This is a genomic window from Ferranicluibacter rubi, assembly GCF_011603255.1.
Lineage (GTDB): Bacteria > Pseudomonadota > Alphaproteobacteria > Rhizobiales > Rhizobiaceae > Ferranicluibacter > Ferranicluibacter rubi.
Genome location: NZ_JAANCM010000010.1, coordinates 1 through 115343, shown reverse-complemented (window position 1 = coordinate 115343; position 115343 = coordinate 1). Strand labels below are relative to the sequence as shown.

General features: G+C 59.9%; 104 protein-coding genes, 8 pseudogenes and 1 other annotated feature (1 of these 113 running past the window's edge). Of the genes and pseudogenes, 48 read left to right on the top strand and 64 right to left on the bottom strand.

Going from position 1 to position 115343, the window contains the following annotated elements; translation table 11 throughout:
* The 5 genes from scpB to G8E10_RS18510 form a co-directional block, all read right to left on the bottom strand.
* Window positions 1-624, bottom strand: partial view of an SMC-Scp complex subunit ScpB gene (scpB, locus tag G8E10_RS18530; RefSeq protein WP_167130235.1) — the 5' portion only. Its footprint begins 66 nt before the window's first position; only the first 624 of its 690 coding nucleotides appear in the window; it begins with the start codon at window positions 622-624; its stop codon lies beyond the left edge, outside the window.
* A gap of 2 nt (window positions 625-626) precedes the next feature.
* Window positions 627-1580 (bottom strand): DUF1403 family protein, encoded by a 954-nt coding sequence (locus tag G8E10_RS18525; protein WP_167130234.1) that lies wholly within the window; start codon window positions 1578-1580, stop codon window positions 627-629.
* Between the two features lie 207 nt (window positions 1581-1787).
* Window positions 1788-2801, bottom strand: coding sequence for a TniQ family protein (locus G8E10_RS18520; protein ID WP_167130233.1), 1014 nt, complete (start codon window positions 2799-2801; stop codon window positions 1788-1790).
* Complete coding sequence (locus tag G8E10_RS18515; protein WP_110731364.1) at window positions 2798-3679, bottom strand: TniB family NTP-binding protein; 882 nt, start codon at window positions 3677-3679, stop codon at window positions 2798-2800. The genes G8E10_RS18520 and G8E10_RS18515 overlap by 4 nt, the downstream gene beginning before the upstream one ends.
* Window positions 3672-5288 carry a Mu transposase C-terminal domain-containing protein gene (locus G8E10_RS18510; protein WP_110803198.1) on the bottom strand — a complete coding sequence of 539 codons (1617 nt, stop codon included), beginning with the start codon at window positions 5286-5288 and terminating at the stop codon, window positions 3672-3674. The genes G8E10_RS18515 and G8E10_RS18510 overlap by 8 nt, the downstream gene beginning before the upstream one ends.
* Before the next feature lie 118 nt (window positions 5289-5406).
* Between G8E10_RS18510 and G8E10_RS18505 the strand changes: the two genes are divergently transcribed.
* Window positions 5407-6543, top strand: a complete 1137-nt coding sequence (locus G8E10_RS18505; protein WP_167130232.1) for a site-specific integrase — start codon at window positions 5407-5409, stop codon at window positions 6541-6543.
* Between the two features lie 221 nt (window positions 6544-6764).
* Here G8E10_RS18505 and G8E10_RS26065 read toward each other — a convergent pair.
* The 3 genes and pseudogenes from G8E10_RS26065 to G8E10_RS18495 form a co-directional block, all read right to left on the bottom strand.
* Window positions 6765-7016: pseudogene (locus G8E10_RS26065) on the bottom strand (IS3 family transposase); the annotation flags it as partial.
* Window positions 6795-6909: a sequence feature (AL1L pseudoknot), on the bottom strand. (Overlaps the previous pseudogene by 115 nt.)
* Before the next feature lie 28 nt (window positions 7017-7044).
* Window positions 7045-7521 carry a chemotaxis protein CheW gene (locus G8E10_RS18500; protein ID WP_132665572.1) on the bottom strand — a complete coding sequence of 159 codons (477 nt, stop codon included), beginning with the start codon at window positions 7519-7521 and terminating at the stop codon, window positions 7045-7047.
* A complete protein-coding gene (locus tag G8E10_RS18495) occupies window positions 7521-9446 on the bottom strand; it encodes a HAMP domain-containing methyl-accepting chemotaxis protein (RefSeq protein WP_167130231.1) in 1926 nt (641 codons plus the stop codon). The genes G8E10_RS18500 and G8E10_RS18495 overlap by 1 nt, the downstream gene beginning before the upstream one ends.
* A gap of 622 nt (window positions 9447-10068) precedes the next feature.
* Here G8E10_RS18495 and G8E10_RS18490 point away from each other — a divergent pair.
* Together G8E10_RS18490 and G8E10_RS18485 are read left to right on the top strand one after the other, a co-directional pair.
* Window positions 10069-10281, top strand: coding sequence for a DUF7673 family protein (locus tag G8E10_RS18490; RefSeq protein WP_343289825.1), 213 nt, complete (start codon window positions 10069-10071; stop codon window positions 10279-10281).
* Entirely contained in the window at window positions 10281-10433 is a 153-nt protein-coding gene (locus tag G8E10_RS18485) for a hypothetical protein (RefSeq protein WP_165910826.1), read from the top strand. Before G8E10_RS18490 ends, G8E10_RS18485 begins: the two co-directional genes overlap by 1 nt.
* A 274-nt stretch (window positions 10434-10707) precedes the next feature.
* On the opposite strand, the gene G8E10_RS18480 is transcribed toward G8E10_RS18485, so the two are convergent.
* From G8E10_RS18480 to repA, 4 genes are all read right to left on the bottom strand, one after another.
* Window positions 10708-11748 (bottom strand): mannuronate-specific alginate lyase, encoded by a 1041-nt coding sequence (locus tag G8E10_RS18480; RefSeq protein ID WP_167130230.1) that lies wholly within the window; start codon window positions 11746-11748, stop codon window positions 10708-10710.
* A gap of 750 nt (window positions 11749-12498) precedes the next feature.
* Window positions 12499-13707, bottom strand: a complete 1209-nt coding sequence (gene repC, locus G8E10_RS18475; protein WP_167130327.1) for a plasmid replication protein RepC — start codon at window positions 13705-13707, stop codon at window positions 12499-12501.
* Window positions 13708-13860: 153 nt separating this feature from the next.
* On the bottom strand, window positions 13861-14832 hold the full coding sequence (gene repB, locus G8E10_RS18470; protein ID WP_167130229.1) for a plasmid partitioning protein RepB: 972 nt from the start codon (window positions 14830-14832) through the stop codon (window positions 13861-13863).
* Window positions 14829-16064 (bottom strand): plasmid partitioning protein RepA, encoded by a 1236-nt coding sequence (gene repA / locus G8E10_RS18465; protein WP_110803001.1) that lies wholly within the window; start codon window positions 16062-16064, stop codon window positions 14829-14831. Before repA ends, repB begins: the two co-directional genes overlap by 4 nt.
* Before the next feature lie 399 nt (window positions 16065-16463).
* Here repA and traI point away from each other — a divergent pair, with 399 nt between their 5' ends.
* The 13 genes from traI to G8E10_RS18400 all read left to right on the top strand — a co-directional run bounded on the left by traI (window position 16464) and on the right by G8E10_RS18400 (window position 27658).
* Window positions 16464-17090, top strand: coding sequence for an acyl-homoserine-lactone synthase (gene traI / locus G8E10_RS18460; RefSeq protein WP_167130228.1), 627 nt, complete (start codon window positions 16464-16466; stop codon window positions 17088-17090).
* A gap of 10 nt (window positions 17091-17100) precedes the next feature.
* Window positions 17101-18078, top strand: a complete 978-nt coding sequence (trbB, locus tag G8E10_RS18455; protein WP_167130227.1) for a P-type conjugative transfer ATPase TrbB — start codon at window positions 17101-17103, stop codon at window positions 18076-18078.
* Complete coding sequence (locus G8E10_RS18450) at window positions 18068-18451, top strand: TrbC/VirB2 family protein (protein WP_110803002.1); 384 nt, start codon at window positions 18068-18070, stop codon at window positions 18449-18451. Before trbB ends, G8E10_RS18450 begins: the two co-directional genes overlap by 11 nt.
* Window positions 18444-18743 (top strand): conjugal transfer protein TrbD, encoded by a 300-nt coding sequence (locus tag G8E10_RS18445; RefSeq protein WP_165910823.1) that lies wholly within the window; start codon window positions 18444-18446, stop codon window positions 18741-18743. The genes G8E10_RS18450 and G8E10_RS18445 overlap by 8 nt, the downstream gene beginning before the upstream one ends.
* Window positions 18744-18753: 10 nt before the next feature.
* Window positions 18754-21210, top strand: a complete 2457-nt coding sequence (locus G8E10_RS18440) for a conjugal transfer protein TrbE (protein ID WP_167130226.1) — start codon at window positions 18754-18756, stop codon at window positions 21208-21210.
* On the top strand, window positions 21182-21985 hold the full coding sequence (trbJ, locus tag G8E10_RS18435) for a P-type conjugative transfer protein TrbJ (protein WP_167130225.1): 804 nt from the start codon (window positions 21182-21184) through the stop codon (window positions 21983-21985). The genes G8E10_RS18440 and trbJ overlap by 29 nt, the downstream gene beginning before the upstream one ends.
* Window positions 21982-22185, top strand: a complete 204-nt coding sequence (gene trbK / locus G8E10_RS18430; RefSeq protein ID WP_167130224.1) for an entry exclusion protein TrbK — start codon at window positions 21982-21984, stop codon at window positions 22183-22185. Before trbJ ends, trbK begins: the two co-directional genes overlap by 4 nt.
* Window positions 22179-23360, top strand: a complete 1182-nt coding sequence (gene trbL, locus G8E10_RS18425; protein WP_167130223.1) for a P-type conjugative transfer protein TrbL — start codon at window positions 22179-22181, stop codon at window positions 23358-23360. The genes trbK and trbL overlap by 7 nt, the downstream gene beginning before the upstream one ends.
* 19 nt (window positions 23361-23379) lie before the next feature.
* Complete coding sequence (locus G8E10_RS18420; RefSeq protein ID WP_167130222.1) at window positions 23380-24042, top strand: conjugal transfer protein TrbF; 663 nt, start codon at window positions 23380-23382, stop codon at window positions 24040-24042.
* Window positions 24043-24057: 15 nt separating this feature from the next.
* Entirely contained in the window at window positions 24058-24870 is an 813-nt protein-coding gene (gene trbG / locus G8E10_RS18415) for a P-type conjugative transfer protein TrbG (protein WP_167130221.1), read from the top strand.
* Window positions 24871-24873: 3 nt separating this feature from the next.
* Window positions 24874-25311, top strand: a complete 438-nt coding sequence (gene trbH, locus G8E10_RS18410) for a conjugal transfer protein TrbH (protein ID WP_167130220.1) — start codon at window positions 24874-24876, stop codon at window positions 25309-25311.
* Between the two features lie 9 nt (window positions 25312-25320).
* Window positions 25321-26619 (top strand): IncP-type conjugal transfer protein TrbI, encoded by a 1299-nt coding sequence (trbI, locus tag G8E10_RS18405; RefSeq protein WP_167130219.1) that lies wholly within the window; start codon window positions 25321-25323, stop codon window positions 26617-26619.
* A 334-nt stretch (window positions 26620-26953) separates the two neighbouring features.
* Window positions 26954-27658, top strand: coding sequence for an autoinducer binding domain-containing protein (locus G8E10_RS18400; RefSeq protein WP_165910822.1), 705 nt, complete (start codon window positions 26954-26956; stop codon window positions 27656-27658).
* On the opposite strand, the gene G8E10_RS18395 is transcribed toward G8E10_RS18400, so the two are convergent.
* Window positions 27650-27979 (bottom strand): transcriptional repressor TraM, encoded by a 330-nt coding sequence (locus G8E10_RS18395; RefSeq protein ID WP_167130218.1) that lies wholly within the window; start codon window positions 27977-27979, stop codon window positions 27650-27652. The genes G8E10_RS18400 and G8E10_RS18395 overlap by 9 nt on opposite strands.
* A gap of 202 nt (window positions 27980-28181) precedes the next feature.
* On the opposite strand from G8E10_RS18395, the gene G8E10_RS18390 reads away from it, so the two are divergent.
* From G8E10_RS18390 to G8E10_RS18380, 3 genes are all read left to right on the top strand, one after another.
* On the top strand, window positions 28182-28394 hold the full coding sequence (locus G8E10_RS18390; RefSeq protein ID WP_110731019.1) for a helix-turn-helix domain-containing protein: 213 nt from the start codon (window positions 28182-28184) through the stop codon (window positions 28392-28394).
* 112 nt (window positions 28395-28506) lie between these two features.
* The gene (locus tag G8E10_RS18385; protein WP_110808296.1) at window positions 28507-29139 is read left to right on the top strand and encodes a DUF433 domain-containing protein; all 633 of its coding nucleotides are present in this window, start codon (window positions 28507-28509) and stop codon (window positions 29137-29139) included.
* Window positions 29136-29513 carry a DUF5615 family PIN-like protein gene (locus G8E10_RS18380; protein WP_167130217.1) on the top strand — a complete coding sequence of 126 codons (378 nt, stop codon included), beginning with the start codon at window positions 29136-29138 and terminating at the stop codon, window positions 29511-29513. The genes G8E10_RS18385 and G8E10_RS18380 overlap by 4 nt, the downstream gene beginning before the upstream one ends.
* Before the next feature lie 12 nt (window positions 29514-29525).
* Here the strand turns inward: G8E10_RS18380 and G8E10_RS18375 are convergent, their stop codons facing one another.
* The 4 genes from G8E10_RS18375 to traA are packed head-to-tail and all read right to left on the bottom strand — an operon-like array spanning window position 29526 to window position 35195.
* Complete coding sequence (locus G8E10_RS18375; RefSeq protein WP_167130216.1) at window positions 29526-30140, bottom strand: TraH family protein; 615 nt, start codon at window positions 30138-30140, stop codon at window positions 29526-29528.
* A gap of 15 nt (window positions 30141-30155) precedes the next feature.
* Window positions 30156-31319: a conjugal transfer protein TraB gene (locus G8E10_RS18370; RefSeq protein ID WP_167130215.1), complete on the bottom strand. Its 1164-nt coding sequence runs from the start codon at window positions 31317-31319 to the stop codon at window positions 30156-30158.
* A complete protein-coding gene (gene traF / locus G8E10_RS18365) occupies window positions 31309-31875 on the bottom strand; it encodes a conjugative transfer signal peptidase TraF (protein ID WP_167130214.1) in 567 nt (188 codons plus the stop codon). The genes G8E10_RS18370 and traF overlap by 11 nt, the downstream gene beginning before the upstream one ends.
* Window positions 31872-35195: a Ti-type conjugative transfer relaxase TraA gene (traA, locus tag G8E10_RS18360; protein WP_167130213.1), complete on the bottom strand. Its 3324-nt coding sequence runs from the start codon at window positions 35193-35195 to the stop codon at window positions 31872-31874. The genes traF and traA overlap by 4 nt, the downstream gene beginning before the upstream one ends.
* 252 nt (window positions 35196-35447) lie before the next feature.
* On the opposite strand from traA, the gene traC reads away from it, so the two are divergent.
* The 5 genes from traC (at window position 35448) to G8E10_RS18335 (ending at window position 39200) form a co-directional block, all read left to right on the top strand.
* The gene (traC, locus tag G8E10_RS18355) at window positions 35448-35756 is read left to right on the top strand and encodes a conjugal transfer protein TraC (protein WP_110803011.1); all 309 of its coding nucleotides are present in this window, start codon (window positions 35448-35450) and stop codon (window positions 35754-35756) included.
* Window positions 35757-35760: 4 nt separating this feature from the next.
* Window positions 35761-35976, top strand: coding sequence for a type IV conjugative transfer system coupling protein TraD (gene traD / locus G8E10_RS18350; RefSeq protein ID WP_167130212.1), 216 nt, complete (start codon window positions 35761-35763; stop codon window positions 35974-35976).
* Window positions 35963-37903, top strand: a complete 1941-nt coding sequence (gene traG / locus G8E10_RS18345; protein WP_167130211.1) for a Ti-type conjugative transfer system protein TraG — start codon at window positions 35963-35965, stop codon at window positions 37901-37903. Before traD ends, traG begins: the two co-directional genes overlap by 14 nt.
* Before the next feature lie 13 nt (window positions 37904-37916).
* Window positions 37917-38420 carry a thermonuclease family protein gene (locus G8E10_RS18340; protein ID WP_343289823.1) on the top strand — a complete coding sequence of 168 codons (504 nt, stop codon included), beginning with the start codon at window positions 37917-37919 and terminating at the stop codon, window positions 38418-38420.
* 474 nt (window positions 38421-38894) lie between these two features.
* Window positions 38895-39200 (top strand): WGR domain-containing protein, encoded by a 306-nt coding sequence (locus tag G8E10_RS18335; protein ID WP_245423331.1) that lies wholly within the window; start codon window positions 38895-38897, stop codon window positions 39198-39200.
* A gap of 66 nt (window positions 39201-39266) precedes the next feature.
* Here G8E10_RS18335 and G8E10_RS18330 read toward each other — a convergent pair whose 3' ends face one another.
* From G8E10_RS18330 to G8E10_RS18310, 5 genes and pseudogenes are all read right to left on the bottom strand, one after another.
* Window positions 39267-39440 carry a hypothetical protein gene (locus tag G8E10_RS18330; RefSeq protein ID WP_165906879.1) on the bottom strand — a complete coding sequence of 58 codons (174 nt, stop codon included), beginning with the start codon at window positions 39438-39440 and terminating at the stop codon, window positions 39267-39269.
* A gap of 290 nt (window positions 39441-39730) precedes the next feature.
* A complete protein-coding gene (locus tag G8E10_RS18325) occupies window positions 39731-39895 on the bottom strand; it encodes a hypothetical protein (protein ID WP_165906880.1) in 165 nt (54 codons plus the stop codon).
* A 304-nt stretch (window positions 39896-40199) separates the two neighbouring features.
* Window positions 40200-40508, bottom strand: coding sequence for a DUF736 domain-containing protein (locus G8E10_RS18320; protein WP_167130210.1), 309 nt, complete (start codon window positions 40506-40508; stop codon window positions 40200-40202).
* A 385-nt stretch (window positions 40509-40893) separates the two neighbouring features.
* Window positions 40894-41949 (bottom strand): Fic family protein, encoded by a 1056-nt coding sequence (locus G8E10_RS18315; protein ID WP_110731022.1) that lies wholly within the window; start codon window positions 41947-41949, stop codon window positions 40894-40896.
* Window positions 41950-42088: 139 nt separating this feature from the next.
* A pseudogene (locus tag G8E10_RS18310) lies at window positions 42089-42397 on the bottom strand (DUF736 domain-containing protein).
* Window positions 42398-42886: 489 nt separating this feature from the next.
* Between G8E10_RS18310 and G8E10_RS18300 the strand changes: the two are divergent.
* Window positions 42887-43063: a hypothetical protein gene (locus G8E10_RS18300; RefSeq protein WP_165906875.1), complete on the top strand. Its 177-nt coding sequence runs from the start codon at window positions 42887-42889 to the stop codon at window positions 43061-43063.
* Between the two features lie 14 nt (window positions 43064-43077).
* On the opposite strand, the gene G8E10_RS18295 is transcribed toward G8E10_RS18300, so the two are convergent.
* From G8E10_RS18295 to G8E10_RS18205, 19 genes and pseudogenes are all read right to left on the bottom strand, one after another.
* Window positions 43078-44004, bottom strand: a complete 927-nt coding sequence (locus G8E10_RS18295; RefSeq protein ID WP_167130325.1) for an ArdC family protein — start codon at window positions 44002-44004, stop codon at window positions 43078-43080.
* Window positions 44005-44286: 282 nt separating this feature from the next.
* Window positions 44287-44874: a hypothetical protein gene (locus G8E10_RS18290; protein WP_110731010.1), complete on the bottom strand. Its 588-nt coding sequence runs from the start codon at window positions 44872-44874 to the stop codon at window positions 44287-44289.
* Window positions 44875-45229: 355 nt separating this feature from the next.
* Window positions 45230-46279, bottom strand: coding sequence for a DUF7007 domain-containing protein (locus G8E10_RS18285; protein ID WP_167130209.1), 1050 nt, complete (start codon window positions 46277-46279; stop codon window positions 45230-45232).
* Between the two features lie 145 nt (window positions 46280-46424).
* Window positions 46425-48146, bottom strand: a complete 1722-nt coding sequence (locus G8E10_RS18280) for a ParB/RepB/Spo0J family partition protein (RefSeq protein ID WP_167130208.1) — start codon at window positions 48144-48146, stop codon at window positions 46425-46427.
* Window positions 48147-48465: 319 nt separating this feature from the next.
* Window positions 48466-53565: an N-6 DNA methylase gene (locus tag G8E10_RS18275; RefSeq protein WP_167130207.1), complete on the bottom strand. Its 5100-nt coding sequence runs from the start codon at window positions 53563-53565 to the stop codon at window positions 48466-48468.
* A 145-nt stretch (window positions 53566-53710) separates the two neighbouring features.
* Window positions 53711-54316, bottom strand: coding sequence for a DUF1419 domain-containing protein (locus tag G8E10_RS18270; RefSeq protein WP_110803127.1), 606 nt, complete (start codon window positions 54314-54316; stop codon window positions 53711-53713).
* A gap of 67 nt (window positions 54317-54383) precedes the next feature.
* Window positions 54384-55418: a DUF3991 and toprim domain-containing protein gene (locus G8E10_RS18265; protein WP_167130324.1), complete on the bottom strand. Its 1035-nt coding sequence runs from the start codon at window positions 55416-55418 to the stop codon at window positions 54384-54386.
* Window positions 55419-55618: 200 nt separating this feature from the next.
* The gene (locus G8E10_RS18260) at window positions 55619-55795 is read right to left on the bottom strand and encodes a hypothetical protein (RefSeq protein WP_167130206.1); all 177 of its coding nucleotides are present in this window, start codon (window positions 55793-55795) and stop codon (window positions 55619-55621) included.
* 1211 nt (window positions 55796-57006) lie between these two features.
* A pseudogene (locus G8E10_RS18255) lies at window positions 57007-57099 on the bottom strand (integrase catalytic region); the annotation flags it as partial.
* A gap of 232 nt (window positions 57100-57331) precedes the next feature.
* Entirely contained in the window at window positions 57332-58219 is an 888-nt protein-coding gene (locus G8E10_RS18250; RefSeq protein ID WP_167130205.1) for a ribokinase, read from the bottom strand.
* On the bottom strand, window positions 58216-59091 hold the full coding sequence (locus tag G8E10_RS18245; protein ID WP_167130204.1) for a MurR/RpiR family transcriptional regulator: 876 nt from the start codon (window positions 59089-59091) through the stop codon (window positions 58216-58218). Before G8E10_RS18245 ends, G8E10_RS18250 begins: the two co-directional genes overlap by 4 nt.
* Window positions 59088-60068, bottom strand: a complete 981-nt coding sequence (locus G8E10_RS18240; RefSeq protein ID WP_167130203.1) for an ABC transporter permease — start codon at window positions 60066-60068, stop codon at window positions 59088-59090. The genes G8E10_RS18245 and G8E10_RS18240 overlap by 4 nt, the downstream gene beginning before the upstream one ends.
* 64 nt (window positions 60069-60132) lie before the next feature.
* On the bottom strand, window positions 60133-61644 hold the full coding sequence (locus G8E10_RS18235) for a sugar ABC transporter ATP-binding protein (protein WP_167130202.1): 1512 nt from the start codon (window positions 61642-61644) through the stop codon (window positions 60133-60135).
* A gap of 63 nt (window positions 61645-61707) precedes the next feature.
* Window positions 61708-62772: a sugar ABC transporter substrate-binding protein gene (locus tag G8E10_RS18230; protein ID WP_167130201.1), complete on the bottom strand. Its 1065-nt coding sequence runs from the start codon at window positions 62770-62772 to the stop codon at window positions 61708-61710.
* Between the two features lie 95 nt (window positions 62773-62867).
* Window positions 62868-63839, bottom strand: coding sequence for a sugar phosphate isomerase/epimerase family protein (locus tag G8E10_RS18225; RefSeq protein ID WP_167130323.1), 972 nt, complete (start codon window positions 63837-63839; stop codon window positions 62868-62870).
* A 374-nt stretch (window positions 63840-64213) separates the two neighbouring features.
* Window positions 64214-65137: a carbohydrate ABC transporter permease gene (locus G8E10_RS18220; RefSeq protein WP_167130200.1), complete on the bottom strand. Its 924-nt coding sequence runs from the start codon at window positions 65135-65137 to the stop codon at window positions 64214-64216.
* A gap of 11 nt (window positions 65138-65148) precedes the next feature.
* Entirely contained in the window at window positions 65149-66273 is a 1125-nt protein-coding gene (locus G8E10_RS18215; RefSeq protein ID WP_167130322.1) for a carbohydrate ABC transporter permease, read from the bottom strand.
* Window positions 66274-66349: 76 nt separating this feature from the next.
* Entirely contained in the window at window positions 66350-68011 is a 1662-nt protein-coding gene (locus G8E10_RS18210; protein WP_167130199.1) for an ABC transporter substrate-binding protein, read from the bottom strand.
* Between the two features lie 75 nt (window positions 68012-68086).
* Window positions 68087-69148 (bottom strand): ABC transporter ATP-binding protein, encoded by a 1062-nt coding sequence (locus tag G8E10_RS18205; RefSeq protein ID WP_167130198.1) that lies wholly within the window; start codon window positions 69146-69148, stop codon window positions 68087-68089.
* Window positions 69149-69511: 363 nt separating this feature from the next.
* Here G8E10_RS18205 and G8E10_RS18200 point away from each other — a divergent pair, with 363 nt between their 5' ends.
* Both G8E10_RS18200 and G8E10_RS18195 read left to right on the top strand, forming a co-directional pair.
* The gene (locus G8E10_RS18200) at window positions 69512-69952 is read left to right on the top strand and encodes an RbsD/FucU family protein (protein WP_167130197.1); all 441 of its coding nucleotides are present in this window, start codon (window positions 69512-69514) and stop codon (window positions 69950-69952) included.
* 133 nt (window positions 69953-70085) lie between these two features.
* A protein-coding gene (locus tag G8E10_RS18195; RefSeq protein ID WP_167130196.1) for an IS3 family transposase occupies window positions 70086-71224 on the top strand; the annotation gives its coding sequence in 2 pieces (ribosomal slippage) (window positions 70086-70344 and window positions 70344-71224; 1140 coding nt in all).
* Between the two features lie 361 nt (window positions 71225-71585).
* On the opposite strand, the gene G8E10_RS26350 is transcribed toward G8E10_RS18195, so the two are convergent.
* From G8E10_RS26350 to G8E10_RS18170, 5 genes are all read right to left on the bottom strand, one after another.
* Window positions 71586-71735 carry a transposase gene (locus G8E10_RS26350; RefSeq protein ID WP_167130195.1) on the bottom strand — a complete coding sequence of 50 codons (150 nt, stop codon included), beginning with the start codon at window positions 71733-71735 and terminating at the stop codon, window positions 71586-71588.
* 137 nt (window positions 71736-71872) lie between these two features.
* On the bottom strand, window positions 71873-75136 hold the full coding sequence (locus G8E10_RS18185; protein WP_167130194.1) for an error-prone DNA polymerase: 3264 nt from the start codon (window positions 75134-75136) through the stop codon (window positions 71873-71875).
* A gap of 10 nt (window positions 75137-75146) precedes the next feature.
* On the bottom strand, window positions 75147-76658 hold the full coding sequence (locus G8E10_RS18180) for a Y-family DNA polymerase (RefSeq protein ID WP_167130193.1): 1512 nt from the start codon (window positions 76656-76658) through the stop codon (window positions 75147-75149).
* Window positions 76579-77331, bottom strand: a complete 753-nt coding sequence (locus G8E10_RS18175; protein WP_132450077.1) for an ImuA family protein — start codon at window positions 77329-77331, stop codon at window positions 76579-76581. The genes G8E10_RS18180 and G8E10_RS18175 overlap by 80 nt, the downstream gene beginning before the upstream one ends.
* A 69-nt stretch (window positions 77332-77400) precedes the next feature.
* Window positions 77401-77565 carry a hypothetical protein gene (locus G8E10_RS18170; RefSeq protein WP_167130192.1) on the bottom strand — a complete coding sequence of 55 codons (165 nt, stop codon included), beginning with the start codon at window positions 77563-77565 and terminating at the stop codon, window positions 77401-77403.
* Window positions 77566-77664: 99 nt separating this feature from the next.
* Here G8E10_RS18170 and G8E10_RS18165 point away from each other — a divergent pair, with 99 nt between their 5' ends.
* On the top strand, window positions 77665-78390 hold the full coding sequence (locus G8E10_RS18165) for an SOS response-associated peptidase (protein WP_167130191.1): 726 nt from the start codon (window positions 77665-77667) through the stop codon (window positions 78388-78390).
* A 587-nt stretch (window positions 78391-78977) separates the two neighbouring features.
* Here the strand turns inward: G8E10_RS18165 and G8E10_RS18160 are convergent.
* Complete coding sequence (locus G8E10_RS18160; RefSeq protein ID WP_167130190.1) at window positions 78978-80162, bottom strand: MFS transporter; 1185 nt, start codon at window positions 80160-80162, stop codon at window positions 78978-78980.
* Between the two features lie 127 nt (window positions 80163-80289).
* On the opposite strand from G8E10_RS18160, the gene G8E10_RS18155 reads away from it, so the two are divergent.
* From G8E10_RS18155 to G8E10_RS18140, 4 genes are all read left to right on the top strand, one after another.
* A complete protein-coding gene (locus G8E10_RS18155; protein ID WP_281517654.1) occupies window positions 80290-81009 on the top strand; it encodes a helix-turn-helix transcriptional regulator in 720 nt (239 codons plus the stop codon).
* 204 nt (window positions 81010-81213) lie between these two features.
* Window positions 81214-82272, top strand: a complete 1059-nt coding sequence (locus G8E10_RS18150; protein WP_167130189.1) for a class I SAM-dependent methyltransferase — start codon at window positions 81214-81216, stop codon at window positions 82270-82272.
* On the top strand, window positions 82273-83682 hold the full coding sequence (locus G8E10_RS18145; protein ID WP_281517653.1) for a hypothetical protein: 1410 nt from the start codon (window positions 82273-82275) through the stop codon (window positions 83680-83682).
* Window positions 83683-84012: 330 nt separating this feature from the next.
* Window positions 84013-84489 carry a hypothetical protein gene (locus G8E10_RS18140; RefSeq protein ID WP_167130188.1) on the top strand — a complete coding sequence of 159 codons (477 nt, stop codon included), beginning with the start codon at window positions 84013-84015 and terminating at the stop codon, window positions 84487-84489.
* 155 nt (window positions 84490-84644) lie between these two features.
* Here G8E10_RS18140 and G8E10_RS18135 read toward each other — a convergent pair whose 3' ends face one another.
* Window positions 84645-84872: a helix-turn-helix domain-containing protein gene (locus tag G8E10_RS18135; protein ID WP_167130187.1), complete on the bottom strand. Its 228-nt coding sequence runs from the start codon at window positions 84870-84872 to the stop codon at window positions 84645-84647.
* 313 nt (window positions 84873-85185) lie between these two features.
* Between G8E10_RS18135 and G8E10_RS18130 the strand changes: the two genes are divergently transcribed.
* The 5 genes from G8E10_RS18130 to G8E10_RS18110 all read left to right on the top strand — a co-directional run bounded on the left by G8E10_RS18130 (window position 85186) and on the right by G8E10_RS18110 (window position 91634).
* Window positions 85186-86778 carry an ABC transporter substrate-binding protein gene (locus tag G8E10_RS18130; RefSeq protein ID WP_167130319.1) on the top strand — a complete coding sequence of 531 codons (1593 nt, stop codon included), beginning with the start codon at window positions 85186-85188 and terminating at the stop codon, window positions 86776-86778.
* 11 nt (window positions 86779-86789) lie between these two features.
* The gene (locus G8E10_RS18125) at window positions 86790-87761 is read left to right on the top strand and encodes an ABC transporter permease (protein ID WP_167130318.1); all 972 of its coding nucleotides are present in this window, start codon (window positions 86790-86792) and stop codon (window positions 87759-87761) included.
* A gap of 9 nt (window positions 87762-87770) precedes the next feature.
* The gene (locus tag G8E10_RS18120; protein WP_167130186.1) at window positions 87771-88646 is read left to right on the top strand and encodes an ABC transporter permease; all 876 of its coding nucleotides are present in this window, start codon (window positions 87771-87773) and stop codon (window positions 88644-88646) included.
* Complete coding sequence (locus G8E10_RS18115) at window positions 88643-90316, top strand: dipeptide ABC transporter ATP-binding protein (RefSeq protein WP_167130185.1); 1674 nt, start codon at window positions 88643-88645, stop codon at window positions 90314-90316. Before G8E10_RS18120 ends, G8E10_RS18115 begins: the two co-directional genes overlap by 4 nt.
* 82 nt (window positions 90317-90398) lie before the next feature.
* Window positions 90399-91634 (top strand): CapA family protein, encoded by a 1236-nt coding sequence (locus G8E10_RS18110; RefSeq protein WP_167130184.1) that lies wholly within the window; start codon window positions 90399-90401, stop codon window positions 91632-91634.
* Between the two features lie 383 nt (window positions 91635-92017).
* Here the strand turns inward: G8E10_RS18110 and G8E10_RS18105 are convergent, their stop codons facing one another.
* Window positions 92018-93010 carry a sensor histidine kinase gene (locus G8E10_RS18105; protein WP_167130317.1) on the bottom strand — a complete coding sequence of 331 codons (993 nt, stop codon included), beginning with the start codon at window positions 93008-93010 and terminating at the stop codon, window positions 92018-92020.
* A 693-nt stretch (window positions 93011-93703) separates the two neighbouring features.
* Between G8E10_RS18105 and G8E10_RS18100 the strand changes: the two genes are divergently transcribed.
* Complete coding sequence (locus G8E10_RS18100; protein WP_281517652.1) at window positions 93704-93958, top strand: hypothetical protein; 255 nt, start codon at window positions 93704-93706, stop codon at window positions 93956-93958.
* A 405-nt stretch (window positions 93959-94363) separates the two neighbouring features.
* Here G8E10_RS18100 and G8E10_RS18095 read toward each other — a convergent pair whose 3' ends face one another.
* The 4 genes from G8E10_RS18095 to G8E10_RS26055 form a co-directional block, all read right to left on the bottom strand.
* Complete coding sequence (locus G8E10_RS18095; RefSeq protein ID WP_167130183.1) at window positions 94364-94801, bottom strand: TadE/TadG family type IV pilus assembly protein; 438 nt, start codon at window positions 94799-94801, stop codon at window positions 94364-94366.
* A gap of 4 nt (window positions 94802-94805) precedes the next feature.
* Window positions 94806-95381, bottom strand: coding sequence for a TadE/TadG family type IV pilus assembly protein (locus tag G8E10_RS18090; RefSeq protein WP_132715239.1), 576 nt, complete (start codon window positions 95379-95381; stop codon window positions 94806-94808).
* Window position 95382: 1 nt separating this feature from the next.
* Window positions 95383-97323, bottom strand: coding sequence for a pilus assembly protein TadG-related protein (locus G8E10_RS18085; RefSeq protein ID WP_167130182.1), 1941 nt, complete (start codon window positions 97321-97323; stop codon window positions 95383-95385).
* 145 nt (window positions 97324-97468) lie between these two features.
* Window positions 97469-97765 (bottom strand): ATP-binding protein, encoded by a 297-nt coding sequence (locus G8E10_RS26055; protein WP_281517671.1) that lies wholly within the window; start codon window positions 97763-97765, stop codon window positions 97469-97471.
* A gap of 547 nt (window positions 97766-98312) precedes the next feature.
* On the opposite strand from G8E10_RS26055, the pseudogene G8E10_RS26345 reads away from it, so the two are divergent.
* A pseudogene (locus tag G8E10_RS26345) lies at window positions 98313-98479 on the top strand (integrase); the annotation flags it as partial.
* 91 nt (window positions 98480-98570) lie between these two features.
* Here the strand turns inward: G8E10_RS26345 and G8E10_RS18075 are convergent.
* Window positions 98571-98714, bottom strand: a complete 144-nt coding sequence (locus G8E10_RS18075) for a hypothetical protein (protein WP_167130181.1) — start codon at window positions 98712-98714, stop codon at window positions 98571-98573.
* A gap of 565 nt (window positions 98715-99279) precedes the next feature.
* Here G8E10_RS18075 and G8E10_RS18070 point away from each other — a divergent pair.
* Entirely contained in the window at window positions 99280-101448 is a 2169-nt protein-coding gene (locus tag G8E10_RS18070) for a bifunctional diguanylate cyclase/phosphodiesterase (RefSeq protein ID WP_167130180.1), read from the top strand.
* 74 nt (window positions 101449-101522) lie between these two features.
* On the opposite strand, the pseudogene tnpC reads toward G8E10_RS18070, so the two are convergent.
* From tnpC to G8E10_RS18045, 4 genes and pseudogenes are all read right to left on the bottom strand, one after another.
* Window positions 101523-103793, bottom strand: a pseudogene (gene tnpC / locus G8E10_RS26340) (IS66 family transposase).
* 73 nt (window positions 103794-103866) lie between these two features.
* Window positions 103867-104217 (bottom strand): IS66 family insertion sequence element accessory protein TnpB, encoded by a 351-nt coding sequence (gene tnpB, locus G8E10_RS18055; RefSeq protein WP_343289829.1) that lies wholly within the window; start codon window positions 104215-104217, stop codon window positions 103867-103869.
* On the bottom strand, window positions 104217-104567 hold the full coding sequence (locus G8E10_RS18050; RefSeq protein ID WP_165906884.1) for a transposase: 351 nt from the start codon (window positions 104565-104567) through the stop codon (window positions 104217-104219). The genes tnpB and G8E10_RS18050 overlap by 1 nt, the downstream gene beginning before the upstream one ends.
* Window positions 104568-104683: 116 nt before the next feature.
* Window positions 104684-105283: a LysR family transcriptional regulator gene (locus G8E10_RS18045; protein ID WP_343289822.1), complete on the bottom strand. Its 600-nt coding sequence runs from the start codon at window positions 105281-105283 to the stop codon at window positions 104684-104686.
* Between the two features lie 103 nt (window positions 105284-105386).
* Here G8E10_RS18045 and G8E10_RS18040 point away from each other — a divergent pair, with 103 nt between their 5' ends.
* The 5 genes and pseudogenes from G8E10_RS18040 to G8E10_RS18020 form a co-directional block, all read left to right on the top strand.
* Complete coding sequence (locus tag G8E10_RS18040) at window positions 105387-106535, top strand: M20 family metallopeptidase (protein WP_167130179.1); 1149 nt, start codon at window positions 105387-105389, stop codon at window positions 106533-106535.
* Window positions 106536-106543: 8 nt separating this feature from the next.
* On the top strand, window positions 106544-107266 hold the full coding sequence (locus G8E10_RS18035) for a gamma-glutamyl-gamma-aminobutyrate hydrolase family protein (protein WP_167130178.1): 723 nt from the start codon (window positions 106544-106546) through the stop codon (window positions 107264-107266).
* Window positions 107267-107271: 5 nt separating this feature from the next.
* Entirely contained in the window at window positions 107272-107748 is a 477-nt protein-coding gene (locus G8E10_RS18030) for a RidA family protein (RefSeq protein ID WP_167130314.1), read from the top strand.
* A gap of 4 nt (window positions 107749-107752) precedes the next feature.
* Window positions 107753-108976: an FAD-dependent oxidoreductase gene (locus G8E10_RS18025; protein ID WP_167130177.1), complete on the top strand. Its 1224-nt coding sequence runs from the start codon at window positions 107753-107755 to the stop codon at window positions 108974-108976.
* Window positions 108977-109273: 297 nt separating this feature from the next.
* A pseudogene (locus tag G8E10_RS18020) lies at window positions 109274-109489 on the top strand (hypothetical protein); the annotation flags it as partial.
* Window positions 109490-109774: 285 nt separating this feature from the next.
* On the opposite strand, the gene G8E10_RS18015 reads toward G8E10_RS18020, so the two are convergent.
* From G8E10_RS18015 to G8E10_RS17995, 5 genes are read right to left on the bottom strand one after another with little or no spacing between them, the layout of a single operon-like run.
* Window positions 109775-110401 carry a VOC family protein gene (locus G8E10_RS18015; protein WP_167130176.1) on the bottom strand — a complete coding sequence of 209 codons (627 nt, stop codon included), beginning with the start codon at window positions 110399-110401 and terminating at the stop codon, window positions 109775-109777.
* Between the two features lie 32 nt (window positions 110402-110433).
* The gene (locus tag G8E10_RS18010) at window positions 110434-110814 is read right to left on the bottom strand and encodes an MAPEG family protein (protein ID WP_167130175.1); all 381 of its coding nucleotides are present in this window, start codon (window positions 110812-110814) and stop codon (window positions 110434-110436) included.
* Between the two features lie 52 nt (window positions 110815-110866).
* Complete coding sequence (locus tag G8E10_RS18005) at window positions 110867-111613, bottom strand: SDR family NAD(P)-dependent oxidoreductase (protein ID WP_167130174.1); 747 nt, start codon at window positions 111611-111613, stop codon at window positions 110867-110869.
* A gap of 41 nt (window positions 111614-111654) precedes the next feature.
* On the bottom strand, window positions 111655-112392 hold the full coding sequence (locus tag G8E10_RS18000; protein ID WP_167130173.1) for an SDR family NAD(P)-dependent oxidoreductase: 738 nt from the start codon (window positions 112390-112392) through the stop codon (window positions 111655-111657).
* Between the two features lie 22 nt (window positions 112393-112414).
* A complete protein-coding gene (locus tag G8E10_RS17995) occupies window positions 112415-112813 on the bottom strand; it encodes a DoxX family protein (RefSeq protein WP_167130172.1) in 399 nt (132 codons plus the stop codon).
* 166 nt (window positions 112814-112979) lie between these two features.
* Between G8E10_RS17995 and G8E10_RS17990 the strand changes: the two genes are divergently transcribed.
* Window positions 112980-113378: a winged helix-turn-helix transcriptional regulator gene (locus G8E10_RS17990; protein ID WP_167130171.1), complete on the top strand. Its 399-nt coding sequence runs from the start codon at window positions 112980-112982 to the stop codon at window positions 113376-113378.
* A gap of 127 nt (window positions 113379-113505) precedes the next feature.
* Window positions 113506-113736 (top strand): annotated as a pseudogene (locus G8E10_RS17985) (helix-turn-helix domain-containing protein); the annotation flags it as partial.
* Between the two features lie 45 nt (window positions 113737-113781).
* On the opposite strand, the gene G8E10_RS17980 reads toward G8E10_RS17985, so the two are convergent.
* Window positions 113782-115002: an IS256 family transposase gene (locus G8E10_RS17980; RefSeq protein ID WP_167130170.1), complete on the bottom strand. Its 1221-nt coding sequence runs from the start codon at window positions 115000-115002 to the stop codon at window positions 113782-113784.
* A 43-nt stretch (window positions 115003-115045) separates the two neighbouring features.
* On the opposite strand from G8E10_RS17980, the pseudogene G8E10_RS26050 reads away from it, so the two are divergent.
* A pseudogene (locus G8E10_RS26050) lies at window positions 115046-115343 on the top strand (IS21 family transposase); the annotation flags it as partial.

Below are 115343 nucleotides of genomic sequence, written 5' to 3'. Positions count from 1 at the left end.
CTGCATCAGCCCCGCGTCCTCCAGCATCTCGACATCGGGCAAGTCCTGCAGCGTCTCCATGCCGAAGGCGCTGAGGAAATGCCGGGTGGTGACATAGGTGTAGGGCGCACCGGGGGTGGGGCTGCGCGGCCCGGAAGCGATCAAACCGGCGCTGCGCAGGCTCGCAATGGTGTCCCGGCCGATCTCCTTGCCGAAGGCTTTTGAAAGTTCGCCGCGGGTGACCGGCTGCAGCGTGGCGATCGCCATCAGGACGGCTGCCTCCTGGCGAGATAGCGTCGCCGCCAGTGACCGCGTCTCAACCGTCGATGCACGAATGGTATCGGCATAGACGCTGCGGGTGCGATGCTGCCAGCCGCCAGCCACGGAGACGAGTTCATAGGGCCGCCCGACCAGATCCTCGCGCAGATCGTCGATCAAGAGATCGATGGCGCAGTCCTTGCCAACGACACGGGCCAGCGTCTCGCGGGTGACGGGCTCTGCGGACGCAAAGATCACCGCCTCGACCCGCATCATCCATTCCCGCCAACGCAGCGCCGCCGGCAGATCCTCGAGCTCCCGGTCGAAAGCGCGATCTTCATCCCGTTTCCCGGTGCGCTGGCGGGTGCCCGTGCTTGCGCCCGCCATGGTCACAGCCCGTAGATCCGAAACGTGCTGCGCCCGGACAGCTCCCGCACAGCACCCGAGCTTTCCAGCCGCTCGAACATCCGCCGGCTGGCCCAGCGCGAAAGGTCCGCACCCGGAGCGGACGCCGATACCGCATCCTCATCCAGCAATCGGTGGATCACACCCTCGCCGCCTTTCGTGCGCAATTTTGGCGCCACCGTCACGAGCTGCCCGGCGCGTCGATCGATCTCGCTTGCGCCTTGCAGTGCGGCCCGTGCACCATCCACCAGCGCCAGACACACCGCACGCGCAAAAGCCGGCTCGCCTGGCCGCACCCGTCCGCGGCCACCCAGCGTGCGGAACGCCGGTCCGTTGCGCTGCGCCATCAGGAGAAACACCGGCTGTGTCCAGCCGAGCCGCTGCGCCATCAACGCGTCGGCCAGTGCCCAGGCCAGGCGTTCGGCATCCGGGCGAACGGCATGGATGACGGAGACGAGATCGGCCGCGGCAAAGGGCGCAGATCGCGGCGACTGCAGCGCGCCAACGGCCAGGTCGACCACGCCGCCCAGGCGATCGTCCCAGCGCAGCGAAAGCAGCACGGCGAGCTCCTGAAGGAACGCGGTGTTCACGGGACCCTTGCGGGCACTCAGCTTCCGGTAGGCGGAATAGACGTTTCCAGCCGGACCAAGACCACCGGCGTCCGACGACAACAGCAGGGCATCCCGCAGCTCGGCCTCCCCCTCGGTGCGCCCCGTCAGGCGCACGGCGGCAGCAGCGGATCGAAGGGCCAGACGCGCGCGCCAGCAGCCCGCCCACACCGGCTCGCTGCGAACGAGATCGTCCAGCGTTTTCAGGGCGATGCCTGCCGAGAAGGCCGCGTCGCTTTCCGTCTCGGCAGGCCGCAGTGATACGGACCATGACGGCAGAATGAAGCCGGGGGCAGCGTCAGAAGCGACCGGGATGTTGCGCAAAGTCATGAGAGGACCGTAGCTGATATGTGCGGATTATGCCATCGAAAACAAATCAATCTGCACACACTGTCGCCAAGTAAAGACGTCCGATAACGTTGACTTATCGGACATATTTGACGTGTGCGAAATAGTACGGTAGAAATACATCAAAAGGTATGTCGGACGGGCGTCGTTTTTGAGACTCAAGGGCTTGGGCGAAGATCTCGCGCATGATTATGAGATTCTCCGAGCGTCAATATGAGACTGGGTGAATCGGAATTTCTGAGACTGCGCCGTCCCGCGGCCTGATTGTGCTCCCATCCCGTTGAGGCGCTGGAAACGTCCATAGATGCGCCGGCGTAATGCGAGCGGCCACCCCTGCAAGGCTTGCCGTAGGCGCTGCTCCCCCTCCCCGTCACTCGCCAACAAGACAGAAGCAGCATAACCGACGGGATCAGCGGAAAGACGTCCGATGCCGACGGCAAGGGCATAATTCTGCAACAACGAGCCCTGCGTCAGCGACAACAGGCCGGCACGCACTGGCTTTGCAAGGACTGGTGCCACGCGATCGTATTCTGGCACGATGATCAGCAACGCTTGCCTGGCGATCGGACGGGTGAGGAAATCGTGATTGGCCCGGCGTGCTGCCAGAGACAGGATTGGCTGTTCGGTGAGCGATGGTGGCGAGGATCTGCGATGGCGTGTGGTCAAGAAATCCAACAGTTGCGGTATGGAGGGCACGCCGTCCTCCCTCCCGTGCGCCCAGTCCGTCAGCCGCGCCGCGCCGTCATGTGCGTTGAAATCGAGCAGCGTCAGAGCCGTTTCCGGCAGCCACTCTCCCAGTTTTCTGCCGCCGCACGCATCGAACCGAAGGTCGTGCTCGCGACACCAGAAGTTCCAAGGAAACGCTGCGCGCTTCCGATGGATGCCGGGCGAGCAACCGCGGCAAACGTATCGATTACCCAGGGCGACCATCCGCCGCGCATGCGGTGCGATTTCCTCGAAGGTCATCGTCCGGAGCGCCTCGATCGTCATGCCGGTGAGGGAAGCCAGGATGGGGCCCTCCCCTCCCCCGAGCCGCCATTCGAGAGCCGTCGCATCCCTGAGGCTCAAGCCACAGTGCTCCAAGAACACGTCGGTCGGCATGGCGTAGAGCTGCGCCAGCCGGTTGAGCCAGGAAGACAGTCGCTCGTCGCGCGCAGGCCTTGGCACAACAGGCAGCTTCGTCGATGACGGCGCGGATATCACACAGGCTCTCCCAAAAGCGCCAGGACGTTGCGCTTGTCAGCCACGGCGCCAAGCGTGATCCGTTCCTCGCCACTTTCGATCGCGGCGATGGCGAGCCCGCCCATCAGCGAGAACACTGCGGCCGTTATGCCGCCGGTCACCTCGACGAGGCGTTTTAGCGTTGCATCCGCGATCTCGCTCGGCCGCCGCAAGGGCAAGGTGCGCTGCAGGCTTCCTATCAGACCGGCGAAATCCTGATCGTTCTGCCAGGGTGGCAGCGCGAAGGCCTCGAAGCGGCGAACCAGTTGATCGTCGGTGCGAAGCGCATTGCGCGCCTGCTGTGTGCCGACGCAGACGAGTGGAACCCTGAGTTCGTTGCCGAGAAAACGCAGCATGTTCAAAAAGCGGGTCTGCTCCCGCACCGTTCCTGCCTGCAGGCTGTGCACCTCATCGATGATCAGCAATCCCGGACGAATCTCCGAAAGCAATCGTAAAGTCAGGCTTTCGAGCACCGACAGTGTTGCCCGAGGCGGCTCCGGCGCTCCGATCGTCGCCAGCAGTCGTTTGTAGAACCGCGCTTCATCAGGGCCTGGCACCATCTGGACGACGATCACCGGCATCTGCATCCGCCCCGTGACCGTGTCAAAATGCGAAGGATGATCGCGCGCAAATTTCTCCACGATCATGGTCTTTCCCATGCCGCTGGCTCCAACGATGAGGAGGTTGGGCATGCGAGCACGTTGCGGGAAGAGGAGCAACTCCTCGAGTTTTGCAAGAGCCTGTTCGGCGCGTGGATAGTTGATCCAGCGGTCGGCGCGGATCCTACGGATGCGCTCTTCAGAGCCAAGCGCGGCAACGAGCCGGCTGGGCGGGAAAAGATGCGAAAACTCATCAGTCATCCCATTCCTCCACCTCGAAATACGGAAGTTGTAATGGCTTGTCGTCGCCGAGTGGCCCCACCTCTGCAGTCACGTCGATCATCTTTGTCGATGCCAGATGCGCGCGTCGGGCCGCATCTCTTCGCATCGCTTTGGTCGTTCGCGTCGCTTCGTCGATCAGCGTCCGCTGGGCAAGAATTGTCGAGAAAATGAGCCCCTCATCCACCGCACAGCGACCTTGTTCGCGCAGCGCACGAACGGCAGCCCGATGCTCCCAAAGTGCGATGGCCGGCCGGGTCCGGTCGGCCGGGCGCGCCTCCAGATACCCCTCCCCTGCTGCGACGAACACGCAGGACAGATCACGCGGATCGTATTTGACCGTCAAACCCGATCGATCCCGTCCCATCAGCCAGCGCAGTTCGTCCGACCAGTAACGGATGTGAAACAGATGCAACCCGTCGCGCTGTAGGGTGCGCTCCTCGGACGGCAGAAAATCGATCAGAAACTGCCGCGGGTCGGACGGTCTGCGCACCGCGATATCCCCCACCCGTGCGTTCCAGGCGGCCACTGGCGGCAAATCGAGGGCCTTATGAAGGCGAGCATGGTAGGAGCCGACAATCTCAAAGGCCAGATAGGTTTCCAGTTCCCGCAACGTCATCACCGCCTCGGCTTCCGGATCGAGGTCGCCGCGCTCGCGAATGTTCGAGAAATGCGAGCCGGGGATGAGATGCACGGCACCCATCATCGTGCCGATCAACCTCTCGATATGGCCGCCGAAGCGCGGTGTTCCTGGCGGACGGTAGGTCAGGTCGATGCGGTGCTCCGCACACGCGCGCTCGAAAGCGCGGGCGTGGAATTCCGCGCCATTGTCGACATGGATCGTTCTGGGTATCCCATGTGCAGGCCAGTCGGCTGCGATACCGCGCGAGGCCAACCAGGGCGTCTTGTCCATCACCGCATGGGTCAGACACAGCGCCACGGCCGTCAGTGACGGCGCTTCCAGTGACAGGTAAAAGCCCATCGCTATCCGCGTGTTGACGTCGATGGCCAAGGTCAGTGTCGGTCGGCCGATCGGCAGCCGCGTCACCGGATCGACCACCGTGACATCCACCTTCGTATGATCGATCTGGACAATCTCCAGCGGCGCGGCCGCCTCCAACCCGCCCGGTGTTGCCAGGAACAGCGCTTCGGATTTGCCGGCGCCCTCACGCCGCCGCATCAGATCGGCCTGATCCTTGGTCTTAAGCCAACGACCGAGGCGGCGGATCGACGGTGGCGGCAGCCCTGCGATCCGGCAGTCCGCGGCCACCTCCCGCTGGAAGCGGGTCAAGGTGGGCTTCCGCCGCGTTGCAAAGAGCTTCTGAAAATGCTGCTCGACGATGGCGAGCACGGCTGGGTCGAATGGCTGCATGCCAGAATTGGGGCCGCGCCGGCCGGGCAACAACGTGCTGGTACGCTCGTCTTGCCGGAAACGCTTCAGCCACCGAAACAAGGTGGCCCTGCTGATCGCGAGCGCGTTCATGGCGGCACGGATCTCAGCGTCGCAGGGTCTATCGGGTAGCTTCGACAGGACATCGGCACGCCGCCGCGCCTCTTGCCAGTCAAACTCACCCACCATAGAATCAGCCATGGCCAACTCGTCGTTTAGCTGCAAACTGGTCTCAGAAATTCTGACTCAATACCGGGTCCAGTCTCATTTACCCTGAATCGGTCTCACTTTTACGACACGGGCAAGTCATTGAAATCGTATGAACAGCAATCTCAACAACCTCGGCTTGCCGACACACGGCGAGAAGACCTCGGCGCCGTCTCTCAGCACGGCGGCTGGGCATGATGTTTCAGCGTCGCAGGTATCGGGCGGAAGCCCCCTCCTCTCTCCCGCCGGCGACGATCAGACGCCAACCCATCTCGCCAACCTTGCCGATCGTGCCCGGGGCTACGTCGCAGCGGCCAGCTCCGCGAATACACGAAAAGCCTACGCAGCCGACTGGAAGCATTTTTCCGCGTGGTGCCGGCGGTCCAATCTGGCTCCCCTCCCCCCGCATCCGCAGACCGTTGGTCTCTACATCACCGCCTGCGCGTCGGGCGCGGCGACGCGCGGCATGAAGGCGAACGCGGTGTCGACGATCGAGCGACGGCTGGCGTCCTTGTCGTGGAACTATGCCCAGCGCGGCCTCCTGCTCGATCGCAAGGATCGTCATATCGCAACGGTCATGTCCGGCATCCGCAAGAGCCATGCCAAACCTCCGGTTCAGAAAGAGGCAGTACTGGCGGAAGACATCATCGCCATGGTCGAGACGCTTGATCGCGGCACGCTGCGCGGCCTACGTGATCGCGCCATGCTGCTGATCGGCTATGCCGGCGGCCTGCGCCGCTCCGAGATCGTCGGTCTCGATCTGAAAGCCGAGCAGACGGAAGACGGGCGCGGGTGGATCGAGATCCTCGATCAGGGTATGCTCGTTACGCTACGGGGCAAGACCGGATGGCGCGAGGTCGAGGTGGGGCGTGGATCATCGGACACCACCTGCCCCGTTGTGGCGGTGGAGACCTGGATCCGATTTGCAAAGCTGATCCACGGGCCCCTGTTCCGCAGGGTAACCGGAGAAGGCAAGGCCGTCGGGCCGGATCGTCTCAACGACCGGGAGGTGGCGCGACTGGTGAAGCGCGCGGCGATGGCCGCCGGTGTCCGTGGAGATCTCAGCGAGATCGAGCGGACGCTGAAATTCTCCGGCCACTCGCTGCGCGCGGGTCTTGCGTCCTCGGCCGAAGTCGATGAGCGCTATGTTCAGAAACAGCTTGGGCATGCCTCCGCTGAGATGACGCGTCGCTATCAGCGCAGGCGGGATCGGTTCCGGGTGAACCTGACGAAGGCTGCAGGTCTATAGCACTCGATTATGGGGTAGTGTGACCGCTACCAGCCCCTAATCGGTCTCTGCGATAGCCAACCTCATGCCGACACGGTGCAAGGAAATCAACACCCGCAGCTTCTTGCCCCGGGCTCCGACCCTCTTGGTAGGATTATCGTGCGCTATCGACGATTGATCCGCCGTCAGTTGCCGCGATTCCTCCGAACGAAGGGGAGCCACTCAACGAGCGCGATCTTAGTCTGTTCGGTGACATTCTCGTAGTAGGTTGACGGGGCAATAGGTGATAGTCTGCAGATCGGCTCGACCCAGAATACGCCACGGTGTTCCTATGAACGAGATAATCGTTTGAAGGGGCGGTCGAGCTCCGCCTGGTCGAAATATGCAGACGCCTTGCGCAATATCCCATTGGCTTGACGAAACTCGCGGTTCTCACGCTCCAGAGCCTTTATCTTCTCGGCAACATCGCACGACAGGCCCGCTCGCTTGCCGCTGTAGACCTAACAACGTCGCATCAGGTGTTTAAGCCGCGGACAATGCTGCCTCATCCTGAACATCGAACATTCGTTCGAGGTTGAGAAAGCAGATCATGCCTTCGGGTTGAGCAATGATCCCGTCCGCATAGTCTGTACCGCTCGTAACGCTGATTTCGGGGACTGGCTGCAACTGGTTCGTGGCGACTGTGAGTATGTCCGAAACGCGATCGACCAGAAGTCCCATCACCATGCCATGGACTTCAGCGACCACGATGGCGCTGCGCTCGTTTGGCACTGTGCTCGGCATGCCCAGCTTGTTAGCAAGATCGATGACCGGGATGACCGTGCCGCGAAGGTTCATCACGCCGAGCACGTCGGACGGCGCATGGGGGATCGGCGTCGCCGGGCCCCATCCGCGAATTTCGCGGATGGAGATAGTGCGCACGCAGAACTCTTGATCGTGCAGGCGGAACGCGATGATCTCGAACGTGTCGCCTAAGATCGCGTGGGCGTTCGGGCTCATCAGAATTCCTCCCAGCTTTCCTTGACGGCAGCGTTGCCGGAGAAAGATCTTGTCACTTTTCCCGCGATCTTCCGCGCAGGCGACGCCACATGCGGATGTGCGGAGCCAGCCGCCATGACGGCCGCTGTCTGTCGCAAGGTATGTCCGACCTGAAACTGCCCGATGAGATCGCGAAGGTGCTCGGCCTCGGAAACCAGTGCGGCACTGGCGGCATTGCTTTCTTCCACCATGGCCGCATTCTGCTGCGTCACCTGGTCCATCTGGTTGACAGCCGTGTTGACCTCGGCGAGACCGACGGACTGCTCGCGTGCCGACGTTGCGATCGCATCCATATGCTGGTTGATCGTTATGACGTAGCCTTCGATCGTGCGAAGGGAGTCACCCGTTTCGCTCACCAGTTGGACGCCGCTCTTCACCTCGACGGAGGAGTTGCGGATCAGCTCCTTGATCTCCTTGGCGGCTTTAGCGGAGCGCTGGGCCAGTTCGCGCACCTCTTGGGCTACGACGGCAAAACCCTTGCCGGCCTCTCCGGCACGAGCGGCTTCCACGCCTGCGTTCAGCGCGAGCAGGTTGGTCTGAAAGGCGATCTCGTCGATGACGCCGATGATGTTGGCAACCTGATCGGAAGACTGTTCGATCTTCTGCATGGCATCGACCGCGTTGGCGACAACCTTGCCGGACTGGACGGCACTGGCATTCGCCTGCACGGCTACCGAACGCGCCTCGTCGGCGCGCTTTGAGGAGTTAGAGACGTTCGCCGTGATCTGGTCGAGAGCGGCTGCGGTCTCCTCCAGTGAGGCGGCCTGCTGCTCCGTCCGTTTGGACAGGTCGTCGCTGCTCTGGCTGATCTCACGGGAGCCGTTGTCGATCTGCACAGTTGCCTGAGCAACCGAACGCAGGGTTTCCGCCAGCTGCGAGACGGCGCCATTCAGATCGTGACGAAGAGCATCAAAATCGGGAGAAAAGGGATCGTTGAGCTGGAAGTTCAGATCGCCGGACGCCAGACGGCGAAGACCTGTGGCAAGACCCGAGGTTGCTTCCTGAAGGCGAGCCTGAGCTGCAGCTTCGGCTTCGGCTGTCAGGCGAACGCGATCTGCCTCCCCCTGAAGACGGGCTTTTTCGGCTTCTTCTTCCAGACGCTTGTTGGCGATCGCCGCCTGACGGAAGACTTCGACAGCACCTGCCATCTCGCCGATTTCATCAGCGCGGCCACCATAGGGGACCAAGGTTGCGGTGTCGCCGCCGGCCAGTTTCGTCATGGCGCTGGTGATGGTGCGGATGGGTTTTGCAATGCCGGTCACGGCAAACACGATGGCGCCAAGGATGAAGGCTGCAAGGAAACTGATGGCCACGATCGTCATGGTCAGCGTGGTGCTGAACACCGCCTGGCTGGCTTCATAGCTTTCTTTGGCGCCTTTTTCATTAATCTGCACGAGCTTGGTGAGGTTTTCGCGGATGCGCGTACCAAACGGGCCCATTGCTTCCTGGAGTACGGCCCGCGCTTCCATATCCTTACCTGCCGTTGACAACACCATAAGCTTGTCGCCTTCGGCCACGTAACCAGCGAAATCTTGCCGAACCACTTTCATGAGCTCGAGCTCAATCGGGAAAGTGTAAATCGCTTCATATTTAGAGGCTATTTCAGGAAATGCAGCTGCCAACGTCTTGACCTTCACTTCCATAGCTCGGGTCGCCGCGTCGTCTGGCGCTAGAATATGGTCACGATAGGCGATGCGAAGCTCAGCCTGCTGCTGGAACATGTCTTTGGCAATGGCCAAACCAGGCATCCAAGTTGTCGAAAGGCTGGTAACGAACTGATTGGTCGTCTGAAGCCTATTGATGGAGTAGGCGGCGAAACCGCCCACGATCATGCCAATGGCAACGAACATGCCGATGAGTGCCATCTTAATACTGGGTCTGGACATTTTGGTCCCTGAAGCCGGTCCATCAGCAGCCTCATATCGCCTTGGGATCATTTAGCATGGACTTCATGTCCCGCAATGATGCAAACATACAACCAAATTATTAAGGCTTTTGGAGAGCGGAAACTTTTTTAGAACGCCCTGGACGCGAATTGAATTCCTTCCCGTTCGCTCTGCGGGCCATGCACTTGGAGCAACGCCAATCGTTCATGTATAAGAACGGGGGGCGATTCCTCGCATTCCGCACATGCCAAGACTGCTGATTCAGGCCCACTGCTTTTGTTGAAAAACTGTCCGGTATCAAATCGGTATGGCGCCCGGTTTTCGGTCCGAACGCCGTGTTTTAAATCACCGGAATTTACAGGTAGATGGCTTCCGTCCATCCAGCGGGATCAATAGAATAGGGCGCACTCCCTCTTGCGAATAAAACCATAAACTCATAATCAGAGCCAACAATTTCCGTTTAGCGCTTCAATTGAAAATGAGATCTGAAAAGCGACACCCACATTGCTGAATCGTTCCGCAAATCATCGCTAGCAAAGGCTCGTCCTGTGGAAGATCGCGTCCGTTTCGCCTTGAAAAGTTGCTGAACATCGCCCATCAGGATACGGGCCAGGGAAAGTGAGTGGCCAACTTCCTGCTGGCCTGGTGGAACGCCGAGGTGCATGGCGGCTTCGATCTCACTGACCTCGCCAATGTCGATCGTGACGTTGCGGACGACATGGCCACGATCTTCACTTGGCTCGCCCGTGGAGACGACCTTGCCTATCCCACCGATTATCGCAGGGAGGTCGAGCAGATCATCGCACATTGGCGCCCGAAAACTGGGACGGCCTGATGCCAAGCACCCGCAAACAACCGACCCTGCATGGTTGTGAACGACGGTCCAGCAAGATCGATACGCTCGCCTCGGTGCTGCCGTTCGGACGCCAGGACGAGCTGGCAAAGCTCTTCACCGACAACGAAGGACCGGCGCGAGTGGGGGACTAGCGGCCATTCGTGACTCGTCTCTTGGCATCCCTGACGTGAATTGAGTGCGGCAGCTTGGCCATTCTCTCAAAAAATTATCTGCATTTGAGAGTGTACACGCATCCTTTCCTGCAGCCTATAAGCACAACTGCGACGGAAACAGCTTCAAAACCTTGATCCATTCGAGCTTGCGGCTCTGGTCGCGCGCTCTCTCTAGCCGTCCTGAAACTGATTAATCTGCGACGATGGAGCGGCGACAGAGCATTTCGGTTGATGATGGTCACCCCTTTCCAGTTCACCGGCCGGCGAACGTGGCCGTCATGTTGCCGCCCAGCCGCGTATCTTGCAACGGGCGCAGTTGCACGCGTTTTGCGGCTGCTATGCCGGTGCACCGCACTGTCCAGCAATATGGCTCGAGCCAGGCAAGTTTGGATTTCTTCTCCTCAGGGTCAACCGGCACTTGCCTGGTGCCAGTCTTCGCCGCGAAAGGGCGAGGGTCGTCGTAGGCGGTAACGGCGCGTTCCACCGCGCGGTGCAGGGCGTCGTGGCCCTCCCCCGCTAGATCCACATTGTTGGCCTTGCCGAACGCGGCCATCATTGCCGCCGGCGTCACGGCATAGACCTGGTAGTCTGCCGCGCGCGTCTGTCGCTTCAGTTCGTTGGGCAAGAAGCCGTCGGCATCCACTTGCTCGGCAAAGATTGCATACATGTCCTTTGCCCAGTCAAATTGATCGCGGCGATTGGTGACGATGCTCGTGGCCATCACGCTCCAGGCTGCCCAGTAATAGTGATTGTTGATCTTCTCGCGCGCGTCATCCTTGTCCCATTCACGGGTGACGTGATCGGCGATCGTCCCGAGCCAGTCATCGATCTCAGCAGCTTTCGAGGCGTAGACGAGAAGCGGCTGCGAGCGCGAAAACTTGAGGCGTAGCCATGCGCCACTCAGGCTGGCGAGGGCCCATTTCCGCTCCGACTTTCCGGTGTGATTGACCGCCGGGCCGAGAAGCGCCTTTGCGTCGGCCCAGGCACCGTACCACGCGACGACACACTGCAGCGTCTGCGTCGGACCGCCGTCTATATATTGATCGACAAGTTTGACGGCCCCCTTCTCCATGTCACGGATGGGTTTGGTAAGCGTCTTGTACCTCTCGCTGGACACTTCATTGAGAATGTTGCGCGATTTGCCCGAACCTTCGTACTTGCTCGGGAAGTCCAGTGCTTCCGTGAACGGCACAGGTGACGGCGTACACGGTCCCACCAAACGGCTGCTGTGACGCACCTCACCGTAATAGCCGGGCGGTGGCACCAAATCATTCGCCAATGCAGGCCTTGCCATGCCGCTCGATGTGAGGACCAAGGCAATCACAGCGGCGACAGGCGTATGTAGATGTCTGCACATCTTGCGATTCTAGCTAAATAGACGAAGGGTGGAAAGCGTCGTCACCCCTCAATGTCGATGACAGATCCACCGAGGCGCGAGAGCACGAAAAGTTTGATCCCGGATATCGAGCGGCTCCAGACGAGGTGCGCCTTGAGAATGAAGAACGCGAACCCTGTTCCCGTCCCAGAAGGATGATAGCGCCGGGGACATACAGATATCTGGGGAGGACATAGACCAAGACAGCTTCGCAGATTTTTGCCGGACCCAGGAATATCACGACCGTCGGGACTCTCAGCTTAATGCGGCAGATCGTTCAACCTAGATCCAAGGTCGGAGGAGGCGGCCATCCCGCATTAGCTGAACGATCGAGAATTTGAGCCTCTGTGCAAGCGAGTGTGGTAGCCGCAGACATTCGCGGATTCTACAGCGAGACCGATCAGGCGGAGTACCTCTCCGTACACTCGCCAACAGGACTTTGCTTTGCCAACGGAACTGGATAGGCGTTCCATGCGGAAGCAGTTTGACAATGCATAGACCGTCGTGCCCGTTCGCTTTGAGCAATGTCGCGGCCCTATTTTTCTTCCTCGGGAGGAGGTTCAAGAAATATAACCTATGGCGAAAACAGCATCAGGAAACTTGGAAAAATCCTGATTGAAAAATATCCTTTCTTTTCATGTAGTTAAACGTGTAGGCAGCTGCCAACTACTAACCTGCCTTCAAACCTTCCTGACCGTTGGCATTCAGCAAAGCCATAATCATGGGCCCGAGTGAAAACTCACCTCGCTCAGTTCGACGCGTCAGATCGCGGAGATAAGCGCCGGGTGAGTTTATGAAATTCGCTCGTTCGAGAATGCAAGCCATGGTCGCCGCGGCATTCTCCGCTCCCATAACGTCGCAGGCGTCCTGATACGCTGACGGGCTAACACCAAGCATTGATCGAACCACGACAGCCGCGGACATCAGATCCCGCCAACTGTCGACGCGACCACCTCGCCCGTAATCCGTGATTGAGGGGCAAGCCTTCAGGACAACGGAAAGCGGAAATGCCTTCACTGGGTGCTTGTCGCGCAGTCGAAGATCGCTCGCTTTCGCCTCTGGCTGTTTTCTTAAGCCAGGTTCAAATTCATTTAGGGAGTTGGTATTTGAATTCTGTATGTGCTGCTCACTATGAGCAGCATTGGCGCTCGTAAAATCACAAAAATGATGCGCTTCCAAGCGATTGACGACTTCTTCCTGCAGCATCTGCATCTCCTCCAGAATGGCTTCGACTTCAGCAAGGCATGGAGCACGAGGGATTCTTCCCACCAACGCGAGATACATGCCCTCCGCATCCGCCCAGTCACTCTCAGCACCTTCTTCAACAGCCGCTGAAATTAACTTGCGAACATCTCGCCGGCAAATCGTCAAACTCTCTTTTGCTCGTCTCAAGTTTGCTCGGTCTGCCATGACCTGTTGTGCTAAGCCTGCCAGTTCCTCACAGCGGGCGAGCAGGGGGGAGAGGTCGAAGCCGAACGCGCTTTGCACAGCTCCGGCACTGTCTTTTCGGGCATAACGTTTGCCGTTGGCACTATCTTTGCGAACGATCAATCCCGCGTCGACCAGCACTCCAAGATGTCTGCGCAGCGTGGCTCCTGCCATGCCATGTGCACGAAGGGCCAGTTGCGCATTGGATGGAAATACGATCATCTGCGCACCTTGGCGCAGCTCGTTTTCCGGATAGAAGCTCAAGAGGGCATCAAGGACGGCAAGGCTGTTCGACTGGATACCTAGCGGCACCATTGCCGCAGATGCATCCCGGAATATCTTCCACTTGTCGGCTGCTTTGCCCGCCGCGATCTCGGTCGTCTGCCGTCGCACAAGTGCGAGCGTCATCGGCCGCCGCCCGAAGGGCGTCGTTACACTTCCCGTTTGCATCATCTTCTACCTTTCAGAAGGCAAAATGAAACGGCTCACCAAAACGGTGCCAAAAGCTCTTGACGAGGATTCGAGGAAATGCGATTCTGTAGCTGCTAGACTTACAGATCGGGTTCCACGACGGCGACGTTGTGGGGCCTTTTCTTTTGCTGCTTAAGCTCCCTGTTTTTGTTTTGCTGCTCTGTGCGCTTCGTAAAGCGCTGGAAGGTGTTCCACGATGAAGGCCGCAAAGTCCGGCGTTGCCTTCTTATCAATCGTGATTTCCATCTTTATCTTGTTCTGTTTCATCTGAGCCAACCGTTCTCCACCGGATGTTACCAGAACGTCCGGTGCGCCGCGCTGCGGGCGCGTTGGCTTGAGGTGAGCAACGACAAGCTTGAACCTTTCATCGGAAGGCGTTGCCTGCACGGCATCCGACTGAGCGTAGGAGGTCGCATCTTTGGATGATGACACCTTCTCCATAAGCTCCGCCAACTGTTGCCAGCTCGGCCGACCGATGCTTGGCGCGGGACCGATCGCCTCGATCAAGTCAAGAGGTAGGGCATCCACGAGCATCAACATTTTCGAGAGTGTGCTTTTGTCGACCGATAGAGACGACATGATCACGTCGCGCGGAAAACGATGTCTCAACGTCGCGGCAAACCTTGCCTTCTCAATGAAGCTCAGGTCCTGCCGCTCATTGTTCTCCTGGCCTTGGGCTATCACGAGCTGCTCATCCGTCAAATCACGGACGATCGCTTTGACCGCTAGACCCAATTCCTTCAACGCGCGGTGTCTGCGGTGTCCGAAGGCAACCTGATAGCGGCCCGGCATCTCGGGATGGGGGCGCACGAGGATAGGTACTTGCTGGCCTTGCTCGATTATCGATGCCTTCAAGCCGTCAATACCGCCCGGCATGCGATCCTGCGCAAACGACGCATCGATTTCCGACGCGTCGAGGTCGACCACCACCTGCCCTTCGGCGAGCCGCTTCTCGATCTCATCGGCCCTGCGCGTTCGATCATTCAAGTTACCGATCGATTCGCTCACGGCTGCCATTGATTTTGGCTTCATGAGCGGCTTTGTCGGCAGAGACAGCCCATCATCCGCATCACTGAGATGGTCAAATATTCCTTTCCGGCTCATGATCTCCCCCAAACCTGCTTGATCAAACCTTCGATTTCGGCGTTGACGTTGTTCATGGACTCCAAAGCTCGGTCATAGGTCGTCCGGGTGAACTGGCCCCGTTCAACCTCGAACAGAGTCTGGTTGGTGAGGCCGGCGTCAGAAATTGCCGTGCTCTTCAACATCGAGTTGACCATCACATCATCGTTGAACATGCTTCGGAGCAACGCTACCATCTGATTTTGCGGACCATCGGTGGGTTCAAAACGTGTGATGAGAAACCTCATCCAGTTGTTTCGATCGTCCGCGCCGACGCTGGCAATTTCGTCGAGCAGATCGCTTGTCATCGCGAGGAACTGGTTCATGGACATCACATCCAACATTTGTGGATGCACGGTGATCAGGACCGAGGTCGCTGCAGTCAGGGCAGACATCGTGAGGAAGCCGAGTTGAGGAGGGCAGTCGATAACGACAACGTCGTAGTCGTCTCCGACCTCTTCGATGACGGTCTGGATCCGCGCGAAGAAAATTGGCTCATTTGGCCGTTTCTGCATCAGCGCCTTGGGCGTGGTATGTTCGAACTCCATCAACTCGATATTTCCTGGAATAAGGTCCAGCCCTGGTATGTACGTCTTCCGAATGACGTCCCGCATCGACCGACGCTCGTCATCGTAGCGAATTGCGCCGTATATTGTTTCGTTCTCACCAACATCGACCTCTGGCTGGGTGCCAAACAGCGCTGATAGACTGGCCTGCGGATCAAGGTCGATTGCCAACACGCGATATCCCCGTAGGCCAAGATATTGCGCGAGATGAGCGGCAGTTGTCGTTTTTCCTGATCCGCCCTTAAAATTCATCACCGCGATGACTTGCAGGTCCTCGCCCTCGGTTCGGTTCTGGACATAGCGTCGGGGGACCCGTGCTCCACGGGTCGTTTCATCAAGCAGCTTTCGCAACTTCGCGACATCATCCACGCTATAGACACGGCGGTTGCCTGGTCCGGTCACCGGCTTAAAGTCGTTGTCATCACGAGCTTCAAGATCAGCAACGACTGTCCGCAGATACCCTTCGGCGAGCCCAAAAAACTTGGCCACTTCTGCAGGCGTGAAGTTTCTGATCGTCTTCCTTGCAAGCGGCGGGAAGATCTTCGTCTGATGGGCCTGTAGCTGTTTCGATAATGTATTCGAATGACGTCGAACGACTTCCCGCAATGGGGAGGCCTTTAGTGCTGGTGCTTGCTTGCTCTTCGCCATTTTCTGCGCCTGTTGAGATGACCTGCGGTATAATGCGGGCTCACCCCAAAAACTCCGCAGGTCCAATAAGACGCGAACAGCTACGAGTCTGCAAGAGCTTTATCGTTAACAAGTCGTTAACGGCGCGTCACTCAACAAAGCTCGGAATGATCGTATCATGGGATTAAGTTCATTAGATTCAATGATATGCACCGATGCCGTCGGTTTGATAGTTCCTAGATTGTTCTAGGGTAAATCCTACAAGCCGAGCTCCTCGAAAATGGGGAGAACCTACTGCAAGCTCTAACGCGGCGTGTTCGCAAGCTGCGACTCACCGCTTTGGTCTATGTAGGATTCTACAACTGCACCTCGATTCCGATCTGTGCTCATTTCCTGTCGAACACAACGATGGAGAAATCGATGCAGGTTCTGGCTTTCTCAACACCACAAGATGTTCACGAGGCACGCGTTCTTCACAGCCATCACGAACTCCGAGCGCGCGTCTTCTCCGACCGCTTGGGCTGGGAGGTCGATGTCATTGACGGGTGCGAATCGGATCATTTCGACAGGCTGAAACCAACCTATCTTTTTGCTCTCTCGAGCGCTGATACGGTCGCGGGCTGCGCTCGTCTTCTTCCCGCGCTCGGCCCGACGATGGTCGTAGACGTCTTCCCATCTCTTCTTCCCTCCGGACAGCTTGATGCGCACGAGGCCATGATCGAGAGCTCGCGTTTCTGCGTGGATACGACGCTCAGCGAGGGCAGGGGAGAGGGCTCGGTACACGAGGCGACACTGACCATGTTCGCCGGGATCACCGAATGGTCGATGGTAAACGGCTTCACGGATATCGTGACCGTCACCGATCTCCGGTTCGAGCGCATCCTGTCTCGCGTTGGCTGGCCGCTGAGGCGCTTGGGCGAACCGAAAAAGATCGGCGTCACGATGGCGGTGGCCGGAACCTTGCCGGCCAATGCAGAGATGTTTCAGAAACTCCGGCCAACGGACTATCGCTCCAAGTTCAGCGTTTCACTCGACCGAGCCGCGTGAGGGAGAACCCGTGACACAGCTCCTTTCCCATCCTCGACTCGTCCGCAAACTCCAGGAGGCACTCGGCGATCAGCTCTGTGCCGCACTGGACGATGTGAGCGTCTTAGAGATCATGTTGAACCCAGATGGAAAGCTTTTCATCGAACGGCTCGGCCACGGTGTTGCCCCCGCCGGTGCCATGTCGTCCGCCGCCGCTGAAATGGTGATCGGTACGGTCGCCCATGCTCTTCAGACTGAGGTCGATGCGGATCAGCCCATCATTTCTGGTGAATTGCCGATCGGTGGGCATCGATTTGAGGGGTTGCTACCTCCGATCGTCGCCAAGCCAGCCTTCACGATCCGGCGCCGAGCATCGCGGCTGATACCGCTCGACGACTACGTCCGCATCGGCGTCATGACGAACTGCCAAGCCACAACGATCCGGAGCGCGATCGCGTCGCGTCTGAACATCATCATTTCCGGCGGTACAGGTTCAGGCAAGACCACACTCGCAAACGCCGTCATCGCCGAAATCGTGACGTCCGCGCCCGCCGACCGGATCGTCATCCTGGAGGATACCGCCGAGATCCAATGCACCGCCGAGAATGCCGTCCTTCTGCACACCAGCGACATGGCGGATATGCCCCGTCTGCTTAAAAGCACCCTGCGCCTGCGGCCTGACCGCATTATTGTCGGCGAGGTCCGTGATGGGGCCGCCCTCACACTTTTGAAGGCCTGGAACACCGGTCATCCCGGCGGCGTGGCGACCATTCATTCCAACACCGCCATGTCGGCGCTTCGCCGATTGGAACAGTTGACTGCCGAAGCCAGCCACCAGCCAATGCATGAGGTCATCGGCGAGGCCGTCGATCTGATCATTTCCATCGAAAGAACGCCTCGGGGACGGCGGGTGCGTGATGTCATCCATGTCGAGCGCTTCGTCGACGGCCAATACGAGATCCAGTCCGACCAGCCTACCGAAGAACAGGAGGCACGCCATGTCGCTTAGAGGCACCGCGATCGCGATTGCACGTTGTGCAGTCCCCATCCTTTTCCTATCGGTGATACCGGCTCTCGCCAGCTCGGGTGGCAGCCTTCCATGGGAGGGTCCGCTCGAACAGATCCAGGAATCGATCACCGGTCCGGTCGCCGGATACATTGCGCTTGCCGCGGTGGCGATCGCCGGCGGCATGCTGATCTTCGGCGGGGAACTCAACGACTTCGCGCGACGCCTGGTCTACGTGATGCTGGTTGCCGGCATCCTTTTGGGCGCCACGACGATCGTCGGCCTGTTCGGTGCGACCGGTGCCTCCATCGGCGTGACCGACACTTCGGCCACGACCTCGGGATCGGTGAGAGAAGGGGAGGGGGCTCATGGCTGAGCCCATGTCTGGCCTCCGTCGTCACCGCGTCCACCGCGCGCTCTCCCGTCCGAACCTGCTGATGGGCGCTGACCGGGAGCTTGTGCTGATCACCGGGCTTGCGTCCGTGATCCTGATCTTCGTTGTGTTGACCGTCTACTCGGCCATTTTTGGGGTTGCGGTCTGGATCGTCATCGTCGGGGCGCTGCGCATGATGGCGAAATCCGACCCGATGATGCGGCAGGTCTACCTCCGCCATATTTCCTACAAGCCCACCTACAGGCCGACGACCTCGCCGTGGCGCAAATTCTGAGGAGGCAAGGATGGCCGCTCTCAAACAGTTCAGGACCACTGGTCCGTCCTTCGCTGATCTCGTCCCTTATGCCGGCTTGGTGGACAATGGCATTCTCCTGCTGAAGGACGGCAGCTTGATGGCCGGCTGGTACTTCGCAGGGCCTGATGCCGAAAGCGCCACTGATCTAGAACGCAACGAGTTGTCGCGACAGATCAACGCCATTCTGTCGCGGCTTGGCAGCGGATGGATGATTCAGGTCGAAGCAATTCGGGTTCCGACGGTCGACTATCCCTCCGAGGACCGCTGCCATTTTCCGGATTCTGTCACGCGCGCGATCGATGCCGAGCGCCGGGCGCAGTTTCGGCGCGAACAGGCGCATTTCGAAAGCCGGCATACCATCATCCTGACGCACCGGCCCCTCGAGCCGAAGAAGAGCCGCCTCAGCAAATACATCTATTCCGACAAGGAGAGCCGCAAGAAGACCTACGCGGACACCGTGCTCGTCATCTTCAAGAATGCCGTCCGCGAGATCGAACAGTATCTGGCCAGCACCCTGTCGATCCGGCGCATGGAAACTCGGGAGACAACCGAGCGGGGAGGGGAACGCGTTGTTCGGTACGACGAGCTTCTCCAGTTCATCCGGTTTTGCATCACGGGCGAAAACCATCCGGTCCGTCTGCCCAATCTGCCGATGTATCTCGACTGGCTGGCGACCGCCGAGCTTCAGCACGGTCTGACGCCGAAAATTGAGAACCGCTTTCTCGGCGTGGTCGCGATCGATGGGCTGCCGGCGGAAAGCTGGCCGGGGATCCTCGGCAGCCTCGATCTTATGCCCCTGGCCTATCGCTGGTCGTCGCGTTTCGTTTTCCTTGACGCGGAAGAGGCGCGGCAAAAGCTCGAGCGCACGCGCAAGAAATGGCAGCAGAAGGTGCGGCCGTTCCTCGATCAGCTTTTCCAAACGCAGAGCCGATCCGTTGACCAGGACGCCATGACCATGGTGGCCGAGACCGAGGATGCGATCGCGCAGGCGTCGTCGCAGCTTGTCGCCTATGGCTATTATACGCCGGTTGTCATTCTCTTCGATGAGGACCGCGAAGTGCTGCAGGAGAAGGCGGAGGCCATCCGCCGTTTGCTCCAAGCCGAAGGTTTTGGCGCGAGAATCGAGACCTTGAATGCGACCGATGCCTATCTCGGAAGCCTACCGGGGAACTGGTACTGCAATATTCGCGAGCCGCTGATCAACACCAGCAATCTCGCCGATCTCGTGCCCCTGAATTCCGTGTGGTCGGGTTCGCCCGTAGCACCTTGCCCATTCTATCCTCGGAACTCGCCGCCATTGATGCAGGTCGCGAGCGGCTCGACGCCCTTCCGGCTCAATCTCCATGTCGATGACGTTGGACACACGCTGATTTTTGGCCCGACCGGCTCGGGCAAGTCCACACTTCTGGCGCTGATTGCCGCTCAGTTTCGCCGATACGAGCATGCGCAGATCTTCGCCTTCGACAAAGGAAATTCCCTGCTGCCGCTGACCCTAGCTGCCGGTGGAAATCACTATGACATCGGCGGCGATCAGGAAACGGGAGAGAGACGATTGTCGTTCTGCCCGCTCTGGGACCTTTCTACGGACGGCGATCGGGCTTGGGCGACCGAATGGATCGAGACGCTGGTCGCGGTGCAGGGCGTCACCATCACGCCCGATCATCGCAACGCCATATCGCGCCAGGTGGCGCTCATGGCCGCTGCGCAAGGGCGATCGCTGTCGGATTTCGTCAGCGGCGTTCAGATGCGCGAGATCAAGGACGCCCTGCATCACTACACCGTCGATGGACCGATGGGACAACTCCTCGATGCGGAGGAGGATGGACTGACGCTGCGCGCCTTTCAGTGCTTCGAGATCGAAGAACTGATGAACCTCGGCGAACGCAGCCTGGTGCCCGTCCTCACCTATCTGTTTCGCCGGATCGAGAAGCGCCTCGACGGATCGCCAAGCCTGATCATACTCGACGAGGCCTGGCTCATGCTCGGCCATTCTGTCTTCCGCGCCAAGATCCGAGAATGGCTGAAGGTGCTGCGCAAGGCAAATTGCGCCGTCGTTCTCGCAACGCAGTCAATTTCCGATGCCGAACGCTCGGGCATCATCGACGTTCTGAAGGAATCCTGCCCGACAAAAATCTGCCTTCCGAATGGTGCCGCCCGCGAGGCGGGAACCCGCGAATTCTACGAGCGGATCGGCTTCAACGAACGCCAAATCGAGATCGTCTCAAACGCCATCCCGAAGCGCGAATATTATGTCGCGACCCCGGAGGGCAGAAGGCTGTTCGACATGTCGATTGGACCTGTCGCGCTCAGTTTCGTCGGCGCCTCCGGAACGGACGATCTCAAACGCATCCGCGCTCTGAAGCAAGAACATGGCCATGACTGGCCGATCCACTGGCTTGAATCGAGAGGAGTCCACGATGCTCGACCGCACCTCAACGACACATAAGTGGTTTGCCGTCCTGACCATCGCAGCCACAATAGTGAGCTCATCCAACCTTGCACGGGCGGGAACTGCGACCGGCGCTGCGACCGAGTGGACGCAGCTCGCCAACAATGCGCAACTGATCGACCTGATGAAGAGTTCAGGCCTGCAGGTGGACAATCAGCTCACGCAGATCGGTCAACTGGCGGAGCAGATCCAGAACCAGCTCAGAATCTACCAGAACATGCTGCAGAACACCGCACAGCTGCCGAACCACATCTGGGGAGAGGTCGAGGCGGATCTCAACCAGCTTCGCAGCATTGTCGATCAGGGTCAGAGCCTTGCGTTCTCCATGGGCAATGCCGACGATGTCCTGAAGCAGCGCTTCAAAAGCTACGCGGACCTGAAGACCAGCCTGCCGAATGCGGAGAGCTTTTCCACCACCTACCAGAGTTGGTCGGACACCAATCGCGACACGATCGGCAGCACGCTGAAAGCGGCAAGCCTGACTGCCGATCAGTTCGACAGCGAAGAGAGCACCATGAGCGCCCTTCGAAGCATGTCGGACTCGGCCAATGGCCAGGTCAAGGCGCTCCAGGTCGGTCACGAGATTGCCGCCCAGCAAGTCACACAGATGCAGAAGTTGCGAGGCCTTGTCTCGCAGCAGATGACGATGATGGGAACCTGGCTTCAGAGCGAACAGACCGACAAGGATCTGGCGCAGACGCGACGGGAGAAGTTCTTCAATGCCGACGTGACGACGATCCCAAGCGGCCAGAAGATGGAACCCCGCTGGTGAGCCGTCCCGCCATCCTGATCATTGCGCTGCTCGTGATGGCTGTGGGTGCGTCTGTTGCGACACTGTTGGTCGTCAGGTCAACACAGCCCGAACACGCTCAACTGAGCGACGAGCAGCAGCTCACGCGCCAAAAAGTCTTTGGCTTCAGCAATGAGCTTCCGCCGATCGAAAAGGGGCAGGAGATGCGACCACGATGGTAAGAAGCGATCTCGATCGGATGCTATTGCTTACGGGACTTTTGTGCCTCCTGATTGCAACCCCGGCCTTCGCCCAGCAGGGACAGGTTCTGACCGAGCTGGAAAACCAGGTTTCCACAGCCGCGAAAGGCTGGGAAGCTACCATCACGGATGCGGCCCGGTCTCTGTTCTGGATCCTCGCCGGGATCGAAATTGGCATTGCCGCCGTATGGCTGGCGCTTCAGGCGGCCTCGCTCGACAGCTGGTTTGCCGAACTCGTTCGCCGCGTCATGTTCATCGGCTTTTTCGCTTTCGTCTTGAATCAGGGGCCGACGTTCGCACGGACGGTCGTCGATAGCTTGTATCAGATTGGCGCCAACGGTGGATCGGCCTCCCCGGCCGAGGTCTTCGACGCCGGCATCCGCGTTGCCTCGCAAATGTCCCAGCAAGCCAAGTTCGGCGTGTTCGAGGACAACGCTCTCGCGATCGCGGCGGTTCTGGCGATGGGCGTGGTGGTGATCTGCTTCTCGCTCGTCGCGGCAATGTTCGTGGCTGTCATGGTCGAGATGTATGTCGGTCTGCTGGCCGGCATGATCATGCTTGGTCTCGGCGGCTCGTCGTCCACCAAGGACTTTGCCATCCGCTACCTGGTCTACGCCTTTGGTGTCGGCATGAAGCTGATGGCGCTGGTGATGATCGCAAAGATCGGGTCGGAAGTCCTGCTCGGGCTCGCACAGGCCCCGACGGCCGAATCCGACCAGTTCATCACGACGCTCGCCATCGCCGGCGTCTCCGTCGTCGTCTTCATCATCGCTATGTACGTGCCGAACATCATACAGGGCGTCGTGCAGGGAGCTTCCGTGTCTGGCGGCATGGAGGCCATCCGCCATGGCGGGCAAGCTGCTTCGTTTGCTGCAGGTGGAGCATTTCTTGCCGCAGGTGCGGCTGGCGCCGGCCTAGCCGCAGCTCAGGCCGCGCGTAACGGTGGCTCATCCGTCGCTGGAGCAGCTTTGCGCGGCATCGGGGCTGGAATTGGCTCAGCCGGCAAAGCTGCCGGGGTCGCCGTTAAGGAAAAGGCGATCGGATCTCCTGGCGCCTATGCCGGCTCCATTCTGGGACTGGCGAACACAAAACTGGACGAGAGCCGTGGCGGTTACATTGGGCCAAAACCGTCTCCCGAACGAACTGACAGATCCTAAGCAGAGAGGGAGCCAAGTGATGACATCACATCACAGCACGGAAAGTCTTTACCTCGCCGCCCGACAGGAATGGACGGAGCGGTACGGCTCCTACATCCAGGCGGCGCGCGTGTGGCGGATCGTCGGGATTCTCGGGCTCTCGATGGCCGTAATCGGCTTCAGCTATGCAATGTATCTCAGCACTCAGGTCAGGCTGGTGCCCTACATCGTCGAAGTTGATAAACTCGGCAATTCCGTCACGGTCGGCTTCCCACAGCAGATCGATTATGCCGATCCCCGCGTCGTGCGCGCGACGCTCGGCAATTTTGTCACGAGTTTCCGCTCGATTACGCCGGATGCCGTGGTGCAAAAACAGTATATAGATCGGACCTACGCGCTGCTGCGAACCTCTGATCCGTCAACCCAGAAGGTCAACGCCTGGTTTCGAGGAAATTCACCGTTCGAAAAGGCGAAGACATCGACGGTTTCTATCGAGGTCAACAACATTGTGGCGCTTTCCAACCAGACCTACCAGATCGACTGGACCGAGTATGAGCGCGACCGGAAGGGGAAGGAGACCGGCACGCGCCGGTTCCGCGGGATCGCGACGGTGACACTGACCGCACCACAGGACGAGGCCATCATCCGGCTCAATCCGATCGGTCTCTACGTCCAGGATTTCGATTGGACCGCACAGCTTTAAGCGCAGGGGAGTTTCATGCAACGAACAGGAATGATCGCGGCCGTCGGCTGCATGGCCGGACTTTTAGCTACGGGCGGCGCCTCTGCGCAATCCTTGACATCGAACGAGGTCAAGGGAACCAAGATCTCCAGCAAGTGGCGGGGAACACCCGGCCTGGTCACAACCGGTCCCGATGGCAAGGTCATCTTCCTGTTCGGAGAAACCCAGCCATCCGTCGTGTGCTCGCCGCTCCAGGTGTGTGACATCGAATTGCAGGGTGGAGAGATCGTCCGCGACGTTCTGGTCGGCGACACCGTGCGTTGGAAGGTGGAGCCTGCGACCTCTGGCGCGACCGGAGGCCAAGCGATCCATCTGATCGTCAAACCATCCGAGGCCGGGCTTGTTACCTCGATGGTCGTAACGACGTCTCGGCGGACCTACCACATCCAGCTCAAGTCCCATCCAAGCCAGTACATGGCCCGTGTCGGCTTCGAATATGTTGAAGATGTCTCCACCAAGCTCGCGGACATCAACGCCCGAATCGAGGCGGTTGGCATCCCTGGTGCTGCTCCTGACAAACTCAACTTTTCCTACTCGGTCACCGGAAGCGCTGCCTGGAAACCGAAGCGCATCTACTCGGACGGAGACAAGACATACATCCAGTTTCCGAAATCGATCTCGGGGCAGGACGCGCCCGTCCTCTTTGTGGTCAGCGGCGGCCAGAACCGAATCGTCAACTATCGCATGAAGAACGACATGATGATCGTCGACTATGCGGTCGATAAGGCGATCGTTGTTTCGGGCGTCGGATGGCGGCAACAGAAAATTACCATTCGGCGGGGAGGGTAAGCCATGCACAGGCTCCTCATTGCCCTTTTCACGGCACTGTCTCTCGCCGGCTGCCAAACTGCCGACGAGACGCTCACCACAAACTCAGATCCTATCACTATCACCGGAGCAACGGCCGGCGCGATCGCTGGTGATATGGCAAGCAGGCTCGCCGAGCAGATTGGTCTAGCCGGCTCAACGGTCATCAAGATGGACAAAGACACCTCAGAATACGCCGCAGCGCTCGAGGGGGCGTTAAAAGGGTGGGGCTACACCGTGATCGTCGACGGAAAGACCGCCGAGAATCAGAAGCCGGTGGAGCTCGCCTGGTCGGTCGACAGCTTCGACGGCCAGGTTCTGGCGCGTCTGACAACGCCATCGATCGCGCTTGCCCGCGCTTATGCGCCGTCCGCCGCTGGTGCCACACCCGCAAGTCCGTTGTCGATCATTCACAGAGACTGAGAGGCGATCGTGGTTCAATCTTTACAGCTGGGTAGCGCCGGCAATTCCGACGATCAGCAGGGTATGCGCCGGCTCAACCGGCTCCCAATCATCGTCACGATCGGCATGACCCTACTTTTCCTGGGCGTCGTGGTCGTCGGTCTCTCGTGGCGCGGCCTATCCTTCCATCGGAGCGGTGCGTTGGAGAGCGCATCGAATTCGCCGGCGACCACATTCGGGGACCAGTTAAAGCGGGGTATTTCGGATGGGATCATTGGGGAACCTGAACACCAAGAGATCTTTCAGCCCACGCCTGTCGTTGTCGAAAAGGAGCGAATTAGCGACCCGGTCGTAGAGCGGCAACCGGAGATCAGAAACGACCGTCGGAAGAGCCTCGAGTCCGAAGAAGACTGGAAGGCACGGCTAAAGCGGGAGCAGGACGAGCAGTCGATCCGGGAAGCGCAGCGCCAGAGGATGGCGCGGCTGCAGGCGCGCGCAACGGCACTGGACTCTCCGCTGAAAGTCGATGTGTCCGATCTCGAGAAAGCAAAAGAAGACACGGACAACGGGCACCAGCCCTCGACCAATTCGGCGAACAGCGCTTCTGACCTGTATGCTGCCGCCCTGAAATCCGGTGTCATGGGTCAGAATGCCGATCAGAACGGGCAGACCACCAAAGAAGAATTCTTTAACCAGGACATCAAGGATCTCGGATACCTGCCCAACAAGGTGGTGCCGCAAATATCACCGTTTGAACTAAAACGCGGCTCCGTCATCCCGGCGACACTGATCACTGGACTGAACTCCGACCTGCCCGGCAGGATCACCGCACAGATCAGTCATAATATCTATGACAGCGCCACGGGGTATCGTCTGCTGATCCCGCAAGGCGCAAAACTGTTCGGCCGCTATGACTCCAAGGTTGCCTTCGGCCAAGAGCGTGTTCTTGTCGTCTGGACCGACCTGATCTTTCCGAACGGTGCGACGCTCCAGATCGGCGGCATGGCCGGCACGGACGCGGAAGGCTATGGCGGCCTCAGGGACAACGTCGATCGGCATTTCTGGCGCACGTTCGGCTCAGCCGCACTCGTTGCGCTCTTTGGCACGGGCATCGACATGTCGATGCCGGAAAGCTCGACGCTCGTAACTCAGGATACGGCATCGGATGCCGCACGCCGGAACTTTGCAGAAAGCTTCGGTCGGGTTGCCGAGCAGACAATATCCAAAAACCTGAATGTCCAGCCGACGATCAATATCCGGCCCGGATACACGTTTAATGTGCTCGTCGATCAGGATATCGTATTTCCATCGGCATATCGCGAAAACTGACTGCCGTGTAGACGGCCTTTGCCGACATTTTCTTGGCGAGACGGCACGGTTTAAGAGCGTCATTGGAAAGCCATTCTCCTGCAATCTGATATTTTAGATTGAGGACACTTGAACCTTCCCTCGACCAGGATATTGCTGACTCTGAGGATTCCGGGCTGGTCTTGCGCAGCGAAGACACCTGCGACAGCCGTTTCTGAACAGACAACCGCAAGAGTCGCGTTGTCATCCGATGTCCAATCGTCTGCTGGCTTCTATGAGGCCATGGCGCAAAGGTATTGCAAGTCGACTTGCCGGCATTCCCGAACAGCCGGGCCAAAAGATAGGAGAACTGTCCTTGGACGGAACCGTTCGCTCACTCATTGACATGCTGGAAGCAGCCCAAGACGAGGACATGATCAAGGCTGCGCTCAAAAGTTTTGCGCAGGCTTACGGTTATGATCGTTTCGCTTACCTTCAAACGGAGGGTCCGGAAATTCGGACATTCAACAGCTACCCTGAGCCTTGGGAGGGCATTTACCTCACGAGCCATTATTCCCGCATCGACCCTGTAGTGACGGAAGCAAAGCGCAGACGGGATATCTTCTCCTGGACCGCAGACAACTGGCCGGCCCGTGGCGCCTCGGATCTTCGTCGCTTCCGCGACGAGGCTGTTGAACACGGCATTTGCTCCGGGGTCACCATTCCCGTCGAAGGCAGTTTCGGCTCCACCATGATGCTGACTTTTGCATCGTCCGAGCGAACGTTGGATGTGCCGCCCGCCCTCGACTCCAAAACTGCTCTTCAGGTCGTCTTGGCTGTCCACTATCGCCTAAAGATGATCGCGGCATCGACGGCAATCTCGCCAAAGCGCATGCTGTCGCCGCGCGAGACGCTCTGCGTATTGTGGGCTACGAAAGGAAAGGGCGCGCATGAGACGGCCGTTCTCACCGGGATAAACGCAAGGACGGTTCAGCATTATCTCGATAGAGCACGCGAAAAGTTTGATGCGAGAACGATCCCCCAGTTGGTGTTCATGGCGAAAGAGCGCGGGCTACTCTGACTCTGCGCCGTCGTCACCGATCGGCACCTCGGGAACGTAGCCGAGAGCGTCAATGATCTCGGAGAGTTCCTGCTGCTGCGCCTCTGACGTCTTCTGCCGTGCGAGGTACTCGTCTTGAAGAGACTGCAGCACGGAGGCGGGCACTGTAGGGTCGTCATTCGCGCGCGTCCACTCGTCGTAGACGACTTCGTCTGCCGCAAGAAGGCGGCGATGCTCTTGAATCGCAGCGATTGCAAGCGGCTCCAGTTCCGACGTCCGCATCGAACGATACTGGGGTGTGATCTTCTGTTTGTCGGTATCGAAGGGGCCACTCAAAGTCATTCCTCCACTTAGCCATCATCCCACAGCCTGTGGGCGCCTTACATGATTTACGCCGTCACTGCACGACCTTCGTTGACGCGCGACCGTTTCCTTGGATCCGCGTCGTCGTAAACGATTTCATGCGTATGCTGATATCATGTGCTGCAACGAATCGGAACGATCGTTCCTAGAGCTATTGTTCCGATTCTGGCTCCGCTACGTCATGGATCTCAAGGAGACCATGGCGATCAATCTGCGCCGGATCCGTCATGAGATGAACCTGACGCAGGAAGAATTGGCAGACCTCGCAGGGCTAAGCGCTCGCCATATCGGGGCGATCGAACGCGCCGATAAATCAGCCACCGTTACCGTGCTCGGGCAAATCTCCAGTGCGCTCGGTGTTGAGCCGGCCGAGCTCCTGACCAAACCGAGCTGACGCCGCAGCATTCGTCTTTGTGTTTCAGAAACGGCTTCTATCACCGACGGACGTCGAGACACTTTACGGCACGGACGATGTGGGTTATATGTTCTCTCCAAGGAGAACAATTATGGTTGGTACCGCGCGCGCGTACACCCCGGCTGAAGCAGCAGCTGTCAGCGAAGTTGCGGTCAAGTCGGTGCACAACGCCATCGACAAACGCATCATTGCCACGCCTCCTGTCGGCCGTGACGGTCGAACGCTTAACGATCAGGATTTGCTACAGTTGAAGCTATGGTATGGCGTCGGATCAATTCTCTCTGCCGAGCGGCGCAAACGTCTGTTCGATACGATCGATCAGAATCCCGAGGCTGATACTGTCAGGGCGGACGATTTTCTGATTATCGACGTTGCGCGGGCAAGAGAGCAACTCGCGGCCCGCGCTGAAGCGCTCAGAGAAGCCGAGCAGATGATACAGAGTGTCAAGGGCGTGATGGGTGGTGAACCTGTCTTCAACAAGACGCGGGTCCCCGTTCGAACGATCGCTGCCATGAAAGCCCAAGGCGCCAGCACGCTGGAAATCGTCGAAGGTTATCCCTCGCTCACGGCCCGTATGATCGATCTTGCGGAAATCTGGGCTGCGGCGCACCCAGCCCGAGGACGGCCGCGCAAGCTTTCCGAGTTGGGTTTGAAGGTTAAATCCACGACGCGTTTGCCTCTTCGTCAGGTAAAAGCCACCGAACCCTCCGGCGCAAATTCGTGAAATTTCTGATCGATGATTGCCTTCATACGTCGCTCGTGGCGGTGGCAGGCGATTACGGCCACGATTGTTTCCATGTCAACTGGCTTGGATTGAGCGGAGAAGCGGACTGGGATCTTATGCCTCGGATCGTTGAGGAGGACTTTACGTTCATCACGAACAATGCCCGTGATTTCCGCAAGCTCTACGCCAAGGAACACCTGCATGTAGGTCTTGTCATCATCGTGCCGCAGGTTGTTCCAGAACTTCAACGGCAGCTATTCGCCCTCACATTGCAGGATCTGGTTGAGCACGGGGAAATCGTCAATGAAGTGATCGAAGTCAGCCTCGATGGAAACGAGGCTGTCCTCACCCGCTATTCTCTCCCCAGCGAATGAGTCTTTGGCGCTTCACTCTCCGCCAATCCTCGAGAGGTCTATGCGCATTCCGGCGGCTTCCAAGCTTATATCCTTTGAGGGTTCTGCATCCGCTTGCAATGGCGCCTCCGCGTCCACCTTCTTAATTGCATCGTGTTCAAACGGCACGACTTGATTTGCGATCGCCCCACCGGGGTCTTCTGCTTGGAACACCGCAACGCCCTCGAACTCCCCGGTTTTCCAGGCATAGACGGCATCCTCGAAGATCTGCGGAAAGACCTCATCACTTTTGGGATTTCCGTACCACTTGGCGACAAGACCGAGGACCTTGGCAAACATGCGGGTCCCGATGCGGAGGTTCTCGCAGGGATCGACAAGATCGACCTTTAGCTCGGAGGCATCATTGACGCCGACACCTGCCGGAAACTGTGTCAGGCCGACCCGGACCACGGCCCGGCCGACATTCTCGCGGATAACAACCAGCGCCTCGTCCGCAGTTTTCGGCACAGGGACCAGAAACGCGCGACTGCCGGATTTGACGGTAACAGTCAGCGGATCAGGTGCGCCGGCCGCGTCGATGAACTGCTCCACGACCGCAGGTTTTAACGAGGGGTCTGCGCATTCTTGGATCAGGGCAGCGTCCAACATAGAGGCTCCGGAAATCTACGTGTTGAAGGAAACGACGAGGGGTTTGGCAAAAAGGCGTGCCCAAGCCGCGAAGCTCGCGCGCTGGATATCGACGATGGATGTACCCGCCGTCCACCAGCCATTGCCCACGGCCAGAATGATGTCGGGGTCGTGCAGCATCGATTGCAGCACCGGCCAGACGATCAGTTGCTCGTAGCAGATCAGTGGGGCAACCCGTCTTTCACCCAGTTCGACGATGGGATTGGCAAAAAAGTCGGCCCGAGCTCCACCGCTCTGGCCGAGCCATGCCCGCCATGGCTGCCACATGGATCCGGGCACCGGCATGCGCTGCCGATAGAGGACCTTGCCGCCCCAATCGGAGATCGCGACCAGGACGTTGTCGTAACCGTCCTCGATGATCACGGTGGCCCCGACGATTGCAGTTGCCGGTGTGCCGTTCAGACCCTGAACCCACTGCCGCTTGACCGTCGGCGTCCAAACGCCCAGCGCACTTTCTGGGAGGGCCACGAAGGTTGCTTCGTCGGAAGCGGCGCCCCGTACGATCTGGATCAGGTCTCGATGACGTTGAAGCCCGGTTTCGCGCCCAAGCGATGAACCCAGATGAAGATCGACACCGCGCCATCGGCCCAGTAGAGTTGGATCGGTCCAGGTCGCGGCGGACCAAAGCCAGACGCTCACAAGCGCCATGGCGACAGCTGGCCATACTCGGGTTACGAGGCCGATCAGGCCGGCTGTCATCACCGCGATCCCCCACCATCCCCATCCAGAGAAGAGAATTCCGGCAGCCGTGACCGGATGCGCCCAGCCGGTAATCCCGAACGGAGGAACCGCCATAAGCACGCAAGCAATGAAATAGCAGAACGGCTGCGCCCGCGCATTGGCAGTCCACAGGACAGTATGCACCACAACGAAGCTCAACGATGCGCAAAGCCAGAGCAATAGACCCGGCCAGAGATCGGACTGATAGAAGGCGGCGACGCCCTGCGGCAAGCCTCTCGATGCCGCAAGGAAGTATCCGGCTGCAATCAGTGCTGCGATCTTTCTGCTTGTGGCCATCGACCACAAAACCGGAAACAGGAGCGAAACCGGAAGAAGCAAAACGACACCGCTCCATGCGATCCATCCGGTTGCGACGGACAGGCCGACAAGCACCGCCGGCCGGGCGCGTTCATGGCGCATAGGTCCATACCTCCTGGGCCTGTCCGAGAATACCGGACGTGGGGATCGGACCGAAGTACCGAGAATCGAACGAACCGATGAACGTCGAATGGACAAAGACATGCCCAGTCTGGATGACGCCGCCGTTGAAGCGCGCCAAGGGACGACCCTTGCCATCGACCATCGAGACGCTGGACCGTGGCACGGCGTGGCGCGCGATCCGGACATCGGCACCAACCTCGACGTCCTGTCCTGCGACGCCGGCGATCGTCTTGATGAGAGGTGCATAGCCAGCCGGGCAACGACCGCGTCGCAGATATCCACGCTCGCGCGCCTCGCGCATTGTCGCAGTCACCGGTGGGCAGATGAAGACGACATCACCGACCACGGCGGGCCGATCCAGCGGAACGATATGCCAGAGACCGAGCGGCTCGCTCGGTGTGAGATTGATGCGAAATCCGCCGATCCATCCCAATGTAAAAGCCGAGAGCGCACAGATGCCGGCAGTCACGACAATGGCCGCCGCCTTTAGCCGGTGGGATCGATTTCCCGTTCGATTCCAACCGAGGGCGCTCATTTCAGAGACAGCCCTTTGACCTGGTTCTGGCGGAGGACCTGCCCCTGGCTGATGTTCTCCGTCGCACGCTCATGCGCCGCCAGTAGCTGGATGGTGCGCATCGCTTTCCACGACGATTGTACCTGCGCTGTCTGGCTTGCCGACATGCCCAGTGTGATCGACGTGAACGCTTCTCCAGTCGGCTCCCTGGCGGCAATACCAAGGAAGGCACGTTCGCCAAAACGGTCGCTCACGGCCTTGGCGAAGCCCTCCAATTCCGCCTTTACCATTTTGTCGGAGAGCGCAAATTCGAGACCTGCGGGAAGGTCGTTGCGGTCGATCGCATCCCGGACCCGCTCGAGGGTGTGTTTGGCGGATGCAGAGAGTGCCGGAATGTTGACCGACACCTTGAGACGGACCGCGCGTTCCTCGGTCTCGTGCTTGCGTTCCGCTTCCGCCCGTGTTTGCAGGTAACGCTCGATGTTTCGGGAAAGGGCTGGCGCGTTGACCAGCGCCGTATCGCGCTCCTGCTTCTCCGCACGCCCGGCGAGGAGACCGGTCTTACCCTTCAGCGCACCAAAGCTCTCCGGTCGACTGGTAATCCTAGCCAGCGTCGATGTCGCAGCGTTTTTGTCTCTCAGCATGGCCTCGACATTGATCGCCTTGACGGCACTCTCCGGATTTGCATAGACGAGATGGAACCGGGTCGTGACGTCCTGCCATTGCTTCTTCAAACCGGGATCAGCGGCAAGCCGGTCATCGACGGTCTGCTCCAGCGATTTCTGGAATGTGGTGATGCCCGATACCATCGGTTTCGTCTCCATCATGGGGTTGGGGGTCGCGGGTTTGGTGGTGTGCTTGAACCCGATCTTCGCGCCGACCGCGGTGAGACGACTTGCAAGATCGACGAGCTTTTGCTTCTGCCGGATGGTCCACTCCAGACGATCTCGAACGATCGTGCGGGCGACATTGACGAGGTGGAGACCCCGCACGTCGGCGAACCGAAGGGCAGCGCGATAGAAGGCGCCCTTCTCGTAGTCGAGCGTCGTTTCCTTCGAATTCTTACGCGACAGAAGCGCGGTCAGCCCACCCGCCTTGGCGAAAGATCTGGCGCCGTAATAGACGGCGAGATCTTCGCGGTGCCGGGTCATCGCCACATAGGTCAGGTGCCGATCGAGCGACAGGGAAGCCAGCACCTTGACCCGGTCGACGGTTGCACCCTGACTCTTGTGGATGGTGGTGGCATAGCCGTGATCGACATTGTTATAGAACCGCTGTTCGACCGTGATCTGACGGCTCTGATCGCCATCGCCGATCTCGGCAACAATGCGACCAGGCACTGCCTCGACGACCTTGGCCAGCATGCCGTTCTTGACCCCGAGCGAACCCTCGTTCTTGAGGAAGACGATCTGGTCACCGGCAGCGAAATGACGATGGCCGTCTTCCGTCCTGAAGGCGTGACCATCCTCGATGATCCCGCGCTCGACAAGTTTCGCACGGGCGAGCGTGTTCAACATCCGGACGTCGCGGCGAAGATGCGCCAGGATCAATGACGTCCTCGCCGGATCGTGATCCCGGTTCCAGTCCGAGATGAGGTGGTCGACGGCTTCGGCCTTCAGGGTCGACCCCATCATCCGGTCATTGGCAGTGTACGAGGCAACCGCTTTGGCAATATTGCCACGAGCGAGATCGAGAGAGGCATCGCGCATCCACTGCGCGTTCTGGCGGTAGATGGTTTCGAGCTCAGCATAGCCGATACGATCGGCGATGGCGCGGAAGGCGGCACCCGCCTCGATCGGCTGCAACTGTTCGGGATCGCCGACCAGGACGAGCTTGGCGCCGCTGACCGTCACCGCCTCCACGAGAAGCGCCATCTGCTTCGACGACACCATGCCGGCCTCGTCCAGCACGAAGATCGTCTTGTCATCAAGCTGATTCCGGCCCTGTTCCCAACGGAGCTCCCACGAGGACAATGTGCGCGAGGCAATGCCCGCCTCTTTCTCCAGACCTTCGGCGGCTTTACCCGCCAAAGCGCCGCCGACGACGCGGTAGCCGGCTGCTTCCCAGGCTTCGCGCGCCGCCTTCATCATCGTCGTCTTGCCAGCACCTGCGCGGCCGATCACGGCAGTGATCCTCGCATCTCCCGCGACATGACGGATCGCGACCTTCTGCTCGTCCGACAGACGGGCGTGGCGTGCGAAGGTCGCCTCGAGCACGGCGCCTCGAACACCGTGCGAGGGCTTGGCGTCGAGCCAGATCGCGCGGTTCGCCATCTCGGCCTCGAGCCGGATCATGTCGCGCGTCGTATACCGCGCCGGCACCCACATGCCGGTTGCGAAATCGAGCCGCTCCCTGTCGAGCCGCAAGACGTCCGGGTCCTGCATGATGCGGGCCATCACGCTTTGGAACAGGCCCGCATCGTCGATATATCGATGCAGAACCTTGGCAACGTCCCTTGTGTCGAAGACGCTCTTCTCCCGCGTGATGAGGTCGAGCACGATCGACGGCTTGCGCTGGATCCGCCGCGCATTTTCCGAGCGCCGCTCTTCCTGCAGTTCGATCCGCTCCAGCGTTGACGACGGCATCGATGACGAATCGGAAGCCTGAGCAGTCTTGCGGTCGATCGCCGTTGCTCCGACACCGACATGGATGGTGGGTGTGAGTTCGATACCCTGCTTTTCAAAGGATCGCCCGTCGATGCGGATGTCGAGCCCGGCAAGAGCAAGATGCTTGTTCTGAACGGCAAACCAGCCGTCGCGGAGCGCGTTGAAATCGTCTGCACTCCCTGCCCAGAGCTCATAGACGATCTTCCCGGTGTCATTGCGCAGAGGCTTCCCGTCGGGGCCGAGGACGGCGACCTTCTTGGCCCCGAAACCGTCCTTGGTCAGCGGCCGCAGCGTCGTCATCAGATGGACATGCGGATTGCCGGGCGCGTCATGATAGACCCAGTCGGCAACCATCCCCCTGGACGTTATGTGCTCGGCGATAAAGTCGCGCATCAGCGCGATGTTCTGGGCGGCCGAGAGTTCGAGCGGCAGGGCGATGGTGACGTCCTTGGCGAGCTGCGCGTCCGAGCGCTTCTCGAAATTCTCGACCCTGTTCCAGAAGGCCTCAGACGCGCCGGCAACGGACCGGTCAGCGATCATCGAGCGCAGCCAGTCCGGCGCATCGTCCGGTATAACGAACTCCTCGTGGAGGAGCCCCTGCTTCCGGCTGTAGTCGATCGAGCGCGCCTCCCGCTCGAACTCCATCCTGGCGCAGTGCCGGTAGGCCGCCGACAGCACCGCGCTTCGGCCGGAGCCGCGGGTGACGATGCTAACTGAGAAATGTGGGACGGCCACGGCGGAATTCTTTCTAGGTGCGAACGAAATCAACAGCTTGTTCGCAAGGTCGGCCCCGCCAGGGCACTGAAAGCAGGGCGTCGCGACAGCGACGTATAATTGCGCCCTTGGAAGCCGTCCTTGCGAACGGCTGGGATCATTCACCAAAGCATCGCCCTTGGCGATTGTAGGATTCACAGTAGTGCTTTCCGCACTCCGCTCTGGGATTGTTGCCTCGAAAGCCACGCTTTCTCGGCAAGGAGACGATCGGAAATGAAGAAACCATCCTCGAAAATCCGCGAAGAAATCGCCAGGCTGCAGGATCAGTTGAAGCATGCGGAAACACGGGAAGCTGAGCGGATCGGACGCATCGCGCTCAAAGCAGGTCTTGGGGATTTTGAAATCGACGAAACGGAACTGCAGGCCGCGTTCGAAGAGTTAGCAAAACGATTTCGGGGAGGTGGAGGACCTGACAAGAGTGGTTCGACCGGGAAGGAGAGGGGAGGCGCAAGCACCACCTCTGCTGCGGAAACGGCACCGGTCTCGGCTGGTGCGGCTCAGGGCAGCGGTAACGAGGCTTGAGCGCATGAGCCGGAACGTCACATCGGAAGCACGCAAGAAGGACACGCGCGACAAGATCGCGCTCGGAGGTCTGATCGTCAAAGCTGGACTTCGCTACGAGAAGCGCGCGCTGTTGCTGGGCGCGCTCATCGACCTTGATCGCCGCCTCAAGTCTAATGACAACGAGCGGGCACGTCTGACGTCGATCGGCGCGGAGGCCTTCGGCAATGACGGGCAATAGGATCATACTGGTCATCATGCCGGTCGTGTTGATGCTCGTCATCACCCTGACCTTTACCGGGATGGAGACCTGGCTTGGTGGCTTCGGCAAGACGGAGGCAGCAAGGCTCACCCTTGGGCGGGCCGGCATCGCAGCGCCGTACGTCGCCGCTGCGGCCATTGGCGCGGTGTTTCTGTTTGCCTCAGCCGGATCGATGAACATCCGTTTCGCCGGATGGGGCGTCGTGGCCGGCTGTGTCGTGGTGATGCTGATAGCCGCGCTGCGTGAGGGAACTCGCCTTGCGGCTTTCGCTGGAAACCTGCCATCGGGCAAATCCGTTATCACCTACCTCGACCCCGCCGCGATGGTCGGCGCGGCCGCCGCGCTGATCGTTGGCTGCTTCGCGTTGCGTGTCGGTGCCATCGGCAACGCCGCCTTTGTACGGTCCGAGCCAAAGCGTATTCGGGGCAAACGCGCCATGCACGGCGAGGCCGACTGGATGAAACTGACCGATGCCGCAAAGCTGTTTTCCAACGCGGGCGGTATCGTCATCGGCGAGCGCTACCGTGTCGATCGGGACAGCACGGCTGCCGTGTCGTTTCGCGCTGATCGGCCCGAGACTTGGGGAACAGGCGGCAAGTCGCCGCTGCTGTGCTTCGATGGTTCATTCGGCTCGTCGCACGGGATCATCTTTGCAGGGTCCGGCGGTTACAAGACGACGTCGGTGACGATCCCGACCGCGCTCAAATGGGGAGGATCGCTCATCGTCCTCGATCCGTCGAACGAGGTCGCACCGATGGTCGCGGATCATCGCGGCAAGGCCGGACGGGATGTCCATATCCTCGATCCCAAAGTTCCTGGAACGGGGCTGAATGTGCTTGACTGGATCGGCCGGCACGGTGGCACCAAGGAGGAAGATATCGCCGCTGTCGCGTCCTGGATCATGAGCGACAGCGGCCGGGCAACCGGCGTGCGCGACGACTTCTTTCGGGCATCAGGCCTGCAGTTGCTCACCGCGATGATCGCCGATGTCTGCCTTTCCGGACATACGGAAGAAGAAGACCAGACGTTGCGTCAGGTCCGCCAAAACCTTGCAGAGCCGGAGCCAAAATTGCGCGAGCGGCTGGAGAAGATCTACGCCAATTCGAAGTCGGACTTCGTGAAGGAAAACGTCGCGGCCTTCGTCAACATGACGCCCGAAACCTTCTCAGGCGTCTATGCCAACGCCGTGAAGGAAACGCACTGGCTGTCTTATCCAAACTACGCAGCACTCGTGTCGGGATCGAGTTTTTCGACCGAAGATATCGCCAGCGGAACGGTCGATGTGTTCATCAACATCGACCTGAAGACGCTGGAGACCCATTCGGGGTTGGCGCGCGTCATCATCGGCTCATTTCTGAACGCGATCTACAACCGGGATGGAGCCATGAACGGGCGAGCGCTGTTCCTGCTCGATGAGGTCGCGCGGCTCGGTTACATGCGAATCCTCGAGACCGCGCGGGACGCCGGTCGCAAATACGGTATCACGCTGACGCTGATCTTCCAGTCGATCGGGCAGATGCGCGAAACCTATGGCGGCCGCGATGCGTCGAGCAAATGGTTCGAAAGCGTCAGTTGGATCAGCTTTTCGGCGATCAATGATCCAGAGACGGCCGATTACATTTCCCGGCGCTGCGGCATGACCACGGTCGAGATCGACCAGGTGAGCCGCAGTTTCCAGTTGAAGGGGTCCTCCCGAACGCGCTCAAAGCTGCTGGCGAGCCGGCCGCTGATCCAGCCGCATGAAGTCCTTCGCATGCGCGCCGACGAACAGATCGTCTTCACCGCAGGTAACGCGCCGCTCAGATGCGGCCGTGCTATCTGGTTTCGCCGTGACGACATGAAAAGCTGCGTCGGTCAGAACCGCTTCCATCGCGGGGCGACCACGCCGCCAACGAAAACAAAATGAAGTGGAGAATGACGTGACACAGAGGATCGGATGGCGGGAAGGCGTGAAAAATATCGGTGTGGCGATGTTGGTCGCAATCGTCGTCGAGGCGGCATCTGCAAGGTCGGGCGTCGATCTAGGCATTCCCGCTTCGACTGCGACGGCTTCTCCGCTTCCGCTCGACAGGTTGTCGGCACAGTTCTCCTTCTGCGGGAAGAGCCGTCGGGTGAACTGCGTTGTCGACGGCGATACGTTCTGGTTCCACGCCAAGAAGATCCGGATTGCCGATATTGACGCGCCCGAGCTCAGCCCGCCTCGATGCGAGATTGAGCGTGCAAAAGGGGAGGCGGCAAAGCGTCGGTTGCTTACGCTTCTCAACGGCGGAAAGTTTTCGATTGTCTCCGATGGTAGAGATGAGGACCGATACGGTCGAAAATTGAGAATTGTCACCAGGAATGGTCGTTCGATCGGTGCCCTTCTTGTGGAGGAGAACCTCGCGCGCAGATGGGATGGGGGACGGCGGCCATGGTGCAACTAGAACGCATTCGTTGACCCAGGCGACATTCCGGAAATTAAACTCCGTCCTGATATTGCTTGAGCCAGACGTCATCGATCCTGGCGACCGCGGTTGTATCTATTCCGCGAAAAAGGCCCGTCCGGCCATCGACCAAGCTTATGACTTTGACGAGGCGCGGCTTGCGTTTGAGCATCTGGCACGTGGTTCGACAAAGTCGTCATCAAGTGGCGGTTAGCAGCTTCAAAATCTGCAAAACGCTTAATGTGCCCACATAAGCGTTCTGCTTGGGGATGACCGGAGGCACGACCTCTCGGAGGAAACGGCGGGGTTCAGCGGATAAGTTGAGCGCCGACTATTTGCGAGAGGATCGTCACCCTACGGGGCGGAGACCGCGTGCGGGCTCCGGTCGCAGCGCGACTAGAGCCGTGCGCCATTGGTGCCTCGCCCAAATCGTTCTTCACGAAAATGAATCGGTCGCGATTGTTTGATTCACATATGTCGTTGGACGCGTCGAACTGGCTTGGCGATGATATCGGCATGATTTCCCAACCGTATCAGCTCTATGTCGAACGATCAGATCCCGCCAGGAACATGGCGCGGTATTATGCCATGGAGATTGAGCAGACGATGTTTGGCGAGGCCTGCCTGACCCGGCGATGGGGACGGATCGGAAAACGTGGCCAGGAGAAGCAGCATGTGTTCGAACGGGAGGAGGAAGCGGTTCGACTGTTTCTGGAACTTTTGAAACAAAAACGCGCTCGCGGCTATCGACCGCAAACCCTCCGATATCTGCGACGCTAACCCCAATCGCTTTCGGTCTCTTAGGTTCAGACAGAAAGGCGCCGACAAGGTTCTCCTGATGGCGCGTCACTCACGCCGGTTCCAGCCGGTCTCGAACGAAGCCTCGATCTCGAAGAAGAACGGGATTTTGACTGCGAGCTTCAGGCCGAATTTGCCCTTCCGGAAGAAGTGACAGATCACCTTGCCGAGCGTGCGAAGCTGGCGTCCGGTGGCTGCAAGAAATTGCGCGAGGCGTTGCATGGTGGTTTCTCCTTGTCGATTGCGGACATCGCGGGGATTGACCGCAGGCCGGGACAAGGAGGGGTGCATCGGTACGGCCGCAGCGAAGCGGAGGACTTATAGACACCTGAGTTTTGGTGCGCGAGGAGACGCGAAGGGGCGGGGAAAATTCTGATGGCGATGAGTTGCTGCCCGACGACCGGACTGCAATATCCCTGATGTCGATGGCCTCGCTCGACAAGGAGACGAGCTAACGCCTTGCATCTTCGTTTCGTTGGCCCCGACGTCCTTTCGGATGAGTGGTACCGCCCTTAGAAGGGCGGCTCGGCATCAACGCTTCCGTCCTGCTCCGCCGTGATGATTGCCAACTCGGCTTGAGCCAGGTCCAACTCGGTCTGGATCTCGCGGCGCTCCGCAGCGTCGCATGCGTTCTTCAACTCGGCCCGCAGTTCTTCGATGTGTTGTTCGATCGTCATCGTCTCATCTCCTTGAGTGTGTGAAAGACGATTTCGCGGGGCGAGACGGGATGGCGGGGTCAGGGATCGCAGATGCGACCGCCAGCGGCGGCGAGTGGGGGAGCCGATTTTGTTGCGTAGCGGCAAAATCGGGGGAACCGCTCGTCCTTGACGCGGTCATTTCGTCTCGGCACCCTCGCCCGATCTGAGCAGCTATCCCCCGTTTCCGTATGCCAAGAAAAAAAGCCGGAGGCGGGCTCGACGCCCGTCTCCGGCTTCACAATCTGGGGAGAAGGCCCCGCCGGCTAAGCGGAGCCTCGATGTCTCAGTCGCGGTTCTGGCGGGACCAGATCAGCTGGTAGCCATCCTCGCCTTCGACTTCGGTGAGGGTTGCGTAGATCGGCGCCGGGAAGCTCGGGTCGTCCAGCTTGACCGAGAGGTAGTCGCGGTCGTTCTCGGAGCGCTTCCGCCAGGCGGCGCCCAGTTCGACGGCGCCTGCGTAGATGCGGAACTGCGGGCCCTTGTCGGAGGGGTTCTCGACGCGGGCGATGCGGGCCTTGACGTTGAGGGCGAGGGTGCGGATCGAGCCTGTGAAGCCGGTCTCGGTGGAGGTGAAGGTGCCGATGGTCGCCATGGTGGTGTTCCTTTGCTTGTTCGGGCCGCGCCATTGCGGCCTCGATGGCAGTCGCAAAGACCGGGGACGATCGGACCGCACCCGCCGGGGTCCCCGTCGCGTATCACGCGATGGGGTGGCACAGGGCCGCAATGCAATGGAGGGCGGCCGGGAGAAACTTTGTTGTCGCGCGAGGAATGCGAACGCAGTTCGCAGGGGAAGAAAGTTGCGGACGGCCGTTGCGGAAAAACGATCGAGGCGCAGCCGCTCTCCGATCAGACATGCCCCATCGAGCCCGCAGATGGAGCGCTGGGAAACAGACGGGAAAGGAAGATGGCACGGCGTTCCTGCACAGTTGACGACTGCTTCGATACCGGTGCGCGGGCCGTCTCCTCTCACACCGGTTTCAAGTCAGGCCGTACCAGGTTCCACGACCGGCTCCGTGCAGGGTCAGGTGTCCCTCATCGGTCAATGCGCGCAGATGATCCTTGACGGTATTGCGGCTTGCGCCCGTTGCCTTGGCCGCGTCCATCACGGTCACACGTCCGCGCTCACGCGCCAGTTCCAGGATCGACACTGACAACTCCGGCAGATCGCCGAGCAGGATGCGCTCACGCTCCATCTTCCGCTCGAGGCGCTGCTTCTGACGCTGCAGGCTGCGCAGGAAGAACTCGACCCAGGGATTCCAGTCCTGCCGATCCGTGCGGATCGTGCCTTGCGTGCGGCGAAGTGCCAGATAATAGGCCTCCTTGTTCTGCTCGACAATGCTTTCGAGCGAGCTGTAGGGCACGTAGGCATAGCCGGCCCGAAGCAGCAGCAGGGTGGTGAGCGCGCGCGACAGGCGACCGTTCCCATCCTGAAACGGATGGATTTCCAGAAAGACTACGACGAAGACGGCGACGATCAGCAGGGGGTGGAAGGTCCCATCCTTCTCCTGGGCCTGCTGCCAGGCCACTAGCTCCGCCATGCGGCCGGGCGTATCGAACGGCGAGGCTGTTGCGAAGACGACGCCAAGGCTCGCACCGTTCTCGTCGAACGCCTCGACATTGTTGGAAAGCGTCTTCCAGTCCCCACGATGTCGCTCATCCTTGGTCGAATGCCCGAGCAGATCCCGATGAAGCTGGCGGATGTGGTTTTCGTTGAGAGGAATGGCGTCGAAGGCCGAGAAGATCGTCTCCATCACCTCGGCATAGCCTGCGACTTCCTGTTCGTCGCGACTGGAGAAAGAGCCGATCCGCAGGTTTACGAGCAGCCGTTCGACCTCGCGGTCACTCAGCTTGGCGCCCTCGATGCGGGTCGACGATCCGATGCTCTCAATCGTGGCAACCCGGCGCAGGCTCGACAGGCGGTCGGGCGCAATGCGGCCAAGGGCACGCCATGCGCCCTTGAACTCGTCAATCTCCGCGATGAGCGACAGGATCTCCGGCGTTATCCGCAAGGTCGAAAGATCGAGAGCCGGCATCCAATGTTCCATCCGTTTCCATCCGAAACGGTATGGCATAGCAGCATCCATTGTTCCATCCATTTTCATCCGATAGTGGGATGGGAATGAGCTGGAGGGATGGAAAGAGGCCCTGCCCGGCGGGCGGAGCCTCGATGTCTCAGTCGCGGTTCTGGCGGGACCAGATCAGCTGGTAGCCATCCTCGCCTTCGACTTCGGTGAGGGTTGCGTAGATCGGCGCCGGGAAGCTCGGGTCGTCCAGCTTGACCGAGAGGTAGTCGCGGTCGTTCTCGGAGCGCTTCTGCCAGGCGGCGCCCAGTTCGACGGCGCCTGCCTAGATGCGGAACTGCGGGCCCTTGTCGGAGGGGTTCTCGACGCGGGCGATGCGGGCCTTGACGTTGAGGGCGAGGGTGCGGATCGAGCCTGTGAAGCCGGTCTCGGTGGAGGTGAAGGTGCCGATGGTCGCCATGGTGGTGTTCCTTTGCTTGTTCGGGCCGCGCCATTGCGGCCTCGATGGCAGTCGCAAAGACCGGGGACGATCGGACCGCACCCGCCGGGGTCCCCGTCGCGTATCACGCGATGGGGTGGCACAGGGCCGCAATGCAATGGAGGGCGGCCGGGAGAAACTTCGTTGTCGCGCGAGGAATGCGAACGCAGTTCGCAGGGGAAGAAAGTTGCGGACGGCCGTTGCGGGAAGACGATCGAGGCGCAGCCGCTCTCCGATCAGACATGCCCCATCGAGCCCGCACATGGAGCGCCGGAAACAGGCGGTAGAGGAATATTGCTATGGCGGTCGCGACACTCAGCCGCTTCGAGAGTGGCAATTTTGGAATAACCGCCTTGGACAATCTGTCGATTGTAGCCCAACCCCAGTGAAAACCCGTCTCACGAAAAGTGCCGGTTGCACGGAAGAAACCGCGCGCTATCGTTCGTCAGCGAATCGTCGCCCGGAGGATCCATGCGTCAGCAGACAAAGCCGTTCATTGTTGAACGAAAGCCATCCCGTAAACTCGCGTCCGATACCAACAAGCCCTCGATCTGGGGAAAGCTGGATCTTACGCTGAACGATGACCACCACGTCGAACGAGGCCCGGTCGAGGCGACGACCGCCGGTGTGGACGACAACCGTCACTGATCGTCCGGTTGGCTTCAAGCCGCCTTGGTCCCAGTCTCTGCTGCCCCTTGCAGATCATGAAGAAAACTCACAGCGCGCTGCGCATGCGCCGCCGCCTGGAAGATCGCGCGCCGGTCGTCTGACAGGACGCGCAGCCAGGACTGAAGATAAGAAGCGTGATCCGGCCGCGGCTCCAGTTCCGGGACGATGCCAAGATCGGCGCAGAGGAAGCAACTGCCAAGTTCGGCAATCAGCTCTTCGCGCGCACGTTCACTCATGTCCTTGGCGTAACGGCTGAGATCGCGGCCGACACGGGCAGGGTGTGCCGTCCAATGCGTGGCTTCATGGCTGAGCGTTGCCACGTAGCCGGCCGCATCGCGAAACGTCTCGAGCGGCGGCATCTGGATGTGGTCCGTAACCGGCGAATAGTAGGCCTGGCTGCCGCCGTGCCTGATCAGGGCACCCGTGTTGCGGAAGAAACGGTCGGCTTGGTCGATGCGCTCCACCGGATCGAGAACGGCCAACGGTTGCTCATAATAGCGATCGGGAAGTCCATCGATTTGTTCGATGTTGAACACCGAGTACGCTTTGAGAAAGGGAATTTCACGATCGACCTCATTGCCTTGGCCATCGCTCTCGGACTTGATGAACCGGCTGGCGAAGACCACCGTCGAGCCGGTCTCCCCCTTGCGCACCGCGGCGCCAAGTTCGAGCGCCTGCTTGAACGTCATCCACATCGGCGAGGAGAATCCTCGCGCTATCCCTTCCGACCACAAGAGCAACACGTTCATGCCCGAATAAGGCAGGCCATTGTGCCGGAGCGGCCGGGAAATGCGCCCCTGCGTATTCGCCACACTCCACGGCTTCATCCACGGGCGAACGCCCTGCTCGAGAGCGGCAACGATCCGGTCGGTAATCCGGGTGTAGATGTCGCTGCGGTCTCCGGTCGATTTCCTGTTCATTTTGATTTCTCCTTTTCTGGACCGCGCCGATCGCGGTCCGTCACGGAGGTCCTGACGCAGGAGGCAACAGGCTTTGCGCGCACCCAGAGGGCCGGAACGAAGAGGAGGACGGCGAAGCCGTTGCGCGGGCAAGCCGGCTCCTGCAGGACCACCGACCGAGACGGGCCGCAGATCCGCGGGTAATTCCCTTGTTCAGCTTCGACATGGAAAAGGCCGGCCCCGACGGGGACCGACCGATGCGGGCGGAAGAAATGAGCGGGACTGATACCCCGCCCTGCGGGCTCAGCCGAGAGCGTCCATCTGAGCTGCCGCTGCCTTGCGGTCGAGACTGGCGCCGGGGTTTTCGACCGGGCGATCGAAGGGCTTCCAGGTCTCGCCGATCACCTGTTCGTAGGCGGCAACCGCACCCTCGGCCGCCATCCTGAGCGCATGGGCCTGGATGCCCATGTCGGCCGCGAATTCCCGCTTGCGCTGGGCGGCACTGTCATAGCCGACCGGGCCGTCAAGATCCTCGTCGCGGGCATCGTTAGAGGCCTTGGCGGTTGCGTCACGCGCCTCGGAGACTGCGCGGGAGTAGAATTGGCCAGCGCCGTGCGCCGATCCGACGAAGGCGCCGACGATGCGCTGCAGATGGATTTGCATGGCTTTTTCGCCGAGGCCCTCGCTGAGGCTTGCGGCACTCTCGGTGAGCAGACGTTCGTGCTCGTCGCGGATGCCATCACTGTCAACGACGGCGTTTCCGAAGCTCTCGGCGATCTTGAGGGCCTGCGCGCTGTCAGGGCAGGTGAGGCGGACCATCTCGACGGTGGCGCCCTTGCGGAGTTGGACAATGCGGGCGGAAGAACGGTTGGATGTCGCTTGCTTGGCCATGTGGGTTTCCTTGGTTTCGGTTCTCCGAAGCGGCTCCGGCCCCATGCCGGTCTGCCCTTCGGTGCGGTCAAAGGGAACCGGCGGAAGGCGGGCGCTTTCACAGGTCCGGAACGGCTGAGAGAGCAAATCTGGTTTGCGGCCAAGCGGGTGGCACACCTGCGAAGGCCGCGGGCCTGGTTTGAGAAACAAGGCTGGTACGGCCGCACCGCGGCGCGCCAGCGGCCTTGAAACGACCGGCCGCCGGTTCAGACCGCAACGAACACGAAGGGCAGGCCGGCACGGGCTCGCGACCTGCACCCGAGCCGACCATGGAACAGATGGCCAACTCCGGACAGGACCGTTCCAGAGCCGCCGCTTACACGGCTGTCTGTGAAAGTGATCCAAGGTCCGCTTCACGCCGCCTGTTGCAAACCGCCGATGTCGAGCTTCGATCGAACGAACGCGATGGCGCGATCCTGTCGTTCGAGCTTGCGGACAAGCACCTCGAGTTCCCTGCGCCGCATGAAGGTGAGGATGCCGACGTGGCTTTGGAAAGCATTTCGTCAGCCCGCGTCCAACGGGCGCCGGATCGCTTGTGGGTGCGATTGCTGGCCTTCGCCTTCTCGGTCACCGTCAGACGCTCGGCACGTCCCTCAATCTGCCGCTGCACCCGATCAGTGCCGGTACTGCTGCACCGCGCCACAACCTCGACCATGCCGGCGTTGTGGCTGGAGCGAATCGCGGAGGTCACTATCCAGTCGTGAATGTGTTCCTGCTCGAAGGTTTTCTTGTCCTTTGTCCAGGACTCGCCCGGCTTCAGCTGGCAACCATGGATCTTCTCCCACTCAATCGGCCATGTATTGCGGATCGTCTCATTCGCGCTACGCCGCTCATAGGTCGTGAACACCTCGGGAAATGTCTGGGCGACGATGGCCCACTCCGCATCCTCCTCGTACCAGCCGGACGCATTTCGCAACGCTTCAAGGACTTTGACGTTGCGTGCTGCTGACAGATGGAAGCCGCCATGGCCTGAGGTCGTGTGGGACACAATGCCGTCGGCATAGATCGTTGCATGCTGCGACGCGCCCCATGGCGTGCTGCAGGACATGCGGACGTGCTCACGGCGGAGGGTCGCGAGTTCGGTCTTGTGCCGGGCTATCTCCAAAACCCGGGGGCGAAACCCCGCCTCGCTGTCGAGATGTGCTTCATGCCCAAGGAAGTCTTGCCGCTTCAGATTCGACAACGGGCGGTTAGAACGCCACACGCTGGCGAGAAAGCCCGCGCTGCCGTCGGCCGTCGGCACCATCGCCAGGGTGGTATCGCCGATGCGGGCTACGGGAAATCCATCGGCGCTGACACCGAAGGTGACGGCGTACTCGCCCACCGCAGCGGGTGTTTGGTTTTCAACTTGAGACGCGGACGTCATCTGTTCGCTCCTTTCTGGAAACGGAAATGAAAACGCCGCCGGGGAATGCCGGCGGCGTGGTTAGATCGGATGCAGGGAGGGCGATTATTCCGCGGCGATGCCATAGGCCGCATCGTCTTCGTCGGAAACCTGCTCATCACCCGGTTCAACAGCGTCGTCTGGGGGAATTTACAGGAACCGCGGGAGCGAGTTCTTCATCGCCATTGCCGAAGTTATCTTCCTCCGCAGCGTCGTCCGGGCCGTTCGTCACCTCGTCCTCGAGCTCGTCGTTATCCGACGCAATTTTGTGCTCACCGGCTTTGATCAGGCTGGTCACCCCTTCAGCGTCAGGTGCAAACAGGGCGCTCGAATGAACGAGATGCGCGTTCTGAAAATGCTCGACGAGGGCTGCCCGCGTTTCGCGCACCCGCGAACGTGGTTGCACATTCGCTTCCTTTGCCGCGGTTTCGAGAGATTGCCGCGACAGGCACAACAGGAAGTCCTCCGTTCCCATATTCGGCAGGAAGGCATCAGCGCCGATCGCCTCACCTGCGATGCGGGAAACGACGCCGCTGTTCGACATGCCGCGCCGGCAAGACAGGACGTCGATCAGGGCAGAGCGGGCCGCAACCCGAACTGTATCGATGTCGAACGACAGTTGTCCGTCTTCCGTAAACAGGCGGGCCGCGTGACGTTCGAACCGGCCCCGGGCAAAGACCTGATCGTTGGCCCCGCTATCAATCCGCACGTTGAGGCCCGCAAGTGAAAGCACCAGCAGCGCCATCAGCATGTCGTCCTCGATCGGTGCTCGGCCAAGCGCCTCATGCAGTGCATCGGTGCGGAAGTCGCCGATCATCTCCAGGCCCTTCTGGGTGACGTCCGGCCGTGGCTTCGAGCCGACCGCCATGTCGTCAGGCTGCGACCCATCGCCGGTTGCACCCGACCGGCCCGTGGCGGTCTTGCCTTCGGGCAACCGATAATGGACGGTCTGGACCTTGCCCTCGCGATCGAGATACATGCCGGTATGGTCGCCGTTGCCCGGTTTGCCATGGACCTGGCTTGCCTTCTTCGGCAGTTCCGGCTGGCCCCAGCTGTTAACCTCGACGATGGCACCCTTCTTCGGCAGGTTGCTCGTCATCCACTCCTGCTGTGCGCCGAGAAAGGCTTCGACATCCGTCGTGTAGCGGTTGTCCTGGTCGGCCGGCCCGAACAGGTCTTCCGCCCATTCGATGCCGTAGGCCGCAGCAAGATCGTCGGCGAAGCTTGCATCCCTGGCATACATCCGCTTTCTGTTCAGCGCGTTGGCGACAGACCACCAATGCGCGGTATCGCCCTTCTTCGGCTTGTGCGCCTTCCAGACCTCCTTCTGCTCGTCGAGCGAGGCCGCAGCGATCGTCCGAAGCTGTTGCTCGTTCGGCATGTCGCCCCTGGCCATCTGGTCGAGCATTGCTGGCAGGACGTTGGCGAGAAGCCTCAGCTTGCGGATCTGGCGGACGGAAAGGGCCAGCGCCACGGCGATGGCTTCCTCGGTCCAGCCGAGTGCGACCAAGCGTTCGATGCCGCGCCACTGGTCGACGGGATTGAGGGGCTCGCGAGCGATGTTCTCGATCATCGAGCGCATCGCGCCGTTGTCGTTGGCGGCCTCAACGACGAGGACGTCGATTTCCTCGAGACCGGCGGCGATAGCCTGGCGGACGCGACGATGGCCCGCCTGAATGACATAACCATTTCCGCCGTCGAGTTCGGGCGAAATAACGGGCGGCTGGATGATGCCGACGGCTTTCACCGTTGCCAGCAGCAACGCATCCGACTGCGGCGATGATGTCGAGCGGCGCGCGTCGTCGAGATTTTCTTTCAGCGAACGCGGATCGACCTTGATGATGTGCATGGGAGAACTCCTTTAGGGGTTTTGGGGACCGGCCAGGCGCCAGCCTTTCCTGTCTTCATTCTTTTCGAAGACATCCCCCGAACCGCAGGGCGGACGGGCCGGCGCAACTGTCACCGAGCGTCCCTGCCGCGAAGAACGAGCGGGGCTCACAGCCCTGCGAGAACGAGTGGTCGGTATGCGCAGGTAACGGTTGAGCGTCAGCGTCGGCGGGCAGGCTGGTCTGCGAGAGGTTTTTTCCGCCTTTCTCTCTCTCACACTTCGATTCCGTTTTGCCCATCCGGCTTCGCAGCCACACAACCATGAGCAAAACAAACACCTTTTATCGCGCAACACCATGCGGCTCGGTGTCGTCGCGAGCGGATTTCGCGAGGGCCTCCTCGACCTCATCCAAGGCCTTGCGCTTCTCCGCAAGCTCGTCGAAAAACGCAAAACGGCCTCCCTCCCGAGAGCGATAGGACGCGAGGCGCCGATGGGCCTCCTCAAGCCGAAGGCGATAGCGATCCCGCTCCTCGTGGAACCCGTCAAGCGCATGTTCAAGCCTTGAAATCGCCCCGAGAGGCGTCACAGTCACTTCGAGATCGATTTCGTAGTCTGCGCCGGTTCGCTGCAGGACCGTGGTATAGTGGTATCCGTCACCTTTGCCAAAACGCTCGCCGTCATGGACGAGATCGAACCCGCCTATCGAGGCAAGGTGGATTTCACCTTCTTGCTGAAGCTGAACGAGGGTCAGGATCTCCTTCATCAGCGCACGTCCCGCGATCTTGCGATCCTGATGGAGGTCGCCCGTCACCGTCATCGTGAACGCATCGCCTTCGGTCCGGACATGGCGTTCGATGTCCTGACCGATCTCGGTGATCCGGCGTTCCGAAACGTCGATGTCGCGCTCGGCATCGCGGATCTGACGGCGAACCGCATGCTGTTCGTCGTCGTGTGCTGCGCGCAGGCGTTCCAGCCGGGCGATATCGGCTTCGAGACCGGCTTTTTGCATCAATCGCTCGTCCCCCGATGCAATGGCCTTCGCCATCGCGAACTGGTTGGCAGCCCCTTCGCTGAGATCGTCCAGTCGGCGGATCGAGGTGTCGCCCGACAAGGCGGCGGCGATGAAGCGCGCCTTGCGCTCGTTGTTCTGCCACATGGACGCGTCGAGCGAGCCTTGCGTCGCATAGGCAAATATGTCCACCATGTCATGCTGGTTGCCTTGGCGAACAATCCGCCCCTCCCGCTGCTCGATCTGCGACGGCAGCCAGGGCACGTCGAGGTGATGCAGCGCTTTCAGCCGCAGTTGGGCATTGACCCCCGTCCCCATGGTCTCCGACGAGCCGATCAGGAAGCGGACCTTGCCGGCACGAACGTCCGCAAACAGGCGCTGCTTTGCCTCGGTCTTCTTATAGTCCTGCATAAAGGCGATCTCGCAAGCCGGCACGCCCCGCCGGATCAACTCGTTGCGGATCCAGCGATAGGCTGAGAAACCCCGTGATTTCTCGACATTGATCGTGCCGAGATCGGAGAAGATCATCTGTGCAGCGCCGTGAAGATCGAACAGCCTGCCGTCCGGGCGGAGATAGGTGTGCGCTGCGGTTTCCTGCCAAATGCGGTGCGCGTTTTCGATCAGGAGGTTGAGCTTGTTGTCCGGCTCGTTGTCATTGTCCGGATCCACCAGCCGCAGATCGATCGCCGCGTGCCGACCATCGGTGATGACGGACAGCAGGATGTCGTCGCCGGGCTTGGCCGGTCCCTCACGGTTTTCGATCGCCTTGATGCGAGCGGCAAGAACTGTTTGGTAATTCTTGAAGGCCTGGGTCGGCTTCGCTGTCAGAATTTGCCGGCGCCCGGTCGAGATATCAGGGACCTTGACGTACTGGCGCAGATCCTCCGGCATGACCACATCCGCGAATGATCTGAACATGGCGATCAGTTCCGGCACATTGACGAAGCTCGCAAACCGGCTGACCGGCTTGTATTTGCCCGACGGCTGGATCTCCAGCTCGGTGGTCGTATCGCCGAAGGTCGATGCCCAGGCGTCGAATTCGTGCAACCCGCGCTCGGCAAGCGCCGCGTAGCCCAGAAGGCGCTGGATCGAGAACATCTCGCCGAGCGTATTGGTGATCGGGGTGCCGGAGGCAAGCACGAGTGCGCGACCCGGGTTATTTATCTCGATAAACCGGGATTTGACGTAAAGGTCCCAAGCGCGCTGCGAACCATTCGGGTCGATGCCCTTCAGAGTCGACATGTTGGTGGCGAAGGAGAGCTTGCGGAATTCCTGCGCCTCATCGACGACGATCTGGTCAACGCCGATCTCCGCGATCGTCAGCAGATCGTCCTTGCGCGTCGACAACGCTTCGAGCCGTTCCTTCAGGCCTTCCTTCAACCGTTCGAGGCGCTTGCGCGACACACGGTCCTCACTGTCCACCTTGATGAGCAGATCCTCGTAGAGCTGCAGCTCATCGTGGATCATCTGTTGCTCGAAGGCTGACGGCACGGCGATGAATTTGAAGGCCGAATGCGTGATGATGATCGCATCCCAGGTCGCAGTCGCCGCACGCGACAGAAAACGGGCACGTTTGTCCTTGGAAAAGCTTGTCTCGTCGGCGACGAGGATGCGAGCGTTGGGATACAGCGCAAGAAATTCGCGCGCGGCCTGCGCCAGGCAATGACCGGGAACGACCAGCATCGCCTTGGCGATCAGACCAAGCCTGCGCTGTTCCATGATGGCGGCGACAAAGGTCATCGTCTTGCCGGCGCCGACGGCATGAGCAAGGTAGGTGGAGCCGGATGAGATGATCCGCCAGATGCCGCGTTTCTGATGTCCGTACAACGTAAAGGCGGCAGACGCGCCCGGAAGCTTCAGGTGGGAGCCGTCGAATTTCCGTGGCGCGATGTTGTTGAAGCGGTCATTGTAGATCCGAGCCAGTCGATCGGTGCGATCTGGATCCGTCCAGACCCAAGTCTGGAAGGCTTGCTTGATCCGCTGCAGCTTATCGCGCGCAGCCTCGGTATCGACGACATTCAGCACCCGGCGCTCGCCATCGGAATCCTTAAAGACATCGAAGATCTGCGGCACGCGGCTGTTGAGCGCATCATCCAGCAGCTCACCGGCGTGCCGGCGGCTTGTGCCCCATTCCGAGGTGCCGACGGCATTATATCCGAGCTGTCGGGCTTCAACTGTCCAGGAGCCGAGTTCCGGCATGTGGTGGATGCGGATATCGACGCCCATCGTCTCGTGCACGAAGGCGACGACATCGGCAGCAGGGATCCACGGCGCGCCAAGCCGGGCCGTGATATCGGATGGCCGCAGGTCCGCCGGTTGTACGTCTTTCAAGGCGCGGACGTTTCGTTCGAACACCGGATCGAGCGCGGCGGCCGCCTGAGCGACGCCAAACTTCGTGCGCACCGTGCCGGAGAGATAGGCATCGGAGGTCTGCCATGCGCCGTCGGCCGGATCCTGGAAGATCGCATCGCCAAGCTCTTCGATCACCTTGGCCGCTTCGACATGCAGAAGTTCGGCGATGTGCTCGACATCGACGCGGCCACGCTCGTTGAGAACGACAGCCAAGGCGTCCGCGGCCGATGTGATAACGGGCGGGGCCGGCGGTGCAATGACACGCTCGGAGAAGATCGCACCGGGCCTCGCCGTGTCGGTTTCGAGGTCGTAGTCCTCGATCGAGGCGACCAGCCAGCAGTCGGGATCGTCGAGAAAGGGCTGCAGGTTCGGCCGGCGATGCGTTTCCCGCACCTCCGCCGTTTCCGTATCCTCCCGGATCGAGACCATCGTATGGTTGATCGGCCCAAAGTCGCGCACGAAGCTCGACCAGGCAATGCGCAACCGGACCTGAGCATCGCGCCAGGGTCGATCGGCCTCCTGGCACTTCAGCACGTCGCGCACCGCGTCGCGGATCGGGATCAGCTTGGTGACGATCCGCACATGCTTTTCCGACAGGCCTTCGCCTGTCCGGCCTTTCCGCGTGGTCACCGCCACCGGCGCCCCTTCGATCATCTGCATGAGGCCGTGCGCCTTGTCGACGAAGAAGCTGCCCTCGCGGATCCTGGTCGTGTCGGGCTTCAGATCAACGATATCGCCAAGTTCTGTCTCAAGTTCGATGTCGATTTGCGTCGGCTCGCCGTCATAGCGGCCTGCGGGCAGACTGGCGATGGCGGCGCCAAGGGCAGCCTCGAAATCCTGAGCGGCGGGCGCGATGCAGGTATAGGTTTCGCCGAAGGGGCCGGACGTCGTGGCATGGCTGCCAAGAACAAACTCGGGATGACGTGCGAGCCAGCGGTTGATGCGGATCGGTTCCGCCTCAATGCTGGCAGGCCGAACCTCTTCCAGATCCAGCCATGAGCGGTCGCCGGCCTCCTCGCCAGGCTTGCGTTTGCGGAAGAAGACGATGTCCACGACGACATCCGTGCCGGCGTCGCGGCGAAAGCTGCCCTCGGGCAAACGAATTGCGGCGATCAGGTCGGCCGACTTGGCGATATGCTCGCGCGGCGCGCCGTCCACCTTGTCGAGCGTTCCGTGCGAGGTGACAAAGGCAGCGAGACCGCCGGGTTTGAGGAGATCGATCGACCGGGCGATGAAATAGTCATGCAGGCGAAACCCGAGTTTCCGATAGGCTCGGTCCGAGCGGACCGTGCGATCGGAAAAGGGCGGATTGCCGATCGCCAGATCGAAGATCGACGAAAGCTCCGCTCGTGCAAAATCGCCATTGACGATCCGGGCCTTCGGCTGCAGCAAGCGAGCGATCCGCGCTGTCACTGGGTCCAGTTCGATCCCGGCAACGAAACTCTCTTCCCGCACTTGCTGCGGCATCAGCGCCGGAAACAGGCCGGTCCCGATACCAGGCTCGAGCACGCGACCGCCGCGCCAGCCGAGACGCAGCAACCCGGCCCAGATTGCCCGGATGATCACTTCCGGCGTGAAATGGGCATACTGGGTGCATCGCGCAAGCGATGCGTAGTCCGAAGGCGAGACGGCGCTTTCCAGCGAACCCGCGACCTCATCCCAGCCCTTGCGGAACTCGATCTCGCCCGGTCGGCGGAACATTCCGTTCGCCAGTTCACTGGCGCCAAAGCCGGTGAAGCGGATCAGTTGCGCTTGCTCCTTTGGCGTGGCCGGCCGTTCCTGTTGTTCGATCGCCTCCGCGATCAGGATGGCCGCGACATTGGCGCGGGCGCGATCCCTCCAGGACGCGGCAAGGCCTCGGTCGCCATCGAGGTAGAAGTTGGAACGCTGACCCTGCGGGCGAGAGCACGAACCAGCTGGTGCCACGAGGGCCGCGGCGGGCGCCGGAGGTGTCGGATCGGGCTCGTCATCGTTTGCCGCTTCAGGTGCGGGGCCGCTGAGACCGGTGATGCCGAGATCGAGCGTGGTCGACAGCGCGGTGTTCCCGAAGATGTCGAGTGAAAAGGGATGGCTACTCATGCGATGAAACTCCTAATGAAGGCGCAATTCGTCGATCTGCCGGCGCGGGCAGTTCGAAAAGCGCGGAGAAGTGGGGATCCGGTCGAGCCGGTGGTGAACGACTTCGGCCGCTATTCGCGACCGGTTACGGCGACTGTCGGTCCGCTCAGGCGGCGATGGAGGAGGGGAGGTGCCGCAGATGCACCGGGAGCTTGGCGGAGATTTCCTCGTCGGTCAGATCGTCGAGCCGTTTCAGGAACGTGCCGTCCTTGCCGCCGTAGAGGACAACGGTGCGGTGCCCACGGTCTCTTTCCGGCCATCTTTCGCCAGCGTAACCCCGATAGTCGTCAGCCGTGCTGCTCCAGACGTGCTCCAGCCGTTCTTGGCGGGACATCGACCCGACCGGGCGACTTTCCCGCTCGACGATAGCCACGCGCATATGCTCGATGGCGGAGCGGTCGGACAGATCGCAATAGCCATGGAAGTGGCGGATGGCCCCATCGATGCGCAAGGTAAAGAACACCGATGTCACCGAGCCCGTCAGATACTCGCGCATGGCGAAGATCGATCCTCGGGTCCAGAGCGGAGGGAGGATCTCGAACATATAGTCGTTCTCGGCATCCGTGATCTCGAACCATTCACCGGCATACAGGGGAGAAGCGTCGTCGGCCCATCGGTCCGGCCGCTGGGCGTGACGGTCGAACATGCGGAACATTTGCTGGCGCGTCGCCACGCCCTGAAAGACCTTGCGGATTTTGGGAGAGGTGTTCATTTTCGGCTCCTTGAGAGACGTCCGGACCGAAGCGAGCACCGTCGTCACGACCATGATGCTTATCTCTTCAATCCTCCATGACCTCTCCCGGGCCGCCGGCATCGTGTCCGCCCGGGTCAAGGGCCGGCAAGGCCGGGCGAAGCCTCCCTTGATGCGGGCGGCGCGAATGCGGCACGTTGTTCTTTTCCGTCTCTCTCTTCCTTCTTCCCTCCTCCCGTTGTTTCAGCACCTCATTCCAGTCGGCCGCCGGCGGTCGCAGACGCGACCAGTTGCAACCAGCTTGTTCGGCCAGCTCCCGAAGCCGGTGCGCATAGGCCTCGCCCTGTTGGTCGGCATCGGTTGCAGCGACCAGTTGCACGTCTTGGTGACGAGCCAGATGTCGCAGCGCTAAATCCGTGTTCGGCGACCACCCGCCGCCGGTGCTGAGATACAGAGTGCTTTCTCGCATGCCTTCGATCGCAGCGAGGCTCATGGCGTCAATGGCGGCTTCCGTTACACAGAGCCGTTGCGCGTCGGATGGGCCTAGCCGGAATAGGACCTTCGCGCCGCCCGTCGCAAAGCCCCGCCAGTCCGGGCCGCGTTCTTCCCAACCACAGATGTCACCGTCCGCGTCGACATGGCCGGCCCACATGCTTCCATAAGGCCCCTTCCGAAGTACACCCTGTCTGATGGCACCCTTCAAAATTCGGGCTGGTATGAAGCGCGTGAACCGCAGGTAACGCCAGGTATCCGATGCTGGCCAAGGATCCCTGCGCGAGATCCATCGATCATGGATCGTCCCAGTCGCCGTTTTTGTTGCTGGTGCTTTCGCCCAGTCGGGCTCGACCGACTGGAAGTCGATGAGACCTGCTACACGGTCAAAAGCCTCGATGAAGCCACCACCATCGAGGTGGGCGACAAGAGAAAACACGTCGCCCTTGCCGTCGCCAAGGGGATCGAACCAGCCCCGATCATCGTGGGTGACGATGACGATCGCACCGCCACGGCGGTATTTCACAGCGCGACGGGTGCTCTCCTTCACATCGATTGCAAAGCCCGATGTTTCCAGAACGGCTCCGCATCCGACCCGCTCGCGGATCTCTTCAATATCTCTTCGCTTCATCTTTTCCCCGATCGCCCGGCGATCGTCCTTCCTGATTTCTTTTCCGCACTCTTCGCGGACACCTTCCCGTCCGGCGCGAAGAGCAAAGGCGGCAAGGGCGCGGCTGGCAATTGATGAATCCTGCAAAGGATTCGACAGCTGCGGCGAAGCTTTCCTTGCCACCGCTCGCTCGCAAGCGGCAGCCGGGACGGCGATGGCGGCTAATGAGCCGCCCAGGGATGAAATTCATGGATGACCTTGAGGTCGTCGTCTGTGTCGATCTCGTCGGAGGGCAGGACCCCGTACTTACCGTCGACTGTAAAGACGGTGACCGGGACCATCAGATCACGGGAAAGTTGGAAGGCGTGGGACTGTGCGAGGGAAAGATCGTGCGACATCGTGATCGGCTCCATTCGGGAGCGGGCCAATTCCCGCTCGATGGCTCCGAAAAGGCCCTGAGACGGGCGCGATCACCGCGCAGGCAACGCCAAGAGGCCGTAGCGTGGCTGCGGACCCTTCACGGGTTGATCGTAGAAGATCCGAATCTGGGTCAAGACGCCATTTAAGAGAAGCGGCGTTGGCCAGGGCTGGAATTTCAGTTCACGTGGCGGAACGGCGTCTCGCTCGGTGCCTTTCCAGACTGCATTCCAAAAGCCTCTTATGAGGCACCGTCTTCGACCGAGACAGACTGTCGATGGCCTCCTTCACGCGAAGACGAAGGATGCGCGACATCCGGCATAACGAAGATGCCTATCGCGCTGAACGGTTACCTCCGGAAACACGATGACAAATGCCTCGACCAAAAAGAGAATTCGCTTGCCGGCCGTTGTGGACCTACCCTTGTTGTCTGCGACATTCGACTCTCTGGTCTTTCGGTGAGGTAAATGTCGTAGCGTCTTGCTCCGTAGACCATTCGGTAGACGGTTCAGTGCCATTTGCTTGACTAATGATCACCACCCGCTTCTGAAATCTTGCCTTCCGACAATGTTGCCTTCCCATCGGCATCGTCCAGCGATGGCACACAAGGCGATGCACCGGCCCCTGTCAGACAAGACTTGATTTCTGCGATGGTTCGTCCGGTGATCCGTGAGATGTCACGGACACTCCGACCCTGCGAAATCCATTGCAGGCATGTGTTTTCGAGAGGTGACAACATAAATCTGTCTCTTTACATCATGGTATAGCGTCCTGCTGTTCCCTTCAATGGAACGTTTGCACGGCCCCTAGCCCGGCGACGACCTAACCGCTCCGTGGCCAGATCCGAAAATAACGAATGAAATGTTTTCATGATAGATATCATGTTAGGAAATACGCACAAAAAATTAGCGCGCCTAATCGTCATGCTTGCACCACGACATTTAGTCATGCTCGGCTTTCAGATATGATACGTGGCGTACAGGAGACTCTCACGTGGACGTGCAGCGTGATGTCGCTGAAAGGGCTCACACGACGAGTAGCGTCATCCGCCCCGCGATGACCTTAGACATAATCTCAATCCGCTGCAGATCGCGTTCGCTCATCGCTATCAATCCCATCTGCAATCTCCCAGACGTCCTTCAGACCCGGAGAGTGTGACAATTCAACTTTGCAGAAACAGGACACTTTAACTTTGCGGGATGACGTCAACGCTCAGTCCAGCTGTACGCCAGCGCACGATCTTGCGGCGTTCATCCAGATTGATCTGGGAGTAGGTGCGTTTCATGGGTCGTTCCTTGCAACTGATAAGCCACTGTTATCTATCGCAAGTCGCACTTCATCCTTGAACCCACCACCCCTTGAAATCATTGGCATGTCGCAGTTGGAAATAGAATGTACCCGGCTACATAGCCAAATCACAGAATATATATTATGGAACTAACTGCATAAGACGTGTTGGTCTGAGCGAATGTCCTTGTCACATCGCCGCCGGAACCACAGGGAAAATAAAGGTGCGATTATCCGCGCTCTTCTTCCTTAGTCCCAACCAATTTTGCAGCTGCATGATTTGCCCGAACCAGCGCATCGCGCATCGTTGATCCGGAGGCGATGTCGGAAGCAAGCACGCCAATGAATTCGTCGCCAGCACCATGCGTGCTTTCGACCTTCACTTTGACGGGGTCAATCATGATCTCCTGTCCTTTGTCATCCACGGCTGCAACCCCCGCCCCGCCGGCCGTCACGACCACCTGGGGGTAGCTGGCCCGGAGGATGCGGGCTGCTGACAGGGCGCCTTCCAGCGTTTCCACCACATCGACGCCCGCAAGCATCTCCGCCTCGATGGCGTTGACGACAAGGATATCGATCAGCGTTTTCAGCGCGTCGGAAAGCGGGCGTGCTGGTGCTGCATTCAGCAGAACCAGACCGCCAGCCGCCTTGACGCGACGGGCAGCGGCGACATTGGCGGCATCCGGGATTTCGTTCTGCAGAACGAGGATCGCGGTCTCCGAGAGAACGTCCGAAGCTGCATCGAGATGGGTGTCTCCAAGCTCCAGATTGCTGCCGGAAACAATGACGGCGCCATAGTCACCTTCGTCATCGAAGATCGCAACGCTCATGCCCGTCGAGCCCTTAGCGTCGCGTGCCACGAAGCGGTGATCGACGCCTTTGCGGGCGAGATTATCGAGAAGGAAGCGGCCGAAATCATCGTTCGCGACGGCGCCGATCATGGATGTCGCGATGCCGGTCTTTGCAGCCGAGACGGCCTGATTGCCTCCCTTGCCACCACTCTTCGGATGCCAGGCAGAGCCGGTCACCGTTTCACCTTTGCGCGGCCGCGCAGGACCGAAAACTGCAATATCGTAGTGCAGGCTGCCGAAGACGGTGACGCGGGGGGAGGATGTCATGGAAGTCGATCTTTTCGCTTGGAGCTGACGGCAGACATGGTCTGCTTGAGGTTGCGTTCGGCTGCGCGGTAATCACGCTGGGCGACGGCGACGAAGATCGCGTCGAGAATATTGAGCTGGGCGATGCGCGCGGCGGCGTTCTCCCCCATTAGCGGCGAACCCTGTGCCGTCGAACAGAGCACGACATCCGCCGCCTGGGCCAGCGCCGACCCACCGTAATTGGTGATCGCAATCGTGCTTGCACCGTTGCGGCGGGCCAGCTGGATGGCCTCGATCACCGCCGTCGTGTTGCCGGAATGAGAGAAGCCGACCGCAAGGTCGCCTTCCTTCAGCAGCGAGGCCGACATCAGCATCATGTGGCTGTCGTCGAAGACATTGGCCCGCACGCCGATGCGCAGGAATTTGTGGGACACGTCGCGGGCGATCTGGGCCGAACCGCCGACGCCGTAGAAATCGCGCTGGCCTCCCGCGTGGATCAGATCGGCCGCGCGGTCGAAGGCGGCCATATCGAGAATCGCAAGCGTTTCCTCAAGTGCGTGAATGGAGGTGCGGAAGACCTTCTGGACGATCTCCTGCGAGGTGTCGTCCTCGGAGAGTTCCTGATGCATCTCCGAGGTCGGCTGGCTGTTGTACTGGCTGACGGCCGCGCGGAAATCGCGGTAGCCGGCAAAGCCGAGCTTCTTGGTGATCTTCACCACCATCGCCTCGGAAACCCCGGCTTCCGCCGCGATTTTCTTCAGCGACGTATCGTCGTTGAAATCCCGCAGACCGAAAACCGTATCCACCACTTTTGCTTCGAGCGGGGTCAGCAGTGGCATCATCATCCGGATGCGCGGGCCAACCGCCTTCATGTCGAAGCTTTCCGTATTCATCCTCGTCCCCTCGTTGCTCGGTCGATCATCATAGCGACAAGGATAATAAGGCCGGTTGCGAGAAGTTGATAGAACGCCTGCACATTCATCAACGTCAGACCATTGCGCATGGTGCCGAGAATGATCGCGCCGAGGATGGTGCCGACGATGCTGCCCTTGCCGCCCATTAGAGAGGCTCCGCCGATGGCCGCTGCGGCGATCGCGTCGAGCTCCCAGAGATTGCCGAGGATGGGCTCGGCGGCGCCCAGGCGGCCGATGAGGATGAGCGAGGCGAGTGCCGCAAGGCCACCGGAAATGACATAGGCCGTGATCTTGGTGCGGGCGATGGGAACGCCGGCGACATAGGCCGCTTCCTCGTTGCCGCCGACAGCCATCAGATATTCGCCGATCGGCGTCTTGGTGAGCAGAACCCAGGCGGCAATGGCGACGACGGTGACGATCAGGATGGGCGTGGGAATGCCAAACAGGGTCCCGTTGAAGAGCGAACGGAAGCCCGGGGGAATGCCGAGAACCGGGTTGCCGCCCGTATAGATCAGCGCCAGCGCCCGGTAGGTGCTGAGTGTGCCGAGCGTGACGATGAACGGCTGCAGGCCGACATAGGCGACGAGGACGCCGTTGATAAAGCCGCAGAGGACGCCGATGCCGAGACCGGCGAGGATGGCGAGCGGAATAGGCGTCCCGGCTAGCAGCAGCGTCGCGGTGATGACCGCGGAGATGGCCGCCGTCGGGCCGACGGAAAGATCGATGCCACCGGAAATAATGACCAGCGTCATGCCGAGTGCGAGGCAGGCATTGATGCTCGACTGCTGGAGGATGTTGATCAGGTTGCGTTCCGACAGGAAGCCGGGAACGAGCGTGGCGAAGACGGCGACGATGACGACGAGGCCGATCAGCGTGCCGGCGTCGCGCAGCGAGAAGGAGAAACGGCCAAAGCCCGATGCGGTCTTTTCGGCCGGAGCGGCAGCAGAGGTTGTCATGGCAGTGTCCTATTCGTCTTCTTCAGCGTTCAAGCAGATCTTGTGAAGGTCGTAGAATGATGTGTCAGGCAGCGGGTGCGGCCCCGGTGACGCCGGGGATGGCATGGGCAACGATCGCGCTCTCGCTCAGCCCCTCGCGCGGCAGCTCCGCCGCGATCTGTCCGTCGCGCATCACGAGCACGCGGTCGGACAGGCGGATCACCTCCGGAAGTTCCGAGGAGACGACGACGATCGAGCGGCCTTCTGCGGCCAGAGCCTCGATCAGGTGATAGATTTCCGACTTCGCTCCGACATCGATGCCGCGCGTTGGTTCGTCGAACAGCAGGATATCCGAACGCGCCGCGAGCCAGCGGGCGATGATCGCCTTCTGCTGGTTGCCGCCGCTGAACAGACGGATCGGCCGGTCGAGCAGGAAGGGGCGCAGATTGACACGCTTCAAGAGGTCGTTCGCCGTCGTCTTGACCCGGCCCTTGGAAATGAAGCCGCCGCGGGAAAAGGCAGGTAGCGAGGCCAGCGCCATGTTGAGCGTGACGGAGCGGCCGGGCACGATGCCGTCGCGCTTGCGCTCTTCCGGCACAAGGCCGATACCCGCCGCAATCGCATCGCGCGGGTTAGCAAGCGTCACCGGCTTTCCGTCGATTTCGACGCTGCCGGTGGAGATGCGATCGACACCGGCAAGAAGGCGCAGGAGTTCCGTACGCCCCGAACCGACGAGACCGGCAATGCCGACGACCTCGCCCTTGCGGACGTTGAAGGAGACATCACGGATCTTTGGCGAAGTTAGGTTCTTCGCCTGCAGCTTGACGGTCGAGGTCGCGTGCGAAATATGTGCGTCCTGCATCAGTTCACGCCCGACCATCATCGTGATCACATCGCTGTGCGAGACCTTGGAGAGATCGACCACGTCGATCAGGCGGCCGTCGCGCATGATGCTGGCGCGCTGGCAGATGCGGAAAACCTCATCCATCTTGTGCGAAACATAGACGATGGAAACACCGCTTGTAGCGAGACGCGCGATCACGTCTGCAAGCCGTTCGAACTCGCTCGGCGTCAGGCTCGAAGTCGGCTCATCCATGGCGATGATGCGCGCCTTGTCGAGCAGCGCACGGCCGATCTCGACGATCTGACGCTGCGCGACCTTCAGCGAGGAAATGGGTGCCCCGGGATCGATACCGGGATCGAGCATGGAGAGGGCTTCCGCCGCGCGACGCTCCTGCTCGCGGCGAGCGACCAGCAGGCCGCCGGCTTTCGTCACGGAATGGCCGAGGAACATGTTCTGCGCGACGGTGAGGTGCGGAACCTGCTGAAGTTCCTGGTGGATCATCGCGATGCCAGCAAGACGGGCATCCATCGGCTTCTTGAACGCGACGGGCTTCTCATCGACCAGAACCGTGCCGGAGGTCGGCTTGAAGACGCCGGAGAGGATGCGCAGGAGGGTCGATTTCCCCGCCCCGTTTTCGCCGAGGAGGCCATGAATTTCGCCCGGCTGGACGTCGAACGAAACATCCGACAGAGCCTTCACGCTCGGGAATGATTTGGTGATCCCCTGGAAACGTAATCTTGCAACGGTGCTCATCGGTATCTCCTGCCCTTCGCGAAAGGGACGCCGGCTCAAGGCCCGCGCCCCAGATCAGCTTGCTTATTTCGCAGCCTTGGCGTCTTCCATCAGGACCTTACGCACATCGACGCCCTCGCCCTGATAGCGGGCGAGGTTGTCGGCCGTGATCAGCGCCTGGGGCGTGGCCACGACACGCGGCAGCTTCTGGCCGGCGACGAGGCGGAGTGCGGTTTCCAGCGCGACTTCGCCGGTTAGAACCGGGAAGCTGTCGACCGTGCCGGTCAGCTCACCGGCCTTGATCGAGGCGTAGGCATCCGAAATGCCGTCCGTGCCGAACACGGCAACCTTGTCCTGGAGGCCGGCGGCCTTCACGGCCTCGACGATGCCCAGCGCCATGCCGTCATTGTTGGCATAGAAGCCGACGAGATCGGGATGCTGGTTGAGGATGTTGGTGGCGGCGTCGTAGGAGGTCTGGCGGTCCCAGTTGCCGGGCACGCTGGCGACGACCTCGAACTTGCCGTTCTCGGTAATGGTCGACTTGAAGCCGTCGGTGCGCTGGACGGCCGCGTAGACGCCGGCTTGGCCTTCCACGATGGCGACCTTGCCGCCCTGCGGACGGTTCTCGATGAACCACTTGGCGACGCGCACGCCGTTGTCACGCTGGACGTTGCCGACATAATGCTCGGCCTGCGGAATGACGGCATCGTTGACGTTGACGACCGGGATGTTGGCGGCCTTGGCCTGTTCCATTACCGGCTGCAGGTTGGCGTCCGTCTGGGGCGAAACGAGCAGGACGTTGTAACCCTGCGTGATCATGCCTTCGGCAATCGTCAGCTGACCGAGCTGGTCGCCTTCGCTCTGCGCGGCCTGATAGGCGACGGGAACGTTGTGCGTCTTGCCGAACGCCTCATAGCCCTGGCCAAGCGAGCGCCAGTATTCGTTGGTGAGCGTCTTGGAAACCGCGCCGGCTTTCGTACCTTCGGGAATTGTAGGGAATGCGCCGAACTTGGCTTCGAGCTGCGACCAGTCCAGGCGATCCTTTTCGGTATCCGAGTTCAGCGGCGCAAGATCCTGCGCGAAGGCAGCACTGAGCAGAAAGCTGGCGGCGATGCCGGCGGCAAAGGTCGTTTTCAAAAAGGTATTCATCGGTTCCTCCCGGATGGTATCGATCAGCACGCCTTCGGCGTGCCTTTGGTTGCAAAGGTTCGTAAAGCGTTTCGGAATTTTAGCGTCCGGACGACTTAACCGAGCATCAGTTCCTGAATAACGGCCTGCGCGGAAACGGCATCCTGTCGGTCAATCGCGCCCGAGAGGCGATTGTCCTGCTCGAGGCGATCCACAACCTTCAGCATGCGCTTGACGGTCTGGATATTGACCTCGCATTCGTGCACCGGGTCGAGACCGGTCATGTCGGGGAACGTGTCGAAATAGATCGCACCCTCATAGCCGTCCTTGCGGATCTGGCGCAAAAGCTCGATCGTCTGCTGGGTATGCACCGCACCGACCATCAGGCCATCGTCACGCTTGGCATAGCCGTCATTGAGATGGACGCCGAGGACGCGGCTGTAGCGGGCGATCAGCGCCGCGGCAAAGGCCGGCTGCTCGTCGGCATAGAGCACATGGGCAAAGTCCAGCGTGACACCGAGATTAGGCATATCGACATCCTTGATCGCCAGCAGCGTCGTTGCTGCATCGGGCATCAGGCTGTAGGAGCGCGGCTCGTTCGGCTTGTATTCAATGCTGATCAGGCAATCCGGATCATGAGCACAAACTTCACGGATACCGTCTATTTCGTGCTGCCACAGCGTCGCATAATCTGCCTGGAAGGCGTAATCGAAACCGTCCTGACCAAGCCAGAGCGTCATCAGGTTGCTGCCAGCGGCGCGTGTCGCGTCAATGCCCTTCTTCGTAAGGTCGATCGCCTCGCGCCGAACTGCCGGATCTGGATTGGTGAAAGCGCCGATCTTGAAAGCCGGATTGGTGTAATACCGCATGGCGAAACCATTGATTGCCAAGCCGAGATCGCCGATCTGACGGGCCAGAAGCGCTGGATTCTCGGCAACATGGTCGGGATAGTTCAGATCAAGATCGGTCAGACCTTCGACCTTGGCAGCGCGCGTCGCCATTTGCAGCATCGTTGGCTTGCCGGAAAGATCCGGCCATTCGGCCTTTGGCTTTGAGGCGAAAGAATTGAGGCGGGTGGCAAATTTCAGTTGGGTCACGGCTCTGGCTCACTTCGTCGTTATGCGCTGTACTTCACAGATTTAGTTCATGCTGTAAAGTTATTAATGTTGTGCGATGCACCAATTCGTCGTGGCGGCCGCGTTGTCCAAAATGGATCTTCTTTCATTTTCCAGCGCCGAACAGCCGCGCCGAGGGGCGCTGCTTGATCTGACAGTTGGCTGCATGGATCATGAAATGGCCGCAGGGCTTGGCGGCGAAAGACTGCGTTAGCCCGCCACCACATCCTCGATCCCCGTGATGTCATGACACGGGCCGTGCCGACAGCCCGCGATGGACTTGCTGGTTTATTCCGCACCGGTCCTGCGCCAGATGAAGATGTTTCCGCATATGGCCTAGCGAACTTCTATTTGACGGCGCCTGCCGTCAGGCCTTTCACGATATAGCGCTCCAGGAAAATGCCGACGAGGATCAGCGGCATGATGGCGGCCGTAGCGATGGCGGCCATCGACCACCAGTTGATCCCTTGCGAACCTGTCTGGCTCGCCACCATCACCGGCAGCGTCTTGGCATTGGAACTGGTGAGCAGCGCGGCAAAGAAATACTCATTCCAGCAGAGAATGACCGAGAGAATGAAGGCCGCCACCATTCCGGGCAGCGCAATCGGCAGCACGATGCGCAGAAACGCACCCCAGATCGAGCAGCCGTCTACCAGGGCTGCCTGTTCCAGCTCGACGGGGATCGTGTCGAACTGGTCGCGCATGATCCAGATCACGATCGGCAGCACCATCAGCGTATAGACCAGCACGAGGCCGATCAGCGTGTCGAGCAGCATCAGGTGCTTGTAGAGAACCAGGAACGGCATGGCGAGCACGACAGGCGGCAGGATCAGTTGCGACAGGAAGAAGAACGAGATGTCCTTGTTCTTCATCCAGAGGAACTTGTAGGAAAAACGGCTGAGGCCATAGGCGGCGAGAGAGCCGATGATGACCGCGAGAAACGATGCGCCAGCGGAGGCTACGATGCTGTTGAAGAAACGTCTGATGAACTCGTCGCGCACGGTCGATTGCGCGAAGATCGTATCCGGCGACAGCCCGAGTGAACGCCATCCTTTCCAGTCCGGCATGAAATCGACAAAGGGAATCAGATGTCCCTGCGTGACATTCACCGCCGTCTTGAAGGAGGTGGTGATCGTCCAGTAAATCGGAAACAGCGAAACGAAGGCCCAGAAAACCAGAGCGGCATAGATCAGCAGACTGGTGGTCAGAAACTGCGGGCGGCGAGACCAGAGGCTTGGCCGTGTCGTAGATGTTTCAACATGTGTTGCCATCGGCTTCAGCCTCAATTGTCGCGTTGCATCCACCGGCTCGCCCCTTTGAGGATGAGCGCGACGAAAATGATGATGATGACGAGATAGAATTCCGCAAGCATGGTGCCGTAGCCGACATTCGAGCGGTCGCGATACTCGCGGAAAATGAAGCTCGATACCGTGTCCGTCGCGCCTCCCGGGCCCCCGGCCGTGACGTTGATAACGATATCGGCGAGTTTCAGCTGGAAAATGATACGCAGAATGATCACCGTCATGCTGACGGGCAGCATCAGCGGAAAGGTGATTTCCTTAAAGCTCTGCCAGCCAGACGCTCCGTCGACCTTCGCCGCTTCCTTGATCTCGGACGGCAACGCCTGAAGGCCGGCAAGTAGGAGGATCATCATGAACGGGATCGACACCCAGGCATCCATCGCCATGATGGAGGTCCGCGCCAGCCAGGGCGTCGAAAAGAAAGCCGGATTGTCCCAGCCGAGATGGCGTGCCAACGTTGCCGCCGGACCGAAACGGTATTCCATCAGCGACTTGCCGATCATCCAGCTGACGGCCACCGGGCTCAGCATCAGCGGCAAGAGAAAGGCAACGCGAAAGAATTTCCGCGCCTTGATCTCGGCATTCAGCAACAAGGCCAGACCGAATGCGATGGCATACTGAACCAGCACCGCCAGCACGTAATAGACCATGTTCAGAAGTGCGTTCCAAAAATACACGTCGGCAAACAGGCTGCGCAGATTGTCCAACCCATTGAACTGCCGGCCGGCCGCGGCGCTCAGGTTCCAGTCGGTAAAGGCGATGTATAGGCCAAAGACGGTGGGAAAGACCACCATGGCGACCGTGAAGAGCACTGCGGGCAACACGAAAGCCGCACGTTGCCCATCCTCCCCACGGATCATGACCTGCGCGGCACAGAGCGCACCAGCCCAGATAAGATAGGCGAAAAGCAGCGGGCGCCAGCTGACAAGCCCCATCGACACCACGCCTGATACCTCAAGGACTTGCAGGAGGAGCGTGGCAAACAGCAGCAGAGTTGCAGCCCACAGAAGCAACCGGCCGTTTCGTGCCCCGCTTAACTGACGCGCCGTTCGCTCTGAACGTCTTGAGGCCGGCGGACCGCCGGCTTGCATAGTGGTGTGGGACATTGGCAAACCCTTGACGCATGCCTCACAGGCATGAATGACAGAACCAGGCGACGCGGACGCCGCCTGGCTTTTCGACTCAGGCCCCCAGGGAGGCCTTGTAGAGCGCGATCTGCTTGTCGCGACCAAGTTGGTCCGTGATCTTCTCCCAGGCAGCGGCAATTGCATCTGCCCCAGCCTGCGCCGTTGCCTGGCCGGCAAAGATCTTTGCCAGCTCGTCTTCAGCGACACTGTAATACTGGAAGATGCCGGGAATGCGGGGCTCGATGGCGGCATTCGGATGATTGTAAGAATTGGACTGCGAGTTGAGATAGCTGGTGATGAAAGCCTCGTCGTATCCGGCAGAGACCCACTCCTTGATATCGAACTGGCTCTTGCGATAGCACTGGAAGCCCGACGGGTAAGCTGCGGTCCAGAGCGCAAGGTCCTTGCCGCCGAGATGCGCGGCCGCGCTCCATGCTGCCTTCTTTTTCTTCTCGTCACTATCGACGCGGGCCATGACGTACACACCCCAGCCGAGATAGGCCATGTTGGGTGCATGGTTCGGGCCGCTCGCGAGCTTGTCCCACTGGCCGGTCTTCGAATTGTAGACGTCATCCGATCCCGGGAGGATATCGAAGCCGATCGTATCACCGACAACCGAACTATCGCTGGTGCGAGCGCCAGCACCGACATCGCCCCACCAGGAGACCATCGAGCCGGTGCCTGCCAGAAACTGCTGGAAGGCCGTCGTGCCCGGATCGGCATTGAGCTGGTCGCCCGATTCCGACGGCAGGGCGTCGATAACGTCCTGGATCGCCCGGACCCAGGCCGGATTGTTGATGCGCGGCTTCATGGTGTCTGTATCGAACAACCATGCCTTGTCGTCGGGGTGCTTTGCATACGCTGTGGCGCGGCTGGCGAGGAAGTAGAATCCGAAACCGCCCCAGGCCTTGGGCGCATCGAGATAGCCGATTGCATCGCTGCCACCGACGGTCTTGCCCTTGAGGAATTTGGTGACTTCCTGAACCTTCTGCCACGTCTTCGGCACGCCCCACTCGCCCTCATGGCCCTCGTCCTTCCAGGCCTTGGCAAGGTCGGTATCGGTGAAGTAGTCGGTGCGGTAATTGAAGTTGTGGCAATCGCCGTCGACGGAAATGCGGTAGGTTTTGCCGTCCCAGGTCCCGACGGGCGCCTTAAGGTAATCGACATAGTCGTCCATGTCGATCTGCGCCTTGACCCAGTCCGGCATTTCCGAAGCCAGCCCCCTGCCACAAACATCACCCTCAAAGGGCGCGCCCATTTCCAACAGGTCGAAATCAACCGTTCCCGTCGCGATCGCCTGCTGAAGGCGCGGATTGTAATCGGCCTGCGCCAGATCGATCCAGGTAATCTTGGCGCCCGTGTAGTCTTCCCAGGGCTTCAGGAAGCCGCGGAACAGGACATTGTGGAGGTTCTGGTTATTCAATCCCATGAATGACAGTTCGACGCCGGCAAATTCGCCCTGGGTCACGCTCTTCTTCGTGGCCTCCAGGCACATCTCGCCGACCTTTTGCCAGTCAGCGTCCGTTGGCGATCCTTTGCCCACGCCGGGAACTTGCAGGATCTGACCCCGCAGCGATACGTCCTGAGCGAAAGCTGCCCCGAACGACCCAAGAACTCCGCTGGCGGCGGCGACGGCGCCAAGGCTTGCGCCGGTTTTCAGGATGGCGCGCCGGCTTAAGCCGATCGCCATCATTCTCTCGAAATCACTGACTTTCATGTTAGTCTCCTCCCGTTGATAAAATGCCACGGTGCGTGGCGGCCAGCGCTTCCTCCTTGAAGGGCCGGCGAGATCTCAGTCGATCCTCAACCCACTGTCACTGTCGAACAAATGGACCAAGCTGGCATTTGGCGTCATCGCGATCGCGTGGCTGGCTTGTTCCTCGACCCGATCACGAAAAACGCCGATGATTTTCTGCTGTCCGAGCTTGGCAAAAACCTGCGTTTCCGACCCTGTCGATTCCACCACCGTCACATCGGCGCTGACGTCGCCGCCGAGCGTGAAATGCTCCGGCCGGATACCGTAATAGGCCGGACGCCCGTCCGATCCGGCAGGCGTACGCTCAAGCGGTAGACGAATGCCGTCATCGGTTTCGAAGTACGGCGCCGGTGATGCGCGAATATGACCCTTGATCAGATTCATCGACGGCGAACCGATGAATCCCGCGACGAAAGTGTTGGCGGGTCGGTCGTACAGCGTCAGCGGCGACCCTATCTGCTCGACGCGCCCGTCGCGAAGGACGACGATCCGGTCGGCCATGGTCATGGCTTCCACCTGATCGTGTGTCACATAGATCATCGTCGTTGCCAGCCTGCGCTGCAGTTCCTTGATCTCGGCGCGCATCTGTACCCGTAGCTTTGCGTCGAGATTGGAAAGAGGTTCGTCGAACAGGAACACTTTGGGATCGCGGACGATTGCCCGACCCATCGCCACGCGCTGCCGCTGCCCGCCGGACAACTGGCGAGGGTAGCGCGCGAGATACGGCACGAGATCCAAAATCTCAGCCGCCCTGCGCACGCGCGCCTCAATGTCCGCTTTCGTTTCGCCGCGCATTTTCAGGGCAAAGCCCATATTCTCCGCCACGGTCTTGTGGGGATAGAGCGCATAGCTCTGGAAGACCATCGCGATATCACGATCTTTCGGCGGCAGATCGTTGACCACTTTTCCATCAATCCGGATGTCGCCGAACGTAATCGGTTCAAGACCGGCGACCATGCGCAGCAGTGTCGATTTTCCGCAGCCGGACGGTCCGACGAGGACGACGAATTCGCCGTCAGGGATTTCCACGGAAACGCCGTGGATGACCGTGAGGCCACCATAGGCTTTTCCGACATTGTCGATGTTCATCGATGCCAAAAGTTATTCTCCTCCAAACGGCGTCGCGCACTCCTCGCGACGGTCGACCACCCCTGAAAGACCGTGGCAGGTGGAGCCATTCAGCGCCACCTGCCTCGGCTAGCTTGCCCTGGGAGGACACCATCCGTTCAGCGAAACTTCACACATCCATATTATTTTGTAAAGTATCACATGGAAATTTCGTTCTGATTCTTACCTGAATGCATCACCTTCCTTGAAGGACTCCTGCTTGCAAAGGGCGGCATGGCGTTCACTCACCCACCACCGGGGATAACCGCCTATGAAAGCGGAACAGAGATTGTTGGCATTACGAAATTAACATAGACCGTAAAGAGCAGCAGCGCGACTAGGGGAGGCAACGGAATGCTAAAGGGGATCGACCCAATCTTGAACGCCGAATTGGTGTATGCGTTGATGTTGATGGGACATGGCGACCAGCTGGTCGTGTGTGACGTGAACCACCCTGCGCAAACGATAGCCGAGCATACCACCTATGGACGCCTCATCGATGTCTCCGGCTGCGGCCTTGAGCGTCTCGTGGAGGCCGTCATGACGCTTTTTCCTCTGGATACCTTCGTCGATGCACCGGTTAAGCGCATGCAGGTGGTCGGTGACGCGGATGCTCAGATGCCGATTTTCTCAGTGATCCAAAACGCCATAGATCGGTCGCAAGACAGACCTGTTGTGATGGAGGCCTTGGAACGCTTTGCCTTCTACGAAGCTGCAAAAAGCTCGTTCGCGATCGTCAGAACCTCTGACCCGGGGCCCTATGGATGCTTCATTTTGAGCAAAGGCGTGATTTGAAGCGGCGCTTCGGAACAACCTTATAACGACTCTTGACGTTCTCGCCCAGAGAGCTGGCTCGGGAAATCTGCACAGGGGGGATAAGTGGAAATTCTGCCTGACTTCGGCTTAGATGCCGGGAACAGGAGATACCATGACGAGACGACCGCGCCGGAACCACAGCCCGGCTTTCAAAGCAAAGGTGGCGCTCGCCGCCATCCGGGGTGAGCAGACACTGGTGGAATTATCCCAACAGTTCGATGTGCACGCCAACCAGATCAAACAGTGGAAAGACCAGCTCCTTGAGGGGGCGACGGGTGTTTTCGGCGATGAAGCCAAGGCGGAACCGGCGGGCCCGACCATCGATGTCAAAACGCTGCACGCCAAAATCGGCGAACTGACACTGGAGAACGATTTTTTGTCCGGTGCGCTCGGCAAGGCGGGATTGCTGGGCGGAAAGAAATGATCGACCGCGAGCACAAACTGTCGGTCGCACGCCAGGCGAGGCTTCTCGGCTTCAGCCGTGGCAGCATCTATTATCTGCCCCGTCCAGTGTCTGAAGGCGATCTCGCCCTGATGCGGCGGATCGACGAACTGCATCTCAACTACCCGTTTGCCGGAAGTCGGATGTTGCAAGGGCTCTTGAGGGGCGACGGGCTGGAAACTGGGCGGCTGCACGTCGCCACGCTGATGAAGAAGATGGGCATCGAGGCGATCTACCGCCGCCCGAACACGTCGAAACCGGCACCTGGGCACAAAATCTATCCTTACCTCTTGCGCAAGCTGTCGGTCACCCGGCCCAACCATGTCTGGGCGATGGACCTGACCTATATCCCAATGGCTCGCGGCTTCGTCTATCTCTGCGCCGTCGTGGACTGGTTCAGCCGAAGGGTTCTGTCGTGGCGGCTGTCGATCACGATGGAAGCGGCCTTCTGCATCGAAGCGGTCGAAGAAGCGCTCGCCCGCTATGGCAAGCCCGACATCTTCAACACGGATCAGGGCTCGCAGTTTACCTCGGTGGACTTCACGGCGGTGCTGAAGAAAGCTGAGATCGCCATCTCGATGGATGGCAAGGGCGCATGGCGCGACAACGTCTTCGTCGAGCGGCTCTGGCGGTCGATCAAATACGAGGAGGTCTACCTCCACGCCTACAAGACCGTGTCTGAGGCCCGCGTCGGCATTGGCCGATATCTGACCTTTTACAATAGCAGACGCCCACATTCATCCCTTGACCGGCAGACGCCGGATCAGGCCTACTTCAACGCGCTGGCACCCATGATGGTGGCGGCATAATCGAGGCGAGAATTCACTTAGCAAAACGCCCAAAACTGTTCAGACAAACCCAGCCACCTCTCAGGACCGTCGTCTATGTCTTGTCCGTTTGGTCCACTCAGACATCGACGAGGATATTCCGTATCCTGCCTTGATCTGGTTCCCGCATCATGTCTGCTCGGGTCACCGCAGCGCGCGTTTTCAGCGCTTTTGACGCTCTAGATGTCAACGATCGTTGCACTCGGGCGAGCCTCGAGCGCCGTCACCTGGCTGCGTTTCTCGGACCTTTCCTAGTGAATAGGACCGAGCGTGCCGTCCCAGTTCCACAGATCGAAAAAGCTGAACAGGTGCTCCTCTGCGGCAACTCTTCCGGAACGGCCCGCTATTGGCAGCCCGTGCTGAGGATGTATTGCAGGACGTTGAGAACTTCGCGTCCGTCGACCTCACGTTTGCGGCCTCCGTGCTTGGCAAGTGGGATTAAATGCTCGACCAGCGCCCATCCCGCGTCCGTCGACCCGCTGGCATAGCGCAAACCATCACGATGGTATCTTTCACGTTGACTTCATCCACAGTGCTTCCGTGCCTCGTCGAATCATAACTGCTTAGAACGAATACCGATTTAGCTCATGCAACGTCTCTTCGGACCGATGCTGAGAAACCAGACATCTGCTACTGGAAGTTCCGCGCCTTCACCTTCAGCGTATCGATATGCAAATCTCGCACGAAGATGTCCCTCGGCTGCGGCACTTTCTTCGGTCGGTCCCGCGCATCGCCTCCGCCCACGGAGCCATGCGCGAACTCGTCGCCCCGCCCTGACGTGACCTTGAACGCCGCATCCATATCCGCCAATGCGGACAGGTCGCCAGAGAGATCGAAGAGCTGCTGCGCCACGAGGTGGACGACCTGCCCTTCCCGTTGGATGCGCCCGTTGATCGCCATCATGGACGACCCTAGTACCACGCGCCGGCGTTTCTCAAACAGGCTCGGCCAGACCACGATGTTGGCCGCCCCCGTCTCGTCCTCGATTGTGATGAACATGACACCCTTGGCCGATCCGGGTTTCTGGCGAACGAGTACGAGACCGGCGGTATAGACCCAGCGGCCGTTGCGGCCCGTCATCGCTTCCTCGCAGGTGACCATGCTGCGCTTTGTGAGTTCTTTCCGCAGAAACGCGACCGGATGCTCCCGCAATGTCAGGCCGACATGACCATAGTCCTGGACCACATTGTGCCCCTCCGTCATTTGGCGCAGCGCCACCTCCGGCTCCTGCTGTTCGGCAATCGCTCGCATCTCGCGCTCCGTCGCGGCGGCAAACAGCGGTAGCGGCTCGTCGCGCAACGCCTTGATTGCCCAGAGCGCGTCCCGGCGCTCGAGCTGCAGGCTCGGCTGGAAGGCATCGGCCTCCGCCAACTCGACGAGAGAGGCCGCCGGCACGCCGGAGCGCCGCCACATGTCGTCGACGCTCTCGAAGGGATCGTCCATCCGGGCGGCGACGATCCGAGCGGCATCGGCTGCGGCCAGCCCCCGCACCATGCGCATGCCGAGACGCACAGCTCGCATCTTGGTGCCGGATATCTTCTCCAGCGTGCAGTCCCAGCGGGAGCGGTTGACGCAGACCGGGCGGATCTCGACCCCATGGGCGCGCGCGTCTCCGACGATCTGGGCCGGCGCATAGAAGCCCATCGGCTGCGAGTTGAGGAGGGCCGCGCAGAAGGCATCGGGATGATGACACTTCACGAAGTTGGAGGCATAGGCAATCAGCGCGAAAGAGGCGGCATGGCTTTCGGGGAAGCCATAGGAGCCGAAGCCTTCGAGCTGGCTAAAGGTCTTTTCGGCGAACTCCGGTGAGTAGCCGTTCTTCACCATGCCCGAGACCAGCTTGTCCTTGAACCGGCTCACACCGCCTGTGAACTTAAAGGTGGCCATGCTCTTGCGCAACTGATCGGCCTCGCCACCGGTAAAGCCCGCGCAGACCATCGCCACCCGCATGGCGCTTTCCTGGAAGAGCGGCACGCCGAGCGTCTTGCCGAGCACGGACTCAAGCTCGGGGGTCGGATATTCCACCTTCTCCTTGCCTTCCCGGCGACGGAGATAGGGATGAACCATGTCGCCCTGGATGGGCCCCGGCCGCACGATCGCCACCTGCACCACGAGATCATAAAAGGTCCGGGGCTTGAGCCGCGGCAGCATGGCCATCTGCGCCCGGCTTTCGATCTGGAAGGTGCCGAGCGTGTCGGCCTTGCGGATCATCGCATAGGTGGCAGCATCTTCCTGAGGGAGGCTGCCGAGGTCGAGATCTTCGTGCTTGTGCGCGCGGATGAGGTCGAAGGCCTTGGACATGCAGGTGAGCATGCCGAGCGCAAGCACGTCGACCTTCATCATCTTCAGCGCCTCGACATCGTCCTTGTCCCACTCGATGATCTGCCGGTCCGCCATGCTCGCTGGCTCGATGGGCACGAGATCGTCCAGGCGATCGTGCGTCAGCACGAAGCCACCCGGATGCTGGCCGAGATGGCGCGGCGCGCCCATGAGCTGTTGGGCAAGCGACAGCGTCAGCACCAGCCGCCGATCGTCCGGGTTGAGGTTCAGCTCCTTGACGTTCCTCTCGCTGACCGCCTCCGACCACGACCACATGCCGGACGAAAGCGCCTTGATCAGATCTTCCGGCAGGCCCAGCGCCTTGCCGACGTCGCGGATCGCGCCCTTGGCCCTATAGCGTGTGACGGTGGAACAGAGCGCTGCCTTCTGATGCGTATAGGTCTTGTAGATCCACTGGATGACCTCTTCGCGCCGCTCATGCTCAAAGTCGACATCGATATCCGGAGGCTCGTCCCGCTCCTGGCTGACGAAGCGCTCGAACAGCAGGTCATTGGTCTCGGGATCGATCGAAGTGATGCCGAGGATGTAGCAGACGGCGGAGTTTGCAGCCGATCCCCGCCCCTGGCAGAGTATGCCTTGCGAGCGGGCAAAGCGCACGATCGAGAAGACGGTGAGGAAGTAGGGTGCGTAGCGCATGGTGCGGATGAGATCGAGCTCATGGCGCACGGTCTTCAGCACGCTCGGGGGCAGACCTTCGGGATAGCGATCGGGGATGCACTCCCAGACATAGTGCTCGAGGGACTCTTGCGGTGTCTTGCCGGGAATGATCGCCTCTTCCGGGTATTGGTATGTCAGTTCCTCAAGCGAAAAAGTGCAGCGGGACACGATCTCCATCGTTCGGGCGAGCGCCTCGCGGTGGCGCGGGAACAGACGCTCCATCTCCTCCGGCGGCTTGAGGTACCGGTCGGCATGGCGCTCGCGCTCGAAGCCGACCGCGTCGATGGTGGTGTTGTTGCGGATACAGGTGACGATGTCCTGGAGCTGCCGACGGCCCGGCTCGTGGAAAAGCACGTTGTTGGTGACGACGGTGCGCACCCGGTAGCGGTGGGCAAGGATCTCGAGCTCATGCAGCCGCATCTGGTCGTTCGGCCGGCGGCGCAGGGACAGAGCGAGATAGGCACGATCACCGAAGGCACCCGACAGCTTGCGGAGCTGCACCGCGCAGGTCTCGTCAGGCAGATCGGGCACGAGCACGGCGATGAGGCCCTCGGCATAGAGTTCGAGATCCTCAAACGACAGGATGCAGTTGCCCTTGCCGCCACGGCCCTTGCCGAGCGTCAGAAGACGGGTAAGGCGGGAATAGGCGGCGCGGTCGGTCGGATAGACCAGCACTGACATGCCGTCGGCAAGATCGAGCCTGCAGCCGACCACCAGACGGATGCCGGTCGTGCGCGACGCCTCGAGCGCCCGCACGATGCCCGCGAGCGAATTGCGATCAACAATACCCAACGCCTGAATGCCGAGCGCATGGGCGGTCGCAAACAGCTCTTCTGCTGAGGACGCGCCGCGCAGGAACGAGAAGTGGGTCGTGACCTGGAGCTCGGCATATCTCATGCGGCGCATCTCATGCGAAGATCCCGTGCAGGAACCAGCGGTGCGAGCCGGTCGCCAAGTTCTCGCCGTCGCCGCTGCGGAACACCCAGAAGCGTTCGCCTGCCTCGTCCTCCAGTGTGAAGTAATCGCGCACGGCTGCAATCTCGCTGTCGCGCTTCCACCACTCGCCAAAGACACGCTCAGGCCCGTCCGCCCGCTTGACGCGTCTCCGCTTGCCGCGCCAGGTAAACGACACGGGCGGCTGGTCGGGCAGGAGCGCGATGACGTCGATCGGGTCGGGGTGGGCCAGAAGACGCGTCGGGCGCGGCCAGTGTAGGGTCCATGTCTCCAGCACATCGGCGGCGGCCGCCGCGATCCGGCGCACGCTACGTTCCGGCACGTCGCTGGCAACCGCCGCATAGCGGTAGACCCTGTGACCGCGATTGCCGAAGATGTCGATCAACGGCGTGATGTCGCGATCGGTGTCATCGACAAGGGTTGATGCGCTCTGCGTCTCCTCCAGCGGCTCCGCCATGACGGCGGCCAGCGACAGCTTCTCGATACCGAAGCCCGGCTCGATCTTTTCGGTGCGGTCGCGGAAGAGTTTTGTGAGCCAGGCGATGTCGCGGGCGGGCTTTGCCGTGCCCGCCCGGATCGCCTGACGCGTGCCGTCCACTTTCTCCACAAGGAGATCGGCGCGCCGGATGCCAAGCCCCCTCTCCTGCAGCTTCTCCACGAGCGCCACCACCAGACGACCGACATACTTGTCGATGGTCTCGGCGGCTCCGATGGGCTCGGCAAAGGAGCGCGAGACGACGATGAGGTCCGGCGTGCGGACAGGATCGATCGGCTCAGACACGCGGCCGAACATCTGATCAAGCCGGCGGCCGATCTCGGGGCCAAAGCGAAGCGCCAGCGGCGCACGCGGCGTGGCGGAAAGTTCGCCGATGGTGCGGAAGCCGAGCGTGCGCAGATCGGACACGGTCTTCTCGGGCAGACGCAGCCGCGCGATCGGCAGACGCTCGACGGCTCTCGCTGTCTGGCCCGTGGGCACGATCACGGTCTCGCGCGCGATGGTGCGGGCGCAGGCGTGCGCGGCACCCCAGGTATCGGCGATGGCGACGCGTGCCGTGAGGCCCTTTGGGCGGAAGCGGTTGGCAATCCCGGAGATCATCATCGCCTCGCCGCCCTGGAGATGATCGGCGCCTTCCGTGTCAAGCACGATGCCGTCGGTGCCATCCACGGCAACGACGGGCGAGTAGATCTTCAGCGCCCAGAGCGACAACCGCTCGAGCGCCCGTGCGTCGGCCACCGGATCGGCATCCACCATCATCAGCCCGGAGAACAAGGCCTGCGCCTTGGCGGCAGCCATGCCGATGCGCACGCCGGCCGTAACGGCTGCCGCATCCGCTGACGATACCCAGCGCTTGGCACCGCTTCGCGCGATCACCACCACCGGCTGCTCAGGCGGAATATCCGGATCGTCGCGACGGATGCGATCGGTCGGTAGCGTCGGCAGATAGATGGATACGACCCTGGGCATCACAGGCTCCGACAGTAAATTCCGCGCATTCTCCCGATTTGACCCGCATCAGCTCCAGGAACCATTGCGGCCGGCCGACACCGGGAACCGGCAGCGCCACCGACGGCAGCACGCTGACCCGCCAGCGCGTGGTGGATGCCGTCGGCTGGCCGAAGTCGTTGGCCTCCGTCTGCCGTCGCCATCGCCGCACCACGAGACCGAGCGTCCCGGACTTCTCGGCGGCAAGCTGGAGCCGACGCGAGGCGGTCATTGGCAGGCGCACGAGTTCGCCGACCACGGCACCGAGACCGCCATGCGATAGGCCCTCTTCCATCGAAGCCAGCACGTCCTCCTCACGATCGACTTCCACGAAGACCACACGATTGGCATCAAGGCCGACCTGGGCAAGCGCGGGGAAGAACAGGTCCGGCCGCGTGAGGCACCAGACGACCTTGCCCTTGGTGCGCGCGGCAATCCCCGCAGCAAACAGGGCTGCTGCCGCACCATCGACCGTGCCGGATCCGCCGCCGGCGATCTCGTGCAGGGCACCACGGGCAAGACCGCCGCCCGGCAGAACGGCATCGATGGCGAGCACGCCGAACGACAGCCAGCCGGCTTGTCGCGGAACGCTGCGCTCCAGCGTCGCGATCCGGTCGCGAAGCTCGGTGAGAACCTGTGCGCGGGCAGCCGTCATCGATCACGCACTCCTCTCAAGGTTTTGCGGGTTACAAGCGCGGCATCATGCCGCTAACGAAGTTGATGTTCATGACTTGTTCTTTTCGCGATAGGAGTCAAGTCCGCCTTCAATAGGAAAATAATCGGGAAAGTGCAGAGGTTGGCGATTCCGCTTTTGATTCAGAATGGTAAGTCGCGGACCACCTTCCGGATCATCAACAGGAAATGTACCGGCCTGTGGAGCATGCGTCATCGCCCACTCCCCGACTGGTCGCTACTCGTAAAATCTTGTCCGCATGCTAGGATCGCCCAACCCTATCTCTCGATCAGCCATCACTGCGGGAAGCGACAGATGTGTAACCTCTACAACATCACGACGAACCAGGAGGCGATCCGCGCCTTTGCCAATGCTGCCCGTGACATCATCGGCAATATGGAGCCGTCGCTCGATGTCTACCCCGACCGGATGGCGCCGATCGTGCGAAACGCACCCGACGGGGTGCGCGAGCTGGCGTCTGTGCGATGGGGCATGCCGAGCTCGAGCCAGGCGCTGTACGAGGCCGCGACCAAGCGAGCCGACAAACTGCGCGCCAAGGGGAAGGACGTGGACTTCGACAGGCTCCTCAAACACGAGCCGGACGGTGGCACGACCAATGTGCGCAATACCGCAAGCCGCCACTGGACGCGCTGGCTGGGGGTCGAGAACCGCTGCGTCGTGCCCCTCACCCGCTTTGCCGAGCCGAACCCGGCCGCCAAGGTCGAAGGCGGGCGCACGCCAAATGCTTGGTTTGCGGGCGACACAAGCGAACCGCTTCTGTTCTTTGCCGGAATCTGGGTCAAGGACTGGACGAGCGTGCGCAAGGTCAAGGAAGGCCTGATCACCGCGGACTACTATGCCTTCCTCACCTGCCCGCCCAACGCGGTCGTCGGACCAGTTCACCCCAAGGCGATGCCGGTGATCCTCACGACACAAGATGAGGTCGAAGCGTGGCTGACGTTACCCTGGCCGGAAGCAAAATCGCTGCAGCGTTCGCTACCGGATGATCGGCTTGTTCTCCTCGATGCCGCCGCCGAATAGACACCAGCGTGAACTGGCACCATCGAAGGTGTAGACTCGTTGCGTTGGCTTGGCCGGATCTGACGCCTATCGCATCGCCATGTCGAGACATGAAAAGGATGAGGTCGAACGTCTGCGGGCCGACGCTGGCGTCAGCGGAGACGCTCGATTGATCGGGGCGCGCGCGAGGCATTCTCCTCAAAATGCGGGCACGACGATGGAGATCGTCGTCGCAACCCCGGCCAGCGCGAAGGCCGAGTCGACACCGCGGTGGCATGGTCTCGGCAACAATCGCAGGTATCGGACTGATCGTTGCGGGAAGCAAGCGCGACCGCCCATGTCGAAGGATCAGCCGAGAAAGGGCATACCAGCTGCAGCGCTTTGCGCGAAAGCCGTTCGCCTCCCGTGAGACCGGATAAAGGGTTGCCGCAGGAGGTTTAGCATAGCGCCGACACCGTCGGAAACCGGGACCGACAGCCCCCGGCGAGCGGGTCCGCTTCCCCGATCCTTCGACGGATTTGACATCGGGACAACAGAGCGAAACATGGTGTCAGATGGCCGGAATGGTTGAGTATCGCTGCGGCCAGAACTTCGACACTTGAGGGTGATTAGCGCTGCTTTCCCGCACCGGCAAAGAAGAAGATTGTGCCCAAAATTATGAAGGCTGCAAAGAGCAGAAACATTGCTGATCCTCCCAGCAGTTCCAACGCCGCGCCACCGAAGGTCGGCCCGATAAAGCCACCGACGGCCGAGAGGGAATGCGCCCCGAAGGAGCGTCCGCGGTTCTTGGCGTATGATATGCTGTCGACGAGCATGTACTCGGCGGGCACCACGAGAATTTCGCCAAGGGTGAAGACCACCATAGAGGCGGCAAAACCCGCCAATCCATCCGATACGGAAAAACAAAGCTGACTGACGACGAGCAAGCCAGATCCCAAGAGCAGTGCCCGTAATGGTCCGACCCGCTCGATCATCGGTCGGGTGAAAGCGCTCGCCGTGAGCACGACGAGACCGTTGATGGACAACAGGTATGCGTAGATGGTCGCACCATCCTTCATGTTTTCAACGAGGTAGGGAGCAAGCGTTGCCGACCACTGGCCATACACGGCAACGAACAACGTGCTGCCCAAGGTAAAATAGACCAAAGCGCTGTTGCCGAACGCCTCCCGGATACTCGCGATGACACCTGGCCTTAATGCTTTCGGCTCGTCCGGATCGACCGCGGCTGGCCGATATGAGCGATACAGAAGGAGCGCCATCGCCCCGTAAACGCATGCCCCGACGAGAAAGAGGGGTGTGGATGCCAAGCCCGCACCGACGCCGATGAGAGGACCGACAACCCACCCGGCATTCGATGCAGTGTACCGCCAGGAGAAGTATTTCAGCCGTGTCCGCTCGGTGCAGAGGTCACTCATCAACGCCCGCGAGATCGGGCCGTAGAGGGACATCGCCGTTGCCGCGACACATTGCGCGACGCTGAACAGGAGGACGCTTTCGGCCAGTCCCAAAACCAGTGTTGAGATGGAAAGTGTGCCCAGCACGAGCGACAACATCACCTTCCGACCGGTTCGATCCGAGAGCGCTCCAGCAAAAGGTCCGGCGATCGCGCCCGTCAGCGAACCAAATCCGAGCAAGAGCCCGATCATCATCGGCGTCAGCCCAAAGGTCTGCTGGAGTTTCACGGCGAGGAAGGAAAGCGTCATGGCGCGCGTTAGGGTGACGAAACCGGCCCCCACCGTCAGGAGAAGCACCCCCGGGGGAATACGGTCCTTGCTGACCTCGGGCTCTGCCATTTCTCTCACCTCGTGTCGGCAAACCACCATTCGGATTGTCGGATATGACAGGTATGCGAAGCTGTCAGTGCACGCCAAATCAGACTATGGTTACGAGACGTAAGACCTCGTCTCGATCGGAGTAAGATTGCGCCTTCACCTAACGCTTGAGGACATCAGAGACACGAAGCATCGTGGTGAAATCGACAGCTTACTGCGCATAACCTGCGCGCGTTACGACCTCTCCCACGCGACGTTTCTCGCGTTGAGATTCAAATCGTCGTCGAAGCACGACCCCTTCTACTTCACAACCTATCCCGAAGCTTGGGTAGACACCTATGTCGCTCGTAATTTCTTCGAACTCGACCCACTGATCGGGGTCAGCCTTGCCGGTCTTCTGCCGGTCGACTGGGAATCCGTGGATCGAACCGACCGCAATGTGTCTCTTTTTTTCGAAGAGGCCCTGTCGCACGGTGTCGGTCCGAATGGCCTCACCTTTCCTATTCGCGGCCCCTACGGGGAACGGGCATTTTTCTCCGTTTCTTCCCATTTCACGCAGCCGGACTGGGCAGACCTCAGGGCCCTGATCATCAACGACCTCCATGTTCTCTCCTACTACCTTCACGAGACGATCCTTGGCGTTACAGGCCTGCGCCCGGTGGTCCGGAGCAAGGCTTTGTCACGGCGAGAAAAGCAGTGTCTAGAACTGCTCGCAGCCGGACAGATCCACAAACAGATCGCGGCCACTTTGGAGATTTCGGAAAGCTCCGTCCGCTTGTATTTGAGGACGGCGCGGCACAAGCTTGGCGCGCTCACCAGCCATCACGCGGTTGCCCGCGCCACGATCCTTGATCTGATCAACATCTAGCGGACCTCCCTCGCCATCACGAACCCGGCTGCCTCGATCAATAGGTCTTTGAGGCAGATGTGCAACCTGGAGGATCCGTCAGATTGCGGCTGTCCAGCTTCAAGGTGAAACTCGTCCATCAGGTTCGAACAGCGGCGGAAACCCATGGCATGACGCCAAATCTGCAGCCGGCCGAGCTTTCCAACCCTTCTGAAGGAGGCGATGATGGCCAACGCAAGCACGATCGATGGTTGGCGACAGGCTCCACGCCTGACGTCCTTTTCGGCGTTTTTCGACCGAACCGCCGGCGGGCTCGATGGCATGCCAGATGTCGCAGTGCCGCGGCCGGATCTGAGCATGCTGGATTTCGATATGGAGTGTGCTGTCTTCTTCGACACCCAGAAAGCCTTATGGGGTGCTTTCGACAGCCACTACTTCGCCAGCATTCCCTTCAGACTGGAGGAGGAATGCAGACTGGGCGCTGCGACGCTCTCTTTCGCGCTGAACCGTTGGATGTCGAAATCGTCCCCCGCAACGCTTTATACGTTGGGGGCGGGAACGGGGTGCCTCGCCCGAACGCTTGGCGTCCTCGGGGGCGGGCGTATCAAGACGCTTTGCTGCAGCCCGACGGCCGCCAATCAGACGGCATTCAACAGGCGGCGTGGCAGCGAGCATGCGCACTTCTTCCTGGGACCGTTTTTCGAACTTGACGACGCGCGCTATGCCAGCGACGATGCCCTCGAGCCCTTTCGCGAAGGCTTCGACATTCTTCTGGAGGACACGACATTCCAGATGTACGGCTCTGACAGGGTACAGCAACTCGACTTCATCATGCCGAAGATCCGCGACGGTGGCCTGCTGATCCAGGTCCAGAAGCTGTCTCACCCGGACCGTGATCTCTATGACGCCCGCGAGCGACAGAAAGACGACGTCTTCAAGCCGCGCTATTTCTCGCGTGCGAATATCTCGGGAAAGAAGAGCGAGATCCTCGACACGATGGTCGATTTCCAGGTGGATCTCGAGGCCACCACGAACGCGCTGAGGTCCTTCTTTCGCTATTCGGTCGCCACCTGGAACAGCGGGAATTTCTATACCATCGTCTCGTCGAATTCCCGCTCATCCATCCTCGCGTTCATCTCTCTCCTGAAAAGACCTGCACTTCCGCCGGCCTATTGCTATGCCGAGCTTCCTCTCGTGCTCGTTGACACGAGCTCCGATCCAATTGGAGCCGTGCTTCACTGGCGTGGAGACGTCGGCCATGCATCTCACAGGACGGCAGCGTAGATGACCTCGACAGCGGCAGAGGACGCCCGCGCCGCCGCCAGTGCAGAGGATGTCCGGCGTTGTCTGACAAACCTCATGCCGTCCACCGCGCGCTTCTGGTCACGCCCGATCAAAGACTATGCCGCCTTTGCCTACAAAACTGCGCCCTTCGCTGCGAACAATCCGATCCGCGCGCATGCGATGACCCTCCTCCAAAGGCGGGTGGAGGCTGCAGCGCTTCGGTCCGGATATGATATCTGTGAGGCCAGGGCCGCCGCAGCGGAGTTAACAGAAAAGCCGGTGTTGCAAACAGGCCCGCACTGTCTGCTGCTGTTCGAGCCGGATGCCTTCTACACCCATTTGTTCAGCCTGATGGGTCTTCAGGCGCACGAGCGAGACTGGCACATCACTTATTGCGTCTCGACGACGAGTTTCAGTGAGAGCGCCAAGAAGGGTGCCGGATGGCTGCGCCTCGACGGCACGCCCCTTAATCTCTTCGGGCTTCCCCGGAGCCGGATCGACAGGTCCAGTATCGGATGCCTCAACGGGCCATACCGCTTCGCTCTTACAGACTCTGCAGGCAACATCGCTCCGAACGCTTCCGCAGCTCGATTGTTGGGTGAACTCCCCTCCGGCTCCTATCCATCGGCGGCCGAAGCCATCAAGGTCGCCAATCAGCACCTCTGGAACGGCCGGTTTTTGGGTCAGGCCAAGCTGCTCCAACTCGATGACTTCGACATTGCCGACCTCCTGGCTGATCATTTCGAAGATGAACAGTCATGGCTGGCGAACGGATTTGCCGGGAACACAAAAGTCGCGGCGGCGATGCTGGGTGAGATCGACCGCTTGAACAGCGGTCCGTGGGCAGGATGGGTCCGCCGGACGACCGATCTGTTCTGGCGATTGGAACGCGACAGGATCATCCCCCTGCGTCTTGAGGCGGGCGTCCTCAGCAGTGGCGGCGACGAGGACTTCCATCTGACGTTCGCGCCGTCTCATCTCGCAAGCGCGCTGCGACGGCGCGATATTCTTCCCAGCCTCCTGACTGCCTTCCTGGTGATGTCGATCCTGCCGGGCGTGCGGGTGCTGGGTGGATGCCGCCAGATCGTTTATCTGCCTCTGATGCGTCACCTCGCCGCCGTCGGCGTCCGGCTGTCAGGTGCGAACGACCTCCTTGAGGACATGAGGGGAGACACCTTACCTGGCATGTGGGGACATCGTGTGATCGCACCCGGAGGGAGCGACCCGTACCGAGAGATCGAGGCGTATGGAAGCGTCTCGGCGCTTTTGGCACGCTATGCCGAAAAAACGCTTGTCGAGACCAGTGGTGAGTTGTCGGCTTTCACCCGGGACCCCATCTGGGCCGAGATGTCGAGGCGCCTTGCCTCCGGCGAACGCATCCGCGATCAGGACGAATGGCGCTGGGCCTAATACCGACAGGCGACGCAGTTCGAGTGCTGTGCATTCGACCACTCTGCCACCTCTCCGCGAGGTCGGAAGGCGCTTTGGAGCGCGAGGCGGCTCCATATCGGCAGTTTTGCGCGAAGAGTTCCCAAGAGCAACGATACTCGTCCGCAGGCACAGCATGCGCGCTTGCTTGGATGCGCCGTGCAAGTGCCCCGGAGCTGCCCTATCCGGAGCGCTCAATGAGCCATTGTTGGTTTCCATGCGGAACTGAGCCGGTGGGGGTGCGGACCAAATCTTAACCTGATTTTCAGTCAGTTCCTCCACTAAAACGCAGCACTTTTTCGGAGCTGTCAGGTGGATTGGTATCTAGTAGGAAAAATTTTGGTCACATTTGCCTTCCTGGCTTTCTCATTCGTGGGGACAGCGCGGGATGCGGTTAGGCTTGCTCCCACCGAAGCTTCCCAGGACAGAGCACGCCTGCGGATTGCTGCTAGATCTTCATTCATGTTTATTATTCTCATCGCGAGCGTCGTCGCTACCATTGCTGTGATAGCGCAGAGCAATAAACTCGACTGGATCCTACTAGCCTGCTTGCTGGTCTTTTATGCTGGTATTCTACTATTCGTCCTTGCTCGCATTTTTACGATTTCAGATAATGGAGACGACTCTGAAGGACTGTTGGATCGTTTTACCTTAACACTAGCCAAAAAATTCGGAATGAACTCTGGGTTATTCTTTGTTGTCGGTCGAATGATTGCTAAATCGGGGGCTGCAGTGTGGGCTTTTTATCTGTTGGCTGACTTTTTGACGCGCATGAATGCTGCAACCTGACCGCCAACGGGTATGGCTGAAGACCGATCGAGCAGGCTGTTAAGCCAAGGCACGGTGAGGACACGACAGAAACGCAAAACGAACCACCTTCACCTCATCTCGCCGTTCTCATCGACGCCGACAACGCCTTTGCCAAGATCGCCGATAGTCTCTTCTTACGTCGGGTCTTTGAAGCGGACACCGACCCCACCGCCATTTTCAGGAATGAACTCTATCCCCGCCTGCTCCAACGCCTCGCGGATGCGCGCAAGTGTTGTTTGTCGAAGGTCATCTCCTCGTTCCAAACGGACAACGGTCTGCGTCGAGACGCTTGCCGCTTTTGCAAGGTCTACGACTCCCCATCCCAACGCTGTCCGAGCCATCTTGCACTGAATTGACTTCATATCACCATACGATGGTGATTTTGGTTGCGCGCCATTTGCATTCCTTGTAAGTTGCCTCTGTAAGCGGCCAAACCGCGTGTTCCAGCACGAAGTTTGGCCTGACCACGCCTAGCTGTTGGGAGCTCGGATCATGGCTGATTCTGAGAATAGCAGAACTTTGTCTGCATTCACCCTAAGAAACCCTCCCTCAGTTTTCCGCGACACGTCCGCCTGACGACCTGTGCGGTCGCCATATCGCCCAGTGCGACGACCTCGTGCGCGAGTTCGTCATAAATCCGCATGGCACAACAAGAAAACGAAGGGAACGAACATCATGTCAGTCCTCGATCGACCTCGCAGACGGCTCATCGCGAGTTGCATCGCAGTCGCACTGTCGGCCGGATTATTTTGCACAGCCGCTGCAGCGGCCGAGCTACGGATCGGCACCCAGCTCAAACTCATGACGCTCGATCCACACTATGCCGACCTGAACGAGAACAACTCGTTGCTTGCTCACATCTATGAGCGTCTCGTCAATCAGGACGCGTCATTGAACCCGCAGCCTGGCCTGGCCGTTTCCTGGACGCGCATCTCCAAGAACAACTGGGCGTTCAAGCTCCGGGAGGGCGTTCGGTTCCATGACGGCGCGGCGTTTACAGCTCAAGACGTCATCTATTCGATCAATCGCATCCAGACGTTTCTGAAGCCGCCAAGCGGCGGCTTTCAGAACTACACCCAGAACATCAAATCGGTCACGGCACCGGATCCCCTCACCGTCGTCATCGAAACGACCGACGACGCCCCAACTCTGCCGCTGTCTCTGACGTCCATTTTCATCATGCACGAAAAGACGGACGGCTTTGCAACGACCGAGGATCTGAACTCTGGATCGCAGCCCGTCGGCACAGGACCCTACAAATTCCAGAGCTGGCAGTCGGGCGAAGGGCTCAAGCTGACCCGAAACGCGCAGTACTGGGGTGGAACACCTGCCTGGTCGGATGTCTCCTTCCGGGTGATCGAGAGCCCTGCCGCGCGCGTGGCCGCATTGAGCACGGGCGACCTCGATATTGCAGACTATATCCCGGCCCGTGATGTCGCCGGTCTCAAAGGCCGTGGCCTGACGATCGACAGCACCAGCGCCGCCAGATCCAACTTCCTGCAATTCGACGTCGGACGCGAGCAGCTGCCGGGGGTCACCGACAACGCCGGGAACCCGATCAAGAATCCATTCAAGGACAAGCGAGTCCGCGAGGCCCTGCGGATGGCCACCGACCGGCCCTTTATCACGGACAAGATCTTGCTCGGATTTGGAACGGCGGCTTCGCAGCTCTTTCCGGCGGGCTTGTCGGGCACATCCAAAAAGCTCGCTGTCGAGCGGCCGAATTACGAAGCCGCGAAAGCACTCCTCTCGGAAGCAGGTTTTCCGGATGGCTTTCACGTCGTGCTCGCCGGCCCGGCCGGGCGGTATCCCGGCGACAGCGAGTCCCTGCAAGCGGTCGCCCAGAATTGGGCCAGGATCGGCGTTGCCACTCAACCCGTCGTCGCGCCCTTCTCGGTTTTCGCCACGCAGCGATCCAACGGCGCCTATCCGGTCTGGTACGGAGGCTGCTCGGGTGAAGCTGTCACGTTCTGCCTGAAGGCTGTGCTCGCGTCTCCGGATCCAGACCTTGGGACGGGCTCGATCAACTACGGACAATATCAAAATCCGGCGTTCGATGAGATGCTTGCGAAAGCCACCGCCCTTGAGGATGGGCCTGCTCGCGAGGGGGCTCTTGCCGAAGCCACCGAGTTCGTCATGGCCGACGATCCCATCATCCCTCTCTACCATTTCCATCTGATCGTCGGGCACGGGCAAAGGGTGTCGTCCTACGCTGTTCATCCGCGCGGATGGACCACTGCCATGCAGGCCCTGCCTTCTGCAGAGTGAGGGATCGGTTGATGTTGAGCATTTTCACCCGAAGGGTTTCCCAAGCCCTTCTGCTTCTCCTCGTCATGTCGTTGATCGGGTTTGTCGGAATCCACAGCGTCGGCAACCCCGTCTTCAATGTCGTCAACATCGAAACAGCGACCGTCGAAGACATCCGAAACGCGACGATCGCCCTTGGGCTGGATCAGCCCCTGTGGCGACAGTACTTCCTTTTCATGGGAAACGTCGTCACCGGCGATTTCGGTACCTCCTACGTCTACCACCTGCCGGCCTTCAAACTGCTGTTAAGCAAGCTGCCGGCAACGCTGGAACTTGCCGTCATCGCTATGGCGCTGGCGGCTCCCGGGGGCGTCCTGCTCGGCTTGTGGGCTGGACGACATCAGGGCGGGGCAGCCGATCGCGCCATCCTGCGCGGCAGTGTTCTGGCCTTGAGCATTCCGTCTTTCTGGTTGAGCATGATGCTCATCCTGGGCGGTGCGCTGCTGACGGGATGGTTTCCATCGGGCGGTCGCGGAGCCACGCTCTCTTTCGCCGGTCAGGACTGGAGTGTCCTGACCCTCGACGGTCTACGGCACGTGTTCCTACCGGCGCTCGCCCTTGCTCTTCCCAACGTCGCGCTCATCGCAAGACTTGCGCGCGCTGGAACCATCGAGGTCGAACGGCAGGACTTCATCAGGTTCTGTCGAGCCAAGGGCCTTTCGAGCAAACGAATTCTGTTCCGCCACACCTTGCCGAACATCAGCATTCCCCTGGTGACGATTATCGGGATGCAGTTTGGTGGCATGCTGGCCTTTGCGGTCGTGGTGGAAACGATCTTCGCATGGCCGGGCATCGGAAAGCTGCTCATAGACTCCATCCAGTTTCTTGATCGCCCGGTCGTGATGGCCACGCTGACCTTCATCTCCGTCGCCTTCATCGCGTTAAACGCTGTTGTGGATCTTCTCTATGCCGTGCTCGACCCGCGCGTGCGCCTCTCCACGTAAGGATCTTTCATGTCGACAGATTTCATCGAGACGCTTCGGAGGCGCATGCCAACGGGCAGCATCCCTTTTTCCAAGGCGTTGCTCGGCACCTACATCCTCGTCGCCTTGGCGGCACCGATCATCGCGCCGCAAAATCCCTATGATCTCCTCCAGATCCGCGGGTGGGAGGCATCAGCGGCTCCAGGGACGATGGGGGGCGATGGCTATATCTATTGGCTGGGGACCGACGGACTTGGGCGAGACATCGTCAGCACGATCCTCTACGGCCTGCGCATCAGCTTGCTGGTGTCCATCGTCAGTACAGCCATTGCAGCCGTGGTCGGCGTCACGGCGGGCGTCGTTGCAGCCTATTTCGGCGGCTGGGTCGATGCCCTCGTCATGCGCATCGTGGACCTCCAGCTCAGCCTTCCGACGATCCTTGTCGCGCTGATCGCCATCGTCACCCTCGGGCCGGGGATCGATCGCATCATACTGGCGATCATCATCGTTCAATGGGCGACATATGGCAGGGTGACCCGAGCCGTCGCGTTGAGCGAGATCGGAAAGTCCTATCTCGACGCGGTCCGGCTTCTTCGTCTGCCAAAGAAGCGCATTCTCCTTCGGCACGTCATGCCCAACAGCATCGCTCCGGCACTAACTCTCATTCCCATCGAGCTCGGGCACGCGATCGCGCTCGAGGCAACTTTGTCTTTTCTCGGGCTGGGCGTTCCCATCGACAAGCCGTCCCTCGGCTCCACAGTGGCTGCTGGATTCCAATATCTCATGACCGGCCAATACTGGATCAGCCTGTTCCCGGGTCTCGCTCTGCTGGGCCTGATCGCCGCCATCAATTTCGTCGGAGAAGACACGCGTTCCAAACTGGATCCAAGGAGCAGATCCCTATGATCAAGGATATCACGCAGAAGCCGCTACTGGAGCTTAAGAAGCTGACGATCAGCTACCGGTCAAGATCTCAGACGAGGCCTGTCCTGCGCAACGTCGATCTGAGCCTTCACCGGGGTGAGATACTCGGGCTTATCGGCGAGTCCGGTGCGGGTAAATCGACAGTCGGAAACGCGATCATAGGGCTGCTCGCGCCAGAGTTCGTCCAAACGTCCGGATCCATCCTGTTTGAGGGTCGTGCTCTGGAGGGGATGGACGAGCAGGAGCGAGACGCGCTTCGAAGCCGCAGGATCGCTGCCATCTTTCAGGACCACACGATGTCGCTCGATCCCCTGATGAGCATCGGTGCTCAGCTGACGGAAGCGATCCGGGCCGCCTGCCCCGATCTTTCGGGCAAACAGACGCGCGGTCGAGCGATCGAACTGTTGACCCGGGTCGGGATCGAAAGCCCGAGCGAACGGTATCACAGTTATCCCCACCAGTTATCCGGCGGCCAGCGGCAGCGTGTCGTCATCGCGATCGCCCTTTCAGGAACACCCGACATTATCGTCGCGGATGAGCCGACTTCCGCGCTGGACGCGACAATCCAAAAGCAGATCCTGCAGCTTTTGCGTGAACTCGTCGCGGAAACCGGCGTGTCGATCATTCTTGTGACCCACGACATGGGTGTGATCTCGGAGATTGCCGACACGGTGGTCGTCATGCGGGACGGAAACGTCGTGGAGCACGGCTCGACAGCGACGCTCCTCGATCATCCGGTGGAACCCTATACGCGTGACCTTCTCGCCGCCGTTCCAAGACTTCGCATATCGAGCGGGAAGCGCACTGATCCGACGTTCGCGGTTGTGAACAATGCTTCAGCGGATGATGAGGAACCGGCGAAACGCGCGGCGATCCTTGTTGTGTCCGGCGTAACCAAAGCCTTCGGCAGGACGAGCTTCGGCTGGAGCCGCAAACCGCGCAAGCCTGCTTTGCAAGATATCTCGCTTGAACTCAAGCCCGGCGCCATCACCGGCATCGTTGGCGAAAGCGGGAGTGGCAAGAGCACGATCGGGCGGATCATTGCGGGTCTTGAGACAGCATGCGAGGGCGAGATTGTTATCGACGGAACACGCGTTGACGTCGCAAGCAGGAGACAGCCTGGCGGCATGCTGGGGCGAGTTCAGATGATCTTTCAGGACCCTGCAATGTCCCTCAATCCCCGCCTGCCGATCGGTGACACCTTGGCGGAGAGCGTCAGGTTTGGCAGCGCGCCGTCGACGGACGCAAGATTGGCCATCAGCGTCATCATGGATCGCCTGGGATTGCCGATGACGTTTTTGACCCGATACCCGCACCAACTGTCGGGAGGACAGAAACAGCGTGTCTGCATCGCACGCGCTCTTCTCGCCAAACCGCGGATTATCGTTGCTGACGAACCGACATCAGCCCTTGATGTCTCCGTGCAGGCCGAGATCGTGGAACTCCTCGGGCAAGCCGTCTCGCAGGAGGGCATCTCCATGTTGTTCATATCGCACGATCTTGCGCTCGTGCAGGCCCTCTGCAGTTCGATCTACATCTTCCAGAACGGCAGCGTCGTCGATGGCGGTTCACCGGAGTTCATATTCGGCCGTTCGACGAATGCCTACACGCGCTGCCTGATCGACGCTCGCCCGGAGCGTTTCACCATCTGACGGCGGTGTATCTCAACAGAGCCTTCTATCCCCTCGTTTTCCTCCGTCAGCTGAGCACCTTTCGGAGCGCAGGAGCATTCCCATGACAAAGACATTCACGATCGCCGTGACCGGCCAGTCCTTGATCAAGCACGACATTCGCAACACCGACGACCTGGCTTTCCAGAGTGTACGGGATTTGCTTGAAAAGGCCGATTTCGCCTTCACGAACTTCGAAAGCACAATCGATGGGCAGCATGGGGGATGGCCGCTGAAGGGGTCCTTCTTCGGCTGCAGTCTGCCCGTCGTCCTCGACAGTTTGAAGGACCTCGGTTTCCACGGTCTCTCGCTATCGAACAATCACGCTTTCGACCTTGGACCCTCGGGGATCCTGTCAACGCTGGAGGAGGTAGAAAGGCGCGGGTTCCTGCATGCCGGCATCGGGCGCAACCAGACCATGGCGGCTCGGGCAGGCAAGGGGTCATTCAACGGCCGGAAAATTGCACTTGTGGCGATGGATGCGGGGCCTGGACCAGATTTCATGTACGCCGGGGACGCAGCGAAGGATCGGCCGGAGCGTCCAGGCGTGAACCGGCTACACCTGACGAAGGTCGTTGACGTCGATGCAGAGGCATTCGACTACCTTCGCCTGATCCGCGACCGCATCGGCTACACCGACATGGACCTCGGCAATGACAGCCAGCCGGACGACCGACCGCCTGTCGATCCTGAGAACGAAATTTGCATCGCCCGTGCAATCTTCAGACGCGCCGAGCATTTCGGGAGACGTGTCAAAATCGATCAGACCAGTCTAACCAGACATTTGTCGGAGATCCGCAGCGCAACCGAGGACGGTGGCCTCGTCATTGCCTACCTTCATCATCACCATTGGGCCTCTGACTGGTATCAGGTGTCGAGCTGGGTCGGGGATATTGCGAAAGCCTGCATCGATGCCGGCGCAGCGATGTTCGTCAGCCACGGCGCCCCGGTTCTCCAGCCGGTGGAGATCTATCGAAACCGACCAATCTTCTATAGTCTTGGCAACTTCATTTTTCATGTGAAATCTGAGACGTCGCAGTGGACGGCGCCGGAGATCTGGGAGAGCGTGGTCGGGCTATGCGCCTTCGATGAAGCTGGAGAGCTTACCGCTATAGATTTCCATCCTGTCGTCATCGTCGCAAGTTCCAGCGGGCAGCACACCATGTTGGAAGAACGTCTCATGCCGCATCTCGCCCACGGCTCTGACGCCGAGAGGATCTTGATGCGGTTTCAAGCCCAATCTCTGTCGTTTGGTTCTCAACTCACGATAATTGATGGTACCGCTCGGATCATCTTGTGAAGTCGACCGCCCTAGGTTGCAGTGCTTGTCGCACCACACCAATGGTGCAATGATCGGCGACAGAAAGGTGCGGGATGGCTCCGCCTTGTCGGATATGCCCGCGTCAGCACCGTATGTCAGACCCTGTAGACTAAGCTCGACCAATTGGAGAACGCGGGTGCTAGGCCATCTTTCAGGAGACGGCCAGCGGCGCCATGGGCGCGGCTACGCTTTACCAACTTGCCAAGCGAGGCGCCAAGGTCGTCGGTATCGATCGCCAGGAAATGATGAAGGCCTGACGGATCGGCCGGAGGGGAGAACTTCTCCGGCGCTTCTGTGCCGCCGCGTTTGTTGTGATGGCCGCGTCGGCTAATGGTTTTGGAATCCGGGCACGGTTGCATACCTCACAAGGCCAAACGATCTTCTCTTATCCTTACGGTCACCTGCACGCCACTCCGCGGCCACTCGAAGGATATCGATCCACCAAGCGTACCCTGCATCGTTCGTCGGACGAGCTGGCTGCCGTAGCCGACAACTTCCGCCGGCGGGACGACATCAGGCCCGCCCTGCTCGCTCCAGAGTATTTCAACGTCCTGGCCAACGACCGTGCCGAACACGTCCAACGTTCCCTCCGGGCTAGAAAGCGCTCCATACTTAAGCGAGTTCGTTGCCAGCTCGTGAATGACCAACGCGAGGCCGTTGGCCGCATTCTCCCCCACACCCATTCGCGGGACCGCGACCCTTATTAGACCTGAGAACGCTGCGGTGCTGTCATAGGGTGCGAGGAGAACTGTGAACAGATCCCCAAGCAAAGCGGCGTTGCCCTGCCCGTCGGCAAGCGGCCGCACCAGATCGTGGGCCCGTCCGAGCGCGATCAGTCGCCGGGTAAGCTGGTCGGTCATGTCGTCGACAGATGTAGATGACCTGGACGTTATCTTGGTCAGTCCGGCTGCCACAGCCAGCAGGTTCTTGACCCTGTGGCTCATTTCGCCCGCCAGTAGTTCGTGACCCTCTTCAGCCTGCTTGCGCCCGGCCACGTCGAGGAAGACCCCTGTCATGGTCCGACCGACGATCCCTTCGTCGTGGCCTTGGCCACGCGCGGATATCCAGCGGATGTTCGATCCTACGATGATGCGGAAGTCGGTTTCGTACGGCCCTTTCACAGCGCGGGTGGCACGGAAGGCGGCCCGGACCCGGTCGCGGTCAGCCGGATGAATTTTCTCGGAGAGGTGTTCGAAGGTCAGCGTGCCCTCCCGCCCCACATCCCAGAGGCGGTATCCGTGTCCGTCCATGACGAAGACATCGGTATCGACCTCCCAGGACCATAATGCTACGCCTGCAGCCTCGATCGCACCGCGCAGATGTTCCGGTCCCCAGTCAGGTTCGTCTCTGGTCATACTGTCTGTCATCGTGTGCTCGCAGGCGGTTGTCCCACAGATATTGCCGGGAATGATCATGCCTGTTCTGCTTCAGAGCAGGGTCACCTTTCAACAGGGAACACAAGCCCTTGCCTGCATGGGGCAAGCCGTCGTTCAACGCGTGGTGAGACGTGCCTGTGCGGCGGTGGCGATGATCGTCGCTTCCTTGGCGAGACGCGCCTCACGCAGGCCAAGCGTCTCGGCCTCGCGTGTCCGCACGATCGAGTCGCGTTCTTCGACCTTGGTTTCGTTCAGGCCTGCCGCTTCTGAACAAATCCGCGGAACTTACAGAGCAATTCTATCCAGCCTAAGACGTATCGATACAAGCGCGCCGCTGGCTGGCCATGCATAGGTTATCGAGCCCCCGAGCGTCCCAGACATCGTCCGCTCCATCAGCTTGCTTCCGTAGCCCGCCGCACCCTGAGGTGGCGCGACCTCGGGCCCACCCTGCTCGCTCCAGGTGATCTCTACATTGTCTCCGACGATGGTGCCGGCCACGTTCAGGGTTCCGTTAGCGCTTGATAGAGATCCATACTTCAGCGAGTTCGTTGCGAGCTCATGAACGATATCGTCACGCCGACACCCAATCCGATCGTGCAAGGCTCGACGGGCATCCAGTAGCGGAACAATCACCTACGACTAATGTTCTTGTGCACCAACTGGGAGAACATCATGACGAACGGACCAAGCAGCGACATCATCGGACCAGACCGTGCACTCGAATGCCAGGAGAAATTCAACGTTCCGGTCACGCGCCTCATCGACGACGCAGTCCTCGCCGGCTGGCGAATACCCGAGGTGTTTGACGCTATGGAGGAAGTCATCCGGAATCGTCGGCGGTCCTACGCGGAAGCCCCTGATCCGGCAGACTCCCTGTTAGAAATTGCAATGCCCCCCGACCTCGACGGCGCCACCGCGAACCTCTGAACCCACACCAGTATCTTTCGCAGCAAAAGCAGACTCGCCCTGCAAGGCGCATCGCGTAGGATTGGCCACCCCGACCAAAGACAAGGTCTCGCTGTCGAACTGGAGGTGAAGCAATGTGGTTCATACCCATTAGCATCACTCTTACGATACGGAAAACCCGCAAGAGCTGACAGGCGAGCGTGCGGGTCAATTTCCTAACGTAAATGGCGGGGGCGGACAAAAGCTCACCCCCTACTCCAGACCACGACATAATGTCTCATCTCAGACCTAGCAATCACCCCGGACGTCGCGTTGGCTAAAATGACATAGGGTAGGTGCAAAAATTGCGACAGGTCCGTCCGTCTCGCTCTGCGACGATAGCTCAGAATGTTTTGGTACGTGAGGCTAACAGCCTTGTTCAGGCTCTTACGCTGGATCAGCTTGCCGTGGAAAGCAGGCCTCTGCGCTCATCTGCTCGGAGCCGAGGAGAGTGGAGATGAACGGCAGCGGAGACACGATCTGGGTTTGCAAGGTGACGCGAGAGAACCCCGGCAGTTCGTCGCAGGCGACGTCGTCTGAAAGCGAAATCATCTGATTGGTGAGCGAGATCCCCCAACCTCCAGCCTCGCTCTTGGCAAAGGCCACGGTGAGGTCTGGCTTATAAATGCCAGCCGTTGCGCAACCGTCGGCGCGGATACCCATGCAACGAGCAACGGTCATTGCTGTCTTATCAAGCGCGGTCTGGGTCCAAAGGACACGGCCGATCTCAACCGTCCCCAACAACAGCAGCATCAGCGGCCAGAAGACAATAGCGAATTCCACGGCTGTTGCGCCGCTGCGGTCCTTGATGAAGCGGTAGGTCACGGGACTACTGCAGCACGGCAAGTGTTTGGATACGGATACCTTCGGTGCCGATGAGACCAGCGGCGGGAAGGAGTGGCTTGTAGGGCTGCGTCAGTTCGAACGAAACATAGCGTGCCGACAGGCTCTTGTCGGGGCACGCCGTGGCGCAGGGCACCTTGCTCCCCCACTGGATAGTGCCGCCGCTCTGTGTCGGGCACCGGCATTCGTCAACGGCGGACGCAGAGCCTTTCGGCGTCATTCGGCCCTCGACGGATGTGTAGGTGCGGCCGCCATTGAAGCTGATGGCCAACTGGGAATGTTCGGACTGACCTCCGCGCGCGACCCGCAGCATGGTCGCAAACGTAGAGACGGTCGTGTCGGCGGTCGCCGCCGTTACCGCTGCGCCCGAAATCAGCGCGCGGTTGACAGCCGCAGAAACCGCTTCGTTGACCTGCATTCGCGTCATCGTCGCCAGGCCGATTTCCGCCGTGCCTGCAAAGATCAGCAGGAAGACAGGCGCGATCAAAGCGAACTCAACGGCAGAAGCGCCGCTACGGCTTTTGCGAAATTTGCTTAGATAGGTTTCAAGATTTCGGATCATGTTAGCGAACCAGTTTGACGGAGTTCTTCGAGCCCGTGGCCCCGAGGAGTTTCTTGCATTTCGTGGCTGCGGACGTGCCGCCGGCAACGGTGATGGCACTGCCGATCATCGTCAGGCAATCGCTGGCGGTACCGGATGCCGACGCCCCGCCGTCCATGCGGATGGGACCATTCGGGAAATAGAAGGCGCCGGCGATGATGCCGCCGCCAGCACCCCCGGTAAGGGTCGCCCCAGCCTTGACCTTGGCAGGACCCAGTACGGCAAGCTGGGCGTAAGTACCCGTTGTCGGTGAGACCAGCACCATGTCGTTATATCCGGCAGAAGCACAGAAAGCCGTCCCGTCGCAGGCGCCGCCCGACATGCGTTCCTTGCCGGAAAGCACGAGTGTGACATTATTGGCCAGAAGGCTCGTCGTGCGGCCGTTGCAGGTGGAAGCCCCCCCGCTGCTCTGGCCAAGCCCGAGATAGCCGTCGATCAGGTAGGCACCGGCGCCGAGTTCCAGCGCACCTTGTACGTTTACAGAGCCGTTGATCTCGTGGCTGTCAACGGCAGGCAGAGCCAGGCAGGTGCCGCCTCCGGTTTCGATACGACCTGCAATCTCGAAGGTCGTGGCCGAACCCTTTGCGCCGGCAAGGATCAGCGACCCGCTCTGCACGTCGATCGCTCGGCCTGTCTGTGACATGCCGAAACGGTAGCTGTTCCGGTCGCCGCCTCCGAGCCGCGCGTCGAGCCCACCGCTGACCAGAATGCCCGCAGGAAGCTCGAAGACGGAAGGGCCGGCAAAGCTCATGATGCCGTTATTGCCGCCGCATATGCTGAAGCCGCAGGGGCCTTTGCCCACTTGGAAACGGCCAGCACCGAAGCGCGCTTCGCTGCCGCCCATGGTGATGCCAGCGGAAACGACGTAGGTGCCAGCGGGGAAGCGGTAGTTGCCGCCACTCTGGCTCTTGATGCTCGTGAAATTATAGTTCGCGGCACCCTTTCGCGCGATGTCGCGGTTGAGGTCGAATTCGAGCAGCAGGCTGCTTTCAATTAAAAGGTTGCCGAAGGTGAACGTATCGCGTGATGCGTCGCAGGTGACCGTCCACGTGTTGTTGTCGAAAGCGGCTGTGCATCCCTGTCCCGCAAGAGCGGTGGCCAGCGCCTCGCGCTTTGTACGGTCCCAAGGGTTAAAGTCGAGGTCGCTGCCGCGGACGGCGCCCGGCGGTGCTGGCCCTTTAAGGTTGGCGGTATCCTTTACGCTGGCATAGGCTGCGAGCACGCCCTTGTGGCTTTCCAGCGGGTCCGCCGTCGCCGCCTTTACGATCGGCGCAGGGCTCTTGTCAGCTTTCTGAATGCTTCGGCACCATTCCGGCTGCTCAGGGGCGGAAGCCGAATTGTATAGCGCCTGCTTCGTAATGATCGAGGTACCGCAAGGCGAAGTTATGGTCGCGTTCGAGGCGATGGTGCATTCCGGCGCACTCAGCGTCGTGCCACCGGACATGGTTATGCCGGTGCTGGCGGAGTCGAGTGCGATGATGCAGGCAGCCTCCTCGGTTCCGCTGCCGATTTCGGCGAGAGAGGTCGTCTGGATGGTTACGTCGAGAGCGCCGACGACCTTTGCGAGATAGATGGGCTGTGGCGACGATACGACGACGGACACGGCTTTCGCCGCAGCGTTGCGCGGCGAGGTGACGAGGCTGACAGTAACGTTTCCCGCAGGCATGCCTTGGAGTTCCGCAATGCTCCTGGCGCTCGCCTGCATCGCCGCTTCACTCGTTGCCTTACCATAAGCGAGCGCGCCGGCATAAGAGGCAACATCCGTAACCCGCTGCTGCTCGATCTGCTTCGTCAGGGAATAACTGTATTCCGTTGCAAGCGCCGCAAAGCCGATCATAATCGGCAATATGATGGCCGCGATAATCGCGACTCCGCCGTTTTCGTCGTTCAATATACTGGACACGGACGTCCTACTGTCAGTTTGAAAATTGATAATAACAAGGCGATGCTGCTCACACTTCGCGAGTCCATCACTAGCAATGAAGATGATGCGGATATTCTAACATTCCCCTAAAATTAGGGGCTCACAGAAAAAAATTCGTCCGTTCTTACGATGCCCTATGCAGAAAGATCGGTCTACGCAACGTGCCGCTTATATAAGTCAATCCCCTTAGAGGCCTGTACCCTACCCGATCTCTCCGACGATGCAGGCTCGGCCTGCAAAAGAAGCGTATGCACTCATGGAGACGACCTTTCCGTTCGGACCGGGCAAGCGAGCCGGTTAAGTCAGCGCGCGTCGTAAAGTAAACGCTCTTTCCGGCTTTCGAGGCCTCGACGCCCAGCGCTGTGTCAAGATGAATCTTGCCTATTCCTGGTGGGCCGAGAACGTGAACCGCTCGTGACAATCGAAGCCGGGGAGTTGTGCCAGGAGGAAGATGCAATCACGGTCCCGCAAGGGTCGGAAGGTAAAGTCGAAACCGGCAAGTGTCTTGATCGTTGTCATCCTCCCCATCCGCAAGGCGGTCTTAATTCGGCTGATCTCGCGGAGGGTCAGTTTCTCGGACACGAGGATATCGATGGCCCAAGTGCGGATAGCACACCGTGCTCGAGCAGCGCACGACAAGGTCCAGCGCTTCCAGTGCGCGCGGCATCTCCAGACCGACGAGATCATCACGGATACAATCGAACATGGACAGAACGGCATCGAGGGTCGCGCTCATGGCCGGTTCTCCAGTGCCAAAACCATGCCGGCGGCATCATGAAGGCGAGCGATCGCTGCAGCACGGTGTCTCCGGCGGGTTTGAGTATATGGAATTGATCCCGCGTCCCCGGCCGGTGTTGCGGCATGTTCGATTAAGCGTCGTTTCGCGTCCTTTTCCTGAAACAGTACCAAACGCGGCCTCATCATTAATCGCGAGGTTCATCATATCGCCACGGTCATGTCTCGGCTAGGTCGACATCCTCGATCAAGGCATGCTCGTCACATTGCGCGGCAAGACGGGACGGCGAAAGGTCCCGGTGGGTCGTGGATCATCGGGCGCCACCTGCCCCATCGTGGCGGTCGAAACCTGAACACGTTTGCCGTGCTTGTCCGCGGACCGCTGTTCCACGGTGTCACCTGACACGACTGGGCCCCGTCGAACGGGATCGTCTCAACGACAGGGAGGCGCGCGGCTGCACCGACCTCCGCCTGGAGAATGTCTCTGTCGCCTACACGTCGAGAATGATGCCGTGATCTTTGTTGGTAAGATAGTCGATCGCAAATACAATATGCGCCATGCCGGCACTCGAGTTTGCCGCAAGCGTCACAACAATATCGTCGTAGGATATAAAAACGCGATTGTCGGATGTCATTTACACGCTGACGCATCCCATTGCGCGCTGAGACTGAGCTGCGAGAGGGGCCTGCTGGACAGATGAAGGCCGCCGTAACGTCTACGTCGGCCTTCTGAGACTGGCAGTGCCGAGATTCGACAGAGCTTATCCGGCGGTGACGTCGAGCGTGTCGAAGCGAACGGAATCTTCGAGCTGCTGGCGGATATCACTCTGGAACATTGCGATGCCGTCGGGAGGGGCATCCATCAGCTCTCAGTCGATATCAACATTAAACGTCAGTTTACCCCTGGGCGGTGATCATCGGCATCATGCCCAAAAAATACGCTACTGCATGATACGACACAGTCCAGTAATCGTAACTCCGGCAGCTGCGGCACTGGCCACCGCGTCGCCGCGTCGCCGCAGGCGGTGATACCGCAGACTGTCGCAGCGCGCGCTGATATCTTATTTAGTTGGCCGTACGACATGGAGAAAAAACGCGGAACGTAAGCGTGCACTGGTCATAAATTCTTGACTGCCTTGCGACTATTCTATCTCCGAGGAACTCCCGGCAGCAAAGCTGCCGGAGGTGGAGGAGTTGATAATGGCACTGCCCCATACTGACAATCGGCGACGGCGAAGAGCGGTCCTGATCGTGGCACTCCTCTTCATTCTCGTGGCCAGCATCTTTGCAGGCATCGTTTTTCGTTCCGTCAATGCCATGAAGGACACAGCCAACCGAATTGACGACGAGCGAGCGTTGGACGCGACGACCGCGGCCGTGGATGCGCTTCGCACCCAGCTGTTTGGCATTCTCCATGACAACGCGACCTGGGACGGTGCTTACAAGCAGCTCAATTCCATCAACCGGAAGTACTGGATCACCCAGAACTGGGCAAATACGAGTTTGGAGAATCCGGCCTATGACACCGCTGTCGTCACGAACGCGCGCGGTAACGTCATCGTGGCCTACAAGGACGGCAAGGAGCTAACCGAGCCGCCGGAGCAGTTCTTCGGCGATCATTTCACAACGATCGTGCGCAATGCGGATCAACTGGGCGAACAGGCCGGCATCATTCCGGTCTATGCCGTGCGGTCAAAGAGCGGCGTAGCGCTGATGGCCGCCGCCAAGATCCGGCCGAGCAGCAGCAGCACGCGGATTGAGGAGCGCAATCTCTACACGCTCGTCATGGCTCGGCATCTGACGACGCAGGTAATAGGCGACCTCTCGCAGAGTTTCCGAATCGAGAGGCTGACCCTCAGCCTGGCGCGGGCAGACAATATGCTGAATGTGCCGCTGACCGACATCGAAGGCAAGTCCATCTCCTATCTCAGCTGGCCCTCGAAGCTGCCAGGCAGCCGCAGCTTCCTCACGGTCAAGACGCAGCTTGCTGTCGGCGCAGCCATTCTGGCGATCTTTCTCACCGGCATTGCCGTTGCGGGATGGGTGGCCGTTCGAAAGCTCCGGCAGGACGAGGCGGCGGCGAGGCATGCGGCACTTAAAGACCCATTGACCGGCCTGTGGAACCGGCGGGCGCTGTTGGAACATCTCGCAAAGCTGACCCGCAACCCGCACGAGGGGAACGTCGAACTCTGTCTGCTGGATCTCGACGGCTTCAAGCGCGTCAACGATGCCTGGGGACACGCGGTCGGCGACGAGCTCATTGCCGATGTTGCCAGACGACTGCAAAAAGACTTGCCGCCGACGGCTTTGCTGGCCCGGCTCGGCGGCGACGAATTCGCGATTGTCGTGACCACTGGTCTCGATGCAAGCGTTACGGAAGATGTCGCCGAGTTGGCTCTGTCGGCTGCTTGCGATATCTTTCACCTAGGGAGCCGGCAAATCCAAGTCGCCGGCAGCATCGGTCGGGCATCGGCACGGCTGACTGATATCAGCATGGACGGCCTCATGCGAGCGGCAGACATTGCGCTCTATAGCGCCAAAAACCTTGGACGCGGCCGCATCGTCACCTTCGACAGCGCGCTCGAACAGCGCCGGCGCGATGACATGATGATGGAACAGTATCTCCGAAAGACATTGGAGACCGAGGGGATCGAGGTCTTCTACCAGCCCCTTGTCCGGACCATCGACCAGACGATTTGCGGTGTCGAAGCCCTGGCGCGCTGGAGCAGCTCGCCGCTCGGTCGGGTTCCCCCAGATGTCTTCATACCCATCGCCGAGAAGGCCGGGCTCATCGACATGCTGGGCCTGCAGGTGCTGCGAAAGGCCATCCAAGCAACGACCGCCTGGCCTGACGTGGGCGTCTGCGTAAATGTTTCGCCGGTCCAGCTGCAGGATAACGGTTTCGCCCACGAGGTTGAAGCGATTCTAACAGAAGCCGGAATCGACCCCGGCCGGTTGACCCTTGAAATCACAGAGGGCGTTCTGATCAGTCATCCAGAGCAGGCGCTGAAAGCAATCACAGCACTGAAAGGGCTTGGTGTCGGTGTCGCCCTTGATGACTTTGGAACGGGCTTTGCCAGCATTGGGATGTTGCGCCGCTTTGCGTTCGATCGGGTGAAGGTGGACAAGTCGCTGGTCGCGGCCTTGGATACCGAACAGGATGCGGCGGCCGTCCTACAGGCGACCATCGCCCTTGCCCGCGCAATGGGCATATCGGTAACCGTAGAAGGCGTCGAAACAGAATTACAGGCCGGCGCTGCGAGCTTGTATGGCTGCGATGTCATGCAGGGCTATCTCTATAGCAAGCCTATGTCTGAAGCAGAGATGATGGAGCGATACTTCACCAAGTGGAAGAGCGTCAGTCAATGAGGCCAACGCTTGACCTCCCACATGCTTTTAACGGCAAGGCTAGAGGATCGTAAGCATCCGACCAAGGTCGCAGGTCAAGCTGCGTGAGCGCTCAGGGTCTTCGGTGTCCAGTTCCACGGCAGCAATTGCTCAAGCCTGCTTATCGGCGTGTCGGCAATGTTGCGAGAGCGTCGGTGAGCCAGGCCTGTGGGTCGACGTTATTGAGCTTGGCGCTCACGATCAGTGTCGCCATGAACACCGTACGTTCAGCACCACGATCCGATCCGGCAAACAGCCATGACTTTCTGCCGAGTGCAAAGCCTCTGAGCACTCGTTCGGCAGCATTGTTCGTCAGGCAAATCCGGCCATCATCGAGGAATGACGTAAAGCCATCCCATCGCTTGAGCATGTAATCCATCGCCTCTGCGACCGGAGAACTGCGCGACAGTTTTACCCGCTCGGTTTGGAGCCAATCGTGCAGTTCTTCGACGAGTGGTTGGCTGTCTTGGCGGCGGCGCTCCAAGCGCTGCTCGGCGGTAAGACCGTTGATCTCCTTTTCGATATCGAACAGGGTATCGATCCGTTTGACGGCCTCCAATGCCATTGGCGAGATCGGAGCGGCTTTGCTGCCACGTTTGGCGTTCGCGGCGATGTCTGCCATCACGAAGAACTTGCGGCGTGAATGGGCCCAGCACAGGGCCTGTGCCAGAGGCGCGGGATTGCGGTCTACCTTGAACAGCGGATTGTAGCCGCCATAAGCATCCGCCTGCAGAATACCGGTGAAGGTCTTCAGGTGGCGCTCGGGATGCACTTGCCGCCGGTCCCGCGATGAGTAGAACAAAGCCGCAGGCGGTGATAGCCCGCCAAAGGGTCTGTCATCCCGGACATAAGTCCAGATGCGCCCCGTATCCGTCTTCCCCTTCGCCAGGATTGGCACGGTCGTGTCATCGCCATGCAGCCGCTCGGCGGCCAGGACTTGGGCCTCGATCAGCGAATGGATGGGCTTCAGGGCCGCAGCACACGCGCCGACCTGATCGGCAAGCGTCGACAGGCTAAGGTCGACGCCCTCGCGGGCATAGCGCTCACTCTGCCGGTTGAGCGGCTAATGCTGGGCGAACTTCTCGAACAGGATCATCGCCAGAAGGTTCGGCCCGGCAAAGCCGCGCGGCGTCACATGGAAGGGGGATGGCGGCTGGGTGATCTTCTCGCATTCGCGGCGGGAGAACTTTTCCCGGACGGTCTGAATGACCTTCCAAAGACGCGGGATGACCTCCAGGGTCTCGGTGCCATCAGCGTGATGCCGCGGTGTGGGACCAGCAGCCAGCGAGCATCATGCCGTCATTGCCGCCGTCAGATCGGGCAAGCTTGTTGTAGGCACCATAACCGTCGACCTGAAGGATGCCTCGATAGCCACTCAGATGCCGGGCGACCCGATCGCCAGCGCGGCTATCTTCGAAGCGATAGGCGACCATCGGCGGACCACTGCCACCGAAGGGTCTGTCATCCCTGGCATAAGCCCATAGCCAGGCCGTCTTGGCAGATCCGGATCCGGGCGCGAGCGTGGGCAACGTAGTCTCGTCAGCGAAGATCCGCTCAGCCTTCTTGATCTCGGCCAGGATGTAGTCGGCCAGAATGTTGAGCTCGAAGCCGAGCTTGCCCATCCATTGAGCCATCAGCTTCCGGTCAAGCTCGACCTTGTCGCGTGCATAGATTGCCTCCTGCCGATAGAGCGGAAGGCCATCGGCATACTTCGAGACCGCGATCTGGGCCAGAAGCGCTTCCGTTGGAATGCCGCCCTCGATGATGTGCGTGGGTGCAGCTGCCTGAATGACGCCATCTTCGTTTTTGAAGGCATACTTCGGTCGGCGGGTGACGATGACGCGGAACTTCGCCGGCACGACGTCCAGCCGCTCCGAGACGTCTTCTCCGATCAGCACCTTCTGTTTGCCGACGTGCTCGGGCACCTCATCTGGCTCGATCACGACTTCGACCCGTTCCAGATGAGGTGCAAAGCCCTTGCGCGGCCGGGGCGGACGTTTGCCATCGGGGTAAGTGACGCTCTTGTTCACCTGGGCTCGGATTGCAGCGATGCCGGTCTCGATCTCCTCGAAGACAAAGGCCTGCTGCTCATCGTCAATCGTTGGAGATGCGAGCTTTTCCGATCGCTGGCCAAAGCGGGCACGATCGAAGGCTTTCAGGATCTGGGTCAGTCGCTCGATGCGTCCATCAGCATCGGCGTTTCTGGCCTTCAGATCTGCGACCTCGCTCTCGAGAGCATCGGCGCGCGCTGCCTTCTCGGCCATGGCAAGGAGCATGGCTTTCAGGGTCTCTACATCATCCGGGAGCTGCAGATCGGGCGGCGTCATAAGGCCTATCAGAGCATATTTCGCTCCGGTTTTCCTGCCCTCTCAGGCGGCTGATTCACTTCGCCGCAGGCCTTTACCCAACGATCTCCGGCGGCTTCACCGCCACGGAGTGAACCCGTTTCCAGTCCATGCCGTCAACCAGCGCAATAAGCTGGGCATGATTGAGCTGCACCCGGTTGTGGCCGATCCGAGGCCAGCAGAACTGCGCCTTCTCCAGCCGCTTCGAGTAAAGGCAGACCCCGGATCCATCCCACCAGACGATCTTGATCCGGTCGGCCCGTTTGGCCCGTTTGGCCCGGAAGACATAGAGCGAGCCGTTGAACGGATCACTGCCGGCATCACGCACCAGCGACAGCAAGCTGTCCGGCCCTTTGCGGAAGTCGATGGGATGACTGGCGAGGAAGACCTTTACACCTGCGGGGATCAGGCCGAGCGAACCGCTCGGATGACAAACTGCAGATGCGCTTCTTCGACATGTCGGCCGGCTCGCACAACGATACCGCCAATGACGATTTCGACGACGGGGTCAGGGTCAGGTGCGACGCTCTGCGGATCAAATGCCGCTGCTGCCTGTTCAGGCTCATCGCTGCCCAACAGTTCTCTGCGCCAGCGGTAGAGTTGAGACGGCAGGATCCCGATCTGCCGCGCGACTGCCGACACGTTCACACCGGGCTGACAGGCCTGCTCAACCGCTGTGGCCTTGAATTCGTCGGACCAGAAACGCCGCAACTGTCGCGGCGACCCGTCAAGGCGATCGGGCACCGCTTCGATCATTCGCATCAACCCAACGCTAGCCGCAGGTCTAGACATAGATCCTCACATTCAGAGAACTCGTATGCCCGAAATACCCTGCTCAGCATCAGCCGCGCCAGATGGGGTCTCCTTGCCGCTTACCTCTCGTCCATGGCCATCATCGCCGCTTTCCGATAGACACATCCGCCATCGACGGCAGCAAGCAGGAATACACCATCGGCAGGAGGAACCCAGTTAGGAGAAGCGATCCAGACGATGCGCTCTGATCGCAATACCTCACCGCTATTACCGCCGATCTCTCGAACCACCGCGAGATCCAGGTTCCGATCCCGCAGATCCCGAATGTGGTTTGCGCCCAGCCCAGCTTTCATTTCGACAGCAACACCTGGTTTGTCCATCATGAAGCCCCTGAGCGCGTCAGTAATTGTCGCAAAAAGGTAGTAGTCGTCAGGACCGCCTATCACCGCTTTGCCACGCAACAGCTGGGGCTTGAAGTTCTGTTCCATTTCGTCGACAGACTGAAGAACACGAGCGGCATATGGCACCAGGTCGCGACCGTCGGCCGTGATACGACAGCTGCGCGTCGTGCGTTCGAACAGTTGTTTCCCCAGATCTTCTTCCAGCCGTGCGATCTGATGACTCACCGTCGACTGGGTCACATTGAGGCGCGAGGCCGCGACCGAGAAGCTCTGAGTGTCCGAGACTGTCAGAAAACAGCGTAGCAGTGAAGTGTCCACGGCATCTCAATTCATTTGGATTGTCGATAAATCAATCAGATATTAGCGCTTCATCCAAATGAATGTAAGCGCCATTCTCCATTCAAATGTGAAGGAATGTGAGATGGCGGAAACAGCAAGACATCAAGTCGATCAGCGCTCATTTGATCCGATTGAATTTCTTGGAAAGATCGTTGCGATTGACAGCTGCGATCCCCCAGGGGGCGAGCTCGAGATCGCTCAACTTGTGCACCAGGAGCTACTGGCGCTCGGGGTCGAGTCCGAGTTGGAACAATTCCTCCCTGGCCGTGCCAACGTTCTTGGTAGAGTAAGAGGAAGTGGTGAAAAGCCCGCCCTCATTCTTTCTTCGCATATGGACACAGTGCCCGTTGGAACAGTTGCGTGGCAACGTGCTCCGTTCTCAGCCGATATCGAGGGCGGCCGGCTATTCGGGCGAGGCTCCTCCGATATGAAGAGCGCGCTAGCAGCGATGATCGCCGCAGCGGGTGAACTCGTACAGCAGAGACATTTGCTGGCTGGGGATGTCATACTGGCCTTCACGGCAGGCGAGAGCGCCAATCTCCTTGGCGCGAGGCGCTTTGTCGAGCGTGGCCTTAAATCCGAGATCGGCGCATTTCTATGCGGTGAGCCGAGTGGTCTCGATATCGTTGTCGTTGAGAAATCCGCTTTGTGGTTGCGAGCGACCGCCACCGGTCGCCTTGGCCATGTGTCCGGCGATGCCGGCGTCAACGCGATCGCGGCGGTTCAGAAATTCCTAAGCCGCCTTGAGGGTCTCAAACTGCAATGCCCGCCGCATCCTCTTCTTGATGACCCGACCATCCGCGTCGGCAGAATTGAAGGCGGTTCGGCGGTTAATTTGACACCCGACAAGTGCGTGGTGGATTTCGATATTCGGCTGCCGCCGGGCGTCGATCATCGGACGGTCGTCAAACAGGTAGAGGATATCGCACCTGATCATGTTGCCATCAGCATTCTGGATTTCAAACCGGCAGTCGAAAGCCTTCCAGATGATCGCTTCGTCCAGGTCTGCGCTGAGGTCTGCGACCGTCACACGCGGCGCAGGCCGGACATCAAAGGTGTTTCGTATTACAGCGATGCCACCGGTCTGCTGGACGGACTCACTGTTCCCTTCGCGATTATTGGCCCTGGCGAGTTGGGCCTCAGCGGTCAGGCCGACGAATCTGTTTCTGTCGAGAATGTCCTGAAAGCAGTGAAGATCTACCGTGACGTCGCCATCAGCTGGCTTTCTTGAGGATCCCTATGAGAGCTTTCCCTCGCATTGGCATCACGCCAGACATCAACGACGTTCCTGCTCCTGAAACAGAATACGTCGTGCGAAAAAATTATGCCGACGCGGTTGTTCTGGCGGGCGGGCTTCCGCTGTTCCTCCCATACACGGAAGAGGTGACGCCCTATCTCGACATCCTCGATGGGCTCGTCATCACGGGCGGCATGTTTGACGTCGATCCCGCGCTGTACGGGCAAGCAGCACGCAACCAGTACGTCATGAAACCGCCGCGGACGAGTTTCGAAAAAAAACTCATCGAAGGCGCGCTCCAGAGGAAAATACCCGTTCTTGGCATTTGCAATGGCATGCAGCTTTTAGCGGTGTGCCTCGGTGGACAGCTCGTCCAGGATATTCTCACGGAAATAGCAAGCCCGCTTGAACATAAACCGGATCAGCCGGCTGACACGGACCATCATTCCATCAATATTGTTGGCCGCTCAGAACGCCTCGAACTGCCGTTTGCTGCAACGTTCGCGACGAATAGCGTTCACCATCGATCGGTCATGCCGGCGGACACATACCGGACGATCGCGACCACCTCCGACGGCGTCGTCGAAGCAATCGAGAAATTGACAGACGGCTTTGCCGTCGGCGTCCAGTGGCACCCTGAGTATGGCGTCAGTCCAGCCGATGCTCTGGTTTGGGACGGGTTCCTGCTGGCGGCAAACGAATATTCCTTAACGAGAGCACAGTGACATCAATGACCGAAGCTCCTGAGAAGCGTCTGTCGGCGCAAAATCTCACATTGCCGCTTGTCTCCAAGCCGGCAGGAAACCTCCTGGGGTTCAAGATTGACCGGGGGCAGATTTACGTTTCCGGCCAGCTACCGCTCGAAGACGGTCAGGTAAAATACACTGGTAAGGTTGGCGCGGAGGTGTCACGCGACACAGCATATGAGGCCGCAAAGCTGGCAACGCTGAACGTCATCGCACAGCTGACGCTGGCAGCCGATGGCAATCTTTCGAAAATCGGCGAAATCGTGAAGGTATCTGGCTTCGTCAATTGCGTTTCTGACTTCACCGACATTCCATTTGTCATCAACGGTGCTTCTGATCTCCTTGTATCGGTCTTCGGTGAGCGCGGACAGCATGCCCGTTTTGCCATAGGCGTCGCGTCGCTGCCACGCGGGGTGCCGGTGGAAATCGAAGTGATCGCCCGCCTGCGCGATGAGGCATAGATCCATGCGTGACGTGATCGTCCTGGGTGCCGGCGTCGTTGGCATGACGTCCGCCTATGCCCTGGCTCGCGAGGGCTTCAATGTTCAGGTTATCGACGCCGCCAATGCTGCGGCTGGGGGCGGCGCGAGCTTTGGCAACGGCGCTCAACTCAGTTACTCATATTCCGATGCAATGGCATCGCCGTCCTTGGCTGCTAACTTGCCCAAATATCTGTTGGGGCGTGATCCGGCCTTTCGTATAGATCTGTCGGCCTCGCCCGCGTTCCTGATCTGGGGCATGAGATTCCTCGCCAACGCCACCCGCGGACGTTTCGAACGCAACACGATTGATCTCCTCAAACTAGCTATGGAAAGCCGGGAGGGTTTTGCGGAACTCTCGAAGAAGGTCACCTTCGACTACCGCCAGCCGGGAAAGTTGAACCTTTACGCCACCACGGAGGCGCTACGATACGCCGAAAAGCTCTGTGGCTTGAAGAACCGCTATGGTGCTCAACAGGTTGTTCTGGGCCCCCGCGAGGCGATTGAACGCGAACCGGCTCTGGCGCACTACGGACACAGTTTCGCGGGTGCACTTTGGGCACCTCTGGATGAGGTCGGTAACTCTCGGCTCTTCTGCGAGAATCTGCAACGCCTGCTCGAAGTCGAGCATGGTGTAAAGTTCCGGTTCGAGACGAAGGTGGAACGACTAAAGAAGCGGCGAGGGCGGATTGACGCGGTTGTCACCGATGCGGGCGACTTTGCTTGTGAAAATGTCGTCCTCGCACTTGGCACTGGCGCTGTGGACATCGCAAGAACCGTTGGTGCCCACCTGCCGATCTGGCCAGTGCAGGGGTATTCGACGACAATCCCCGCCGGTCTGAATGCCCCGACTGCCAGCATCACCGATACTGCCCGAAAGATTGTCTTTTGCCGGCTGGGAGATAAGCTGCGTATCGCTGGGATCGCCGATATCGGAAATAACAGCGAATTCCGCGAGGCGCGTTTTCAGTCGATGTTACAGACTGCCAAGGAGGCATTTCCCTCGGCAGGGGATTTTCAGGCAGAGCTCAACGCTTGGACCGGATGGCGACCGGTAACGCCCAACAGCCAGCCTCTGATCGGAGAAAGCAGGATCAAGGGATTGTTCTTAAATTGCGGGCATGGCTCGTTAGGGTGGACTCTCTCAATTGCTGCGGCCAATCGATTGGCCGAATGCCTGAGGAACAAGCCGCCGAGCCTGCCCGCTTAAAGCTTCAGAACAGTGCTGATCGTCATTCAGTTTTTGCAGGCTCGACGACAGTGCCATTTCTCGCGGCGGTGTTCCATTTTTGCAGGTCGCCTGAATTCCGGACGCTGCTCAGATATTCATTCACCTTGATCAAGCCAGCGTCATTGTCTGCGACTGTTGTTCGCAGCAAAAGCCTGAACGCGCTCGGACTGGACTGTCCAGCGGCTGCTGTAGGAGAGGCGCTCGACCTCGACCAGAGTGAAATTTCTATAGTTGCGCTCGAGGTAGTTGATGTTCGAACCCCCGTGCCGGCGGCGTGCCTTCACAGCGGCAGCCCTCGACGACTCCATCCGCGGCTACGATATGCAGAGCGGTGAGGTATTGTGGAAAATGGCGCTCCCGGCCGGTGGCCAGGCAACGCCGATGACCTTTCGCGGCAAGGACGGCAAGCAATATATCGTCGTTGCCGCCGGCGGCCACGGCTCGCTCGGCACGACGCCGGGCGATTCCGTCATCGCCTACAGACTCGACTAAACAGCGGGTTAGTTGAATGACGGGCGCGCGCCTATAGCGCGCTCGTCTGGCAGATGAATGTCGAGCTGGCTATCCTCTCGGCACGATCTGACCGCCCGGTCCCTACCGATCCGGATCGTGTGCTCACGCACGGTCTATGCGTTTCAGTCGGCTATAATGGCAGGGAAGTAGATCAGCTCCATGCCCCCACCTGCCAGCGAGATCCGGTATTGAAAGGTCTAGGTGCCACCAGGTCTTTAGTACTGTACTCGAAGGACGATCAGCCTCTCTCCCAACTCCTCCGTCTTACATGAAAACCTGTAAACTATACGGCTTGTCCGGCACGAACTCACCAGACCGTGCCAGGACATGAATTTCCCACGCTGTAGCCCCTCGGTCATGTGCAGCGATCATTTTGTCCGGGTCGACGAAAACGCCAAGAGGATTGCTCGCAAACTCGGGGGAGGTGCGGATATACTCAGACGATGTCCATGGATTGCCGAAATTGTCGACATCGACCTCAACGATATTCTGATCCGGATCCTTGTAGTAAAAAGCGGTCTGAGCCCCCTGATCGGCGCACAGTACCGGCAGGATGCCGAGGCCGCGCAAACGTTGGTAGGTGCCCAACAGCTCCTCCAGTGCGCGATACTCAAACGCAAAATGTTGAACACGTGAGCGGCGACTGCGGATGGGATCGCTTTGTAGCCCGGGCAGTTCGACGAAGGCCAAACGATGATTAGCCTCATCGTTACTAACCCAGGTCGTCTTGATTGCCTCATCCGAATGTTTGCCGGCGGCAGAGGATGTCTGATGTACGACGGACATGCCTAACACTGTCCTATACCATTCAACCATCGGGTTGGTTGATCCTGTAGTTAAACCAAGATGGTGTAATCGCGGATGCACAATTGTTTCGTTGTTGAGGGTCATTCGCTTAGCTTCACCTTGCCCTGCCTCAGATCTCAGAAGATGACGTTTGCGATAAGCCAGCCGGCGGCGAGCAACAAAGCCAGATAGGTGAAAATCATACCGAAACCGCGGATCGGTCCCGATGCTGAAAACATACCCACTGCATGCAAAGCACGCCCGGTAGCCAAAGCTGTGCCGATCGCGATGACGATCCAGAATGGCGCGGCCTGGGCCTCGACGAGGCTCAGCACGAGGATACCAAGCGGCACGTATTCGATAAAATTCCCCTGGGCTCGAATGCGCCGTTGCAACTGCTCATCCGAACTGCTTCCAATCATATCACCAACTTTCAATCGGCGAAGCGAGATCGGAAACGACAGAGCGACGAGAGCGACGGCGAAGCCCGCAGCAAATAATGAGGTGATGGGAAGCATGTTGTCTTATCCTTCGAGATGACGAATGGTTTTCGAGCCGGCGAGCGGCGGTTCAACGCCCGCTGTCGATGATCATTCCTCCATCGGCCATCAGGCTAGAGCCGGTGATAAAACGCGCATCTTCGCTGGCGAGGAACAGGACGACTGGCGCGATGTCGTCTTCAGGGGATCCATAGCGAGCAAGCGCATTTTGAGGAGCGGGCGCATTCGCAGCTTCCGCACCCCAAGTGTCCGCTACAGGCAGCACGTTGTTCACTGTAATTCTGTCAGCGCCCCATTCACGCGCTGCGACGCGCGTAAGTGCCCGCACGGCCTCTTTTGCCATGTTGTAGGGGGCATAGGGTGGAAGACCGATTACGCCCGCCATGGAAGCGAAGTTGATAATCCGGCCATGCCCGCTTGCCTTAAGATACGGGTATGCCGCCTGCATTGTTCGCAAAAACGCGATCGGTGCGGTATCGAAATTGCGCTGCAACTGCTCGACCGACAGCTCCAGGACAGACGATTGTACAGCCGAGGGGTCAAACGCGTTATTCACCAGGATGTCGATACCGCCCCAGGTCGTGGCGACTGTGTCGATTGCAGCCTTGAGCTGATCGGGATTGCTGACATCCGTGGCGATGCCCAGCGCGGTTCCACCTGCGGCCTCGATTTCAGCCACGACGGCTTCGACATTGGCGGGAGTCAGCGACAATACCGCAACTTTCGCGCCCTCAGCCGCAAACAATTTTGCAGTCGCGCGACCAATACCGCGCCCTGCGCCGGTGATAATGGCGACTTTTCCGTAGAGACGGCCCATGTTGTTCTCCATTAAATGCATTGAATGTCCTGCGTCTGGATTCAGCGCGCGGCGTCGATCGTCATGCCACCGTCGGGCACGAGGCTCGATCCGGTGATGAACTGTGCCTCTTTGCTGGCGAGGAACAGAATGACCGGTGCGATATCGTCCTCCGGTGAGCCATTGCGGTCAAAAACGTTGGGCAACGGCGGGCGGTCACTGCCGAATGTGTCGGCGATCGGCATGACGTTATTGACGGTGATCCCGTCCGAACCCCATTCACGAGCGGCGACGCGGGTGAGGGCACGAACCGCTTCTTTTGCCATTCCGTAGGGTGCGTAACCGACCATTCCGAGAAGACCGCCGGCGGAACCAAGATTGATGATGCGGCCGGCGCCACTGGCCTTGAGGTAGGGGTGAGCGGCCTGCATCAAGCGCAGATAGGCGATCGGTCCCATGTCGAAGTTTCGTTGCAAACCCTCAACCGACAGATCCGAGACGGAGGAGAGGGCAACGGAGGGATCGAAGGCGGTGTTCACCAGAATGTCGATCCGACCATATGCCGTCACGACCTTGTTCACAGCTGCTGTGATCTGGTCTGCATCGCTCACGTCGCAAACGACGCCGATCGCAGTGCCGCCAGCTGCTTCTATGTCCTTAACAACCGCCTCAATGTTGGCAGGCGTGAGCGACAGAACCGCAACCTTGGCGCCTTCCGCTGCGAAGAGTTTGGCGGTGGCGCGGCCGATACCGCGACCGGCGCCGGCGATGATGGCAACCTTGCCTTCAAGTCTTTTCATAGTGATCTCCATTGTTTCGGAATTATTGCTGCGCGGCCGTCTGCAGCGCATAGGGCGACGAGACGTCGCGAGCGTAGTTTTGCGTCGTGAAAGATGCGGCCAGGAGCGCTAGTCCGATGATCGCCGGAGCTGCTCCCTTGAGGCTGCGCACACCGAGATGCGCCATGCCCGAAAGAATCAGGTGATAAAAAATGCCGGTATAGGCGAGATCGCTCAGCGGCACGTTGAACCGCGTCAGGATCGCGAGCGGCCCCAAGATTTTTACGACAATCATGAATGGTACGAGGTACGTCGCCAGATAGCCAAGGTCGGCTTGGGCCTTTTCGACATAATCTCTTTTCGCCACATAGAGCGCGGCGGATGAGAGATACAGCAACGACAAAAGCGCCGTACTGATCCAGTAGGTGTAGACTGTAGCCATGACTTATCCTTCCCCGTCGAGTGTCTCGACGAGATTGATCGTTTATATTTGCGCTATTCGGATGAGGTATTGCACCCATGGCGCTGAGCTTGTACGTATCTGACAACTAAGATGAAAAAGCGCAAGTACGATGAATTAATCGCACTAAGTATGGAAAAGCAGACTAATGGCCGAAAGCGATTTCACGATGCAAGACGAGATGCGCCGCGCATTTGCGATGCTCTCCGGGAAATGGAAACTGGAAATAATGTGGCTGCTGCATCAGCGGGTCTATCGTTTCGGCGAGTTGCGAAAAGCGATACCCGGGATCACGCAGCATATGCTATCGGCGCAGCTCCGAGAGCTTGAAGCGGACGGCCTGGTCTCAAGGACGGTCTTTGCCGAAGTCCCCCCGCGTGTCGAATACGAAATGACGCAGAAGGCGTTGGGACTTGGCCCGACCATGGCGGCGCTAACCGTTTGGTGGGAGGAATACGGCAAGACAATTCCTCCGCGACCGAGTACGCGAGGTCGCAAGGCCGAAGCTCAAAGCGGACAGAAGGGCAGGTCGAGTGAGGCGCGCTAAGCGGTGTCAGTACCGGAGCAATACTCCCCAATAGTGCCGTTTGAATCTTCCCCAGGTGCTGCGGCCGCTGGTCTTCCGGGGCGCGCCCCGGAAGACCAGCGGCGCGTCATCGTCAATACTCCTTCCGATGGTCGGAAGGGGGATATTGGTGATCAAGCTGAGGGAGACGATCATGATCTTGGATCTGCATCAGCAGGGCCTGACAGTGTCAGCTATTTCCAGAGAAACCGGCATCGATCGCAAGACGGTGCGCAAATACATAGAGCGGGGCCTCGAAGTCCCGGCTTATGGACCGAGAAAGCCTCGCGCGACGGTTATCGATCCGTTTGCTTCATACCTGCGGGAGCGGGTGAAGGGGAGTGTCAGGAATTTCGTGTACGGGCGTGCGGTTGAACATTCGCGTCTACGCCCTTGCGGCCTGAAAGCGGTCCGCAAACAGAATTGAGAATTGCGATTTTGCCATCGCCCATTCTCTCGGCGGCATCTTCCACTCTTTCTCGGAGCTGTTCAAGACGAGGTAGAGCAGTTTGGTCGCCGCGTCGTCGCTCGGGAAATGACCTCTTGCCCGCACAGCGCGACGCAGCTTGGAATTCAAGGCTTCGATGGCGTTCGTGGTGTAGATGATCCGGCGCACGTCCTTGGGAAAGGCAAAGAAGGGGATGACCTCCTGCCAGGCGCGCCGCCAAATCTGGGCGACGGCCGGGAATTTCCGGCCCCAGAAGCCACCCTCGAACGTCGTCAAGGCTGTCTCCGCCGCCTTATCGTCAATGGCGCCGTAAATCGATTTCAGCTCTCGGGCCAGGTCCTTGCGGTCTTTCCACGAGGCAAAATCCAGCGAATTTCGCAGCAGGTGAACAATGCACGTCTGCACCGTCGTTTCTGCGAAGACGGCATTGATGGCCTCTGGAAAGCCCTTCAAACCGTCAACGACGGCGATCAGAATGTCCTCGACGCCGCGGTTCTTCAGCTCGTTCATCACCCGCAGCCAGAACTTGGCACCCTCGTTGGTTTCGATCCAGAGACCGAGAATCTCCTTCGTACCATCCCCGCGCACGCCAAGCGCAATATGCACCGCCTTGTTGCGAACATGGCCTTCATCCCTGATTTTGACGCGCAACGCATCAAAGAACACCAGCGGATAGACCGGCTCCAGGGGCCGAGCCTGCCACGTCGCAACTTCGTCCAGCACGGCATCGGTGACAGCCGAGATCAGGTCGGGCGACACGTCGATGCCGTAAAGCTCCTGGATATGCCCGACGATCTCGCGCGTGCTCATTCCACGCGCATACATCGAGACGATCTTCTCGTCGAAGCCCGGAAAGCGCCGCTGGTATTTGGCCAGCAATTGAGGATCGAAACTCGACTGCCGGTCGCGCGGGATGGAAAGCTCAAGCGAGCCGCTATCCGTCAGTACCGTCTTGCGGCCGTAGCCATTGCGGCTGTTGCCGGCAGTCGCTTCGCCAGAGAGATGATGATCCATCTCTGCGTTCAAAGCCCGTTCCGCCAGGGCTTTCTTCAACTGATCGAGAAGCCCGTTGCTCTCGAAAGCTGTCTTCGCATCAGAACCGGCCAATAATTGGTCCAGAATGCTATCCGAAATAACAGGCTCTTTCCGTCGTGCCATGGGTGATCTCCTTCGTACCCATTATGCACGCCCGTACTCGAAATTCCTGACACTCCCGGTGAAGACCTATCCCGGCCTCACTGGCAGTCGGTTGCTCCGAGAACTCCGGGATCGAGGTTATGCCGGCGGTTACACCGCCGTCACGGACTTCCTTCGTGACGTGCGACCTCCGGCAAATCCAGGTTTCGAAGTTCGCTTCGAGACACCGCCAGGGGAACAGGCCCAAGTCGATTTCGCCCAGTTCCATGTCGTTTTCACCGACGAGCCAATGACGCCAAGGATCGTCTGGTTGTTCTCGATGGTGTTGGGTCACAGCCGCCTCATCTGGGCACGCTTCGTCA

Coding starts and splice junctions, on each gene's coding strand:
- G8E10_RS18325 (WP_165906880.1), bottom strand. CDS start 39,895: ATGACGATCGAACAACACATCGAAGAACTGCGGGCCGAGTTGAAGAAC.
- repA (WP_110803001.1), bottom strand. CDS start 16,064: ATGGCGAAGAGCAAGCAAGCACCAGCACTAAAGGCCTCCCCATTGCGG.
- G8E10_RS18100 (WP_281517652.1), top strand. CDS start 93,704: ATGACGAACGGACCAAGCAGCGACATCATCGGACCAGACCGTGCACTC.
- G8E10_RS17980 (WP_167130170.1), bottom strand. CDS start 115,002: ATGGCACGACGGAAAGAGCCTGTTATTTCGGATAGCATTCTGGACCAA.
- G8E10_RS18245 (WP_167130204.1), bottom strand. CDS start 59,091: ATGAATACGGAAAGCTTCGACATGAAGGCGGTTGGCCCGCGCATCCGG.
- G8E10_RS18495 (WP_167130231.1), bottom strand. CDS start 9,446: ATGTCCAGACCCAGTATTAAGATGGCACTCATCGGCATGTTCGTTGCC.
- G8E10_RS18320 (WP_167130210.1), bottom strand. CDS start 40,508: ATGGCGACCATCGGCACCTTCACCTCCACCGAGACCGGCTTCACAGGC.
- G8E10_RS17990 (WP_167130171.1), top strand. CDS start 112,980: ATGGCCGAAAGCGATTTCACGATGCAAGACGAGATGCGCCGCGCATTT.
- G8E10_RS18070 (WP_167130180.1), top strand. CDS start 99,280: ATGGCACTGCCCCATACTGACAATCGGCGACGGCGAAGAGCGGTCCTG.
- G8E10_RS18000 (WP_167130173.1), bottom strand. CDS start 112,392: ATGAAAAGACTTGAAGGCAAGGTTGCCATCATCGCCGGCGCCGGTCGC.
- G8E10_RS18525 (WP_167130234.1), bottom strand. CDS start 1,580: ATGACTTTGCGCAACATCCCGGTCGCTTCTGACGCTGCCCCCGGCTTC.
- repC (WP_167130327.1), bottom strand. CDS start 13,707: ATGCAAACGGGAAGTGTAACGACGCCCTTCGGGCGGCGGCCGATGACG.
- G8E10_RS18175 (WP_132450077.1), bottom strand. CDS start 77,331: ATGACGGCTGCCCGCGCACAGGTTCTCACCGAGCTTCGCGACCGGATC.
- G8E10_RS18025 (WP_167130177.1), top strand. CDS start 107,753: ATGCGTGACGTGATCGTCCTGGGTGCCGGCGTCGTTGGCATGACGTCC.
- G8E10_RS18370 (WP_167130215.1), bottom strand. CDS start 31,319: ATGCGCCATGAACGCGCCCGGCCGGCGGTGCTTGTCGGCCTGTCCGTC.
- G8E10_RS18015 (WP_167130176.1), bottom strand. CDS start 110,401: ATGACCCTCAACAACGAAACAATTGTGCATCCGCGATTACACCATCTT.
- G8E10_RS18090 (WP_132715239.1), bottom strand. CDS start 95,381: ATGATCCGAAATCTTGAAACCTATCTAAGCAAATTTCGCAAAAGCCGT.
- G8E10_RS18290 (WP_110731010.1), bottom strand. CDS start 44,874: ATGGCCAAGCAAGCGACATCCAACCGTTCTTCCGCCCGCATTGTCCAA.
- G8E10_RS18420 (WP_167130222.1), top strand. CDS start 23,380: ATGACATCACATCACAGCACGGAAAGTCTTTACCTCGCCGCCCGACAG.
- G8E10_RS18165 (WP_167130191.1), top strand. CDS start 77,665: ATGTGTAACCTCTACAACATCACGACGAACCAGGAGGCGATCCGCGCC.
- G8E10_RS18390 (WP_110731019.1), top strand. CDS start 28,182: ATGGATCTCAAGGAGACCATGGCGATCAATCTGCGCCGGATCCGTCAT.
- G8E10_RS18150 (WP_167130189.1), top strand. CDS start 81,214: ATGGCCAACGCAAGCACGATCGATGGTTGGCGACAGGCTCCACGCCTG.
- traC (WP_110803011.1), top strand. CDS start 35,448: ATGAAGAAACCATCCTCGAAAATCCGCGAAGAAATCGCCAGGCTGCAG.
- G8E10_RS18260 (WP_167130206.1), bottom strand. CDS start 55,795: ATGTCGCACGATCTTTCCCTCGCACAGTCCCACGCCTTCCAACTTTCC.
- G8E10_RS18180 (WP_167130193.1), bottom strand. CDS start 76,658: ATGCCCAGGGTCGTATCCATCTATCTGCCGACGCTACCGACCGATCGC.
- G8E10_RS18240 (WP_167130203.1), bottom strand. CDS start 60,068: ATGACAACCTCTGCTGCCGCTCCGGCCGAAAAGACCGCATCGGGCTTT.
- G8E10_RS18110 (WP_167130184.1), top strand. CDS start 90,399: ATGACAAAGACATTCACGATCGCCGTGACCGGCCAGTCCTTGATCAAG.
- G8E10_RS18160 (WP_167130190.1), bottom strand. CDS start 80,162: ATGGCAGAGCCCGAGGTCAGCAAGGACCGTATTCCCCCGGGGGTGCTT.
- G8E10_RS18005 (WP_167130174.1), bottom strand. CDS start 111,613: ATGGGCCGTCTCTACGGAAAAGTCGCCATTATCACCGGCGCAGGGCGC.
- G8E10_RS18480 (WP_167130230.1), bottom strand. CDS start 11,748: ATGGCAAGGCCTGCATTGGCGAATGATTTGGTGCCACCGCCCGGCTAT.
- G8E10_RS18385 (WP_110808296.1), top strand. CDS start 28,507: ATGGTTGGTACCGCGCGCGCGTACACCCCGGCTGAAGCAGCAGCTGTC.
- G8E10_RS18515 (WP_110731364.1), bottom strand. CDS start 3,679: ATGACTGATGAGTTTTCGCATCTTTTCCCGCCCAGCCGGCTCGTTGCC.
- trbJ (WP_167130225.1), top strand. CDS start 21,182: ATGCTCGACCGCACCTCAACGACACATAAGTGGTTTGCCGTCCTGACC.
- G8E10_RS18035 (WP_167130178.1), top strand. CDS start 106,544: ATGAGAGCTTTCCCTCGCATTGGCATCACGCCAGACATCAACGACGTT.
- G8E10_RS18125 (WP_167130318.1), top strand. CDS start 86,790: ATGTTGAGCATTTTCACCCGAAGGGTTTCCCAAGCCCTTCTGCTTCTC.
- G8E10_RS18280 (WP_167130208.1), bottom strand. CDS start 48,146: ATGCACATCATCAAGGTCGATCCGCGTTCGCTGAAAGAAAATCTCGAC.
- G8E10_RS18440 (WP_167130226.1), top strand. CDS start 18,754: ATGGCCGCTCTCAAACAGTTCAGGACCACTGGTCCGTCCTTCGCTGAT.
- G8E10_RS18200 (WP_167130197.1), top strand. CDS start 69,512: ATGCTAAAGGGGATCGACCCAATCTTGAACGCCGAATTGGTGTATGCG.
- G8E10_RS18230 (WP_167130201.1), bottom strand. CDS start 62,772: ATGAATACCTTTTTGAAAACGACCTTTGCCGCCGGCATCGCCGCCAGC.
- G8E10_RS17995 (WP_167130172.1), bottom strand. CDS start 112,813: ATGGCTACAGTCTACACCTACTGGATCAGTACGGCGCTTTTGTCGTTG.
- traG (WP_167130211.1), top strand. CDS start 35,963: ATGACGGGCAATAGGATCATACTGGTCATCATGCCGGTCGTGTTGATG.
- G8E10_RS18030 (WP_167130314.1), top strand. CDS start 107,272: ATGACCGAAGCTCCTGAGAAGCGTCTGTCGGCGCAAAATCTCACATTG.
- G8E10_RS18040 (WP_167130179.1), top strand. CDS start 105,387: ATGGCGGAAACAGCAAGACATCAAGTCGATCAGCGCTCATTTGATCCG.
- G8E10_RS18445 (WP_165910823.1), top strand. CDS start 18,444: ATGGCTGAGCCCATGTCTGGCCTCCGTCGTCACCGCGTCCACCGCGCG.
- G8E10_RS18485 (WP_165910826.1), top strand. CDS start 10,281: ATGCCAAGCACCCGCAAACAACCGACCCTGCATGGTTGTGAACGACGG.
- G8E10_RS18235 (WP_167130202.1), bottom strand. CDS start 61,644: ATGAGCACCGTTGCAAGATTACGTTTCCAGGGGATCACCAAATCATTC.
- G8E10_RS18285 (WP_167130209.1), bottom strand. CDS start 46,279: ATGACGTCCGCGTCTCAAGTTGAAAACCAAACACCCGCTGCGGTGGGC.
- trbH (WP_167130220.1), top strand. CDS start 24,874: ATGCACAGGCTCCTCATTGCCCTTTTCACGGCACTGTCTCTCGCCGGC.
- G8E10_RS18215 (WP_167130322.1), bottom strand. CDS start 66,273: ATGTCCCACACCACTATGCAAGCCGGCGGTCCGCCGGCCTCAAGACGT.
- G8E10_RS18105 (WP_167130317.1), bottom strand. CDS start 93,010: ATGACCAGAGACGAACCTGACTGGGGACCGGAACATCTGCGCGGTGCG.
- G8E10_RS18170 (WP_167130192.1), bottom strand. CDS start 77,565: ATGACGCATGCTCCACAGGCCGGTACATTTCCTGTTGATGATCCGGAA.
- G8E10_RS18050 (WP_165906884.1), bottom strand. CDS start 104,567: ATGATCGAAGCGGTGCCCGATCGCCTTGACGGGTCGCCGCGACAGTTG.
- G8E10_RS18505 (WP_167130232.1), top strand. CDS start 5,407: ATGAACAGCAATCTCAACAACCTCGGCTTGCCGACACACGGCGAGAAG.
- G8E10_RS18300 (WP_165906875.1), top strand. CDS start 42,887: ATGCGTCAGCAGACAAAGCCGTTCATTGTTGAACGAAAGCCATCCCGT.
- G8E10_RS18010 (WP_167130175.1), bottom strand. CDS start 110,814: ATGCTTCCCATCACCTCATTATTTGCTGCGGGCTTCGCCGTCGCTCTC.
- trbG (WP_167130221.1), top strand. CDS start 24,058: ATGCAACGAACAGGAATGATCGCGGCCGTCGGCTGCATGGCCGGACTT.
- G8E10_RS18120 (WP_167130186.1), top strand. CDS start 87,771: ATGTCGACAGATTTCATCGAGACGCTTCGGAGGCGCATGCCAACGGGC.
- G8E10_RS18210 (WP_167130199.1), bottom strand. CDS start 68,011: ATGAAAGTCAGTGATTTCGAGAGAATGATGGCGATCGGCTTAAGCCGG.
- trbL (WP_167130223.1), top strand. CDS start 22,179: ATGGTAAGAAGCGATCTCGATCGGATGCTATTGCTTACGGGACTTTTG.
- G8E10_RS18375 (WP_167130216.1), bottom strand. CDS start 30,140: ATGTTGGACGCTGCCCTGATCCAAGAATGCGCAGACCCCTCGTTAAAA.
- traD (WP_167130212.1), top strand. CDS start 35,761: ATGAGCCGGAACGTCACATCGGAAGCACGCAAGAAGGACACGCGCGAC.
- traF (WP_167130214.1), bottom strand. CDS start 31,875: ATGAGCGCCCTCGGTTGGAATCGAACGGGAAATCGATCCCACCGGCTA.
- G8E10_RS18145 (WP_281517653.1), top strand. CDS start 82,273: ATGACCTCGACAGCGGCAGAGGACGCCCGCGCCGCCGCCAGTGCAGAG.
- G8E10_RS18135 (WP_167130187.1), bottom strand. CDS start 84,872: ATGAAGTCAATTCAGTGCAAGATGGCTCGGACAGCGTTGGGATGGGGA.
- G8E10_RS18295 (WP_167130325.1), bottom strand. CDS start 44,004: ATGAACAGGAAATCGACCGGAGACCGCAGCGACATCTACACCCGGATT.
- G8E10_RS18130 (WP_167130319.1), top strand. CDS start 85,186: ATGTCAGTCCTCGATCGACCTCGCAGACGGCTCATCGCGAGTTGCATC.
- traI (WP_167130228.1), top strand. CDS start 16,464: ATGCAGGTTCTGGCTTTCTCAACACCACAAGATGTTCACGAGGCACGC.
- G8E10_RS18250 (WP_167130205.1), bottom strand. CDS start 58,219: ATGACATCCTCCCCCCGCGTCACCGTCTTCGGCAGCCTGCACTACGAT.
- G8E10_RS18500 (WP_132665572.1), bottom strand. CDS start 7,521: ATGAGCCCGAACGCCCACGCGATCTTAGGCGACACGTTCGAGATCATC.
- G8E10_RS18185 (WP_167130194.1), bottom strand. CDS start 75,136: ATGAGATATGCCGAGCTCCAGGTCACGACCCACTTCTCGTTCCTGCGC.
- G8E10_RS18330 (WP_165906879.1), bottom strand. CDS start 39,440: ATGCAACGCCTCGCGCAATTTCTTGCAGCCACCGGACGCCAGCTTCGC.
- G8E10_RS18270 (WP_110803127.1), bottom strand. CDS start 54,316: ATGAACACCTCTCCCAAAATCCGCAAGGTCTTTCAGGGCGTGGCGACG.
- repB (WP_167130229.1), bottom strand. CDS start 14,832: ATGAGCCGGAAAGGAATATTTGACCATCTCAGTGATGCGGATGATGGG.
- G8E10_RS18335 (WP_245423331.1), top strand. CDS start 38,895: ATGTCGTTGGACGCGTCGAACTGGCTTGGCGATGATATCGGCATGATT.
- G8E10_RS18510 (WP_110803198.1), bottom strand. CDS start 5,288: ATGGCTGATTCTATGGTGGGTGAGTTTGACTGGCAAGAGGCGCGGCGG.
- G8E10_RS18115 (WP_167130185.1), top strand. CDS start 88,643: ATGATCAAGGATATCACGCAGAAGCCGCTACTGGAGCTTAAGAAGCTG.
- G8E10_RS18315 (WP_110731022.1), bottom strand. CDS start 41,949: ATGCCGGCTCTCGATCTTTCGACCTTGCGGATAACGCCGGAGATCCTG.
- G8E10_RS18275 (WP_167130207.1), bottom strand. CDS start 53,565: ATGAGTAGCCATCCCTTTTCACTCGACATCTTCGGGAACACCGCGCTG.
- G8E10_RS18450 (WP_110803002.1), top strand. CDS start 18,068: ATGTCGCTTAGAGGCACCGCGATCGCGATTGCACGTTGTGCAGTCCCC.
- G8E10_RS18395 (WP_167130218.1), bottom strand. CDS start 27,979: ATGACTTTGAGTGGCCCCTTCGATACCGACAAACAGAAGATCACACCC.
- G8E10_RS18075 (WP_167130181.1), bottom strand. CDS start 98,714: ATGACATCCGACAATCGCGTTTTTATATCCTACGACGATATTGTTGTG.
- G8E10_RS18265 (WP_167130324.1), bottom strand. CDS start 55,418: ATGAAGCGAAGAGATATTGAAGAGATCCGCGAGCGGGTCGGATGCGGA.
- G8E10_RS18220 (WP_167130200.1), bottom strand. CDS start 65,137: ATGGCAACACATGTTGAAACATCTACGACACGGCCAAGCCTCTGGTCT.